At 35.3% G+C, this 94,223-nt stretch carries 92 protein-coding genes, 16 pseudogenes and 4 other annotated features (1 of these 112 cut by a window edge); of the genes and pseudogenes, 46 read left to right on the forward strand and 62 right to left on the reverse strand.

From position 1 onward, the window contains the following. Nucleotides 1–614 carry the beginning of a helix-turn-helix transcriptional regulator gene (locus tag ORL93_RS22515; protein WP_265959536.1) on the reverse strand. It extends 1,165 nt beyond the left edge of the window, so only the first 614 of its 1,779 coding nucleotides appear in the window; it begins with the start codon at nucleotides 612–614; its stop codon lies beyond the left edge, outside the window. 160 nt (nucleotides 615–774) lie between these two features. Here ORL93_RS22515 and ORL93_RS22520 point away from each other — a divergent pair, with 160 nt between their 5' ends. From ORL93_RS22520 to ORL93_RS22530, 3 genes are read left to right on the forward strand one after another with little or no spacing between them, the layout of a single operon-like run. After that, nucleotides 775–1,692, forward strand: a complete 918-nt coding sequence (locus ORL93_RS22520; protein ID WP_265959537.1) for an ABC transporter ATP-binding protein — start codon at nucleotides 775–777, stop codon at nucleotides 1,690–1,692. Next, nucleotides 1,685–2,617 (forward strand): ABC transporter permease, encoded by a 933-nt coding sequence (locus ORL93_RS22525; protein ID WP_033798843.1) that lies wholly within the window; start codon nucleotides 1,685–1,687, stop codon nucleotides 2,615–2,617. Before ORL93_RS22520 ends, ORL93_RS22525 begins: the two co-directional genes overlap by 8 nt. Before the next feature lie 30 nt (nucleotides 2,618–2,647). Then, the gene (locus ORL93_RS22530) at nucleotides 2,648–3,349 is read left to right on the forward strand and encodes a DUF4097 family beta strand repeat-containing protein (protein WP_006094715.1); all 702 of its coding nucleotides are present in this window, start codon (nucleotides 2,648–2,650) and stop codon (nucleotides 3,347–3,349) included. 107 nt (nucleotides 3,350–3,456) lie between these two features. Here the strand turns inward: ORL93_RS22530 and ORL93_RS22535 are convergent, their stop codons facing one another. Further along, nucleotides 3,457–4,797: a sodium-dependent transporter gene (locus ORL93_RS22535; protein ID WP_097794959.1), complete on the reverse strand. Its 1,341-nt coding sequence runs from the start codon at nucleotides 4,795–4,797 to the stop codon at nucleotides 3,457–3,459. Nucleotides 4,798–4,915: 118 nt separating this feature from the next. Then, nucleotides 4,916–5,165 (reverse strand) — a binding site (T-box leader). A 164-nt stretch (nucleotides 5,166–5,329) separates the two neighbouring features. Next, nucleotides 5,330–6,628: an aspartate--tRNA(Asn) ligase gene (gene aspS / locus ORL93_RS22540; RefSeq protein ID WP_097794958.1), complete on the reverse strand. Its 1,299-nt coding sequence runs from the start codon at nucleotides 6,626–6,628 to the stop codon at nucleotides 5,330–5,332. Nucleotides 6,629–6,733: 105 nt separating this feature from the next. After that, nucleotides 6,734–6,945: a binding site (T-box leader), on the reverse strand. Nucleotides 6,946–7,215: 270 nt separating this feature from the next. Here aspS and ORL93_RS22545 point away from each other — a divergent pair. Continuing rightward, a pseudogene (locus tag ORL93_RS22545) lies at nucleotides 7,216–7,695 on the forward strand (hypothetical protein). A 317-nt stretch (nucleotides 7,696–8,012) separates the two neighbouring features. Then, on the forward strand, nucleotides 8,013–9,506 hold the full coding sequence (locus tag ORL93_RS22550) for an NAD(P)/FAD-dependent oxidoreductase (RefSeq protein ID WP_097794957.1): 1,494 nt from the start codon (nucleotides 8,013–8,015) through the stop codon (nucleotides 9,504–9,506). A 116-nt stretch (nucleotides 9,507–9,622) separates the two neighbouring features. Here ORL93_RS22550 and ORL93_RS22555 read toward each other — a convergent pair whose 3' ends face one another. Continuing rightward, nucleotides 9,623–11,131, reverse strand: coding sequence for a M36 family metallopeptidase (locus ORL93_RS22555; protein ID WP_018766452.1), 1,509 nt, complete (start codon nucleotides 11,129–11,131; stop codon nucleotides 9,623–9,625). 321 nt (nucleotides 11,132–11,452) lie between these two features. Between ORL93_RS22555 and ORL93_RS22560 the strand changes: the two genes are divergently transcribed. Together ORL93_RS22560 and ORL93_RS22565 are read left to right on the forward strand one after the other, a co-directional pair. Further along, nucleotides 11,453–12,049: a TetR/AcrR family transcriptional regulator gene (locus ORL93_RS22560; RefSeq protein ID WP_018782114.1), complete on the forward strand. Its 597-nt coding sequence runs from the start codon at nucleotides 11,453–11,455 to the stop codon at nucleotides 12,047–12,049. Then, complete coding sequence (locus ORL93_RS22565) at nucleotides 12,039–13,124, forward strand: DUF418 domain-containing protein (protein ID WP_265959540.1); 1,086 nt, start codon at nucleotides 12,039–12,041, stop codon at nucleotides 13,122–13,124. Before ORL93_RS22560 ends, ORL93_RS22565 begins: the two co-directional genes overlap by 11 nt. A 15-nt stretch (nucleotides 13,125–13,139) precedes the next feature. Here the strand turns inward: ORL93_RS22565 and ORL93_RS22570 are convergent. Together ORL93_RS22570 and ORL93_RS22575 are read right to left on the reverse strand one after the other, a co-directional pair. Further along, nucleotides 13,140–13,395, reverse strand: a pseudogene (locus ORL93_RS22570) (histidine kinase); the annotation flags it as partial. 165 nt (nucleotides 13,396–13,560) lie between these two features. Further along, entirely contained in the window at nucleotides 13,561–13,791 is a 231-nt protein-coding gene (locus ORL93_RS22575; protein WP_265959541.1) for a hypothetical protein, read from the reverse strand. Nucleotides 13,792–14,123: 332 nt separating this feature from the next. On the opposite strand from ORL93_RS22575, the gene ORL93_RS31305 reads away from it, so the two are divergent. Continuing rightward, the gene (locus tag ORL93_RS31305; RefSeq protein ID WP_033797322.1) at nucleotides 14,124–14,306 is read left to right on the forward strand and encodes a hypothetical protein; all 183 of its coding nucleotides are present in this window, start codon (nucleotides 14,124–14,126) and stop codon (nucleotides 14,304–14,306) included. Nucleotides 14,307–14,610: 304 nt separating this feature from the next. On the opposite strand, the gene ileS is transcribed toward ORL93_RS31305, so the two are convergent. Next, nucleotides 14,611–17,712 (reverse strand): isoleucine--tRNA ligase, encoded by a 3,102-nt coding sequence (gene ileS, locus ORL93_RS22580; RefSeq protein ID WP_265959542.1) that lies wholly within the window; start codon nucleotides 17,710–17,712, stop codon nucleotides 14,611–14,613. Nucleotides 17,713–17,766: 54 nt separating this feature from the next. Beyond that, nucleotides 17,767–18,006, reverse strand: a binding site (T-box leader). A 115-nt stretch (nucleotides 18,007–18,121) separates the two neighbouring features. Next, nucleotides 18,122–22,330 (reverse strand): bacteriocin-processing peptidase family protein, encoded by a 4,209-nt coding sequence (locus ORL93_RS22585; RefSeq protein WP_265959543.1) that lies wholly within the window; start codon nucleotides 22,328–22,330, stop codon nucleotides 18,122–18,124. Nucleotides 22,331–22,763: 433 nt separating this feature from the next. Here ORL93_RS22585 and ORL93_RS22590 point away from each other — a divergent pair, with 433 nt between their 5' ends. Further along, on the forward strand, nucleotides 22,764–23,330 hold the full coding sequence (locus ORL93_RS22590) for a PadR family transcriptional regulator (protein ID WP_003197308.1): 567 nt from the start codon (nucleotides 22,764–22,766) through the stop codon (nucleotides 23,328–23,330). Next, nucleotides 23,330–24,502, forward strand: a complete 1,173-nt coding sequence (locus ORL93_RS22595) for an MFS transporter (RefSeq protein ID WP_265959544.1) — start codon at nucleotides 23,330–23,332, stop codon at nucleotides 24,500–24,502. Before ORL93_RS22590 ends, ORL93_RS22595 begins: the two co-directional genes overlap by 1 nt. 185 nt (nucleotides 24,503–24,687) lie before the next feature. Here ORL93_RS22595 and ORL93_RS22600 read toward each other — a convergent pair whose 3' ends face one another. The 12 genes from ORL93_RS22600 to ORL93_RS22655 form a co-directional block, all read right to left on the reverse strand. After that, a complete protein-coding gene (locus ORL93_RS22600; protein ID WP_265959545.1) occupies nucleotides 24,688–25,515 on the reverse strand; it encodes a DegV family protein in 828 nt (275 codons plus the stop codon). 279 nt (nucleotides 25,516–25,794) lie between these two features. Next, nucleotides 25,795–26,676 carry a methyltransferase domain-containing protein gene (locus ORL93_RS22605; protein WP_097794951.1) on the reverse strand — a complete coding sequence of 294 codons (882 nt, stop codon included), beginning with the start codon at nucleotides 26,674–26,676 and terminating at the stop codon, nucleotides 25,795–25,797. Nucleotides 26,677–26,851: 175 nt separating this feature from the next. Next, nucleotides 26,852–27,481: a Type 1 glutamine amidotransferase-like domain-containing protein gene (locus ORL93_RS22610; protein ID WP_026008632.1), complete on the reverse strand. Its 630-nt coding sequence runs from the start codon at nucleotides 27,479–27,481 to the stop codon at nucleotides 26,852–26,854. A gap of 826 nt (nucleotides 27,482–28,307) precedes the next feature. Further along, nucleotides 28,308–29,786 (reverse strand): Lsa family ABC-F type ribosomal protection protein, encoded by a 1,479-nt coding sequence (locus ORL93_RS22615; protein ID WP_098707214.1) that lies wholly within the window; start codon nucleotides 29,784–29,786, stop codon nucleotides 28,308–28,310. A 710-nt stretch (nucleotides 29,787–30,496) separates the two neighbouring features. Continuing rightward, nucleotides 30,497–30,712 (reverse strand): hypothetical protein, encoded by a 216-nt coding sequence (locus tag ORL93_RS22620; RefSeq protein ID WP_097795978.1) that lies wholly within the window; start codon nucleotides 30,710–30,712, stop codon nucleotides 30,497–30,499. 121 nt (nucleotides 30,713–30,833) lie between these two features. Then, the gene (locus ORL93_RS22625; RefSeq protein ID WP_141556440.1) at nucleotides 30,834–32,018 is read right to left on the reverse strand and encodes an inositol-3-phosphate synthase; all 1,185 of its coding nucleotides are present in this window, start codon (nucleotides 32,016–32,018) and stop codon (nucleotides 30,834–30,836) included. Between the two features lie 4 nt (nucleotides 32,019–32,022). Further along, complete coding sequence (locus tag ORL93_RS22630; protein WP_097795977.1) at nucleotides 32,023–33,345, reverse strand: alkaline phosphatase family protein; 1,323 nt, start codon at nucleotides 33,343–33,345, stop codon at nucleotides 32,023–32,025. A 31-nt stretch (nucleotides 33,346–33,376) separates the two neighbouring features. Then, complete coding sequence (gene eboC, locus ORL93_RS22635; RefSeq protein ID WP_097795976.1) at nucleotides 33,377–34,255, reverse strand: UbiA-like protein EboC; 879 nt, start codon at nucleotides 34,253–34,255, stop codon at nucleotides 33,377–33,379. Further along, on the reverse strand, nucleotides 34,252–35,082 hold the full coding sequence (locus tag ORL93_RS22640) for a sugar phosphate isomerase/epimerase family protein (RefSeq protein ID WP_265959546.1): 831 nt from the start codon (nucleotides 35,080–35,082) through the stop codon (nucleotides 34,252–34,254). The genes eboC and ORL93_RS22640 overlap by 4 nt, the downstream gene beginning before the upstream one ends. Nucleotides 35,083–35,095: 13 nt before the next feature. Continuing rightward, complete coding sequence (locus tag ORL93_RS22645; RefSeq protein WP_097795974.1) at nucleotides 35,096–35,893, reverse strand: TatD family hydrolase; 798 nt, start codon at nucleotides 35,891–35,893, stop codon at nucleotides 35,096–35,098. Nucleotides 35,894–35,905: 12 nt separating this feature from the next. Then, nucleotides 35,906–36,757 carry a sugar phosphate isomerase/epimerase family protein gene (locus tag ORL93_RS22650; protein ID WP_265959547.1) on the reverse strand — a complete coding sequence of 284 codons (852 nt, stop codon included), beginning with the start codon at nucleotides 36,755–36,757 and terminating at the stop codon, nucleotides 35,906–35,908. Nucleotides 36,758–36,830: 73 nt separating this feature from the next. Continuing rightward, the gene (locus tag ORL93_RS22655; RefSeq protein WP_026008709.1) at nucleotides 36,831–37,403 is read right to left on the reverse strand and encodes a YybS family protein; all 573 of its coding nucleotides are present in this window, start codon (nucleotides 37,401–37,403) and stop codon (nucleotides 36,831–36,833) included. A 201-nt stretch (nucleotides 37,404–37,604) separates the two neighbouring features. Between ORL93_RS22655 and ORL93_RS22660 the strand changes: the two genes are divergently transcribed. Continuing rightward, nucleotides 37,605–37,730 carry a hypothetical protein gene (locus tag ORL93_RS22660; RefSeq protein WP_018767303.1) on the forward strand — a complete coding sequence of 42 codons (126 nt, stop codon included), beginning with the start codon at nucleotides 37,605–37,607 and terminating at the stop codon, nucleotides 37,728–37,730. Nucleotides 37,731–37,772: 42 nt separating this feature from the next. Here the strand turns inward: ORL93_RS22660 and ORL93_RS22665 are convergent, their stop codons facing one another. The 3 genes from ORL93_RS22665 to ORL93_RS22675 all read right to left on the reverse strand — a co-directional run bounded on the left by ORL93_RS22665 (nucleotide 37,773) and on the right by ORL93_RS22675 (nucleotide 43,170). Then, nucleotides 37,773–39,203: a PQQ-dependent sugar dehydrogenase gene (locus ORL93_RS22665; RefSeq protein ID WP_097795972.1), complete on the reverse strand. Its 1,431-nt coding sequence runs from the start codon at nucleotides 39,201–39,203 to the stop codon at nucleotides 37,773–37,775. A gap of 289 nt (nucleotides 39,204–39,492) precedes the next feature. Beyond that, complete coding sequence (locus ORL93_RS22670) at nucleotides 39,493–40,623, reverse strand: RNA-guided endonuclease InsQ/TnpB family protein (RefSeq protein ID WP_265959548.1); 1,131 nt, start codon at nucleotides 40,621–40,623, stop codon at nucleotides 39,493–39,495. Nucleotides 40,624–41,451: 828 nt separating this feature from the next. Next, entirely contained in the window at nucleotides 41,452–43,170 is a 1,719-nt protein-coding gene (locus ORL93_RS22675; protein WP_097795841.1) for an alpha-keto acid decarboxylase family protein, read from the reverse strand. Between the two features lie 207 nt (nucleotides 43,171–43,377). Here ORL93_RS22675 and ORL93_RS22680 point away from each other — a divergent pair. After that, nucleotides 43,378–43,676 (forward strand): annotated as a pseudogene (locus ORL93_RS22680) (transposase); the annotation flags it as partial. A gap of 321 nt (nucleotides 43,677–43,997) precedes the next feature. On the opposite strand, the gene argS reads toward ORL93_RS22680, so the two are convergent. The 7 genes from argS to ORL93_RS22715 all read right to left on the reverse strand — a co-directional run bounded on the left by argS (nucleotide 43,998) and on the right by ORL93_RS22715 (nucleotide 50,251). Then, a complete protein-coding gene (gene argS / locus ORL93_RS22685; protein WP_097795840.1) occupies nucleotides 43,998–45,686 on the reverse strand; it encodes an arginine--tRNA ligase in 1,689 nt (562 codons plus the stop codon). Between the two features lie 45 nt (nucleotides 45,687–45,731). After that, nucleotides 45,732–45,946, reverse strand: a binding site (T-box leader). A gap of 40 nt (nucleotides 45,947–45,986) precedes the next feature. Then, on the reverse strand, nucleotides 45,987–46,763 hold the full coding sequence (locus ORL93_RS22690) for a class I SAM-dependent methyltransferase (protein WP_097795839.1): 777 nt from the start codon (nucleotides 46,761–46,763) through the stop codon (nucleotides 45,987–45,989). 48 nt (nucleotides 46,764–46,811) lie between these two features. Next, complete coding sequence (locus ORL93_RS22695) at nucleotides 46,812–47,246, reverse strand: BrxA/BrxB family bacilliredoxin (protein WP_003197283.1); 435 nt, start codon at nucleotides 47,244–47,246, stop codon at nucleotides 46,812–46,814. A gap of 83 nt (nucleotides 47,247–47,329) precedes the next feature. Beyond that, entirely contained in the window at nucleotides 47,330–47,713 is a 384-nt protein-coding gene (locus ORL93_RS22700; protein ID WP_097795838.1) for a thiol-disulfide oxidoreductase DCC family protein, read from the reverse strand. A gap of 4 nt (nucleotides 47,714–47,717) precedes the next feature. Continuing rightward, the gene (locus tag ORL93_RS22705) at nucleotides 47,718–48,845 is read right to left on the reverse strand and encodes a conserved virulence factor C family protein (protein WP_006094695.1); all 1,128 of its coding nucleotides are present in this window, start codon (nucleotides 48,843–48,845) and stop codon (nucleotides 47,718–47,720) included. 354 nt (nucleotides 48,846–49,199) lie between these two features. Further along, complete coding sequence (locus tag ORL93_RS22710; RefSeq protein WP_003207081.1) at nucleotides 49,200–49,850, reverse strand: PspA/IM30 family protein; 651 nt, start codon at nucleotides 49,848–49,850, stop codon at nucleotides 49,200–49,202. Between the two features lie 44 nt (nucleotides 49,851–49,894). Next, nucleotides 49,895–50,251, reverse strand: a complete 357-nt coding sequence (locus ORL93_RS22715; protein WP_097795837.1) for a lmo0954 family membrane protein — start codon at nucleotides 50,249–50,251, stop codon at nucleotides 49,895–49,897. A 423-nt stretch (nucleotides 50,252–50,674) separates the two neighbouring features. Between ORL93_RS22715 and ORL93_RS22720 the strand changes: the two genes are divergently transcribed. Then, nucleotides 50,675–51,040 (forward strand): TetR/AcrR family transcriptional regulator, encoded by a 366-nt coding sequence (locus ORL93_RS22720; protein ID WP_018782101.1) that lies wholly within the window; start codon nucleotides 50,675–50,677, stop codon nucleotides 51,038–51,040. A gap of 199 nt (nucleotides 51,041–51,239) precedes the next feature. Here the strand turns inward: ORL93_RS22720 and ORL93_RS22725 are convergent, their stop codons facing one another. From ORL93_RS22725 to ORL93_RS22740, 4 genes are all read right to left on the reverse strand, one after another. Next, nucleotides 51,240–51,578, reverse strand: a complete 339-nt coding sequence (locus ORL93_RS22725; RefSeq protein ID WP_097795836.1) for a single-stranded DNA-binding protein — start codon at nucleotides 51,576–51,578, stop codon at nucleotides 51,240–51,242. Nucleotides 51,579–51,735: 157 nt separating this feature from the next. Next, nucleotides 51,736–52,467 (reverse strand): Bax inhibitor-1/YccA family protein, encoded by a 732-nt coding sequence (locus tag ORL93_RS22730; RefSeq protein WP_003197270.1) that lies wholly within the window; start codon nucleotides 52,465–52,467, stop codon nucleotides 51,736–51,738. 75 nt (nucleotides 52,468–52,542) lie between these two features. After that, the gene (locus ORL93_RS22735; RefSeq protein ID WP_018782998.1) at nucleotides 52,543–54,435 is read right to left on the reverse strand and encodes an ABC-F family ATP-binding cassette domain-containing protein; all 1,893 of its coding nucleotides are present in this window, start codon (nucleotides 54,433–54,435) and stop codon (nucleotides 52,543–52,545) included. Continuing rightward, entirely contained in the window at nucleotides 54,432–55,079 is a 648-nt protein-coding gene (locus ORL93_RS22740) for an HD domain-containing protein (RefSeq protein ID WP_040119477.1), read from the reverse strand. Before ORL93_RS22740 ends, ORL93_RS22735 begins: the two co-directional genes overlap by 4 nt. Before the next feature lie 109 nt (nucleotides 55,080–55,188). Between ORL93_RS22740 and ORL93_RS22745 the strand changes: the two genes are divergently transcribed. Both ORL93_RS22745 and ORL93_RS22750 read left to right on the forward strand, forming a co-directional pair. Beyond that, a complete protein-coding gene (locus ORL93_RS22745) occupies nucleotides 55,189–55,833 on the forward strand; it encodes a hypothetical protein (RefSeq protein ID WP_097795835.1) in 645 nt (214 codons plus the stop codon). A gap of 415 nt (nucleotides 55,834–56,248) precedes the next feature. Beyond that, complete coding sequence (locus ORL93_RS22750) at nucleotides 56,249–56,740, forward strand: hypothetical protein (protein ID WP_265959549.1); 492 nt, start codon at nucleotides 56,249–56,251, stop codon at nucleotides 56,738–56,740. A 168-nt stretch (nucleotides 56,741–56,908) separates the two neighbouring features. On the opposite strand, the pseudogene ORL93_RS31580 reads toward ORL93_RS22750, so the two are convergent. Then, nucleotides 56,909–57,007 (reverse strand): annotated as a pseudogene (locus ORL93_RS31580) (N-acetylmuramoyl-L-alanine amidase); the annotation flags it as partial. A gap of 255 nt (nucleotides 57,008–57,262) precedes the next feature. On the opposite strand from ORL93_RS31580, the gene ORL93_RS22755 reads away from it, so the two are divergent. Together ORL93_RS22755 and ORL93_RS22760 are read left to right on the forward strand one after the other, a co-directional pair. Continuing rightward, entirely contained in the window at nucleotides 57,263–58,456 is a 1,194-nt protein-coding gene (locus ORL93_RS22755) for a S8 family peptidase (RefSeq protein ID WP_018783002.1), read from the forward strand. A 272-nt stretch (nucleotides 58,457–58,728) separates the two neighbouring features. Further along, nucleotides 58,729–59,205, forward strand: coding sequence for a YxiF family protein (locus tag ORL93_RS22760; RefSeq protein WP_006094679.1), 477 nt, complete (start codon nucleotides 58,729–58,731; stop codon nucleotides 59,203–59,205). Nucleotides 59,206–59,484: 279 nt separating this feature from the next. Here ORL93_RS22760 and ORL93_RS22765 read toward each other — a convergent pair. Next, nucleotides 59,485–59,877: pseudogene (locus ORL93_RS22765) on the reverse strand (N-acetylmuramoyl-L-alanine amidase); the annotation flags it as partial. 12 nt (nucleotides 59,878–59,889) lie between these two features. Between ORL93_RS22765 and ORL93_RS22770 the strand changes: the two are divergent. From ORL93_RS22770 to ORL93_RS22785, 4 genes are read left to right on the forward strand one after another with little or no spacing between them, the layout of a single operon-like run. Next, nucleotides 59,890–60,090 (forward strand): EndoU domain-containing protein, encoded by a 201-nt coding sequence (locus tag ORL93_RS22770; protein WP_018783004.1) that lies wholly within the window; start codon nucleotides 59,890–59,892, stop codon nucleotides 60,088–60,090. 25 nt (nucleotides 60,091–60,115) lie between these two features. Next, nucleotides 60,116–60,364, forward strand: coding sequence for a hypothetical protein (locus ORL93_RS22775; protein ID WP_265959551.1), 249 nt, complete (start codon nucleotides 60,116–60,118; stop codon nucleotides 60,362–60,364). A gap of 52 nt (nucleotides 60,365–60,416) precedes the next feature. Beyond that, a complete protein-coding gene (locus ORL93_RS22780; protein WP_265959552.1) occupies nucleotides 60,417–60,992 on the forward strand; it encodes an imm11 family protein in 576 nt (191 codons plus the stop codon). Nucleotides 60,993–61,005: 13 nt separating this feature from the next. Next, a complete protein-coding gene (locus ORL93_RS22785) occupies nucleotides 61,006–61,317 on the forward strand; it encodes a contact-dependent growth inhibition system immunity protein (protein ID WP_003210352.1) in 312 nt (103 codons plus the stop codon). 44 nt (nucleotides 61,318–61,361) lie between these two features. Here the strand turns inward: ORL93_RS22785 and ORL93_RS31310 are convergent. Continuing rightward, a pseudogene (locus tag ORL93_RS31310) lies at nucleotides 61,362–61,754 on the reverse strand (SH3 domain-containing protein); the annotation flags it as partial. 647 nt (nucleotides 61,755–62,401) lie between these two features. Between ORL93_RS31310 and ORL93_RS22795 the strand changes: the two are divergent. From ORL93_RS22795 to ORL93_RS22830, 8 genes and pseudogenes are all read left to right on the forward strand, one after another. Beyond that, nucleotides 62,402–62,677, forward strand: coding sequence for a TIGR04197 family type VII secretion effector (locus tag ORL93_RS22795; RefSeq protein WP_098060026.1), 276 nt, complete (start codon nucleotides 62,402–62,404; stop codon nucleotides 62,675–62,677). Between the two features lie 41 nt (nucleotides 62,678–62,718). Next, nucleotides 62,719–63,081: a DUF3958 family protein gene (locus tag ORL93_RS22800; protein WP_018765911.1), complete on the forward strand. Its 363-nt coding sequence runs from the start codon at nucleotides 62,719–62,721 to the stop codon at nucleotides 63,079–63,081. After that, nucleotides 63,078–64,817 (forward strand): EndoU domain-containing protein, encoded by a 1,740-nt coding sequence (locus ORL93_RS22805; protein ID WP_265959553.1) that lies wholly within the window; start codon nucleotides 63,078–63,080, stop codon nucleotides 64,815–64,817. Before ORL93_RS22800 ends, ORL93_RS22805 begins: the two co-directional genes overlap by 4 nt. A gap of 23 nt (nucleotides 64,818–64,840) precedes the next feature. Next, complete coding sequence (locus ORL93_RS22810; RefSeq protein WP_224796129.1) at nucleotides 64,841–65,200, forward strand: hypothetical protein; 360 nt, start codon at nucleotides 64,841–64,843, stop codon at nucleotides 65,198–65,200. Between the two features lie 545 nt (nucleotides 65,201–65,745). Continuing rightward, nucleotides 65,746–65,994: pseudogene (locus tag ORL93_RS22815) on the forward strand (RNase A-like domain-containing protein); the annotation flags it as partial. A 12-nt stretch (nucleotides 65,995–66,006) separates the two neighbouring features. Continuing rightward, the gene (locus ORL93_RS22820) at nucleotides 66,007–66,309 is read left to right on the forward strand and encodes a contact-dependent growth inhibition system immunity protein (RefSeq protein WP_003203825.1); all 303 of its coding nucleotides are present in this window, start codon (nucleotides 66,007–66,009) and stop codon (nucleotides 66,307–66,309) included. 84 nt (nucleotides 66,310–66,393) lie between these two features. Beyond that, nucleotides 66,394–67,101: pseudogene (locus tag ORL93_RS31315) on the forward strand (pre-toxin TG domain-containing protein); the annotation flags it as partial. Nucleotides 67,102–67,119: 18 nt separating this feature from the next. Further along, nucleotides 67,120–67,377 (forward strand): hypothetical protein, encoded by a 258-nt coding sequence (locus ORL93_RS22830; protein WP_003203822.1) that lies wholly within the window; start codon nucleotides 67,120–67,122, stop codon nucleotides 67,375–67,377. Between the two features lie 53 nt (nucleotides 67,378–67,430). Here the strand turns inward: ORL93_RS22830 and ORL93_RS22835 are convergent, their stop codons facing one another. The 4 genes from ORL93_RS22835 to ORL93_RS22850 are packed head-to-tail and all read right to left on the reverse strand — an operon-like array spanning nucleotide 67,431 to nucleotide 69,934. Then, nucleotides 67,431–68,486 carry an N-acetylmuramoyl-L-alanine amidase gene (locus tag ORL93_RS22835; RefSeq protein ID WP_306477648.1) on the reverse strand — a complete coding sequence of 352 codons (1,056 nt, stop codon included), beginning with the start codon at nucleotides 68,484–68,486 and terminating at the stop codon, nucleotides 67,431–67,433. After that, the gene (locus tag ORL93_RS22840) at nucleotides 68,486–68,692 is read right to left on the reverse strand and encodes a hypothetical protein (RefSeq protein WP_003205225.1); all 207 of its coding nucleotides are present in this window, start codon (nucleotides 68,690–68,692) and stop codon (nucleotides 68,486–68,488) included. Before ORL93_RS22840 ends, ORL93_RS22835 begins: the two co-directional genes overlap by 1 nt. A 3-nt stretch (nucleotides 68,693–68,695) precedes the next feature. Further along, nucleotides 68,696–68,929 (reverse strand): hemolysin XhlA family protein, encoded by a 234-nt coding sequence (locus ORL93_RS22845; protein ID WP_097795808.1) that lies wholly within the window; start codon nucleotides 68,927–68,929, stop codon nucleotides 68,696–68,698. Between the two features lie 33 nt (nucleotides 68,930–68,962). Then, complete coding sequence (locus ORL93_RS22850; protein ID WP_265959556.1) at nucleotides 68,963–69,934, reverse strand: tail fiber domain-containing protein; 972 nt, start codon at nucleotides 69,932–69,934, stop codon at nucleotides 68,963–68,965. A gap of 37 nt (nucleotides 69,935–69,971) precedes the next feature. On the opposite strand from ORL93_RS22850, the pseudogene ORL93_RS22855 reads away from it, so the two are divergent. Beyond that, nucleotides 69,972–70,796, forward strand: a pseudogene (locus ORL93_RS22855) (HNH/endonuclease VII fold putative polymorphic toxin); the annotation flags it as partial. 15 nt (nucleotides 70,797–70,811) lie between these two features. Then, nucleotides 70,812–71,492, forward strand: a complete 681-nt coding sequence (locus ORL93_RS22860; RefSeq protein WP_097795632.1) for a hypothetical protein — start codon at nucleotides 70,812–70,814, stop codon at nucleotides 71,490–71,492. A 93-nt stretch (nucleotides 71,493–71,585) separates the two neighbouring features. On the opposite strand, the pseudogene ORL93_RS22865 reads toward ORL93_RS22860, so the two are convergent. Continuing rightward, nucleotides 71,586–72,368 (reverse strand): annotated as a pseudogene (locus ORL93_RS22865) (N-acetylmuramoyl-L-alanine amidase); the annotation flags it as partial. Nucleotides 72,369–72,422: 54 nt separating this feature from the next. Between ORL93_RS22865 and ORL93_RS22870 the strand changes: the two are divergent. The 4 genes and pseudogenes from ORL93_RS22870 to ORL93_RS22885 all read left to right on the forward strand — a co-directional run bounded on the left by ORL93_RS22870 (nucleotide 72,423) and on the right by ORL93_RS22885 (nucleotide 73,876). Further along, on the forward strand, nucleotides 72,423–72,692 hold the full coding sequence (locus ORL93_RS22870; protein WP_255262489.1) for a hypothetical protein: 270 nt from the start codon (nucleotides 72,423–72,425) through the stop codon (nucleotides 72,690–72,692). A gap of 20 nt (nucleotides 72,693–72,712) precedes the next feature. Further along, complete coding sequence (locus ORL93_RS22875; protein WP_097795631.1) at nucleotides 72,713–73,222, forward strand: hypothetical protein; 510 nt, start codon at nucleotides 72,713–72,715, stop codon at nucleotides 73,220–73,222. 173 nt (nucleotides 73,223–73,395) lie between these two features. Further along, nucleotides 73,396–73,521 (forward strand): annotated as a pseudogene (locus ORL93_RS22880) (polymorphic toxin type 50 domain-containing protein); the annotation flags it as partial. Between the two features lie 16 nt (nucleotides 73,522–73,537). After that, a complete protein-coding gene (locus ORL93_RS22885; RefSeq protein ID WP_003209970.1) occupies nucleotides 73,538–73,876 on the forward strand; it encodes a hypothetical protein in 339 nt (112 codons plus the stop codon). Nucleotides 73,877–74,039: 163 nt separating this feature from the next. Here ORL93_RS22885 and ORL93_RS22890 read toward each other — a convergent pair whose 3' ends face one another. Next, nucleotides 74,040–74,408: a tyrosine-type recombinase/integrase gene (locus tag ORL93_RS22890; RefSeq protein ID WP_097795630.1), complete on the reverse strand. Its 369-nt coding sequence runs from the start codon at nucleotides 74,406–74,408 to the stop codon at nucleotides 74,040–74,042. A 4-nt stretch (nucleotides 74,409–74,412) separates the two neighbouring features. Beyond that, nucleotides 74,413–74,547: a hypothetical protein gene (locus ORL93_RS31320; protein WP_304362711.1), complete on the reverse strand. Its 135-nt coding sequence runs from the start codon at nucleotides 74,545–74,547 to the stop codon at nucleotides 74,413–74,415. Between the two features lie 295 nt (nucleotides 74,548–74,842). On the opposite strand from ORL93_RS31320, the gene ORL93_RS22900 reads away from it, so the two are divergent. Together ORL93_RS22900 and ORL93_RS22905 are read left to right on the forward strand one after the other, a co-directional pair. After that, nucleotides 74,843–75,448 carry a deaminase domain-containing protein gene (locus ORL93_RS22900; protein ID WP_265959558.1) on the forward strand — a complete coding sequence of 202 codons (606 nt, stop codon included), beginning with the start codon at nucleotides 74,843–74,845 and terminating at the stop codon, nucleotides 75,446–75,448. A 17-nt stretch (nucleotides 75,449–75,465) separates the two neighbouring features. Then, entirely contained in the window at nucleotides 75,466–75,792 is a 327-nt protein-coding gene (locus ORL93_RS22905) for a hypothetical protein (protein ID WP_097795629.1), read from the forward strand. A 152-nt stretch (nucleotides 75,793–75,944) separates the two neighbouring features. Here the strand turns inward: ORL93_RS22905 and ORL93_RS22910 are convergent, their stop codons facing one another. Then, on the reverse strand, nucleotides 75,945–76,244 hold the full coding sequence (locus tag ORL93_RS22910) for an N-acetylmuramoyl-L-alanine amidase (RefSeq protein ID WP_176524699.1): 300 nt from the start codon (nucleotides 76,242–76,244) through the stop codon (nucleotides 75,945–75,947). 169 nt (nucleotides 76,245–76,413) lie between these two features. Here ORL93_RS22910 and ORL93_RS22915 point away from each other — a divergent pair, with 169 nt between their 5' ends. Beyond that, nucleotides 76,414–77,355, forward strand: a complete 942-nt coding sequence (locus tag ORL93_RS22915; protein WP_265959559.1) for a sunset domain-containing protein — start codon at nucleotides 76,414–76,416, stop codon at nucleotides 77,353–77,355. A gap of 156 nt (nucleotides 77,356–77,511) precedes the next feature. On the opposite strand, the gene ORL93_RS22920 is transcribed toward ORL93_RS22915, so the two are convergent. Continuing rightward, the gene (locus ORL93_RS22920) at nucleotides 77,512–77,988 is read right to left on the reverse strand and encodes a glutathione peroxidase (RefSeq protein WP_097795627.1); all 477 of its coding nucleotides are present in this window, start codon (nucleotides 77,986–77,988) and stop codon (nucleotides 77,512–77,514) included. A gap of 224 nt (nucleotides 77,989–78,212) precedes the next feature. On the opposite strand from ORL93_RS22920, the gene ORL93_RS22925 reads away from it, so the two are divergent. From ORL93_RS22925 to ORL93_RS22935, 3 genes are all read left to right on the forward strand, one after another. After that, nucleotides 78,213–78,422, forward strand: a complete 210-nt coding sequence (locus ORL93_RS22925) for a DUF3925 family protein (protein WP_006094670.1) — start codon at nucleotides 78,213–78,215, stop codon at nucleotides 78,420–78,422. Between the two features lie 88 nt (nucleotides 78,423–78,510). Beyond that, nucleotides 78,511–79,482: an MBL fold metallo-hydrolase gene (locus tag ORL93_RS22930; RefSeq protein WP_097795626.1), complete on the forward strand. Its 972-nt coding sequence runs from the start codon at nucleotides 78,511–78,513 to the stop codon at nucleotides 79,480–79,482. Nucleotides 79,483–79,580: 98 nt separating this feature from the next. After that, complete coding sequence (locus tag ORL93_RS22935; protein WP_003207062.1) at nucleotides 79,581–80,018, forward strand: hypothetical protein; 438 nt, start codon at nucleotides 79,581–79,583, stop codon at nucleotides 80,016–80,018. A 2-nt stretch (nucleotides 80,019–80,020) separates the two neighbouring features. On the opposite strand, the pseudogene ORL93_RS22940 reads toward ORL93_RS22935, so the two are convergent. Continuing rightward, a pseudogene (locus ORL93_RS22940) lies at nucleotides 80,021–80,380 on the reverse strand (sigma-70 family RNA polymerase sigma factor); the annotation flags it as partial. Between the two features lie 215 nt (nucleotides 80,381–80,595). Here ORL93_RS22940 and ORL93_RS22945 point away from each other — a divergent pair. Then, nucleotides 80,596–81,573 (forward strand): quinone oxidoreductase family protein, encoded by a 978-nt coding sequence (locus ORL93_RS22945; protein WP_097795625.1) that lies wholly within the window; start codon nucleotides 80,596–80,598, stop codon nucleotides 81,571–81,573. Nucleotides 81,574–81,584: 11 nt separating this feature from the next. Next, nucleotides 81,585–82,226: a zinc dependent phospholipase C family protein gene (locus tag ORL93_RS22950; protein WP_097795624.1), complete on the forward strand. Its 642-nt coding sequence runs from the start codon at nucleotides 81,585–81,587 to the stop codon at nucleotides 82,224–82,226. 207 nt (nucleotides 82,227–82,433) lie between these two features. Here ORL93_RS22950 and ORL93_RS22955 read toward each other — a convergent pair whose 3' ends face one another. From ORL93_RS22955 to ORL93_RS22970, 4 genes are all read right to left on the reverse strand, one after another. Continuing rightward, nucleotides 82,434–83,603, reverse strand: coding sequence for a DEAD/DEAH box helicase (locus tag ORL93_RS22955; protein ID WP_040119462.1), 1,170 nt, complete (start codon nucleotides 83,601–83,603; stop codon nucleotides 82,434–82,436). A 19-nt stretch (nucleotides 83,604–83,622) separates the two neighbouring features. After that, nucleotides 83,623–84,150 (reverse strand): hypothetical protein, encoded by a 528-nt coding sequence (locus tag ORL93_RS22960; protein WP_003204852.1) that lies wholly within the window; start codon nucleotides 84,148–84,150, stop codon nucleotides 83,623–83,625. A gap of 90 nt (nucleotides 84,151–84,240) precedes the next feature. Continuing rightward, a complete protein-coding gene (locus ORL93_RS22965) occupies nucleotides 84,241–85,929 on the reverse strand; it encodes a formate--tetrahydrofolate ligase (protein WP_029427715.1) in 1,689 nt (562 codons plus the stop codon). A gap of 100 nt (nucleotides 85,930–86,029) precedes the next feature. Beyond that, complete coding sequence (locus tag ORL93_RS22970) at nucleotides 86,030–86,707, reverse strand: class I SAM-dependent methyltransferase (protein ID WP_097795623.1); 678 nt, start codon at nucleotides 86,705–86,707, stop codon at nucleotides 86,030–86,032. Between the two features lie 205 nt (nucleotides 86,708–86,912). Here ORL93_RS22970 and ORL93_RS22975 point away from each other — a divergent pair, with 205 nt between their 5' ends. Beyond that, nucleotides 86,913–87,251 (forward strand): hypothetical protein, encoded by a 339-nt coding sequence (locus tag ORL93_RS22975; RefSeq protein ID WP_018767263.1) that lies wholly within the window; start codon nucleotides 86,913–86,915, stop codon nucleotides 87,249–87,251. A 27-nt stretch (nucleotides 87,252–87,278) separates the two neighbouring features. Here ORL93_RS22975 and ORL93_RS22980 read toward each other — a convergent pair whose 3' ends face one another. The 4 genes from ORL93_RS22980 to ytfJ all read right to left on the reverse strand — a co-directional run bounded on the left by ORL93_RS22980 (nucleotide 87,279) and on the right by ytfJ (nucleotide 89,295). Beyond that, the gene (locus ORL93_RS22980) at nucleotides 87,279–87,491 is read right to left on the reverse strand and encodes a hypothetical protein (RefSeq protein ID WP_018783022.1); all 213 of its coding nucleotides are present in this window, start codon (nucleotides 87,489–87,491) and stop codon (nucleotides 87,279–87,281) included. Between the two features lie 69 nt (nucleotides 87,492–87,560). Beyond that, nucleotides 87,561–87,881, reverse strand: coding sequence for a hypothetical protein (locus tag ORL93_RS22985; RefSeq protein WP_097795622.1), 321 nt, complete (start codon nucleotides 87,879–87,881; stop codon nucleotides 87,561–87,563). A gap of 51 nt (nucleotides 87,882–87,932) precedes the next feature. Next, complete coding sequence (locus ORL93_RS22990) at nucleotides 87,933–88,709, reverse strand: hypothetical protein (RefSeq protein WP_016114639.1); 777 nt, start codon at nucleotides 88,707–88,709, stop codon at nucleotides 87,933–87,935. A gap of 160 nt (nucleotides 88,710–88,869) precedes the next feature. Further along, nucleotides 88,870–89,295 carry a GerW family sporulation protein gene (ytfJ, locus tag ORL93_RS22995; RefSeq protein ID WP_000349994.1) on the reverse strand — a complete coding sequence of 142 codons (426 nt, stop codon included), beginning with the start codon at nucleotides 89,293–89,295 and terminating at the stop codon, nucleotides 88,870–88,872. 132 nt (nucleotides 89,296–89,427) lie between these two features. On the opposite strand from ytfJ, the gene ORL93_RS23000 reads away from it, so the two are divergent. After that, the gene (locus ORL93_RS23000) at nucleotides 89,428–90,213 is read left to right on the forward strand and encodes a GNAT family N-acetyltransferase (RefSeq protein ID WP_097795621.1); all 786 of its coding nucleotides are present in this window, start codon (nucleotides 89,428–89,430) and stop codon (nucleotides 90,211–90,213) included. A 106-nt stretch (nucleotides 90,214–90,319) separates the two neighbouring features. On the opposite strand, the gene ORL93_RS23005 is transcribed toward ORL93_RS23000, so the two are convergent. The 3 genes and pseudogenes from ORL93_RS23005 to ORL93_RS23015 all read right to left on the reverse strand — a co-directional run. Further along, nucleotides 90,320–90,661 (reverse strand): YolD-like family protein, encoded by a 342-nt coding sequence (locus ORL93_RS23005; RefSeq protein WP_018783025.1) that lies wholly within the window; start codon nucleotides 90,659–90,661, stop codon nucleotides 90,320–90,322. After that, a pseudogene (locus tag ORL93_RS23010) lies at nucleotides 90,658–90,831 on the reverse strand (Y-family DNA polymerase); the annotation flags it as partial. The pseudogene ORL93_RS23010 and the gene ORL93_RS23005, both read right to left, overlap by 4 nt. Next, nucleotides 90,831–91,007 (reverse strand): annotated as a pseudogene (locus tag ORL93_RS23015) (Y-family DNA polymerase); the annotation flags it as partial. The pseudogenes ORL93_RS23010 and ORL93_RS23015, both read right to left, overlap by 1 nt. 276 nt (nucleotides 91,008–91,283) lie before the next feature. Between ORL93_RS23015 and ORL93_RS23020 the strand changes: the two are divergent. Continuing rightward, a complete protein-coding gene (locus tag ORL93_RS23020; RefSeq protein ID WP_018783026.1) occupies nucleotides 91,284–91,922 on the forward strand; it encodes a hypothetical protein in 639 nt (212 codons plus the stop codon). Nucleotides 91,923–92,197: 275 nt separating this feature from the next. Here the strand turns inward: ORL93_RS23020 and ORL93_RS23025 are convergent. The 4 genes and pseudogenes from ORL93_RS23025 to ORL93_RS23040 all read right to left on the reverse strand — a co-directional run. Continuing rightward, nucleotides 92,198–92,409, reverse strand: a pseudogene (locus ORL93_RS23025) (lipase); the annotation flags it as partial. A 29-nt stretch (nucleotides 92,410–92,438) separates the two neighbouring features. Then, complete coding sequence (locus ORL93_RS23030; protein ID WP_097795620.1) at nucleotides 92,439–93,251, reverse strand: DUF3952 domain-containing protein; 813 nt, start codon at nucleotides 93,249–93,251, stop codon at nucleotides 92,439–92,441. Then, a complete protein-coding gene (locus ORL93_RS23035; protein WP_006094655.1) occupies nucleotides 93,248–93,535 on the reverse strand; it encodes a hypothetical protein in 288 nt (95 codons plus the stop codon). The genes ORL93_RS23030 and ORL93_RS23035 overlap by 4 nt, the downstream gene beginning before the upstream one ends. A gap of 497 nt (nucleotides 93,536–94,032) precedes the next feature. Continuing rightward, nucleotides 94,033–94,223, reverse strand: a pseudogene (locus ORL93_RS23040) (ABC transporter permease); the annotation flags it as partial.

Genomic DNA, 94,223 nt, shown 5'->3' on the forward strand with positions numbered 1-94,223 from the left:
GAAGTAAATTTATATCCTATCGTATCATGTAATTCTCTTGCCATTCTATCCCTTTCCTCAAGCAAAGTTATTCTTTCTACTTGGGACGAATATTGTTCTAAAATTGCATTCTTATCTTTAATCAATTTCAGTTTTTTCTTAATAGCATCCATAGAATAAACAACTCTTTGTAGTAAATGACCTACGCCATATATAAAGAGAACATCAAATATACTTAGAAGCAGCTTATTTCGATCAAACCCAAAATTCAAGAAAACTCCCAATACACAGATAACTATCATTGCAGATAATGCATAGAAATTTACTTTTCCACGACAAAAAAATGCAAGCGTTAAAATTGCAGGAGATAAAAACTGAGCCAAATGATATGTATATGCAAAATAAAGCGAAAGTCCACCTACTAAGATAATTTCTGTTACTACATATAATTCACTTTGTAATTTATATAATATGACAGGTATGACATAAGACAGAAATGTACTTATAAAAACAATCTCAAGCGGAAAGTTTGGATTATCTTGATATGTCAAAGTAACAATTGCAACAATCCAAGTGATCCGAATAAGCATCATTACCAATTCCTGCCAAAGTAACTTATTTTTTATGTCATTCAACTTTCATATACCCCCTATCAAGATGAATATTATACATATCCCCTATTTTCCCATTTTCATCATAGCAAGGTTATGACACTTTGTCACTGCCTTATATTACATTCTTTTTGCTATGTTAGTAGCCGAAACATGTCACTAATATTAAGGGAGTGAACAAAATATGTGTATTTTAAAAGTACAGAACTTAACTAAGAAAATTGGAAGGCGCACACTCGTTAATCAATTATCATTTGATGCTCGAGAAGGAGAAATTCTTGGTCTTCTAGGTCCAAATGGTGCTGGAAAATCCACTACAATTAAAATGATTGTTGGCTTAATCTCCAAAACCAGTGGAACAGTCACAATTAACAAAAAAGACACAAGCAAAGACTTTAAAGAAGCTATGAAACATATTGGAGTGATTGTTGAGAATCCTGATTTATACAAATTTTTATCTGGATATGATAACCTCCTTCACTTCTCTAGAATGACACCTAATATTCCAAAAGAACGTTTAGATGTGGTTGTTTCTTTAGTTGGGTTGGAAAAAAGTATTCATAATAAAGTTTCCACTTATTCTTTAGGAATGAAACAGCGGCTTGCTCTTGCAATTGCTTTGGTACACAAACCCACCCTTCTCATTTTAGATGAACCTACAAATGGATTAGACCCTCAAGGAATTAGAGATTTAAGGTTTCATTTAAAACAACTAGCTACAGACGAAAATGTAGCAATTGTTGTTTCAAGCCATCTAATGGACGAAATGGAAATGATGTGTGATCGCATCGCTATTATAGACAAAGGAAATTTAATTGGTATACATGATATAAAAGATATTACGAAAGAACAGATACAAGCTGTACAATTTGAAGTAGACCGAACAGACTTAGCAATCCCACTCTTACAAAAATCAGTAATAGGTGAAGAAATCATAACAAATCAAAATGTCATTACGATCAAAATAAGTAAAGAACATATACCTGAAATTTGCGATACATTAGCCAAAAATGGAGTGAATGTTTATGCTGTTCAATCCATTAAAACAACTTTAGAAGACAAATTTATTGAAATGACTGGAGATGGAGTGCACAATGATTAATCTAATAAAAAATGAAAATATGAAAATTTTCAAACGAAAAAGAACTTGGATTATGGTAGGTGTTATGGTTGTATTTATTTTCATTCAATTCCTAAACGTAAAGCTTTCCAGCCAAGTTAATTATGGGGATGACTGGAAGACATCTCTTATTGAAGAAAATGCATTACTTCAAGTTGAAAAAGAATCTCTAAAACTACCTATTGAAAAAATAGAAAATGAAAAAAAACTTTTACTAAATAATTATTACATTGACAGTAATATAAAACCAACAAACAATGCATGGTTCTTTACGATTGGACAAAGTACAAATTTTTTAATAGCTATCTCCATTCTTACACTCATAATAGCTGGTGAAATTGTTGCAAGTGAATTTCAATCCGGTACAATTAAATTTTTATTAACACGAACCGCTACTCGCACACAAATATATTTTTCTAAATATATTTCTACTTTATTATTTGGATTTTTCTTAATCGTAATGACGTTCCTTCTTTCCATTCTATTTAGTGGCATTCTTTTAGGCTTTGATGGAATAAATGGTGAATACTTATTTGTCAAAGATCATGCCGTTCAAAAAACAAGCTTCCTTCAGGCACTAATTGGTAGCTTATTATTTAAGATTCCTTACTTAATTATTGTTGCAACTTTAGCTTTTATGATTTCAGCGGCGTTTAAAAGTACTACATTCTCTATCGTATTTTCTCTTTTAGTAGCAATTGCAGGTTTTGTCATGAGTATCTCATTAAAAGGTTTCAGCTGGACAAAATATTTCATCTTCTCTCATACGGATTTATCAAGTTTCGTATATGAGAATCCCCCTGTAGAGGGCATGACTTTCAGTTTTTCTATACTATTTATCTTAATTCATATATTCATCATGCATGGAATTGCATACCCCATATTCGTAAAAAAAGATGTCGCTTAAATTTTTTATTAAAGACTGGAGGAAAATACATTGAAAAAAAGATGGATTAAATTCTGTATATTAATAACTCTTATACTTACTGGTTGTTCAAATTCCGAAAGTAAAACAAAAGAACAACAACTGGAGCTATCCGCTACTGATGTTAAAACGTTAACATTAGATAACCGTAACGGCAATATTGATATTTCAACAAATCCTAAATCAGATAAAATAGAGGCTTCTATTACTGCAAAGGCTAAAGGTATCAGCATGGATAAATTAAAACTAGGTCTTTCAGCCAAAAATGGAATTGCAACTTTAAACACTTCTTTTGATGGACAATTTTTTAGCAATAGCGAAACTTGGGTTGATGTCAAACTATCATTACCTAAAAACATAAAAGTTGAATTTAAAAAAACTCATAGAGACGGCGATATCAAAGTCTCTAACCTCGATTCAGATATAAATATACTTAATGTCAACGGTAATATTGACATTTCCAACGTTAATGGAACTGTAAGTGTAACAAATAGAGATGGAAATGTAGATATTGTGCATACAAAGTCTGACATTAATCTTGATAATAACAACGGAAAAGTTGTTATTAAGGATATAAAAGGATCTATAAGAGCCAAAATTGGTGATGGTTCAGCCGCTATCAATAATATTGAAAAGAATGTTACCATCTTAGGTGCTAAAAGCGATAAAATAAAAGTAAATAATGTTAAAGGGAAAATAACTTTTAATAAATAAAATTGATTTACTTATACAGGATAAAAACCAACCGCATTTTTTAATAATTCGGTTGGTTTTTTCCTTAAATACACCTTAATAATTTCCGAATATTCAATTATTTAATTTCAAATAATCCCAATCACATTCAAAAAGACAATGACAATCGCAATCGGAGCGACAAATCGAAGCAAGAATACCCAGCAAGTGAACAATGCTTTCCCGTAATTACCGCCAACAAAAAATTCTGCTTCTAATACCTTGTTCTCCATTTTAAATGAGACGAAAATACTAATAAACAAAGCTCCAAGTGGCATTAAAATATTACTAGATAAAAAGTCTACCGCATCAAAAATATTTTTACCAAAGATTGTAATATCATTCCATACACCAAATGAAAGTGCAGATGGGATACCAACTAAGAAAATTAAAAATCCAATGATCCATGACAATTTCTTTCTTCTTTCCTGCTGTCCATTCGCTAGTGCTGAAACAACCGTTTCAAGTAGTGAAAACGCAGATGTTAACGTTGCAAATGTGAATAGTGCAAGAAATACTGTTAAGAAAAAGCTACCAAATGGAATTTGACTAAAAACTGAAGGTAACACAATAAATAGTAACCCTGGTCCTTCTGTCGGTTCCATTCCTAGTGAAAATACTGCTGGGAAAATAGCTAGACCAGCGAATAAAGAAACAAATAAGTTTAGTCCAACAATTGTTACCGCTGAGCGTGGCAAACTTTCTTTTTTATTTAAATAAGAACTATACGTGACCATGATGGATATCCCAATGCTAATAGCAAAGAATGATTGCCCCATTGCAAACAAAATACTTTCTGATGTGATTTTTGAGAAATCAGGCTGTAAGAAGAATTTGACTCCTTTCATCGCATCATCAAGTGTTAAGGAGCGTACAATAAGAGCAACAAACAGAACGAACAATGCTGGTAACATATATTTACTCGCTTTTTCGATTCCATTTTGTATCCCTTTTGATACAACCCAAATCGTAATAAACATAAAAGCAAAATGGCCAACAATTGCCCAAACCGGATCCCCAATTGTTTCTGTAAATAGTGAACTATAATTTTGCTGCGGTGTAATCAGTTGTCCAGTTATCCCTCTGAATAAATAGATTAATACCCAGCCACCAACAACACTATAAAATGATAACAAAATAAAACAAGTTCCAACGCCAAGACGTCCAATCCAATGCCAGCCTGTATTTGGTGCGATACTTTTAAATGCTCCGATTGCTTGTTTTTGTGTACTGCGCCCTATCATAAATTCAGCTATCAATAACGGAAGACCTATTAATACCGTAAACAATATAAAGATTAAAAAGAATGCTCCTCCCCCGCTCTTTCCAGCAATATAAGGAAACTTCCATATTGCTCCAAGCCCAATTGCAGATCCTGCTGCAGCCATTATAAATCCTAATTTCGAAGTCCACTGCTCCGTCTGTTTCATCCTATTTTCCTCCTAATTACATCTTTTTATATTAATAAATAAATATTATTAACCAATCCAAATAAACCCTCCATTTCTTCCTATATATAATAAAAAAATGGCCCAGCATCTCTTTATATAAAGAGACGCTAAGCCATTTACTTAACGCGGTACCACCCTTATTGATTCCATTATGAATCCACCTTAGCAGTAATCGTTTGATTACAAACCTGTTATCGAAGGTTAACCGTTAAGATTTACTAAGAATTAGACTTCTGTTCCACCTTACTGCTCCTAGGCGAGTTCAGGATGTCATTTGACTATGTCACACCAACCCATAGCTCTCTGTACAAACACATGACCTTACTACTCCTATTCAACGCACTCTAATATTCTGAATATAATTTCTTTTGAAATTACTACGAATTATATCGGTTATATTTATGACTGTCAAGTAAGTTATTTATTTTTTTGTCGAAAGAAAGAAACTTAACTGTACAAATTTCTATCACTAAAAAAGAATCTTCGCAACAAGCGCGAAGATTCTTTTTCTTTATGGCACGAGACGCGTACAATCTCTCGGAAATGCACTCGCTTCTCTCACATTTGATAGTTCTAAAAACTTATATACAAGCCTTTCTAACCCAATCCCAAAACCACCATGAGGCGGACATCCATATCGGAATGTATTAATATAAGACTCGAAGTTTTCTGGCTGTAACCCTTTTTCTTTAAAAGAAGCAAGTAACATACGATACTCATGAATTCGCTGCGCACCTGATGTAATCTCTAATCCTTTATATAATAAGTCAAAAGAATCCGTAACAGCTTGATTTTCTTTATTCGGCATCGTGTACATCGGTCTCGCTTCTTTCGGATAATGTGTGATAAAGACAAAATCACTACCGTATGTTTCCTTCACATATTTTCCAACTAGTTTTTCCCCTTCTGTATCTAAGTCGCCTGCTGGTGATTCTTTTCGGTACTTTGTTTTTAAAATGCTCTGCGCCTCTGCAAGTGTAATCTTTGGAATTTCTGTAATTATAGGAACCGTAACTTGCAAGAGCACTAATTCTTTTTCACATTTCTGTCCTACTTGTTCAAACATATAACGTAAAACATCTGCCTCTAATGCCATCACTTCATAAAAGTCTTCAATAAAACCCATCTCTACATCTAATGATATATATTCATTCAAATGACGAGAAGAGTTATGATGCTCAGCTCGATAAACAGGAGCAATTTCAAAAACAAGTTCAAAACCACCTGCTACCATCATCTGTTTATAAAACTGAGGAGATTGAGCTAAATATGCCTCTTTCTGAAAATAAGGGAGTTTAAAAACATTCGCTCCCCCTTCTGCTCCTTGAGAAACGATTTTCGGCGTAAATATACGTGTGAAATCGTTCTCTATTAAAAATTCACTAAATGCCTGTACGAGCGTAGATTGAATCGTAAAAATGGCTTGTATCCGTTCATGCCGAAGCGATATGACGCGCTCATTCAACATTTGATCTAAACCAACTTGCAGCTTTCTTTTATTCACTTCAAAAGGAAGTGGCTCAGCAGTATTTAACACTTTTACTTCTTCTACAAGCAGTTCCACACCTAATTCTGTTTTTGTGGTTTCCACAAGTTCGCCAATAATTTGAACAACACTTTCTACGTCTACTTTATATCCCGCTAATTCTTTTTCTAACACGCATTGAATAACACCTGTTCGGTCACGTAATAATAAAAAACTGATATTCCCCAAATGCCGAATTTTTTTCACCCAACCTTGTAGTAAAACCACCTTTTTACTACATGTTTTACATTCACGAACGAGTGACCGCTTCATTGATTGATCCATTATTGTTTCCTCCTATATTTTCATATTTATTTACATTATTGTTATCATCATCATCATCCACGGCCACTCACCTCCTTTCAAAGAATACAAAAATCCGCCCCTATAAATAGGGACGGATTTTTCCGCGGTACCACCCAAATTGTCATACTGACCATCTTAAACCTGATAACGGTAGGTACCGTTTGCTTTTACTAACCTTCACGTTCAAAGCAACGCTCACAGGTGTCTTTCCATCATGCGGTATCGCAATCTTTTCAGCAGTTGATTGCTCTCTGGAGACCCTTACATCATGTACTTTTCCTGTTCATCACTTTTTATATTTACAGAGTATTCTATTCCTTTAAAAGAGAAAATGCAAGGTGTTTTTTCATTATTTTCTGATTTTAATTTCAAATCCATTCTGAAACAATTTCTTCTAATGTTATTCCTCGCGAATCTTTCACTAAAACAACATCAGTTTGATTTGCCACTTCTTCAAGTTCTTTTGCATCATGACTTCCCCTCCCACTCAGAAAGAAACTATTTCATTACATAACAATTTGTTTTCCTAGGCATATTATTAGTAAATTTCTTCTGGAGGTCTATACATGAGAAAAATTATAAGTTTCTTACTCTTACTATTATGCATGATAATGACAAATCAAGCATACGCCTATTCCCCACAATCATTACCCATCTCACAGAATTCAAAACAATGAAAAGTACATATTGACGAAGTAAAGAAAACAGACAAAAACATGTTACAACCTAAAAAAGATGTTTTTCACACGTATCACTTCTCAGTACAAAACATTGGAAAAGATGAAGTATATAACGTACAAGTGGAAGTATTCCGAAATGAACCAAACACGGAAACAAAATATGAACTCTTTTCTTTAAAAGAAGCTCGATTAGCAAGTGGGAAGACAGGGTTTGAACATGCAAATTTTCCTGTTTCCGTAAAAACAAACGAGGTAGATGTCATGATTACATGGCAAGAACATCCTTTCCGTGCAATGCGAAATGGTCAAAAAGTTGAGGGAAGAAAGTTTAAAGAGCATTTTGTTTTTAAGGAATCTCAAAAATAAAATTCTTCTACAAAATTAGAAAAGATTTCTTGCAATAATCATATCTGTATCTTCAAACTTATAAAACAAATATATTAAATGGAAAATTGCGTTGGTCTTTCTAAAAAATATTAGGAAAGAATGACGCTTTTTTGTATCATTCTTTTTCCCTTTAAAAACTCTAACTACCTTTCAACTTCCTAGTGTGGCTCCATTAAATGACCTTAATGCAGAATATTCAATTTAGCAAGCAGGAAAAACCTCAGTCAATCACTAATAACCCGTGTGGAATGAAAAATACTGATTAAAATTCACCTGATAAATGGAGGTTGAAAATTATGACTCATACCAACTATGCACTAACAACAGGAAAAACAGAACGAGCAATTATCATTGGGGGTGGTATTGGAGGGTTACTAACTGCAAGAGTACTTTCTACCTACTATAAAGAAGTGCTTATAGTCGATAAAGATACTTTTCCAGAAAGACCTGACAACCGTCCTGGTACTCCACAAGCCTTCCATCCACATCGTTTTACCCAGCGTGGTAAATTAATTACAGAACGACTCTTTCCAGGCTATGAAAATGATTTAGCAGCACAAGGTGCACCCTCAGTACTAAATAAAACCATCCATAACATGAATCAGTATGGCACGATAGAAATGCAATGTCCACGGAATGATGTCAAATTCAGTAGAGCTTTGCTTGAATGGACACTTCGTAAACAAGTACAAAAAATTTCTAATATTAGTTTTCTCACAAATCATAACGTAATTGGTTTATTAATGACGATTGATCAAACAACTGTTACAGGAGTCCAAGTCTCAGAACGCGGAAAATCTGAACAAGTACGAACACTAAATGCTGATTTGATAGTTGATGCTAGTGGTCGTTCCTCTAAACTCGTAAATTGGCTTCAAGATCAGGGTTATGATGTGCCAGATTCAGATCACTTGAAAGTCTCCCTTGGATATAGTACTCGCCGCTATAAGGTTCCCTCCCACCTACTACATCTCACAGAAAAATGGGACACAATCAATATTGCAGGGCAGCCAACTAAAGAAACTTTTACAGGCGTCTTTTCCTTTATTGAAAATAATATAGCCGAAGTGCTAATCTATCGTCCTGGTGGACATTATCCTCCTACAAATGCCGAAGAGTTTGAGCAGGCTATTTCCCAGCTCCCAAGTCCGATAATTGGCGAAATTTTGTACGAGTTTGAACCAATATCCTCTCCTCGGAGTTATCGTGTTCCAGAACTGTTTCGTCATCACTTTGAACAAATGGATCGATGGCCCTCTGGATTGTTAGTCTTGGGAGACGCATTCTGTATTTACGATCCAATTTTCGGTCAAGGAATGACCATTGCTGCAATTGAAGTAGAAGTACTCGAGTCTTGCTTGCAAGAACAACAACATAACCCTATCCCTCATTTCGAACAAAGAGTTCTCAAAAAAATGCAAGATGTAATCGAACCAGCTTGGTGGCTCAATTGTGCTACTGATTTGCAGTGGAAAGGTGTCGAATATGTGAGTTCACAGCAATTGAAAGGGATTTCTTTTGGCCAAAAATATATGGATTTATTTCTTAAATATGCCACAACCGAGCGTGATTTCAAATTATACGGAATGTATTGGGCAGTAAACTCATTAGCAATCTCACCACATACTATATTTGACCCACAGCTAGTAACTACCATTCTCACTTCATCTACTGAAGGACAGCGCTTCCTTGATGAACTCTTGCTAGCCCATGGCCAATCATTAGATGTAGTATTAAATCAAATTGTACCTACTTTCTCTCAGACAGCCTTTGCGTCAGTAAATCAATAAATCTGGAAAACTCCTAGATGACTGGATAGTTAATTTTTGATAGTAAATACAAATAATAAAGAAACCCCGGCATAATCGGTGTTATGCCAGGGTTTCTTTATTATTCATTCATATTCTTAATTTGTACTAATTCCTCTTGCCGCCCAAATCCGATCAATTTCCGCCGCGTGTTGTCCACCATATAGAAGAGCATCTGCTTGTTTAATCGCTTTTGCCCCATCACGGAATTTAGCATTTGGCGTTAATGACCAGTGCGATTGTAAAATGATTTTTGTGGCTACATCACGGCCAAAGGATTGTGCCATTTCATACTCTCCTTGGGACCAAATTTCTCCGTCTGCATGTACTTCATTTTGCACATCTCTTGGGTACACCTTATTATTATCTAATCGACGCAAACATGTTGGATTTGAACTTGAATAAGAAGTCGCATCCCATTCTCCTACACATGCTTTTCCATATCCTGTAGTTGATGTAGCATCTTCATAAGTTGCACCTAAGAAATCTCCAAATCCCTCTCCCATCGCCCCACCTTCTGGAGAACTACCAAAGCCCGGAACTTGATTATCTTGAATCGAATGCCCATATTCATGTGCGATAATTCCTGCATCTTCAGCATCATCTACTCCACCAGTTCCAAATGTTAAATCTTTTGTTGACGGGGAATAGAAAGAATTATCATCTCTCGTTCCGTTCACATTTACTTTAATAGAGCGATTGTTAATGTTCTTAAATCCTATTTGCTGGATATAACGTTGTAAAGTATCGATATGATAATATGCCATTACATCTTCAAAACTATCATTTGAACGTGTGTAATTAAATTGAAGAGTTGAAGATTTTGTTTTTGCCTTTGAAGAAATTGTGACATAATCTCCAACTAAAAAGCCTGTTCCATTTAAGCCTTTTAAAGTAACTGTTTTTAATTGATTATTTAATGCTGCTGAATCTGCATCATTATTATCCTTTAATCCAGTTACACTACCACTTGTTACGACAGGATTCGGCAAAAACACTTTCCCTGTTCCCTCCGCTTTACGATTTATATCTACCTTTTTTAGTAGTTTTCCATTTTCAGCGTCAATGAATGTTTCCCATGCACCAAATGGTTGATTGGAGTGAACTACAACTCGGTATACAGGAATGGCAACTCCCTCTTCAATGATATACCCGAATTCTTTCATTGTTGGAGCCCATAAATTTTGTTCACTTTCTCCACCAACATATACCTTTGATTTTTGCTCTGCATCTTTTTCACTAATTTTTTGCTTTATTTCTTTCACATTTTGAACAGGCTGATAATCAGAAACAGCAAGCACCCCTTGTCCTTTTCCATTAAGAGTCACGGTTATTTGTTTTGAAAATACAGGGGAACCATTTACTACTTGTTGAAATCTAACATATGAAGCTACCTGTGTATCAGTAGTTGAAATATACTGTAAGTCTGACAAATCTGTCTTTAATGAATATTGCGCGGCATTCGCTTTTAAATATTCGGCTGCTTTTTCCTGAGGAGAATACCTGTCTATCTTTACTTGTTTCTCTTCTACCGCTGAAACAACCGATACTGTACCTAACACTAACGGTATTGCTGTAGCAATTGCTACCATCCTTTTTTTGAACATTAGAATCACTCTCCACTCTCTTAATAAATTTTGAATGTACGAGTAATTCTATAAGATCAATTATATTACCTTTATCTTTTTTATATTAATACAGAAAGTAATATTTTCTCAATATTTGTGTATCAAAATGATAAATACTTTCGAAAGATATTATTCGCTATGGATATTAAGCAGAAATGTTTGTTTTTAATTAGACATTTACCAGTCGTAACTCATATGGTGGCAATAAAAAAACAGGCTATTTTTTACCTAACGATAGGTTGAAAAGTGTTTTAATGCATGCTATTCTGAATATGATCTTACATGTTAGGAGGCTCAATTATGAGTAAAAGTGAGGAAACCCTTTCTGCAATAATCGAGGCAAGCTATCGTTTATTCGCAGAGCACGGAATCGCTAAGACCACATACACAATGATTGCCGAGGAAGTCGGAATCGCAAAACCATCTATTTATTATTACTTCAAATCTAAAGATGCGTTAATCGAAGGCTTATTTGATGAGCTATGTCAGGCAGTTCAATTTTCAACCTTCTTTAAGACTGATGAATTTACAAAAAACAATTTTATTGAAAAATGTATTGAAATTGGTGTAAACATAATCGATGAACAAGATAAAGATCCTTATTTTAACCGTGTCCTACAAGAATACTTGTTACTTGCATCTAGAAATAACAATTATAATGAACGGCTCCTTTCCATACAAAGAGAATATTTAAAGGGATTTGAAGCACTTCTTACTAAAGCAAATTCATTGCAACTTATTGAGGATGATAACCTGACAGCCAAAGCTCATATGCTCGCATTGGTGCTTGATAATATCGGGAATTTCATGATGTTTGATACAAACATGGATTATAAACAAATATGGATTGAAGCTGTGCATAGCATATTTAAAGGACGTGTTTCCCATGGAAATTAAAAGAAGAATTATTGGATTAGATTTTGCTAGAGCATGGGCTATGTTTGGAATGCTAATTGTTAATTTCATGGTTATAACCGGGGCTGAAGGTAATGGCCCTCCATGGTTAATAGCCTTTATGTCACTATTTGAGGGTCGCGCTTCTGCTCTATTTGTCATACTTGCAGGTATAGGAATCTCCCTTTTGACTAAATCATCCGTTTCTAGTAGTAATCCAATTAAAATTATGTCTAGTCGAAAAATGATTTGGAAGCGATCGTTGTTCTTATTTGTATTAGGCTTATTGTTATACACAATCGACTGGACAGGTGATATATTACACTACTACGGCGTGTATCTCTTTATTGCAGCCTTCTTCATTACAATAAATAAAAAGATATTGCTTTGGTTATCGATACTCATTTTACTCATTGCACAATACCTCCAATTAACCTTTAATGCCTTTGAAGGCTGGGGAGGCCCCATTCCTTTTATAAACTATATAGATTTCTGGTCAGTAAAAGGATTCCTCCGTAATTTATTCTTTAACGGCTACCACCCTATTTTCCCATGGTTCTCGTTCTTCTTAGTTGGTATGCTGATTGGACGAATGGATCTTCATAATAATAAAATTAGAAAAAAACTATTAATAATCAGCCTAATCATTTCAACAACTGCTGAATTGTTGTCAAAAGTATTGACTCATTTTTTCATCCCCTATATCGGAAAAGAATCCTCTACCTTTTTATTTAATACAGGACCTATTTTCCCAAACATTTTATACATCTTATCTGCCACCGGATCTGCTTTAATAATCTTGATCCTTTGCTTATTTATTACTGAGAGGTATGAAAAAAATTGGTTTATTGGGGCCATCGTTAAAACCGGACAATTAACTTTAACTCATTATGTAAGTCACGTCATTTTAGGCATCGGAACATTGATCCTTTTACACAGACTTGAAAATCAATCTTTATCTTTCGTATTAATATTTGCCATTTGTTTCTTCATTTTTAGTATATTATTTAGTATTTTATGGAGAAATAAATTGTCTAGAGGACCTATAGAATGGGTTATGAGAAAAATCACTGGATAAGTTATTAATTTATCACTCTATTTTTCCATATATAGGGGAATACTGTATAACATTATGTAATAAATTACTGATAACACATACTATTTTACATGGCATAATCCAAAGTTGAGGTAATGTATTGGAGACTTACACTTTTAACTCGATACGTTTGTCCGTTAATAAGACCGAATGAGCTTCTAATACCTCTTAACAGAGCTCTGTCCGCATGTGTTAAACTTGGATGAAAAGCTCCTTGTCCACTTTCTAACTTTGAAAGATCAAATAAATTGTTGTATTTCTTTTAAATAATAATAGTTAATTCATGCTTGATTTGAATAAGCATCTCAATAGTAATGAGATGCTTTGTTTTTGTCTGAGGAAATCATCAGTTTCTTTATTCATAACGTTCCTAAAATCGCTTCTGTATGATTGACTGACAGATGTTCCATGATGTTAATTAATATTGTTTAACGTCATTTGGTCGATTACAATCCATCTTTTTCTTCTCAGCTTCTTCTATATTCCATTCATCTCCCCAAAAAAGTGTAACTGTATCTTCAGCTTTCAAATTTTGATAAGCGTCTACTCTCTCTGTAACCCCATTATCAATTATATTTAACTCATCATTTAAGTTAATTATTGAAGGTTCAAATTCCTTTTCTGAATCATTTCGTTTATTAGTAGTCATACAACATCTCTCCTGTATAATGAAATACTTACCATACACAACGATAGTATTTCTATTTTATGTAAGCTTATACCTTTACGAACACTTGATTACGTATCTGTATGAATTATTTAAGGGCACAACATATTTGTACCAGAGCCACTAATCGTATAGTATACATGTACTTTCAGATAGATAAGCAATGTTTATGTACACATAAAAAAGGAAGAGAATTTTTATAATTCTCTTCCTTTTTAAGTAGGGAAACTTTCATGTTCTTTAGTTATTCAGTTCATCGAAAAATGCTGTAGAATTTACCCTTTCTATTATAACAATATAAAATATAAATAAATTTGAAATATTACATATTGAAATGTATTTATATTGTTATAAGTACTTTCTATAATAATGGTATAAACATTTATCACATCTTACAAGAAAGAGGAGGAAATAATATGGAAATCGCAATGGCAGTTTTGAAATTTGTAGGTGGCGTACTTCCATTAGTTCAAGAACTTTTAAAAGCATTTTTGTAAGTTTATCATTCAGCAATTATTTATAAGGATTATCATACTTTTGTTTTATAAGGTAAAATAGCATTTTTGTTTAAATTTATACACAGTTTATATACAATTCAGACACATTTAACATGATGCGTTTCTGAAAATTAGTGGTAATATTAACTTGTTGAAAACGACACGTTTCGACAAATACAAATAACCCTCTTTACCCCTGAATCCCTGCCCGACATTCCGCAGGGATTCTTGTAATTTTTTACGCTCCATTCTCAAGTTACTTTTATAAAAAATTCGAACTTTCCATCTATATCCTATTTTTCATTTAGCTAGCTGGACTCAGTTTAATACGAACCTTTTTCTCACCTAAAGAAATTTCATCCTCTTCTTGTGACAATGCTTTAAACGTAAATTGTTTTACTAATAAATTTTCTTCTAATAAATCTTTATGCTTTGTTAGAGTGTTTTGTAATTCATCCTCTGTATCCAAAATAACATCTACTCGTAAATTAACTGGTAAATTCAATTGTTTTCGATACTCTTGAACAGCTCGAATAAATTCTCGCGCCACTCCTTCTTGTAATAGTTCATCTGTCACATTCGTATCTAACATTACCGTATATTGTCCATTTGTAGTATTAGAAAACCCTACTTTGGGTACTTGTTCTACTAATACATCTTCAAGCGTTACAACAACTTCTTCCCCAGATACAAGCTTACACAATGCTTTTTCAGTCGAAACAAAGTTTTGTACTTCTTCTTGCGATAATTGTTTTAGCCATTGATTTACAGCGTTAACGTTCTTCCCGAACTTCGGTCCTGCAGTCTTAAAATCGAGCTTTAATTGGTACGATGTATACTGTGTTTCATCTAATTCTACATGAAATGCTTTTACGTTCAGTTCATCCATAACAATATCACGATAGGATTCCCAGTCCACTTTCTGCTCATGGTGCTCAAGTAATACAAGCTCTGCTAATGGTTGCTTCACTTTTAATCCATGCTGATTTCGGTTGCTACGTCCCAGCTCAACAACTTGTAAAGCGGCATTCATTTCTTGCTCTAACTTGGTTTGAATAAGCTTTTCATCCGCTGTTGGATAATCTGTTAAATGAACACTATTTCCTTCTAAGTTAAGATGAATATCTTCCGCGACAAATGGAGTAAACGGAGCAAGTAATTTACTAATCGTAACAAGCACTTCATGAAGCGTTTCATATGCAGCTGCCTTTTCAGGATTCATGCCAGACTCCCAAAAACGATTGCGCGAACGTCTTACATACCAGTTACTAACCTCATCTACAAGAACCGCAATTTCACGCGCTGCATTTGTAAATTGATACTCGTCTAATGCATTTCTTACTTGTTTCACTGTACTATGAAGACGTGATAATACCCACTCATCTAATTTCGTCCGCTTGACCTCATACTTTTCTTTTGAATTGTATTTATCTAAGTTTGTATATAAAACATAGAAGCTATATACATTCACAAGTGTATCTACTAGTTTTGACTTCGCCTCTTGCACAGTTCTTTCAGAAAAACGCTTTGCATTCCAAGGTGCACTATCAACAAGAAGTGCCCATCTTAATGCATCTGCACCAAATTTCTCGACTAATTCTACTGGATCTAATGCATTCCCTTTACTTTTAGACATTTTCTGTCCTTGTTCATCTAACACATGCCCAAGAGATAATACACGTTTATATGGTACTTTTCCGGTATATAAAGCCGCTACTGCTAATAAACTATAAAACCAACCACGCGTTTGATCGACACCTTCAGCGATTACATCAGCTGGAAATTGTTCCTCAAAAAGCACTTTATTTTCAAACGGATAATGATACTGTGCAAATGGCATCGAACCGCTATCAAACCAAACGTCGATTACTTCTGGCGTACGAGTCATCGAACTACCACATTTTTCACAGCATACCTTCACTTCATCTACATACGGTTTATGCAGTTCTAAATTTTCTGCTGTATGCCCTACGCTATGTTTTCTTAATTCATCGATGCTCTTCGGTGCAAATTGATGATCACAGTTTTTGCATTCCCATACGTTTAACGGTGTTCCCCAGTATCGTTTTCGGCTAATATTCCAGTCCACCATATTCTCTAAAAACTTTCCAAATCGCCCATGTTTCATATGATCTGGATACCATGTGACTGCATCATTATTCTTTAAGAATGTCTCTTTGATCTCAGTTGTCCGAATGAACCAGCTTTCTCCAGCATAATACAAGAGTGGTGAATCACAGCGCCAGCAATGCGGATAACTATGTTCATATTTTTCTTTAGAGTATAACAATCCTTCCTGCGCTAAGTAACGAACAATATCTACATCACATTCTTTCACAAACTTCCCTTGTAAAAATGGAACAGCTTCCGTATACTTACCTTGTTCATCCACAACATGAAGGAATGATAATCCTTGATTCTGTACAACTTTATAATCATCTTCTCCATACGCTGGTGCGATATGAACAAGCCCCGTACCACTATCTCCCGTAACAAAGTCTGCCGAAATAACACGATAGCCATTCGTAACTTCATCCATAGGAAATGGCGCTGCATATGAAGTACCTACTAATTCTTCTCCTTTATGGGTAGACAATACTTGATAATCTTCTTTTAATACATTGCTTGCCAGCTCTTTTGCAACAATATAAACCGAATCAGCTTGCTGTGCTTTCACATACTCCATATCTCGATGTACAGCAAGTGCTACATTGGCTGGAAGAGTCCATGGCGTTGTTGTCCATCCAAGAAAGTATTCATTTTGACTATGCAATACTTTAAACTTTATCGTTGCACTTAAATCTTTTACTGTTTTATATCCTTGCGCTACTTCATGTGAACTAAGTGATGTTTGACAACTTGGACAGTATGGCGAAACTCGATGTCCTTTATATAGCAGCCCTTTTTCATGAATAGTCCCAAGAATATGCCATACACTCTCGATATAAGGATTTTCCAAAGTTACGTACGGGGCTTCCATATCGACCCAATATCCAATGCTCTCAGTAAATTCACGCCACTGCTTCTCATACGTAAATACACTTTCTTTACATTTTTGAATAAATGGTTCAATTCCGTACTCTTCAATCTCATGTTTACCAGAAATACCAAGCTGTTTTTCAACTCCCAATTCTACCGGTAATCCGTGTGTATCCCATCCAGCTTTTCGAAGTACTTTATATCCAGTCATTGTTTTATATCTCGCTACTAAATCTTTAATCGTCCGTCCGAGCGCATGCCCCACGTGTGGCAGTCCATTTGCAGTTGGTGGCCCCTCATAAAAAACGAAAGATTGTGCACCTTCACGATTTCGAATGGATTGTTCAAAGATATTCTGCTTATTCCACTGCTTGCGAATTCGTGTTTCTCTCCCTACAGCTGATTCTTTTACATTTACCTTCTCCATTTACAATCACTCCTTTGAAAATTTGTAAAAGCACACAAAAAACCCGTCCCTATAAATAGGGACGGGTTTACCCGCGTTACCACCCTAATTCTATTAGCATCTTAACTAATAGCACTTAGCAACGTACTAACATACGCGTTCTTTGTAACGGTAGACATCCGTCCGAGCTTACTTTATTCAGCCACGGCTCCTCGGAGATGATTTTCAAATAAAGTCTGTACACCGGCTTTCAGCAAGGCGCCGGCTCTCTGGGGAACAGTACAATATTTTACTCTTTCTCGTCTTCAGATTTGTATACTTTTATTAAAAGTTATTTTATTCCATGAAACAGACAATTGTCAATCAATTCAAAAATATATTTTCATTTTCGTCCTAGTTCTCGAATTTTATACATCATGAACAGTTGCTATTACTTTATTGTTTCCCACACTTCCTCTAACTCTTCATCTTCTTCTGCAAGCTCTGCAAAAAATCCAGTTTGATCCTCATGAAGAACAGTTTCAAGTTCTGCTTTCGCTTCAGCATTTCGATTTAAAACAGCTAAATAGTATGCTCTGTTGTATCGAACTAATAGATCTGAAGAATCAAAAGATAGTATATGACTTGTTAGTTCTTCTGCCCTTTCTGTTTTTCCAATCTGATGATAAGACGCTGCTAAAGCGAGAAACATTGCATGATCTTGCGGATGGTGCAGTACTCCCTCTTCCAGCATTGCAATAGACTCTTCAAACCTTTCTTCACTTTGATATATTTCCGCTAGAGCAAGGAATGCACGGCTCACAAAAGGCATTCTTTCGATTAATTGTAAACAGATCTTTTCTGCCTGTTTTCCTTCCCCTAACATGAACAAAACATTTGAATGTAACAAGAGCATGTCATAATCATTTGGCTCTTCTTTACTCATCTGCTTTATTATTTCAAGAGCATCTCTTAACATCTCTTCATTTTCATCACCATGTTCGATGAGAAGATTTACAAGTTGCCGTGCCGCGCTAGTATTCCAAATGTTTTCTAAAGATGTTTGTAATACATCTATCGCTTCTGTAATCATATTCCCATTTTCATAAAATATCGCTAAACGCTGCGCTGCCATACTATTTTTAGCATTAAATTTTAAGGAAATTTCAAATAAATCAATAACAATTGTAATAAGGGAAATTTCTTTCGCACGGTTTTTCATTCGATAAAATGCTCTTGTAAGGATTGATTTCTTTGGCTCTTCATTTTGTTGTTGCTTACTCAGTCTCTCAGCAAGTGCAGATGCAGCGTACATAAATGCAGTACTTCTTTCTTTTTTCTTAATTGACAGCAAATGAAGGGAATCTCGTATTTGAGATAATTTCCGCCTTTGTTCCATCGCTTGAACATACACTTCAAATACACGTTCATTTTCAATATCTTGCTTTATTAAATTTGTAACAAATGTAATTGCTTCCGGATTTCGCTTTTTAACAAGTACTTTTGCATAATGATATCGTACTTCCACATGTTCTTCATCCATTTGCAAAGCTTCTTCCATTAGTTCTTGTTCTTTATCTACATCTTTCATGGCGCCATATACATATGCAAGAGCGTCTAAACGCCACATTTCATTCACTCTGCCAGCCAATTTCTCTAACTCAGATAGAAGCTCTTTATGAAGAGAATTTTCTACTGAAAGCTCTGCCAAATACTCCATATTTACAATCATCGGTTCTTGGATCATTGCCTGAAGCATATGATGTTGTTCTTTTAAACGGTTTTCTTCTTTTTCGTATATTTCCGCTAACTTCAAATGTACTCCTATAAAGTTTGCATCTATTTCTAAGCAAGATTCATATGCTCTTTTTGCGTCTTCCAATTCCCCTAATACCATAAGGGATTCACCAATACGAAAATACGGAAGAGTACTCGGTCTATGCTTTATTGCTTGATGGTATCGTTTCATTGCTTGATCGTATTGTCCAAGAGATTCATATAAAATACCAGCATAACAGCCATACTCGGTAATATCCGCTCTTTCTTTTTCTAGTTTTCTTAAAAATGCTATCCCACGTTGTACAAATGGTGTCCCTTCAACTCTATTTACATATTCTTCCAAGACATTCGCTATATTATTTTTCAAACATCGGATGCCATTTTCTAACTTTGACAACGCTATCTTTAATTGTTCTTCATTAGCCTCTAATTCCATTTCAGCGTCCCACAATACCATTCCTGCATTCATTAGAAACTCATCATTTTGTTCAAATTTCTTTTCCATGCTGAAAATATAATGCTTTGCATCATTATACTGTTCTTTTGCCATATAAATTTGAACTAAACCAAAATGAGAATAAATGTCTCCATCATTTCCTTCTAAAGAACGTTTATATATTTTTTCAGCTTCTTCAAATTCATCATTTTGAAAATACAAATCCCCTAATCGAGTATATAATGATGATGATTCTTCGCAATTTTCGATACCCTGCGATAAAATTGCTTCTGCACTCTTCTTATCTTCTAGATCTGATTCATATATTTCTGAGAGTTTTACATATGGATATGGTACCGTTTTGTCTAATTGAATGGCGATGCGAAGTCCTTTGATTGCTAAATGCAATTTCTCCATTTGATGCGCACATTTGGCTCTTTCATACCATATATGTGCTTCATACTTATATTCTTTCAATAAATCATTAAACACTTCATATGCTTCCTCATAACGCTCTAAATCCATTAAAACTAAATTATGATTCACAAGAATAAACCTATCAGGATGACGTTGCAATGCAATTTGTGACATTTGCAAGCCCTGTTCAGACTGATCTATATACATATATGATAATGCCAGAAAACTCCATGCGATTGGCTGATCCGCATCTAATTGTAACGATGAGCAGAAGCTAGAAATTGCTTCCTCATACTCTTCTTTCTCTAAAGAATAACGGCCCTGTATAAAATGATACAATGCTTGATTATTCTTTTTCTCAACACTTCGCAAGACATCACTAGCCCGCTCCAGATCTTGAATACGGATAAAGCATTGTGCACTATGTAGCTTAACAAAATCTGAATCCGGATATCTTTCCATTAACCTTTCAACACAGAAAAGAATAAACTCTTGATTCACTTCAACATCCATATGTTTGATTGTGTATAACCACGTGTATGGATTTTCATTTGTCTCTTGTAAAAATGATACGAGTTTTTCAATCCCTTTTTTATCCTGCTCTTCTAAATGATCCGTCAGAGAGAATAGCTTTCGGAAGTATACATCTTCCTCTTCTACTAAAAATGACAATTGTTCCTTTTTCTCCTTAGGAACAAATACGATAGATAAACCATCGGTGTAGCGATATCTTTCCTGTAACTTCTCATATTCAACAAAAAGCGGTTCCAAGAAATTAGGATCTTGAACAAAAAAAGATTGTAACTGATCATCATATCCAGAAAGAACTTGAACATGGGATGCATGTTCAATATCTATACTTAATAAAACAGGAATATTTTGATCGAGTAATGCTTTATAGTTCTTTTCGTTCCCCTTGAAATAACGACAAACATAGCCCAATTCTTCTAAATAAGTAACCGTATCTGAAAATTTTGATCCTGTTACATCAAATATATGATTTGCGACTTCATCTTGTGTACGACTTTCTCCCCATAAGCGAAGCATCATCTCCAAGCTCGCTGGAACACAATAATTATCTTTTTGTACGATTGGTACTAATGGCAATCTTACTTTTTTCCCATTCGGGTATTTTTCTATATTATGATATAGTGACTCTTTCAAACATACTTCCGTTTTTAATAGAGCAAGTAACTCCTCGTTCTTATTCATTTTATACAACGCTTCTGCACGTAAATGTGTAAAATAAGCTTTATACGAATGGTACGGTAATATCTGATCGATCTTATCTATTACAGTTAACATTTCCTCATAACACTGTAAATCTAGTAAATGTTTCACCTTTTCGAAATAAAAATACGGTACTTGCGGAAACTGATCTATCGCATCATTAATCAATTGCAATGCTCGTTTCTGTTCACCTTTATATGCATATAGCTGTGATAATAAATAAACCGCTAGTTCTTCATTTTCCTTATGTTCCATCCCAGCTAAAAGTGAGTGCTCCGCTTTCTCCCATTCTCCTATTTGTATATAAAAATAGCCCCATTTATCAAAGACTGGACGTGTACTATAACTCTCAGCTTTTTTCATATATTGGAATGCTTCTTCATTTCGTTTCATTTCTAAAAGGCATCTTACTAATGTAAAGTAGGCTTTTGATAAAATATCAGAATCTATTTGTTCTGCCTTTATATCGTCCAAAGCGTCTTTTAATAACTTTTCAGCATCAAGTACTTTTCGGTCATCAATTAGCTCATCACAATATAAAGAGAGCGTTCTCATATTTGGAAATTTTTTATATGAATAGCGAATTAGGAAGGCACTATATTGATGCATAAGCCCTTCATCTGTAAGACGGATTAGCGTATCAAATTCCTCATGCCCTGAAATCAAAGAAAGCCATTCCTTCACATAGGAGAACGTATTGGTTTCTTTTATATGTGCAATTTCGTTATTTACATCCTGTAATCCATCTACAAATCGTTTCTCCTTCAAACACATCTCTAATCGCCTAAATTCTAACATGCATTCACCTCTAGTAATTATTTTTCTTGCGCATCAGTAAGCAGTATTCTTATCCGCTTGCTTAGATTCTACACAGCTTATATCATGTATTCAATTAAAATCTTATATAATCCTCGATAATAGAAAATATTATTTAAATTATAGTTTAAAAAGAATAAAAATAACTATTTTTTCATGTATTTTGTTTAATTTGGTGAAATAAAATTTATTTTATTAAGTTAATCACCACTTATAAATCAAAATTTTATACGGTGTTTGTATCCCATCTAAACTTCTTTACTTTCGCTGAATTTTAGGGTGGGTCTTATTTCCTGAAATAACGGGACATAACAATTCCCATCCTTTTATTGACAAAACAAATATTTCCACATGTATTATAAACAAATACTAAATGTTTAGTATTCTATATTTTCTATTTGAACGGAGGATACATATGACACGTTTAATGGTGCTAGGTTTACTCATGCAATACGGTCCTATGTCTGGATACGAATTACAACAAGCTATGCAATCAGCACAAACAGACACTTGGGCAGGTGTTTTTCCCGCTTCGATTTATCATGCTTTAAAAAAAATGGATAAAGAAGGATTAGTAGAGCTTGATGCCGTTGAAAAAACGGGCAATCGTTCCAAAGCAATTTATAGTGTTACACCTGCTGGAAAAGATGAATTCTATACACTCATGCTTCAGTCATTCCAGCAATCTTCAGTCGTATTCCCAACAGAGTTATATACAGCACTTACTTTTTTCGATACAAATACTGTTTCTCTTGAACACATTTCATCCGCCTTACAAGATCAAAAAAAGAAAATTATAGAAATGTACGAGAATATGAAAGCTGGACAATCTATTAAAGAAAAAATGATAGACATTCCAGAGCATGTGAGCCTGATTTTTGAAAATATTTATGAACAATGTGAAATACAGCTACGTTTCATTGAAAAAATGGAAAAAATGTTATCTCGATTAGAAAATAAGAAGAACACGGAGGAAAAATGATGGAAGCTAGCTTAAAAATGTCTCGCGTGCAAAAAGCTTCGTTATGGGTTGTAGCAGTAGCTGTCTTTACGGATATGCTCATCTACGGAATGATTGTCCCAATCTTACCACGGTACGCAGAAACACTAGGTGCTTCCCAAACAGAGATTGGCTTTTTATTCGGTAGTTACGCTATTACTTTACTTCTTGCTACTCCCATTTTGGGAGTGGTTTCCGATAAGGTTGGAAGACGCCTCCCTATGATTCTAGGCTTATTTGGACTTGCAGCAGCGACTCTATTATTCGGACTTGCAAATAGTTTCTGGTTGCTCGTGCTCGCAAGAATGCTACAAGGTATATCTGCAGCAGCAACATGGACAGCTGGATTAGCACTTCTAGCAGATGTGTTCCCTCTGCAAGAACGCGGAAAGGCCATGGGTCTCGCTTTATCGGGACAAGCAGCTGGGATGCTCCTTGGTCCAACAATCGGCGGGGCACTTTATCAATGGGGAGGGTATCATCTTCCCTTTATTATCGCTGCCAGTATTGCACTCATTGATAGTATATTACGAATAACATTACTTCATAATGAACCAAAATCCAGCTCAAACCAACGAATTAGCTATCGATCTATCTTGAATATGCGTTCCCTATTTATTATGATCGGTATTATTATTCTAGGATCGGCCTTACCTAGCGCTTTAGAGCCAACTCTTCCACTCTACTTACAAGACACCTTACACCTTAGCCCTGGGACAATCGGACTCCTATTTGCCGTTCCAACTCTCGCATATGGATTTACCGCACCAATCATTGGCACACTTTCAACTAAAATTGGCAGAAAACAAACGATGGCAGTAGGCATAGCTTTGGCTGCTTTATGTTTCCCATTTACAGTGATTGTTTCTCATACCGCCCTGGAAATATTTGTACTTGCTATCCTTGGAATTAGTTTTAGCCTTTTACTAGCACCTGCTTTACCAGAACTTACATATCTCGCAGACAAAAACGGAGTTCATGCATATGGAATACTTTTTGCAATCTATAATACAGCCTACTCAATTGGTATGTTTTTCGGACCGATGCTTAGCGGAAGTTTATCAGATTTATTTGGATTTACAAATGCTTTCTACATATTTAGTGTTCTTCTTTTATGTTATCTGTGCTTGTTTTTGTGGAAAATGAAAAAATGACATTAGGTTATTACTATGAACAACATACGACCTCCAGCATATATCGTATGTTGGAAATCTTATCACGTTAATTTATTTTAATGGTTAATCACTTACTTATTACTAAAACACTTCATCTCTCATTCTCTAAATTATTTCCATCAACATAAAAAAATAAGAACTGGCACATCAAAAAAACCCGTGAATTATTCACAGGTTTCCCCTTTCAAAAAGCTAATCGCAATTGTTCCAGCACCTGCATGAACAGCAAAAGATATAGGAAGTGGGTAAATTAAAAACTTCATTTCAGGAAATACTGCTCTGAAATCAGCAATCCATTCTTCTGCCCCTTCTTCATCATTCGCATGGAAAACATGGACTACTTTCGGCATTTCTTTTTCAAGTTCGCTTCGCATATATTCTTTACATTTTTGTATTTTACGAACTTTCTTCTCCAACACAAGTTCGCCATGTTTTACTTCTAGAATTAGGTTTACACTTAGTAGACTGCCTAGTATAAATTGTACACCTTTCACACGTCCACTTGCATATAGACCTTTCAAATCCTTTGGAAATACATAATAAGGACTACGTTCCACATGTTGTATTGTCTTTTGTATATCTTGTAAAGTCATACCCTTACGGTATAACGTTTGCGCTTTTGTTAAAATTTCATCCATTGGATAACTCGTTGTTTCACTATCTATTACAACTAGAGGAAATCCTGCCATTTCTGCTGCAAGTATCATATTTTGATAAGTGCCACTTACTTTCCCACTAATTGTGATTGCAAATCCCTCTTCATATTCTTCTTTACATTTAGAGAAGAGTGCAACCATATCTCCAAAATTAGGTTGTGACGTAGTTACAGTTATACCCTGTTTTAGTGCATCGTAGACACGTTCACGAACACCTTCTTCACAGTCTTTGTAAGCCGTTCCATTAATAACAATTTCAATCGGTATAACAAAATTATCTGCACTTGTTGTAAAGTTTGCAGTTGTACTATCAGTAAACCAAGCAACACGCTTCATGTTGTTCCTCCCTTGTGCGCGTCCTTTTCTCGGACTTTTCTCACAATTCTATCTATTCTAGTTATAAAAAAGGACTATGCTTGTTATCATAACAAGACTATCTCTGTTTTTCCATAGGAAATAGGTGATTTAAGCGAGGTTTTCAAAATTAATATCGAATCTATTTTCATTCGTACACGATTTTGACATATTTTCTTTTAGAAAATACTATCAAACTAAAAAATAAGACTTCTAACATGTATACAGCGTTAGAAGTCCTAACTCATTTCTTTATTTACATTACTTGCTTTTCACTATGCCAAAAGTAATTTTCATACTTGGAGCATATATTAAAGAAGAATCTATAGTGAATGCTTTAGAAAATTGTAATTCTGCTTCGTACTGCACCATCGCTTCATTGTATATCAGCCCTCGATTTATTAAACGTTCAATGAATTCTTCTTTTTCAGCAGGAGTATTACCGATTCCCTCTTCCTTGAGTGATTGATACAATTGCTGTTTATCTCTTTGATCCTCATTAACATTAAGAAAATTAATCTTATCACTAACTCTACATTCAATATTTTCTACCCCTAGCTCACTTAGATATGTTGGTAATTTAATACCGATGTTTCCATCTTTACCATTTCGTTTTGCATCTTTTTCAAATAATTTTTGAAGAACACCAATCTGAACAATTTCTGATTGCTCTAGATTGTTAAGACTATACGAAGACATATTCGAAATCCAATGTGGTTCAAAGCATATGATATTACCTTCATCAACGACCGAGTCTATCATTTTTTGTAACATTGTCTTTGGATCGTTCATATGTAATAAAAAAGCATGACATACTGCTATATCATACTTACTTTCTAATTTAATTTCAGTAACATCTGCCTCAAGAAAGTCTGCTTCATATGGAAGAATGCGGAATAACTCTCTTGCTTTATTAATTAGTTTCTTCCCCTTATCAATTCCTGTATATCTAGACCCTATTGGTAACAGAGGTAATAGTTTCAGACCTAAATAACCATATCCACAACCATAGTCAACAATATGAACTGGTTTAGAGATTTTCCAAACTGAATTCACCAAAAAACTTAGATAATCATCGTTATAATATAGATCCCTTGTATTTCTCAAATACTCCAACTTATTATCCCAATCATACTCTTTCAATTGAGCTACCTCCTTCTGTTTATATTGAAATTGCTGATTTCGTTCCCTACTTTGAGCAAATGATAAAAATATTTTCTAGATATAAAAACATTTTTTCATGTCCATAAGTTCTTAATGTATCTAGACATCTGTTCAGCTCATTTAGACAAAATGTATTTGATAAATTGAGGCCAAATTAGATTTTTATAACATTTCCAATCAATTTAATATCTTCTCCATCAATAACTATCCCATCACCATCTTTACAAGCATAAATTGTCCTATTTTTCAGCCTGGAATAATCCTTTAATAATTCTAAATATTTTTCACTTTGCTCCTCACTCCAATGAGGCATAAAATCAAAATCTACAAAACCTAAAGAGCTTCTATCCTCTAGTCCTATAATATCCTCGTCTACAAATTGAGCTGTATCAATACTTTTAGTAGATATTATACTACCTGCACTAACACCAATTAAAACCCCACCATTTTCCACATAAGATTTTAATGAATGTAATAAATTTCTTTTTCGTAGGGAATTTAAAAAGCGAAATGTATTTCCACCTGAAAGATGTATTGCATCATAATTAAATATGTTATTAACCTTTCTTTCATCATATTCTTTATCTAAATCAAAATATTCTACTTTGCTAATTCCTAAATCTCTATAATATTTAACTACATTATTAAAATACTTTCCTGTTTCATCTGAAGATGATCGAAGATATGCTATTGAAGGGTTTTCTTTATTTAATAACCTTAAAAGCTCATAATCCAATTTTCTATCTTCTTGTATTTGATCGCTATATAATATCATTTTTCTCATTAAAATCCCCCATTTTCCATTTGAAAATTTCTTAATTTTCAGTTTTATGATCTTCTTTTTGACCTCTTTCACTTGTAAAGCTTAATACTAATTTTACAATATATCTCTATCTTTTTTGGATATATTGTAAATAATATAAAGTGAAGGCTAATAATCAGTGGAGGTTTCCTTCATTCCCTCCGATTATTAGCCTTCATCAATTTGGCTTTTACGGGTAGTTTATCTCCCACCTAACTTTTTATTTCTTCGGAGTTTTACTGTACGTAAATAGCTGTCCAGAGACAACTATCATCGTTACTATAAAAGCTTATATACTCCATAATAACGTACATAGTTCTTCCTTTTGAAACAATTATTATCGTTACTGAGATCCTATTCTAATGATTACATTTATTACTGTTACTCATATAGAATTTCTAATTCCACCTTGAGTATAAATGTACATCTATACATTTATACTCGTATTCATTTAAAGTTGTAACATTAAATATTTATCTTTTCTTCTCCACTTAAAAATTGTTAATTTAGATATACAGAAACAATATTTTAAAAATTCAACAGGTGTAAATGTAGCTTTGAAATAAACATTGATCAAAAACAACTCGAAAACCCTCATTTCACAATAAATAGTAGGAAAACCTTATGGTCTTATATCATATTCCCATTTATGAGTGCATTCTGTTAATATGTACCCTACTTTTCCTATTAAAAAGCCTAATTTCTCAATTGATTGTAGAGAAATTAGGCTTTTTTCATCACTCCATTAAAGCGCCCTATGGTTTAATGACTTGATTTACTGATTATATCTTCAATCACTCACTTTGAACTATATAGATATAGTTTTTGTTGCAACTGTTTGTTGAAATGCCTTATCATGCTCAACAATAACCATTGTAGGATTAAATTGTTGAATAAGTTCTTCAATCTGCATACGCGAATAAATATCAATAAAATTTAATGGTTCATCCCATATATATAAATGAGCTTTCTCACATAAACTTTTAGCGATAAGCAGCTTTTTCTTTTGTCCACCAGAATAATGAAATATATCTTTCTCAAATTGAATTCGGTCAAAATCCATCTTACGTAGGATGGATTTAAATAACGTCTCATCAATCTCGTGCTCTTCAATAAAGTCCGATAACAATCCCTTCAAATGAGAAGTATCTTGTTGGACATAGGAAATGATGAGTCCTGAACCTAAATTAACTGAGCCTGTATGCTGTATTGGATGTTCTAGAATTAGTTTTAGGATACTACTTTTCCCGCTTCCATTCTTTCCATCAAGTACAATTCGATCCCCTTGTTCAACTATGAAGCTAATTGGTTCATTTACTATTTGGTCATCATACTTAACAGACACATCAGCCAAAACAACCAATTCATTTGACTGAAATTTCAATTGTTCTAATTTTAATGACTCAGTTTTCTCCACATTTTTTAGTAATTTTGACTTTTCTTCAATAGCTTTTTGTTGCCTTGATTCAAGGTTCTTCGCTCTCTTCATCATCTTGGCCGCTTTATGTCCTACAAAGCCCTTATCTAACTTAGATCCTGAATTCCTTGTTCCATTTTTGGAAGCTTCCACTTGATGAGACCAACCTGCTGAACGCTTTGAAGACTGTTTTAATCTCCCTATGTCTTTTTGTAGACGCTCATTTGTAGCCTCTTCGTGTTCCTGCTGTCTATCAAAATTTAACTTCCAAGAAGAATAGTTACCACTTTGAACTTCAATATTTGCTCTATTTATAGATAAGATATGGTCAACGCATCCATCTAAAAAGATTCTGTCATGTGAAATCAAAATAAACCCTTTTTTCTTCCTTAGATAATCAGAGACCATCTTTCGTGCATCAGTGTCTAGATGATTTGTTGGCTCATCAATTAATAGAAATTGACCCTCATTCAAAAACAGTGCAGCAAGCAACACCTTTGTTTGTTCTCCATTTGATAATGTTTTAAATGGTCGATACATGGCCTCGGCATCAACATTTAAATAGGATATTTCACGCAGAAATTCCCAATCTTCTGCTTGGGGACAAATTTCTTCAAGGATTTCATGAGTGAACTTGTTCTTATCCGAAACTGGGTAAGGGAAATAATTAAATTCTACCGAAGAAGTGATCTTCCCACTATACTCATAATTACCTAATAATAAATTAAAGAATGTCGTTTTACCTCGTCCGTTTCTACCAATAAACCCTAGTTTCCAATCTGTATCTATTTGAAAGTTTACACCTTCAAAAATATTATCAAAGCTACCTGGGTATGAAAAAGTTAAGTCTTGAACTTTTATCATTGACATAATAATTCCTCCTTTATATATCAACACTTTTCATATAAAGTCGGAATATCCATCAATTTTTTAATTTCTCCATATAAGTTTGATGGATATTAACGACTTATATAGAGCATTACATGTGTAACAATAGTGTCTGAATTCCTCATTTTTCTCTCTCCTTTATTTGTTAGGTTACAGTTACGGATTAATAAATATCAACTTACCTATAAGAGAATAAAAAAATCCTCCCAATTTGTAATCGGAAGGATTAGTATCTCACTTATACTTAATAAGTTCTTATTAATCATTGGAATCATGACAAATAAAGTATGAACTGATTTATAAAAATGGATAGACTAACCCTATATTTTGTAGTTTGAAGTTATTAATTTCAAATTAAAATATAGATTAGTTAATCATTATTCATCCATCAGTCCTCTCATAATTCTATTTTTAGAGTAACATTCTTTTTTATGGAATGCAATATCACAATCATCTTTACCTCAAATTACTGCTAACTACTTCTTTAGAATCAACAATGTATATTCCTTCTTTCTTTATACTTCCCCTCCATAAAAATCTTACTCCTAAATTGTGTGGCTTTAAAACAAAGTTTGATCAAAAAGTGAAAACAAAATTTTATTCAAAATCACAATCCATTTAAAGAAAAGATTAAAATTGATTTTGTACACATATCTGTAGAAGAAGTCTTATTTTCTGTAGGGAATGAAAAATTAGCAAAGGCAATTACAATTATCGAACAGTTGGTCGAATTTTATATACTCTGGTTTAAACATACTATTATCCCAGTCCATATACATTTCAGCACCTGAAAGTAATTTATCAGATATTGCAACAATCTTATATGCTCCTTTTAACTCGATTCTTTGTGCTGCAATAGGAAAGTATTTTAATAAATTTAATAATAAAAATAAGGGAACGCTTAACATCCCCTCTCATATCGAATCCGCCCTTTAATTCCCGCTAAATTTACCTTCGCGATTCCTCTTACCTTCTCCGCACCTTTTTCTAATGCTTCATGTTTTTTCAGCTCCAAGAACACCAAGGAAATTAAGCATTGTATTCAAAATGTTTCACATACTCCAATAACGTTTGGTATTGTTGATCAAGGGCATATTCATCTGTTCCAATTGGGGATTTAAAGAATAGTGATAGGTGTTCCATTATTCCTGCCTTCCCCTTCTGAAGCGCATGATCCATAAACCGAGAAAGGTCAATTATAAGAGGAGCAGCTAAAATAGAATCAATGCCCAGCCAATTGATTTTCATTGTCATCCTCTCTCCTAGCCACCCTTCAAAGTCAACCGTATCCCATGCTTCTTTTCTATCTCCTCGGACAGGAAAATAATCAATTCTAACTTTATGATCAAAATGACTGTACCCTAGTATACGTTCTAATCCAATGGACTTTGAATCAATCTTTGTTGAAGAATGCCTCGGATGATCCAAAATTGCACCATCTTGATTCCCTAGGATATTCGTGCTGTACCATCCGACAATATTCAACCCTCGCTGTTTGAACATTTTCCCTAAAACATGTTTATATAAAGTCTGTCCTGTCCTTCCATCTTTCCCTGCTGTCGGAACACCCTGAGTTTCTGCAAGTTTTTGCAGCGCCGGTATCTCAGCCGTCACACTCGGCGTAAAGTTCACATAAGCACATTTTGACTTCATTGCCGCATAAGCATAAAGCATACCCGGTCGAATGTCCGGTGAATTCTCCCTTAACCCGGTCTCAAATGCTTTTAATGATTGATATAATGAATGAGTTTTTGTTTTTTCTTCTGTTGAAGCTGTGTTTATCACAACAATTCTCTCAAGATCATACTTTTTCCTAAATGCTTCGATGTCTTCTTGGATTTTATCCACTGCACTCTCTAAAGTCTCAGGCTCTCCTTTCAGTCTATATACTCCTTTGACAAAATCATTCACATTAGCCAATGGCGCTTGCCAAACAGGAACATCATTGAGATTCATTTCAATCTTCTGCAAAATAGGCTCCTGAATGATACCATGCCTTTTTACTACTTCTATTAATGAATCTTTTTGTATATCCCATCCACCAAAAGCAATCTGATCAAGCGGAGTTAGCTGCAGCGCCTCAAATTCCTTTTCTGAAGAAATAACTCCCCTTAACGGAGCAAGATTTTGATTGACTGCAAAAAGTCCGGAAATCGTTGTTGTTGCGACTGCACCCAGCATCCCCACGAATAACACACCCGTTTGATATGTCACTTTTTCACCTCTTCTTTTTTCTTGAAAGTTGTAACAACAAGTCATGGACTTCGGTCGCTTCTAATGTTTCTGGAAGTTCAAAATCTTTCCCTGTTACTACAAGTGATACATAATCCCCTTCGTCTTTTGGCGGTAAACCGTGAGATCCTTTGATTCGATCCGGTTCTAGTGGGATTTGGAATGTCTTTGGATTTACAAACAGCTCAACTGGATCATAACCGGGCTTCCTATGAATATCCACATTGTATGCGAATTCTGGTGCCTGTTCGCTGTTCAGCCACCAGTAGTACACAAACCAGCTGTCGGGTTCTGCAATTACAACTAACTGACCTGAAAGCTCATGATCAATATTATGGGCTCGTTTCTCCTCCTCTCCCCATACCTCGGCTATACCTGGGATATTTTCAAGAATTGCTTTAACTGCCCCTATATCATGTGGGTCTGGAATATACACGTGGGCCAATTGATGGTCTGCCAAGGCAAAGGCCCTCGACATCTCTAAATCGAGAAAATCCATATTTTCAACATGTTTGATAGCCACATATCCCTCTTTGTTCAACGTTTGATTGATAAGGATAGGTCTATTAACTGACTTAAAATTATATTCTGATAAAATAACAAGACGTGTGTGATCCCTCAATCCGCGCTCTTCTAGTTGCCCGATAAAATTTCCAATCAAATCATCAATTTCCTTAATCGATCTCCTTGCTGCTTTACTTTCAGGTCCGAACCTTTGCGCGTTATAATCTATGTTGGGTAAGTATACAAGTGATAATCTTGGTTTGTATTCTTCTAAAATATCTATCGCTGCATCTAAGATCCATTCACTGGACTTGACAGAAGAGAGTGGGCCCCAGAAATTTTTTAGATCAAATTCCCCATATTTCTCCCTCAGTTTTCCGTATAAGTCCCTCGGCTTCGAATCACACCACAAGATCATTTTTTTATCGAGATGGATAGGGGCAGGTGTCACTACATAGTCCGCTGTGCTCAGCTTGCTGAACTGCCAAAATAGCACTGCTGTTTCAGCTGTCGGGTCTTCTTTCTTCAACTTCTCCCAGATTTTTTCGCCTTGAATTGGAACCATCGTCTGATTCCACATTGTAATTTCTTTAGTATCCAAGTTTGGGAGGCCGTTACAAATAATTCCATGTTCAGCTGGCGGAGTTCCAGTGATATAAGTAGCCTGTATTGATCCAGTTACAGCGGGAAATACTGGCTTAATTCTTGCATGTTGACCACTTTCTAATAATTTTCGAATATTCGGAGTCAATTCAGCATCGTTCAGATGTTCTGTTGTCAAACTGATAATATCTAATACAACCACGTTTTTTTCTCCAAAGATACCATCCTTTCATCTATGTGACCGGAAAGATACGAGACATGATATAACTCAGAATTAGGAAAGAGGATACGGAAAAAAAAGCTGGCCATCCTCCAAATGGAGCAGCAACCGCCCCATCCAATAACGGAAGACCTAGTATACATGTTCCGACAGCCTTCCTAATGTTAGGTGATGTTGGCTTTGCTAGTGCCGGTAAAATTCCTGAAAAAGTCCATAACAAAAAAAAGATTACTGCAATAACTGTTGCTCCCCATGTACCGTCGAATTGCAAGAACAGAATAACAATAGCACACGTTAAAACCGCCCCTGCCATAATTCTTACTCGATTCGGATGAATGCCGTTTCCAACCTCGCCTTTGGACATCACAGTAACAGTGAAAATATATAAAAATCCTAATCCCGCTATCCACCAAAATTGCGCTAATTTATCTGGTGCCACACTCAACCCTAATAACAAATTGACTCCTCTACAAATTCCCATTGTCAACGGTCCAAAAACGTCATGATGCTTTGAATAGCGATTGTAAACGAATACTAAAACAATGAGAATGCACGCAATCAAAAAACTTATTTTGGACACAAAGCATACAGATACAACACTAGCCGTAAGAAGTACAAAACTAAAACGCAGCGCTGAACGAAGTGAGATGCGACCAGATGTCAAGGGCCTCTCAGGCCGCTCTTTCTTGTCTATTTCAAAATCAAAAAAGTCATTTAAAATAATTCCTGCCGCATATATACATGCACTTGCAAATATAAGAAGGATAATCTGAATGAAGTAATTCTGATTCCAAACTAGCCCTGCAATCCAAGTACCTGCCAATATATCCGCCATAGCTGTAAAGGTATTCGGAAATCGTATGAGCTCAAAATAGGTGCGAATCTTTCTCATAGGCTGTTAAGGATGCTTTGTACATAGTCATGAGATTCCTTGGCAGCCTGTATCGCCTGGCTTTCATAGGGGTATAATTCAATGGTAACAAAACCATCATAGCCCGTTTTCTTTATAGATTGTAAAACCTCTAGAATAGGAATAGCACCATGCCCTGGAATAAGATGTTCGTGAACACGGTTCTTGGCAATATCCTCTAGATGATATTGCTTTGTATAGGGGAGCAACTTATGAACTAATGTAGCCGGATCCTCTCCGACACAAAAGAAATGTCCTATGTCAAAATTTAATCCAATTGCCTGGGAGGGAACAGCCTTCTTGAATTCAATAAATTGATCAGAAGTTTCAATCAGCAAGTCCGGCTCCGGTTCAACAAGAATTGTTACACCAGATTTTTCGGCATGGTCAGCCAATTCCTCCATTGCCGAAATAAAAACTTTATTTGCCCATTCTCTTCCTACATTGATGAGTGGTCCCCCTGGTTCGGTAGACAATGTCTTTGCACCGAGTTTTCGAGCCAAGTCAATGCAGTTATGCGTATGTTCTATACGCTGTCTTCGTTCTACTTCATCCGCCTCAACAAAAGACGGGTGCCAATTATCTTTTATTCCATACAACATGAACGCATTCAAATTTGATATAGTCATGTTTCGTTGCTTCAACCTGTCTTTAATCATGTCTATCTTCTCATTGGTCACCTCAGGTGGAAAAGCATGCGGGATATCTAGTAAGATTTCTATTCCTTCATATCCGATTTCAGCTAATAAGTCGATTGTTTTTAACAGGTCATATCTTTTAAATCCATTACTGCTATATGCAAGTTTCATGATCTTCTCCCCCTTATGAATCTAGTTTCAATTTTCCGGATTGTTCATAAAAGCGGACCGGATTATTCCAAACTAGCTCTTGAATGATATTTTCCGCATGCCCTTTCTTTCTCATCTCAAGCGCAGTTTTTACTACATTAAGAGGATTAGACGGGCCCCAGTCTGCTGCCGTATTGATCATGATCTTATTTGTGCTGTAATGTTCGATGATTTCAATTGCCTCGCCAGTTGAAACTTTTGTCGGATAAATTGTCATCCCGCTCCAGCCGCCATATTCAACGGAAAGATCAATAGTATCTGAATTATTATGATCTATTAATACCCTGTCAGGTTCAAGCCCTTCTTCCTTTAGGATTTCTATCGTTCTTCTTGTTCCCTCCCGCTTATTTTGGTGAGGAGTATGTACCATAACCAACATATGGAGATTCTTAGCCAATTTCAGTTGTCTGCGCATCACAGCTTCTTCCTCAACAGTGATTCTATCAAAACCAATCTCCCCAATCGCAAGACACCGCTCATGTTGCAAGTACTCGGACAGTCCATCGAGTACTTGATAGGCAATATCAAGGTTATTTGCTTCTTTTGGATTCATAGCTAAACAACAATAGTGATCGATTCCATGTTGCTTAGCACGCTGCGGTTCAAAGGTAAGCAAATGTTGGAAGTAATCAAAGTATGTCTCAGGATATCGGCGTTCGCTTCCAAGCCAAAATGCGGGTTCCACAACGGCACGTACGCCAGCCAGACTCATATTCTCATAATCATCTGTTGTGCGGGAGTAACAATGGATATGCGGATCAAAATATTTCATAGGTTTTCCCCCTCATAAATGGCTATTCTTAAAGTATGGTGTAAGGAATTCGATAGATTCCTTTGCTGCCATAAACGGATTGTCACTGTAGGTATATAATTCTACTGTAATGAATCCTGTATATTCGATTTGCTTTACATGATTGAACAATTGATTAAAGTCAATGTTTCCCTTACCAGGTATAAGATGATAGTGCTTGTGATTTGCGATATCTTCTAAATGGATATTCCATATTAGTGACTTTAAACTTGATAAAAGAGCAGGAATATCTTCTCCTATTACGTCTGCATGCCCGAGATCGAGATTTGCTCCTAGCCTATTTGACCCTACTATTTGAATCAGTTCCCTCAATTCTTTGCCGTTTTCTATTAGAAGACCGGGTTCGTATTCAATCCCCACGTTGATTTCACGCCGTTCGGCATAGTCCATAATTTCCATTAATGAGTTTATCAGATGATGAATTGCCTGATCTGGTGGGTTTTCAGAAAGACACCTACCACTTGTAATACTGATATTTTTTGCATTTAGCATTGCGGCTAAATCTATTAACTGCTTCGTATATCCAATTCTCTGATTTCTCACCTCTCCTCTCGCATTACATAGGGACGGCTCAAATGTAGGTTCTCCAGTAGAATGCAAAAAAAATCCAGATGCCGTATTACCGTTTATGTTTGATACCTCGAGATCATATTGTTCTATTTTTTTTTGCACATCACTTACCCAAGGGGCAGTATGCAAAGGTGGAAAAGCATGAGGAACGTCCGCTAGAATTTCCACGCCCTTATATCCCAAACGTCCAATCTCTGAAATAGATTCGGGCAATGTGTATCTTGTAAATGCATTTGTACTAAACGCCAGCTTCATCTTGTCTCCTCCTTCTTTTGAAATATATGTGGCATTACAACGCTTATTCGTTCAAAAAGATTTTACTCAACTGTTAAGGCAATGCCCGACAAAATCTATTCATGAGTACTCTACAAAGTTCCGCGAAAATCCAGCAGTAAAGAAAACTCAATATACATATTATTGCAATAACCTTTGGATCCATAGTTGTATCAACAGTAGGGCCTAGCACTGGAAAACGAAATACATACAGAATCACCATAATACCCGTAAGTAGACATATTGATGAAAAGGAAACAATCATAATTCTCCTCTGCAATTGTAAAAAGGCCACACCCATCGCTATACCTAATAAACCTGTTGTAAAGGGAAAGATAATTAGTTCACTCGGCTGAATAATAAATAATAGGAAAATCGTGAGGGTATAAGAGAGGATTCCCTGGCGGATAGAAAAACAAGTAGCTAAAAAAATTGGTAATGTTGCTAGAAAACTAATCAGAAAGCCTATACCAGGCATAAAGCCCCCCGCTGATTGAAACATAGTGGCAAATGTGCTCAATAAGGCTGTAATAACTAACTTGGTTGCAATGTTCATTTTTCTTATATGAACATAGTTTGTATCTGTCTCTATCATCGATTGATACCAATAACGAATAAACCGATTGATGAAAACACCCCCTGAAAATATCCAATTCGTCACTTTCTATACTATTCATTCCCTTGCGCTTTATGCGGTGTATTGTCTGTTAGTAATCAATTGGAATGAGAACTGCCCCTCCATGAATATTTAAAAATATAAGCTTTTTCTAAGGGGGGGTACGATGTATCATACAGATACAATAAAAGAATTTTAAAGCCAGAAGGTATCTTGGTTCCATTAGGATATAGAATTGAAGTATTTGCTGAAAAGTTTACAACTCCCATTAACTTAACGTTTACAGATCGATGGGAAATGCTAATTGCAGATGCTGGAATTGCTTCAGAAAATGGTTAGGTGTTAATGCTTACTCCAACCGTCGAATTTTATAGTTATAAATCATGGAACAATTTCAAAAATAGTACCTTGGTTAAAATCAGTCACTTTCATAGAGCCATAAACCCCTAAATATAATCTGGTTTGATCCAGATTCGTTCCCAAATTAACATAATAAGCTGATTGAGATCCAAAATTATAATCGGTTTCAATAACACTAAAATCATTTAGTTTACAATCCGTACTTGCCTTGGTATAAGCTAAAACCCCTCTAACCGGAGGCCGAGATTCTTCATTCTGGGCAAGATCGGTAAACACAACGCTTCCCGTTAAATTTGGGATTCCATTCCCCATATATGGCTGGACTCCTGTAAGTGCAGTTCCTCCAAACTTATCGGGTCGGGGATCTTTATGAAAATAACTAGTTAAAGGCTGAAGACGCCTCACTGAAGTTTTTACTGTTTCATTGTAATAAGCAATTGTTTTCTCATCCAAAGTCGGATTTGCAGAACAGCCCCTTATAAACGAAGTAGGAAAAGCACCTTCCCACCCTCGCCAACCAAAGTTAATAAATCCTTCTTGGTCAGGTTTAGATCTCATTAAAGAAGCTTGAATAAGCTGAGTAACCGGTATTGGTTTATAATGAACGAATGAAAAAATCGACTCTACCAAATCCTGTCCGACATTCCCCACATATTTGATATACTGATTATTAAACCTTTGAAATGAAATGCCTGTTATATTGCGAACCCCTTTGGCAATTACCGTAAGCGTTTCCTGAATAGGTAAGGGAATTTCATTAAAACGTGTGACTACGGGGGGATTATTGATAAATGTATTCTTAACTACATCAATTTCAATTATTTTACCAGCTATCTCCATATCATCCTGACTTAAATTAAATGGATCATAGCCTGATCCACCATCTCCAGTTGTTAAAACAAGTTTTCCGGTTTCAGGCGAAAAGTTTAAGCTATTGACACCATTATGATTAAAAAATGGTCTTCTTATGTTAAGTAATGTCCGTCGTTTTTGAGGTTGACCATTCGATTGTAAAATCCATTCTTCAACTGTATCAATATGATCATATTGAGTTTCTCTATTTATCCATCTTAGGTTTAAAGTTCTGGGATCACACGGGTTAGGCTTAAAAAATTCAGGAAGAGCCCCTGGACCTTGTGTTCCAGCTACTGAATAATAAAGATAAAACAAACCATTATAATAAAATTCTGGATGAAACGCTAGCCCTAGCAATCCCCGTTCATCATATCCACTACCAGAAACCCCTTGTTCAGAATTACCTAATTTTATGATTCGCGGACGAATATCTAAAAAAGTCCTTATAACTCCGTTTCCTATGTAAAAGATTTCTCCTACCTGGGTTGCAATAAATAATCTTTCAATTGAGTCACCCGGAAGTATAGTTGTTTTCAAAACAGTGGGTAAATTTATCTTACTTACAATGGGTCGTAAACTAACCTTTACTTTTATCAACTAACTTTCCACCCCTTTTTATTGTTTTCTATTATAAGAATATGATTAGAACAGTTCTATTAGTATCAAATTAGGGCCAGGGAATTGGGTGAATTTCCTTTTAATATTAGTCCGTTTTGGTAGGTTCTATGTGGATAGTGAATGCCCCCTCCTTAACACTCTTACGAGTCGTTTGAAGAAGGGGCTTCCTGTTTCATAGAGTGTTGCTGCTTGAGAATCCAAGCAGTCTTACATACTCTCCTCAGGCGTCGTTTATACTGTTTGGACACAACCTTGCCCTACAGTTTCATTATTCAGTCGTTCTCACAAGTAATTGTTCTAACCCTTTTCGCAAAATGTTTAGACTTGCATTATGATCCCTGTCTAATACCGTTCCACACTTTGCACAAATATGCGTCCGAATAGAAAGTGATTTTTTCACACGATTTCCACAACCAGAACAATCTTGCGATGTGTATGCTGGATCTACTTTCACAAGTAGGCTTCCAAATTTCTTGCACTTATACAAAAGCATCTTGCGAAAAGCACCCCAGCCCGCATCCGAAATCGCCTTCGATACTTTCCGATTCCGAACCATATTTCGGATATCGAGATTTTCTATACAAATCACCGCATACATTTGTGTTAGATGATAACTTAATTTATGCAAAAAATCTTTTCTTTGGTTCGCTACCTTTTCGTGAAGGTTCCGAATCCGTTCTACTTGTTTCTTATAGTTTGCAGAGCCTTTCTTTTTCTTCGAAAGGTTACGCTGCGCTTTCTTCAGTAGCTTTTCTTTTTGCAGAAGAAATCTTGGATTTTCAAATACGGTTTCATTGGAAAGAGCAACATATTTATTCAGTCCCACATCTATACCAATCGCATTTTCTATCGTAATAGAGGAAGGTACAACTTGTCTTTCGACACTAAAAATAGCGTACCATCTCTTAGATTGGCGTTTTATAATCAATTGTTTAATGGTTCCTTCTATTGGACGATGCAGATGGATATCCACTTCCCCTAATCGTTTGTTATATAATTTTCCGTTCTCTGCAAATGACATCGCAAAGCGGTGTTTCCCATTCGGCTTGAATCCAAATTGAGGGAAAGTGAGACTATTATAGTCTTTATACGTTTTCAATTTTGGATAGCCCACATCCCCACGAAAAAAGCCACCATATGCCTTTTTGAGTCGTAAAAATACTTCTTGTAAGGGCTGTGATGGCACTTCTTTGAGAAAAGGATACCTCTTCTTATCGATGACTTGTTGCTTTTGCATATCAGAACGTGTATACAATTGTTTGTTTTCCTTATATTTTCTTTGTTTATCCAAAAGAGCAGAGTTATAAGCTTGACGACAATATTGTAGCCAACGATCTAACGTTTCTTTTTGTTCTTTGGTTGGGAAAATCTCGTATTTTTGGCTTAGCAACATTGTCATCCCCTCCCTACCACCTGGGCTATGCCCTACACGTGCTTGAGGAAGGGGACTTCTGTTGGATTACTGTTAAAAAGGTAAAACTATTTACATTAGTTCGATTAAAAAAGCTTCTATTTTCTGTTTGTTTCTTTTGTAAGGAGTTTTTACTGCATGGATTTTAGTACATTACTGAAAGTAAAAGGGAATTTACTTAATAATATTGTGAATGAATCATTTAAAGTAACGGGGTTTATCTTCAATAAGTTCTTCCTTAATCGGGTGCTTTAATTGAGCAAGGATCACAAAAATCATCAAAATTTTTTATAAAAGAATGACTCAATTGAATATAAAAAAAGCGTGTTTTGATCAATTTTTTTCAAAACACGCTTTTTCTATGTGCTCTTTTATCAAGGTTTATTAAGTTAATTTAATCAAACTTTATTCCAAGGCTACAGTTGTTAAAAGCGGGGGAATCGCCTTGAAAATAAGCTTACCGTTGTAACTCCGCATTTTCCTGACGGCCCCCCACATCCATCAACTTAAGATTTTAAAATGCACTAAAACGAAATTTTTTTCTACATTTATTTATAAAAATTAAGTTCACTTTTTTCGCTTTAGGTTAAAACCAATTTTTTAACTTGATGGAGATGTTTAGTGACCCTTAAGTAAAAAAACATCATTTTGATGTTTTTTTGTCTATCTGAGAGTACAAGAACGGATTGCTTAGCAAATTTTAGGAAGCTAATAGAAGGAGGTGACTTGAAAATGCTAAGTTTCTACATGACTATTTTTTAAGGGTCCCCTTTAAAGATTAGATTCATCTTTTAGGAACATTCTTGTTATTCGGGACTATTTCTGGCTGCGCTGCATTTCCTGCTTCTCCATATAACTGCGCTGCCGTCGCATATATTTAGGTGCGTCCATCGGATTCCCTGCGATCATTTCAATAATACAGAGTCTTTCGGTACTTTCCGTTTCAGCTTGGATTATAGCCTGATCAAGTTCTCCATAGGTCCGGACCGTAACGGTAAACGCGTTACCTCCAAAAGCTTCAGGCAGCCTGGTGTAAGACCATTGAGGGATTTGGTTGTACTTTTGACCCTCTGTTTTGACATTCAAATATTTCTCAATTGTATAGCCATCGTTGTTCAAGACGAAGATTATAGGCTTGCAGTCGTAATAGAGCATGGAACTGATTTCCTGGGCTGTTAGCTGCAGGGCGCCGTCACCTGTAAATAGCAACACTCGGCGTTCCGGCGCGGCCATAATAGCACCGAACGCCGAGGGGGTTGCGTAACCGATGGACTGCCATCCTCCTTGCCCAATATATGTTACATTGCCCGGCAGTCTAACCTCCGCCATTCCATTATAGAACGTCCCAGTCTCGGCGATTACAATATCGCCCTCTTTCAGCATGCGCTGAAAACGGGGATAATAGCCGGCCGCCATTAGAGGGCCGGCGGCATTAGTTGTGAATTGATCGTAAGGGAATGACAATTTTCCTGCCAAACCTTGGCCCATATGACCCACCTTCTGCACGGCAAGTAGCATGTCGGCTGCAAGAACATTCGGATATTCCGCCTCAGCGATCTTAACCATGTCTGGTTGAATATTGACAGTCACCAGCGGGTTCAGCTTTGCGGTAAAATTCGCGGTGTTGGTGTCCGCCCATACCATGCCGATTGCAATGATACAATCTGCATTTTCCACCGTACTTTGGACTTCAGCACCTCCAAAAGAGCCTAGGTATATTCCGATATAATTTGGATGGGTTTCGTCGAATGCCCCCTTCCCGAACATCATCGTTACAACAGGCACGTTCATGGCGTCGGCCAGCTGCCGAGCTGCTGTCTGAAGGCCGAAACGCATGGTTTTCACATCCACAAGGATAACCGGTCGGTGGGCACGCTCCAGCAGTCGATGGACATGATTCACCGCAGCCTGAAGGGTTTTTAGGTTGGACGTTGGACGTGGCGGTACCGGCTCTTCCCGGATCTTAATCGGCTTGGTCACTAAATCATCGGCCACAACCAGGTATACCGGCTTTTTCTTTTCCTTAGCAATGCGAATCGCAGCCTGAATTTCAATCTTGGCGTTTTCCGGCGTAAGCACCGCGCTATAAGCCGTAATCTGCTCATACACCTTGCGAAAGACATCAAAATTCCCATCCATTAGGGTGTGGTGCATCAGCTTGTGCTCTTTTTGATCCTTCTCAGGAGGCGCACCCACAATGTGAATTATTGGTACATGCTCGCTGTTGGCTCCCGCTATCGCATTGCAGGCGCTGAGCTCCCCGACCCCGAAGGTCGTAATAAGAGCGGAAATTCCTTTGATTCTTGCATAGCCATCTGCGGCATAGCCCGAGTTTAGTTCGTTCCGCCCTTCTATAAAACGGATGCCGTTATAACACTCCAAAGTATCAAGAAGTGTAAAATTATAGTCCCCTGCGACGCCGAAAATTTCGGTAATGCCCTCCAGTTTCAGGCAATCGAACAAATACTGGCCAACCGTTTTCTGAGCAGTTCCGCTTTGCAAACCAAAACTGCCCGCATTTATCATGTTGTCCATCGCATGCTCACTCCTTATCCATTTCTTGGGCTTGTTCTGTTTAATAGTACCCTTTTTGATAATTCCCTTTAATTAAAGCGGTTATCCGTTGTGCTGAGCTAAAGTAAGATGTTCAAAAATGATACTATAGTAAGCTGGAGTTAGTATAGTCATATGAACACAACTTAGTTAAGTCCTTACAATGGATTTCAAGGAGAAAGTGTCCGTATGGCAAACAAGAAATTTAATGAAGAATTTAAAAAGATGGTTGTTGAACTATATCATTCAGGCTGATCTGTGAAAGAACTAAGCAGCGAATATGGTGTATCAGAAGTACCGATTTATAAATGGATAAAAAAATATTCTCCTATCACAACGATTGATGAGGAAGAAATGACGCTAGAAGACCTGAAGCGAATGCAGAAAGAAATGCTTCGTCTGAAGGAGGAAAATGAGATTTTTAAAAAGGCTATGACCATATTCGCGAAAAAATAAAAGATACAGACTTACATCAATTTATCGATTGTCTGTTTAGGGATAGTATTACCACTTCTAACATGATATCTTGCAATAGCACTATATATAAGTTCATCTTCATACATTGTAGGAAAAAAAGATACCATCTCCATCTCCTTCTTTCAAAGAAAAAACAAAATAAATAATTATTAAAAATAGTAAGAAAAATAAAAATAACAAATCAGGTCAACGGTACGCCCGATTTGTCATTCTGCCAATATAGTAAGCTTTATTTTGTATTTATCATCTTCAGTAACACATTATTTGTAATTAACTACTACAGTAACGTTAATAATTGTCACTGCACAATAGCACGATAAAATTGTACTCATTTACATCTCTTCCGGAGCACCCATTCCAAGTAAACGCAATCCTTCTTTTAACACAATCGTTACTGCATAAACAAGTGCAAGTCTACTTTCCTTTTCTTTATCCTCTTCTAAAATACGAACATTTCCATAATATTTATTAAATGCTTGTGCTACATCTAACAAATACTTCGCAATATGTGACGGTTCATTTTTGAAGAAGGCTGTTTCAACGACTTGTGGAAATCTATTTAATAATTTTATCGTACTCCAACTATGATCATCGTTTAATTGAAACGCTTCTGTTTCAAATTCAGCATTTTCTTTTCGTAAAATGGAGCAAGCACGCGCATGTGTATATTGAACATATGGTCCTGTTTCCCCTTCGAACTTCAGCATTTTTTCTAAAGAGAATTCAATATTATGCATACGTTCATTTTTCAAATCATGGAAAATGACTGCCCCGACACCAACTTGCTTAGCAACTTCCTCTTTTTGCTTTAAGTCCGGATTTTTCTCTTCAACATTTTGCTCTGCAAGCGTAATCGCTTCTTCTAATACCTCCTCAAGTAATACTACTTTCCCCTTACGTGTGGACATTTTTTTACCATCTTTTAAAATGAGTCCAAATGGTACATGAGCCATACCATCTACCCAGTTATAACCAAGTTTCTTTAATACAGTGAAAAATTGTGTGAAGTGTAAGCTTTGTTCTGCGCCTACTACATACAACGCTTTATCAAATTCATATGTGTTTTGACGGTATAGTGCCGCTGTTAAATCGCGCGTTGCATAAAGTGTAGCTCCATCTGATTTTTTAATTAAACATGGCGGCATATCTTCTTTTTCTAAATTAACAACTTGTGCTCCATCCGATTCTTCTAATAACCCTTTTTCTTCTAAAATATCAACAAAATCGCCCATTTTATCATTATAGAAAGCCTCTCCTTGGAAGTTTGTAAATTCAACACCAAGAAGTTCATAAATACGAGAGAATTCTTTTAAAGATTCATGACGGAACCAATTCCATAAAAAAACTGCTTCTTCATCACCGTCTTCTAATTTCTTAAACCATGCACGGCCTTCTTCTTCTAGCTCTGGATGCTCTTTCACTTCTTCGTGGAAATGAACATATAATTTGAATAATTCGCGAATCGGATCTTCTTTTACAAGCTCTTCATTTCCCCATTTTTTATATGCGGTAATTAATTTCCCAAACTGCGTTCCCCAATCACCAATATAATTGATTCCTACAACCTCATATCCACACTTTTCAGCGATATGTTTTAAAGAATTCCCGATCATCGTTGAACGTAAATGTCCCATGGAGAACGGTTTCGCGATATTTGGTGAAGAGTAATCGATTACTACTGTTTTTTCTCGCCCAAAGTACCCCTGTCCATATTCTTCTTTTTCAACTAAAATCGCTTTTAATACATCATCACTTACTATGTGACGATTGAAAAATACGTTCACATATGGTCCAACTGCCTCCACTTTTGTAAAAAATGAATTGTTTAGCTTCTCAGCAATTTCTTTCGCGATAATTGCGGGTGCTTTTTTATATTGCTTTGCAAGCATAAAACAAGGGAATGCCGCGTCTCCAAATTCATCTTGCTTCGGAGTTTCAATTAAACCTGTAATTTGTTCCAATGATAATTCTGATTTTAATATTTCAAATAAACTTTTTGCTAATTGAATTTTATATTCCATGTTACTCCCTCCTTATTTTTTTAAACACAAAAAACCCGTCTCTAAAAAAGAGACGAGTTATCACCCGTGGTACCACCCTTGTTGTTTCGAAGAACCACTTTCCCGTTTATAACGAGGACAGGGGGCCCCGGCTTACTCTACTATTCATTTCAAGCAGCGTCTCCGAAGTGCGCTTCATCCTCTTCTCCGTACTAGGCTCTCACCATCCCTAGCTCGCTTTCCTTCTGAAGAAGGACTACTCTCTTCATCTACGACATCATATATAATTGATTATTGCTTATTATACATCTTTTCAAATAATTAGCAAGGTTCAATTACACCAAAATGAAATTTCGCACTTTTTCGCTTATATACTAAGAAGTTATGTCGCTCAAATCGTGTACTACGGAAATGATCCTTTAAGACAACACGTTTTCTAGCAACACGCTTTGCTTCTGCAATTGTTTCATCTGTGACATCATTATACAAAGCAAAGTGTTTTAAGCCACGAATCCCATCTGATTCAATTACCGTTTCTTCAAACATTGGATCCAGATAAACAACATCATAACAGTTGTCTTCGCAGCGCTTTAAGAAATCAAAATGTTCAGTTTTCTTCACTCTAATTCTACGCATCGCTTCATCGATTTCTGAAATACCCGCACACCACTGCTTTAAACCTTTATTCATTATATAGGCCATGTAACGATTCCCCTCAAGCCCCGTTATAGCTCCTTCTTCTCCAACAACATAGCTTGCAACAATACTATCTGATGCCATACCGAGCGTACAATCTAACACCGTCATTCCTTTTTCTAATTTTGCAGCTTGTACAAATGGATCATGTTCTCCCCTCATTAATCTTTTCACACGAAACATTGCAGAATTAGGATGGAAAAAGAACGATTCTTCTGTACCTTTTGGATAAATTGCTAATCGTTTCTTTCCTACAACGAGTACATCTTGTTCAAACTGCTCATGTAGCTTATATACCGATATATCATTCCGTACTACAAAAGAGCATTGTAATTCTTCCGCTACCTCTTTTGCATATGCTGTCATTTCCTTATTCGTTCGTCCTGCTGTTGTTACAATCATCTTTTCACCTCAATATATAAAGAAAAAAGGGAGAATCACTCCCCCTTTTTAGCAATGCTTTTCAAAAGCTTGTTCTAAGTTATTAATAATCTCTTCCATTGTTGCTCCTTCAATTTCATGACGATGAATGAAGTGAACAACTTCGTTTCCTTTTAGTAACGCCATAGATGGTGAAGATGGAGGAATATCTCCGAAGTACTCACGCATTGTAGCTGTTGCGTCTTTATCTTGTCCTGCAAATACAGTTACAAGATGGTCAGGTTGTTTTTCAGAACGTACAACCGCTTGACCAGCTGATGGACGCGCTAAACCAGCTGCACATCCGCAAACAGAGTTTACGACAACTAATGTTGTACCTGTCGCATTTTCCATATATTCTTTTACAGTTTCTTCTGTTGTTAATTCTTCAAATCCAGCACGCACTAACTCTTGACGCATTGGAATTACCATTTGACGCATATATTCTTCGTATGCATTTGACATCTTGTAATCTCTCCTTCAACTTTCATTCCAAATTCATCATATCACGCTCTTATAATAGGTGCAAAAGAAAGATAGCGTTACCATCATTTTTTTGATGAAATTTCACAAACTCCTTCACGACAGTGACCAACTGGTACAAGTTTTCTTCTATTTGCAATATAATCATACACTTTATTTCCAAATCCAAGTAAAATAGATAACTTGATAAAAGGAACCACAAACCAGTATGACGGCACAGCTTTTGCTAAAACATATACGCTACCAATCCCGTCATACCATTTGTTATTTTTTAAAATGTAAAGTCTTTGCTCCATCTTCTCTTGTAACTCTGTAGAAAGTTGATACTCCTCTACAACATCTTTATCACGAAAAGAGGCAAACTTCATCGTATCTTTTTTATCAAGCTTCTTTGTACGCTCTGCGACTGCCGTGCACATCGGACACCTACTATCATAGAAAACGATCATATGATTATTCTCCTTTGCGAGACTCCGTCATTTGTTTCCAAACAGATCCTTTCGCTTCTTCTCCCCCTTCAATACGTTCTAATGCTAGACGAGCTTGCATTGCTACTTCGAACTCTGGATCATCTTGCGCTACGCGTAGTGCTGGAATTGCACTTTCATCACCAAGTTCAAATAAGAACATCGCCGCACGCCAACGCACCAATTTACTTGGATCTTTAAGTGCTTTAATCATAACAAACATCGCTGCTGGATCTCCTACATCTGATAAGCAATCACCCGCAGTGCGGCGTACACTTACAGAACGATCTAGTAAAGCTTTATACAGTAATGGTAATACTTCATCACCTTTTACCATACCTAAGTACGCTGTTGCTAAACGACGGATAGATACTTTCTCATCTTCTAGCGCTTTCTTCAATACAGGAATATCTTCTTCTGTTGGATCCATTTGCTCAAGCGCTGCATAACGGTTTTTCCAATCAGGATCCGCCATCATTTCTTCTGTTACTTTATATGGTTCACGTTTTGTAATCGTTACTTCTTTAGCACCCGCTTGATCTAATAATTCTTTTACAGTTTTTTCAACACGGTCTTCTGGATAAGCGGCGACAATTTCTTCCACAACTTCTTTTCCGATTTCTTCAAAATTCCCATAACGTGTACTTTGTTCTACCCATTTACGCTCTTTCACAACGTTAGGTGCAGACATTTGCACTTTCATAATTGCTTCTTTAAAACGGTCTGGTAAGCCCACTCGTTCTTCCGTTGTTCCATCTGTTAATTTCACCTGCATCGGAATCGTAAAGAACATTTGAATGAATACTTTCACTTCACCAAAATGTGAAAGTTGCTCTCTCTCATCTTCTTCAGTGACTTCTTCTCCAAACACAGCACGAACTTGTTGCAAAAGTACTTTCCAGTCATACTTCGCATTTCTCTCTACTGCTAGAAAGTCCGCAACATGATATACACCTTTAATACCTTCAATTTTTAAAATGTGTTGCACTTGCTCTGGTGCTTGTTCTGCATTTTCGTTTGTATAATTATTACGTGCTCCTGATGGTAACACTTCATTTAAGATAACTTTCATCGTATTTGGACTTGGCGTCGGTTCAATTGCTTTAATCTTCACGTAAATAAACTCTCCTTTATTGCTTGTTCTTAGCTGTATTGTAACATGTTCTATCGCTATACTCCTACTGAGACGCTTGCTTTTTCTAATCACAATTATAGTCTTAATAGAATTGGTGAATATCATGTAACAACTCCCCCTATTGATATACCCCCTTTTAGTATCATGTTCCTTCTCTCTTCCGCTCAAAAAAGGTAGATTGATAATAACTTTAATCAGCCCCTACCTTCCTTGCTTTCGCTGAATCTTAGGATGAGGGTCTTACTGCCCGTTAATACGTGATAAATAAAAAAAAGTATTGCTTTGCAACACCTTTTTTCTACCACCATAAACTCATTTTATGATGCACTACAATTATTTTGTTAAAGATACTTCATCCTTTTCTTTCATGTCGCGCTCAAGTTTTGCAATTTTCATATCAAATGTATCACGTTCATGATCTTCATTCATGCGAAGCTCTAAATCACGAATGTGATCTTCAATTTCTTCAAATCGTAAGAACGGATTATTCTCATCCATTTTATGAAGAGCCGTATTCATACGACGGTTCACATGGGCCATATTTTCACGTGCCATCAATTCCATACGCTTTGCATTCATTTCTTTTAGCTTATTTTTCATTTCAGAAAGACGGCGTTCTAACTCATCAATTTGCTCCACTACACCTGCATACATCTCTTCTAAACGTGATACTTGCCCTTCATAGTATGCTACTTCTTCTACTGCACGTTCATGCAATTGCATTTCTCCTGCTTCTTGTGCAATGATCGCCTGCTTTGATCGCTTATTTACGAAATAACGAGCCTGCTCAAGTTCACGAGCAAAGTTAGATTTTAATGTTTTATGACGCTCGATTAATTTCTCAATTTTTGTTACTTCACGCTCGCTATCGCGTAAATATTGGTTTAACATAGCGATTGGATTTTTTCTTTCCTTCTCATCTAATACATTATGAAAATCTGCTAAAATTGCATCGCGTACACGTCCGAATAAAGATTGTTTCATTCTAATCTTCCTCTCTTCTACTTTATGATTTCAGTTATTTTATATTAGTTTTTCATTAACTTGTTCCACTCATCTTCAAAGTTGCTATATCGTTTAGAACTTTCTGAAGCAGAATCAACCACTACATCTTTTTCTTTTTTCCACTCACGGCATCCGTAGTATAGTACTACTACTGCTACAATACCGATCAATGCTGGGGAATGAGAAAGGGCGATTGACAAGCCGATTAAACCGAAAATACCCCAAGCTAACTTTCCAAAAAATGATTGTGCTCGCACAAATGATTTATAGCTCCAGTACGCAATCCCTGCTCCAATTGCGAATCCTACAATACCAGCAAGACTACCAAGAGCAATTAAAGCCAAAATACCGGCTGCGATAAACGTTAGAAATTGTTTCATCTTGTGCTTGCCTCCCTTCGATTTGATACTCTTATCTTAACTATTTTTTTAGTTTTCCATAACGAGCTTAAGAACCGTTTTCAAATCAGACTCAAGACCTATTCCAGGTTAGACCCACATTACGATGTATATAAAACGAAGTGAAGAGCTAAAATTTCAATGCAATATTGTTTCTTCTTAGAATGCACTCTTTTTATATTTAAGAAACCGTACCCTTCGACACCATATAAATAACAACAATACGGGCAGATGCCATTCGCCTCCTAACATCCTTTCCCCTTCTTTTAAAGTTTTTCCTAATTAGATTGAATATAAATCTTTAAAATTATTTGTTTAGATATCAAAATATAATTTCCGCTTACATACATTTATTTAATTCGCTAACATAACTGACGAACGTTCGTAAAATTTGAGGTGATTTTATTGAACAGTAATAAAATTAAGGGTGCAGCTCTAAAATATTTCACAATTCATGGTTATGAAGGAACACCCCTTTCTTTAATAGCTGAAAAAGCCGGCATGAAAAAGCAATCCATTTACACACATTTTAAAGGAAAAGATGACCTCTTTCTTCATGTGTTACGTGATACAAAAGAAACTGAACTAGCTTCAAAACTTCAATACTTAAGTAAAATTGATTCACAAAATCCTGAAAAAGATTTATACAGGCTACTACAATTGAAAGTCGATCTTTTTCAAAAAAATGAACAATTAAAGTTTTGGCTACGTATGTCATTTTTTCCGCCAGTACATCTTGCAAAAGCAATCGAAAAGTTATACTTTCTTTGAACAAAAACCCCTTGTCCATATTGGACAAGGGGTTTAGATTTTCTCTACTAGGAATCATCTCATATGCCCACTAATCTAAGATTTTGAAGCATCCCAAAAACGATATTTTTATCTCTCGACAGTTACTTATAGGAAGGGATTAGTGAAAAATAATAGTTATCTGGTAATTACACCAAGTTTTTGTTTATACCTCCTTTCTCTACCGTGAAGCTTCCTCTTTCTTCCGCTCCAAAAACGTAATTCTTTCAATCACAACTTCTGTTTTATACACTCTTTTCCCCTGTTCATTATCATAATTACTCGTATGAATACGACCTGTAATCCCAACAAGCGATCCCTTTTGACAATAATCTGATACATTCTCAGCCGATTTTCTCCAGACGACGCAGTAAATGTAGTCTGCTTGCTGCTCTCCTAGGCTATTTCGAAACCCTCTATTTACCGCAACGCATATACGTGCATAAGCAATCCCTTGCTTTGTGTAGTATAGTTCTGGATTTTTTGTCAATCTTCCGATTAATACAACTCGATTCATCATATTTATACCACCTCACATTTTTTCTTTATTGTAGAAAAAAATAGAAGATAGGTAAAAAATGCAAAATAATATATTTCTAAAAAGAAATCATCACTTTAAATCTAAAAAAATACAAAAAGAAATCCTGCATATTTCAATCATGCAGGATTTCTTTCAATTAGTCATTTTTCGCAAAGTAAGAAACGAAACGAAGAATTTCTAAGTACAACCATACTAATGTCATCATTAGACCCATCGCACTGTACCACTCCATATATTTTGGAGCTCCACTACGTGCGCCATTTTCGATTAAATCGAAGTCTAGTAATAGATTTAATGCAGCAACGATAATCACAACTGCACTAATGATGATGCCAATCGTTCCACCTTGGTGAATATACGGAACAGTAACACCAAACATATTTAATAGAAAAACGATCAAGTACATAACCAAAATCCCAAGCGTTGCGGCCATTATACCTGTACGAAACTTATCCGTTACCTTTACAACACGAGTTGCATATAAAACTAACATTGCAAATAAAATTGAAATTGTTAGTAATACAGCATTTAAAATAATAGAGTTGTCAAAACGAATCGCATATACCGCTGAAATGCTTCCTAAGACAATCCCTTCAACAGCTGCATAAATAGGTGCTGTAATAGGCGCCATTTTCGGGAAGAAGATAGCCGCAAATGCGATAATTGCAGCCACAATTAATGCTCCAATTAAAACTGGCATTTGCATTTTCCCCGTATACATCTGTATGTATGAATAGACAGACGTTGCAAGAAGCAAGACAAGCATAATAAATGTTTTGCCTACAGCTCCGCCAATTGTCATCGCAGACGTACTTGCTCCCTGTTTACGAAAGGTTTCTTTTTTCAACATTGGATTAGATGTTCTCATTTTTTCCCTCCTAAAATATGTTCTATCAATAGTGTAAAGTTTTTCTCTTTACATTTCAATATATGCAGCTTGTTTTTATTTTAAACCTTCAACGATGTCAGACAGTTCGCTCCAGCGTTCCATTGCTTTTTCCAGTTCTTCTTCTGTTTGCTGCTGCGCCTCAGAAAGCTCCTGTGCTTTTGTAAAATCAGAACCTACATTCGCAAGTTCTTCTCCAATCGTTTCAAGCTTCTCTTCAAGCCCAGCAATCGTATCTTCAATGGTTTCCCATTCACGTTGTTCGTGATAGGAAAGTTTACGTTTACGTTGTTGCTTTGGAGCTTCTTCCACTTTCTTTTCTTTCTGTACTTCTACTTTTTCTAATAGTTCTTGGGCCTTTTGTATATCTAGGTAATCACTATAGCTTCCTAGGAATTCACGAACTTCTCCGCCACCAGTAAAGATAAATAATTCATCTACTACTTTATCTAAGAAGTAGCGATCATGCGATACCGTAAGAACGACACCCGGGAAATCTTCTAAATAGTCTTCTAGTACTGTTAACGTTTGTGTATCTAAATCGTTTGTCGGCTCATCTAATAGAAGTACATTCGGCTCTCCCATTAAAAGACGTAATAAATACAGACGTCTTCTTTCACCACCAGATAGTTTACCAAGTGGTGTTCCATGTGAATGCGGTTGGAATAAGAAACGCTCAAGCATTTGGGATACTCCAATGACTTTACCGTCTGTTGTATGAATGACTTCTGCAATTTCTTTAATATATTCAATCATACGTTGATTTAAATTCATCTCTTCATTTTCTTGCGTATAATAAGCAACTTTCACAGTTTGTCCAACTTCAATTTCACCACTGTCAGGTGATAATTTGCCTGCAAGCATATTTAATAAAGATGATTTCCCGCTACCATTAGCCCCAATAATACCGATTCGATCGCCTGGTTTCACAATATGATTAAAATTATGTAATACCGTTTTTTCACCAAATTTCTTCGTTACATCTTTTAACTCAAGCACTTTCTTTCCTAAGCGACTCCCGCTGAGTGAAATATCAACAGATTGCTTCGCTGCTGGACCTTCTTGTTCTTTCAACTCTTCGAACCGCTGAATACGTGCTTTTTGTTTTGTAGAACGAGCTTTCGCACCGCGGCGAATCCAAGCAAGTTCACGGCGATATAGATTTTGGCGCTTTGATTCTTGTGCTAACTCTTGTTCCTCACGAAGTGCCTTCGCTTCTAAAAATGTACTATAGTTTCCTTCATAGCTATACAAATTACCATTATCTAGCTCAAAAATACGATTTGTAACACGGTCTAAAAAATAACGATCATGTGTTACAAGTAAAACTGCTCCAGTATACCGTGCTAAATATTCTTCTAACCATTCCACTGTTTCATGATCAAGATGGTTTGTTGGCTCATCTAAAATTAATAAATCAGGTGTTTCAATAAAGCACTGTGCCATTGCAATACGTTTTTTTTGTCCACCAGATAAGTTCCCCACAGTTGCAGTGAAATCTGTAATTCCGAGTTTCGTTAAAAGCGACTTTGCATTCGCATTTGCTTCCCATGCATTCATCGCATCCATACGTTGCTGCACTGCAAATAATTGTTCTTGCACTTTTTCATTACTCGGGTCTTTTTCTATGTTTAATAACGCTTGTTCGTATTCACGAAGAAGGCGAATTAGCGGCGTATCACCGTGGAATACTTGCTCAAGCACTGTTAAATTTTCATTAAAATCCGGTTGCTGTGATAAATAGCTAATTGTATAACCACGCGTATGTGTCATATCACCTGTATCTGGAATCTCTACCCCTGCAATAATTTTTAATAATGTAGATTTCCCTGTACCGTTTACTCCAATAATCCCTGCACGTTGACCCTCTGCAATACTAAATGATAGTCCATCAAATAATGGTTTATCTCCATATGATTTCGATACGTTTTCCACTGTTAGCATTTTCATATTTGTGCATTCCACTCTTTCATAAATTGTTCTATAAACTCTTCCATATAACGATGGCGAATTTCAGCCTCTCGTTTTGCAGCATCCGTATTCATTAAATCTTTCAACTTCAAAAGCTTTTCGTAGAAATGATTTAACGATGGATCATCATTTTTTCGATATTCTTCTTTTGTCATCTCTTCTCGAGGTGGAATGTTCGGATCATACATTAAACGTCCTTTTGCACCGCCGTAAGCAAACGTTCGGGCAATACCAATTGCACCAAGTGCATCTAAACGATCTGCATCTTGAACGATTTTCCCTTCTAATGTGCTTACCTTGCCACCATGCCCACCTTTATATGACATATTCATTATAATATGAAGGATATGTTCATTTTCTTCTTCAGTAACATTCAATCCTTCTAGCCAATCAGAAACTTTTTTCATACCAGCTTCTTCACTTTCATTTAACTTCTCATCCGCTACATCATGAAGTAAAGCTGCCATCTCAATTACAAAACGATCCCCACCTTCTTTTTCAGACAAAGAAAGCGCCAATTTATGTACACGTTCAATATGATACCAATCATGTCCACTAGCATCTGTTTCTAAAATATTCCTTACAAAAGCAACTGTTTTTTGTATTTTTTCTTGTTTTTTCATTTATCTTCACCCAATTTCTTATTGTAACACGCTCTCATTTTTTCATCACATATTTTCTTGTCCGCCCATAGACTGTTTTGTACGTACGATCATGAAGGAGGAAATAAAAATGTTCTACAATAATAAATACCCTTATCCAGAGCAACCATACTATCCTCAAAATCAAGAACAACGATATCAAGAGCAGCAGTTTGAAGAACAAGAACCAGAGCAACAAGAATTTCAATATCAACAGAATTCATACTTAGCACAACAAACTCAAGAAGCTCAATACCATCAAAATCCATATACAACTCAGCAACCTCATGAAACTCAACACCATCAAAATCCTTACGTAACACAACCAGGTCAGGAAACTCAGTACCAACAGAATCCTTACGTAGCTCAACAAGCTCCATATCAGCAACCACAAATGTATCAACCATACCAGGATACACGTGTTTCACCACCTGCACGAACATTAGATTCCACTCAACCACAAATCTTGCCACCAGGGCCTACTACAGCTATTCCCACTGAACCAACACAACAACAAATTCAACAAGTTGTTGGTACACACTATTTGTCGTTAAAGAAACCTGTATTAGATTTCGTAAAACCATGGGTAGAGTACGGTATGAATGAAGCAAAACATACCTCTCAACAACACGCAATGACAGAGGTTGCTGCAATTATGTTCTTAGTTGGAAAAGGATTTAATCCGACAATTGCTCATTATATTGTGGAATCTTGGGAGAAGAATGAACAGTTTTAAGCTTGTTCATTTTGTGTAATATAAAAACTATAAAACTGCCATAAACGCCTGTTATACAAGCATTTATGGCAGTTTTTATTTGTTATATTATATTTTATTTTAAAAGTGAATTTCATATTTTTTCACGTGTTTTTATATCATTTGTGAGCAAAATGTGAGCAAAAAATAGCCTTTTAATTAAACTGTATTAGATAAATTTTCATTTTAAAAACAATTCATTTAACATAAATTTCCGCAATAATTTTGTATTACAATCCCTTTAATAAATATGGATTGCCGTTCCCATTTGTGAACTTGTGTGCGAAACATATCCTCTGAATTCATCGTGTTTTAAATTAAACTGAAAACGTTGATTTATTAAGGTTTTCAAAAAGTGATGTTTCATTTATTATAACAAATGAGAGGCAGGAAAATTATGATATATCAAAATGAGAAGATTCGTAGAAAAAAAGCATTAATCAGTGCCAAAAAAGTCTTTAGCCAATTTTCAAATTTAGAACTTATTGAATTTGAAAATCCCGATTCTGAATGGATAAAACTGTTCGACACAGCATTGAAACAGTTTCGTAATATAGACTCTAATCCAACATTTCACATTCCTATTGGTGATGTTAAAAGTAAGTATATTTTATGGATTGAAAGTTCTTTAGGTTCTTTAAGTTTTTCAAATCATAAAACAGAACATTTTATATTAGTTCCTAATTGTTTAGAGCCGGTATGGGCAAATGTTAGAATATTGAATTTCACAAAATCTATCGAGGAACTTTGGGACATTTCTGAAACTAATGAATTTATAATTGCTGATAAGAGTACAGGGCAAATTGCACAAATATTTTCTGAAGAAGAATGTTATGAAATTCACTTTAAGCGCTGCAACACAGACCTAATTGACTCTTTAAAAAATTAATTTGTAAATTAATATTAGTATTAGGAATTTAAGCCTTGATTAGCTGAATGTTTTTCGAATTTTCTGAATAGATGAGTATAGCAACTTGTGTAAAGTGATTGAGTAAGCAGTAAAAAATATATTATACAAAAGAGCACACCTGAATTAGTGAGTGCTCTTTTGTAACTCCTACTTCACATATACAAAGGCTTCGTTTGCAGTTACATAGTATGTCTGTCCTTTGCTATTGTGTACTTTGTATTGTGGCGAACCGTTCACTGTTACTTTCTTATTCTTTCTTTACTTTTCCAAACACCTTTTTGAAATGAAAATAATTCCAAACCATGATTTCTTTTAAAATTTATCTTTAAAATACCATCTTGGTAATTGAAATATCCTTTGGACAACTTCTGCATTAATAGCTCGCTTTATTAGAGGGAATTTTCTGAAATTTAAAAACTAATCATACATCGCTTGACCTAACTATATAGTTGAAAAGAAATGTGCATCAACAAAGATAAAATAATAGGGAGGAATTTTCTATTGAAAAGTAAAATTGGTGTTTTTTTACTTGTGTTATCTTTGGTTTTTGGTTGCATCCTTTATAACCCCTCTGTATCGAATGCAGACTCCTTATCCAAGGAATATGTTCCGAACCAAATTATTGTAAAATTTAAAGACAATACGTCTCTTAGTAAAACTCAAGAATTTCATAAATCAGTAGGAGCTGACGTTGTATCAAAAGATGATGTCTTGAAGTTTGAAGTTATTAAATTTACTAAAGGTACTGTCAAAGATAAAATAAAAATTTATAAGAATAATCCTGATGTAGAATATGCAGAGCCAAACTATTATTTTCATGCATTTTGGACTCCTAATGATCCCTATTTTAGTAATCAATATGGGCTACTAAAAATCCAAGCACCTCAGGCATGGGATGCACAGAGAAGTGCTCCTGCTGTCAAAATCGCTATTGTCGATACCGGTGTACAAGGTAATCATCCTGATTTATCCTCTAAAGTTATATACGGCCACGATTATGTAGATAATGATAGTCAATCAGATGATGGAAATGGTCATGGTACACACTGTGCGGGTATTGCAGGTGCTCTTACAAACAATAATATTGGAATTGCAGGAGTTGCTCCACAATCCTCTATATATGCAGTCCGAGTACTTGATAGTCAAGGAAGTGGGACTCTTGATGCTGTAGCAAAAGGTATCAGAGAATCTGCCGATGCTGGAGCAAAAGTCATTAGCTTAAGTTTAGGAGCTTCTAGTGGAGGAACTGCATTGCAACAAGCCATTCAATACGCTTGGAATAAAGGCGCTGTGATAGTTGCAGCTGCAGGAAATGATGGAAATACAAGACCAAATTATCCTGCTTATTACAATGAAGTAATTGCAGTTGCATCTACAGATCAAAATGACCAAAAATCTTATTTCTCAAATTATGGAAGCTGGGTGGATGTAGCAGCTCCTGGTTCGAGTATCTACTCTACGTATAAAGGCAGCACGTACCGATCATTAAGTGGTACATCTATGGCAACCCCACAGGTGGCAGGAGTTGCAGGATTATTAGCAAATCAAGGCTACACTAACGTACAAATTCGTCAAATTATTGAAGCCACATCTGATAAAATCTCCGGAACAGGAACCTATTGGAAGAATGGTAGAGTGAATGCAAATAAAGCTGTACAGTATGGAACTATGCTAAATGAGAATAAAGCTTCATAAATAAAAAAAGCCGACTCATAGGGAAGTGCCCCCCAATTGTTAGACACAATTAACAATTGGAAGTGCATTTCACATAGGAATCGGCTTTTTTATTTTACTTGTACATAATACGGACTAGCTGTAATGTAATATACATTACCTCTGCCGTTTTGCACGTTATACTGAGGTACATCCCGGACATTATCCAGAAGATATTGAGGGTTACAAGAAAAAAGGCAAAAAATAAGAAACTAAAGGTGTGAAAAGTTTTGAGTAATGCGAATAAAAGTTGAATGGAAATTTTGAAAATGAAAGCAAAAAGAAACGCTAGTAGAAAGGAACTTATAAACGAACTTTCTAATATTATTACCGTTTCTATGGACTCATTTATGGATGCAGAATCTAATGATTTACTTTGTAAAGAATTATTTAATAAGCTAGAACAAAATTCAAATATAAAAAATTTTGGTAGTACTGATTATAAAGAAAATGGGAAACTATCAATAGCACTGTTAAAAGAAACAGCTAAAAGTATTAAATTTCCAGTTAATCAAGGAAGACTCTTTTTCTCTAGAGGTGGTAAAATTGAAGCAGTTAAGCTGAACATCTCTGAAGTATTTGATAATTTAGAAGAGTTATCAACCATTTCAAGATTTCTAACTGGGTATGCTGATTTTGTATTAGTTGGTGATGATTTAGAATTCGGTGTATGTATTGAGAGAACGGAATATTATTATGAATTTAGTATGTGGGGAATAACAACAGTTTAAAATACGAAAGTAAATAAGGCCGCCTCTATTTGAGAGCGGTCCTGCTTATTATTTTACATATACCAATGTATTATAATAAAAAAGAACGAATGTTTTATGACCTAGAGCAGGCTCTAGTAGATTCAGAAACAATGAGAGAACATTATTTTAATTGTGCATGTACTAGGATTGTGCGTTGTCTTAAAAAAACGAAGACTTTCCTGATAGCATGGCATATGAAGCATAATGAAATGAACAAATATATAAGCCGGCTCCTTTAATAGGGACCGGCTTTTCATATTACTTTACATATACATAAGCTTCATTTGCTGTTATATAGTATGTTTTACCTTTGCTGTTGTGTACTTTGTACTGAGTTGAACCATTTACAGTTACTTTGGCATCAATTGCAAATCCTAATCCAGCATCTAATATACCAGCAACATCTTTATCCTGCCAAGATGGAGAATCATAGAAACGTAGGTTGTCCACTTTGGACACAATACGCTTTCCTGCAATCGGATTAACTGGCTCTTTCTTCTCAAACTTGATGTAAGAAGGATTGTTATATACCCATTGATTTCCTCCAAGATTTAATCAACCATCTTTTTCTCCCCATACTTGGTATGATTCTGGTTTATTTAACTGACGAATAACAGGGTAACTTGCACCTGCCCCTTTACGAAGAAAAACCCTCAACACGTTATGTGTCAAGGGTTTAAGCCTCTTAGTAAAGAGACATATATTGATCGCGTTCCCATTGGTGATGTTGCTAACCTTCAAGAAAATATAAATGTAAAAGACGGAAATATGATATTTGGTGAATATAAAGGCGTAAGGGTTGGAGTAATAAAAACAAACGGTAAGATTGGAACTGTATTCCCAGATGGAACAAAACAACCTTAAAAATGCAAATAAAGGAGAATTAATTATGTTTGAAGAACAAGTAAGAAAAATTATAGAGGAGCGAAAGGCAATTCATCCTGAAAATATTTTTTTAATTGAGAAATATTGGGAAGAACTTGCAGAATTATTAAGCGAAGATATTGAACAAACTATTAAATTTTTAGATATCGCTTCAGAAGAAGAAGTAGAATGGCTTAGTGAAGTATTTGAGGATGTAGATTTTGACGAAAAAACTAAAGAATACGTGGAGTGTTTAAAACGTTTAGTACAATGAACCAAAGAAATAATTATATATCAGTTAACAAATTGTAAAGGAGAATATACATATGAAAATTTGGCAATTAAAAAGTTCAACTGATGATTATCAAACTTTTCAATTATTAAATTATGAAGAGGACAAGAAATATTTTAAAAACGATTTTAATTCAAAAGTAAGTTTGTCAGATTCATGGACAGTTAAATTTATTGAGATTATAGATGAAGGGTATCAAGGTGATTGTCCTATTTTTTGGGGGAAATCTGGTGTACAAATAATTAGTGAGAAAGCTAAGCAAATATTAGAACCTTTAGTAGGAAATAGTGTTGAATTTCTACCACTAATTCATAAAACAACAAATGAAAAATACTATGCTATTCACGTTTTACGTGTGTTAGATGCACTTGATATTGATAATACAGTATTTGAAAAATTAAGTTCAGGTTTAATAATAGGCTGTGAAAAATTTGCATTTATTCCTAGTGTTGTTCAAAATGAAATGATTTTTAAATTGTATATAAATGAAAAAATTCACCCGAACTATATTTTGGTATCAGATGAATTGAGAAATACAATTTTAGAAAGTGATTTAAAAGGCTTTGAATTTGTAGAAGTATGGGATTCAGAATCAAGTCCAGTTGACTAATAGGAGGAAGATTATGTTATTAGAAGACAATTTCGATAATCTCGAAGATGATGAGGTATTTCAATTTCTAGCAGGTACTTTTCACCAAGATACTTTCTATGAAGAAGCGCTCCAAGAATTACTAGAAGAGGTATCAAAAGAGTATTTGCAAGATGCTGTTATTTTTCTAACTGAATTTATTCAAAGCGATTATAGTAATACAGAAAAAAATGAATACATACGGTATTCTGCAGATGGGATATATTTTGAAGGATTAGAAATAACACCATTAGAATGGCTTGAACAAACAGTTAAAACGATAAAACAAGCATTAAAAAACACTTAATAAAAAAATCGACCGCCCGTAAAAGGCGGTCTTTTTTCGTTAAATTAACGAACATTCACATACGCATCACTAGCCATAATATAGTACGTATTCCCTTTCGAATTGTGTACTTTGTATTGTGTTGATCCATTGACAGTTACTTTCGCATCGATTGAAAATCCTGATCCTGCATCTAAAGTGCCAGCAACATCTTTATCCTGCCAAGATGGAGAATCATAGAAACGTAGGTTGTCCACTTTGGACACAATACGCTTTCCTGCAATCGGATTAACTGGCTCTTTCTTCTCAAACTTGATGTAAGAAGGATTGTTATATACCCATTGATTTCCTCCAAGATTTAACCAACCATCTTTTTCTCCCCATACTTGGTATGATTCTGGTTTATTTAACTGACGAATAACAGGGTAACTTGCACCTGCCCCTTTACGAAGAAAAACCCTCAACACGTTATGTGTCAAGGGTTTTTCTTCGTAAAGAGACATATATTGATCGCGTTCCCATTGGTGAACTTGCGTGCGGAACATGTATTCTTTATATCCACATTTATCTATCCTTCTAAAAATCCTGTTAAATCAACGTTTTTGAAATTCCCCTTTCTAAACTATTTTCTATGTTTTTCTATAAAGCGGGGCAAAGGTGGGGCGAAACCATTCTCGCTTACGATTTAATATCAAACTACTTATATAGAATATACTAAGTCTTGCTTTCTAAGGAATGTTTATTCGTTTTATCTATGTAATTATTATCAATTTACCAAGTGACATATCAGCGATAATTTATATCTATTTCGTATAAGTGTTAGCAAGCTCGTTTGCAAACTTGTTAGCACTTTTTTATATTTTTTCTATTATAATTTCCTTCCCCTGCTTTCTACATTAACTCTTGTCCCCCTGTTGAGAACTACGAGAAACACATGTGGCATAAACTGTATTTTTTTGAGGAAAGTTTAACCAATTATTGTTATAATTATATCCGCAGTATTTTCACAGGAGTGTTCCTATGAAGAACAGTAAGGTAATGGGCATACATACTAGGCACCCCCCTTCCTTAATACGTTCATAGAAATATAGAAAGGATTTGAGCGATGGGACAATTTCAAAGTAATTTTCAAGCGGCACAACAAATCGCTACTCAAATGAGAAATGCTTCGGATACAATCCAAAGTGCGACAAGTAAGTCTATTAAAAAGTCAAAACGTACTACGCTATCTGTTAACTCACAAGCCCAAGAAGCAAATCAACAAATGTTAGATTTGACGAAACAATTTTCCGCCGCCTTTCAACAAGCGGTCGATAATATTCATTCGGTAGCTAAAGAGTTTGAGAGAATGGATAACGAACTTCACAACACTTTTCGCTAATGTGACCACCTTCGTAAAGGTACAACGGTAGGAGGAAAAAGATGAGTCAAGATATTGAAAAACAAATCAATCAATTGAATCAAAAATTACGAAGTGTATTCAAAGAACAGGATCGGAATCAATCTGCGATTCAAACTCAGGAACACGCGGAAGCAGATTTTCACGAATGGAAAAATCGAAATAATCGTTTATTTAACCGAATTCTAGAAACTTGGCACGGTGATAAAGAATTATCTCATTTTTTTATGAATATGCGTCAAGAAGCACAACACATTGAGCGAAAACTTACATTCGAATTGGAAAACCAAAAAGAAACGTTGCTTAAAGAGAAGCGAGACCTTAGTGATTTAGAAAACGACCTTTCCTGTCAGCAACAACAACTAGCAAGGGAGGTCAATGCATGAGTTTAAATATGTATTTAGGCGAAGTACAAAGCCAAACTCAAAGTATGAACGCTGTATGTACCGCTACCATTCAAGGTATGGAACAAGCTATTCAGTCGATTGACGCTTTTGCAATTGATACTGTTCTAGAAGGACAAACATATAGCAGTGCAAAATCATTTTTTGTACAAACTTTTCGTCCTTTAGCACAAGGAATCATTTATTTATGTGAAGAATTAATTCGTCAGAATGATGCTTTTCCAAGTCAATTTCAATCAAAGGTAGCTTCAACTGATGTTATTGAACAAGAGCTACTCGAACAAATTAAAGAAATGGACCGAATGAAAACCAGTATGGAAGCCATCAGTCAAACTATGCCAATCCCAGGTATGGACGCTATGGCGAATCTTTTTACTGTCATGAGGAAAAAACTGCAAGAAAAGCTAGATCATCTACATGAATTCAATCAGACCTCTAGCAATAACTATAGTACAGCAATTCAATTAGCCGCTAGCATTGCGACAGGCCTTGCCGAAGTCCAAAGTGGCAAAGGGTTTAGTCTTGCAAGTGGCACATTTAGTACGCAAGGGTTGAATATGGAGTGGACAGCTTCCATTCAAGCGATTACAGAAGAGAAATCCCGAAAAGCTGACCATTCAATTAAAGATGGAGAAATGTGCGGTAGGCTAGAAGAAAAATCCCCGATTAGAAAGGCTTGGGACGATAAGGTAGACGATGTAGTTAAAATGTTCGAAACGGTAAAAAAGATGTGGAATGGTACTGTAATCGGAACAGGGAAAGCTGTTGAAGATGGAATCAAGTCCATGGAAACTTTAAGTAATATGAATATGGACTTAGAAACCTTTATTAATGTTACATATACAATTTTACATTTGGAGGAAACGGCACAAAATATGTGGCATGCATTTTCAAGTACTATGAAACGAGATATAATAGATGGAGATGCAGAGAGCCGTACACAATGGACTACTTATGGATTAACACAAATAGCTATTGGTCTAATTGCTGATAAGGGACTAGGTAAAGCAAGCCTGGTCACAAAAGGAATAAAAGGAGCAGGTGGAGCAAGTACATTAGCTAAAGGCGTAACGCTAGTAAAAGAATTGAAGCAAGCATCGGAAATTTTACAATCTTTTAAGAAAGATGTTTCTTATGCTTTCTCTGGTGGAAATAATATACGTTCAAGATTTGATATACCTGATTTTAAACAAGCTGAAGAAAAGCTATCGACCCATCAGTTTGCTAGTGGTGGAGGTGGTTTGAAGAGTGATACAAAAATAACTATAGGTGAAGAGACCAAAGTTAAAAAATTTATTGATTCAATCGACGATCTCAAAGATACAGGGAATTTTAGGGATGATAGAGCCGTAAAACATGTTTTTGAAGGAGAAATTAATGCAAGAGGTCAAGCAGTAGGATACCATTCAGAAGTTATGCCAAATTCGCCAGGTAGACCAATACCTGGAACAGAATCGTCTCCAAACCAATACGGTGTATATAGAGCAGAAATTGAGGTTAATGGTGTTCCTAAAACATCAAATGGAGGAATATCAACGTTCTTTCCCAAAGACTGGGATGCACAAGAAATTGTTAATGCAATTAATGAAGCCTATAGAAATAAACAATTTGTTCCAGGGACTCGTAATACTTATGTTGGAGATCTACCAAATGGCATGGAAATTCAAATGTATATTAATGGAGACGGAAAGATAATTTCTGCATACCCTTTATATTAAATATCAAAAAGGAGAACACAACAATGATTTCATATCAATTTGATACAATACAATTTAAGAGTGGCAATAAATCATTAATAATTAAAATGGAGGATGAAAAAAAATATTTAATAGCAACTTTTTTGATGTCTGATATTCAAGGTGCCTCTCCATCTTACGCAATAAATGCGATAGATGCTGTATTAAATGAAGAAATCGAATATACAGAATTAAGTGGTAATGTGTGTGGTCTTGAGATTCGAAAAGAAGAAACGAGTATTTATGACAATCTTGCCGATGATGGTATGGGTGATTGGTGTAAAATAGATACAAAAGAATTAAGGAAATTAATTCTTATTTGGACAGATGCAGTTAAAAAATTTAGAGAAGAAAATCCGAAATAAATATAAACTTAGTGGACAAGGTTTATATTTCCCTTCAAATTATCTAAGCCAACTCACATAATTTTCGCTAGCCGTAATGTAGTACGTATACCCTTTCAAATTATGCACCTTATACTGCGGATATCAACCGACATTTACTTTCGTATAGAAGTTTAAGCCGTTTACTTTGGGAAGGGCTAACGTCCATTTTAACGCTATTTTCCTAGAGAATTATCAGCGAAATTGAGTACGTATAATCAAATCAGACCTATGTATTAAACAAGAAAAGCCAATTAGAATAACTTCTAGGTCACTATATAAGTGATTTAAAGGTATTCTAATTGGCTTTTTATTACTCGTAGGTTACACACTCACAGGTAATGTTCAGAGGTGTGCTAAATAGGTAAACCCCGACCTCGATGCGATCCTTTTTAGCTAAACTCATATCAAAACTATATAGTAACCAATGTAGTGATAGCTCTATGTTGTGTAAATCTGAGATAGCCAGCTCTGTAGTATACTCCAAGATTACATAAAACGATAAATAAGTGTAATCAACTTTCACTGATAGAGCTACAGCAGAGAGAATAGCTAATGAAGTATTAGGTAATCCGCAAAATATAGCAAAAATAAATAGGTGGTTAAACAATCCTAATAGCAGACTAACTTTACCGCTAAGATATAAAGGTAATACTATAATTGGACGATATATCGAAAGAGGATCAAATAGTGCTTTAGATGTGGAAAATGCTATAATTGTTTTGAAAAAAAATAACCAAGGAAGTTTTATTATAACAGGATATCCAGTAAAGTAGAGGAGAATTTATATGGAAGATAGATATAACCCTTATGAAGAATTAGGTGATTTTTTAGCAGGAACATTTCACCAAGACATTGAATCGCCTGAGGAAGCCCTTAATGAATTTATAATGGAAGTTACTAAAATCTGTATTGAAAATACTAAAAATGATATACTTTCATTTTTAAACAGTAATTTAACTGATAGCGAAAAAGAGGAATTTATTAAATATAATACTTATATTTATTACCCAGCATTAAACTTAACACCTATAGAATGGTTAAAACAGACCCTTGAAACACTAAAAGAAGCTTTAAAAAGTAAAAAGTAAAAAATAAAATTACAATAAACAAAGCCGACTCAACGTGATATGAGTCGGCTTTGTTAAAATTTCACTAGCCGTAATGTAATTGATGGTAGACCTTCATCGGAATCAGAAGAAAAAGGTTTTGGTGGTAAAAAATTAGCAAGAGATATAGCTGGTGAAATAAGTGGTGAATATGATGTTCGTCGGGCTTGGGATGGTGTTGATCCCTCTACCGGCGAAAAACTTTCGGGGTGGGAACGTGCTGGGGCAGGTGTTATGGCTGTAGCCGGCCTTACACCATTCGGAAAACTCGCTAAAGTTGGTAAAGGTGTTAAGATGACTCTCAAAGCGGCCGAGGCTGCTGATACAGCAAAAAAGGCATCGAAAGTAGATCGTTCAGTTTATATTAATTCCGGCGGAAGAAATGGTAGTATTTCTGTAGATGAATATTTCCGTAGAGAGGCATATTCAGAAAAGGCGTATAGTCAAATAAGAAAATCGACTACTGATGTTAAAGCTATAGCTGAAAATACTGGAATACATGAAAGACATATAAGAAGAGCTAAAGAGCACGTATTTCTCAAAGAACATCATTTAGATACACGTTATGGAAGATTTGATCCCGATTATCCTATAGCTAGAGGATGGCAACGACTTGAAAGTGGGGAGTTTCTGAAAGAAGATATGGATTTAATTCGTCATGAGGTATTTGAGGCAAGATTTGAAGGAATATTTAAAACAACATATAGAGAAGCACATGATGCTACTGTGAGATCCGGTCGACCATGGGATATACCAAAAATAGATAAAGAATAAATTAGGAGGATTATATATATGGCTGTATGTTTATTAATGACTAAAGAATTTGAAGATGAAGAAATTGTCGTTTATCAATACTACCCTTCTGAATTACCCGATAAGGTAGGGAAAATGTATTATAATAAAAAAGAAAGAATGTTTTATGATTTAGAGCAAGCTTCAGTAGACTCAGAAACAATGAGAAAATATTATTTTGATTGTGCATGTACTAGAATTGTGCGTTGTCTTAAAAAAAACGAAGACTTTCCTGATAGCATGGCATATGAAGCATAATGAAATGAACAAATATATAAGCCGGCTCCTTTAATAGGGACTGGCTTTTCATATTACTTCACATATACATAGGCTTCATTTGCTGTTACATAGTATGTCTTACCTTTCCTGTTGTGAACTTTGTATTGTGGTAATCCATTGACAGTTACTTTTGCATCAATGGTAAATCCTAATCCTACATCAACTGTGCCAGCTACATCTTTATCCTGCCAAGAAGGAGAATCATAGAATCGTAGGTTGTCCACTTTTGAAACAACACGTTTTCCTACAATCGAATTAACTGGCTCTTTCTTCTTAAACTTGATGTAAGAAGGATTGTATTTAATCCACTGATTCCCGCCAAGGTTTAGCCATCCATCTTTTTCGCCCCAAACTTGGTATGCTTCTGGTTTATTTAGTTGACGAATAACAGAGTAGCTTGCATCTGGGCCTTTGCGTAGATTTATATTATTACCTTGAATATATGCAACTCCTTCAACATTTGCAGTTGGTACTTCTGCTGGTTTAGATGGTTGCTCTGGAACAGAAACGTCACCGTTATTGTATGCACGTTGTACATTAGCGCGGAATTGAGCTTCTGATACACCGTGACTACGTAAGTAATCAAGTGGATCTTCATGGTCTGTGCCACCAAGGTACTTCGTAACATCATAGTGAGTCCATAATCCTTTTTCTACAGATAATCCGCGGTCACGTAAAATTTTAGCTAGTAGCTTCACGTATTTGTCATATGAACGTTTAAATTTATCATAATCTGTAGTTTCGCAAAGCTCTACATGTACAAAACGTTTATTCGCGCCAGGTCCTCCACCGTAAGCGATGTATTTTGTATCAGCGATTTGGATTGTTTCATTCCAATCGACTGCATAGTGTACGAATGCATTTCGCCATGTACGAGTTTCGTATTTTTGAATATTAATAGCTGGAGCTTCTGGAGTTGCTGTACTATGTGCCACAACGCCCTCGTACGCTCCTACACCATAACGATATGGAGTTTTAGGTAATCCATCAATAATAAGAGTTCTATCTGCAAAAGCTTCTGTAGTAAGACTAAACAGAAGCAGTAGGGTCATGAATACAGAGGAAGCGAGTTTAAACGATTTTTTCATTAAGCATCTTCTCCTTTTTCTTCGTGATCAGTCCAAATACCCAAAGCAATACCAAATAAATAAACAGCCTTTTCGACCTTATCCAAATTTCCTTCGAATCCGGTCATTCCAAAAACTGATAAAATTAATCCAAAGCATGAAAAAAGCGCAACCCATGTTTTCCAATTGCGCAAGCGTTTTAAAATATTTTCTTTTGTAAGTGGCATATCTTAAACACCTCCTTTCAAGAGTAATCCAATAAGCGCTGTTACAATTGCACCTATGATGATTCGAAGAATCCAGGTTGTATTGGCACTTATTTTTTCAAGCTGCTTGTTTATATTCACGATGTCTTTCTCGTTGACAGTAGTACGAGTTTCTAGGCTGCGGATATCACGTTGCATATCTTTTTGATCTGATTTAATTTGTTGGATTTCTTGCTTTAACTCGATAATTTCTTGCATCGTTTCACTCCTTTACAAAATAAAAAAGACCAGCTATTGCTGCTCTGTTGTCGGTGACGCTTCTATTTGGCTTCCTTTATCGATTAAACTTTGAACTAAAGCTTCTAAAGATGCTACTCGATTATTCATTGCTGCTATCTCTACATCTTTTGCTTCTAATTGTCCTTTTAATACCGCTATATCTTGATCATGTTTTTCATCTAGTTCTTGAACTGCTCTCATCGTTAATGATGTCATAGAATACAAGTGAGTACCTGTTTTATCTTTATCAACAAAGACATCATCCGATTCATCAACAATAAGACCGTAATATTGTTTGATGTCTTTCGTTGTTAAAGGAGGATCATTAGGATCTTTGTTCTCCCTCATTTCATAAAGTAAATTCGTATCACCCTTATAATTAAACTCCCTAATCTTAGCATTTCTAACTTTCTCTAAAGCAGAAAACGGTACATCGCGAATATTTGATTTGTATTCTCGTAAAGATGGAGCTATTATATGAGCTTGCACTCCTCCCCATCCATCACCAACAATATTCGGAGTTAAAAACTGAACAACTCCTGTATAGCCCGTAACTCTACTGTTTCGCATTGTTACGTTCGGCATTACTAAATCAGCATCCGAACCATTATCAGATATTGTTAATGATGAACTGTATGAACTAGTTTTACCGCGTCTGAAATGCCATTTTCCATTTCCAGAGTAGAGAACTTGGAAATCGTTAGCATGTAATACACTGATTCCACTTCTTTGCATTTCCAAAAATACAGATTTATAGGTTACTCCATTTATTACCTCATCTACTAGTCCGATATTTGTACTAGCATCAGAGAATCCTACTCTCATTTGAGTCACTTGCAAAGCACCTAGAACACCGCTAAGAGTATTGTCTCCTCCTAGAACAATAGTTGGTTGTACATCTCCATCCGATCGTCTATGATAACCGACATACAGACGAACGACACCACTTTCTATGAGACGTATAAACTGATTATCTAAACCCACATAATTGTTTGTATTAGATGTTCTAACTTGAAGACCGCTAAGAAATGGTAGTTCAATTGAAGAAGGAGCAATGTGTGGTCCATTAAATAGTGAGAAAAAAGATGAATCTTTACTGGATAAGTTTAAACATGGTGTCGAAGATATTTATGAAAGTGCTTCGGACTTTATACAAGGCGCTGGCAGTGCAGTAGCAGAAGACTATATTGGACTAACACCACCTGATAATGATAAATTAGAAAGCAATGCAACTTATCAAGCTGGAAGGTTTACTGGACATGTTTTATCAACGGTAGGATCTATTGTAGAAATTTTTGAAGGTATTTCAGTCATAGGCGGGGCTAATTTCTTAACCTTCGTCGCAGAAGTAGGAAGTGGTGGGTTAGCATCACCAATTGTTCTTCCATTAGATGCAGTTGCTACAGCAGCTGGTCTTGGTGCTGTTGGACATGGTGGGTTTGTTTTGAATAAATCAATTCAAAATGCTCAGGATACTCTTCAAAGGTTCCAGTCTTCTTTTGGTAGGTCTGGTGAAGGAGTTAAACAGACAGGGAAACCTAACTACAAAGACTATGTAAAAGCAGAAAAAGGACAAAGACCGCCAAATTTCACTCCTAAAGGAGCTAAGAGAAGTGGAGCTTTCAACGAAGCTAAGAGAGCAAGCGGTATTCCTGTTAATGAACAGCCAACTAAGGTTACACCAGCTGTAGATAAAAGAGGAAACCCTATACCTGGAAGAGACTATCATTTCAAAGATGGTAAGATTATAAGAGAGCATTCAGGCGGTCATACTTACCCAGATGATCCATCCCAAAATAGAGGATCACATTTCAATGATGTACATGGAAATCATTATGACTATTAAAATTGAGGTGGTAAAATGAAGTGTTGGAATGAAGTAGAAGAAGATGCATTCTCATACTATAAATGGTTTAGTAAGGATGAAGCAATCAAAAGAGTCGGTAATTTACCAGATTTAAGTGTATTCAGTGTTAATGGCTCCATGTTATTTAGCCCAGATGAAAAAAAACAATTCAAAGAAGTATGTGGCACTGAAATCAAGCAAGTATTTATGAAACATAATTTAACTAATGTCTACAAATTCTACTTGCTTGCAGCTATTGAAATCAAAGACAAAAACTCTAAGATTGAAAAATACCGAAAGGTATGGAAGGCTCTTCAAACCAAATGGCAACTTGAGAAATTTAATAAGGGTTCAGAAGTTGAAATGGAAGTTGGAGGAACAACTTTCTACTCAAGCATTGCAGAGTTTTGTCTTGAGGAACTTCCAGCTGCCATTGAAATAGTTTCTAGTAACCCTAAAAGATTTACAATTATTGCAAGTAAAAATAGTGATATGCTTATGGAAGAAAACATTAGCAGAATCTTCGGAAAAGCATTTAATGAATATAACCAATGGAAAGATGAAGTAGATTATTTTAACCTTTCTATTCATCTTTGTCCAAAAGATGATATAGTTTTTAGATGGGGAGATTCATTAGAGGAAGCGGAAATAGCTGCTATATTTAAAAGAGATATACTTACACTTTTAAATAGCTAACTGCAAAACTTTACTAAAAACAACTATATTTCAATTAATCATTATATCATTTTAATAGAGTTAAAGAAAATCTGACTCGCAAGAGCCGGATTTTCATTTCACATATACAAAGGCTTCGCTAGCAGTTACATAGTATGTTTTGCCCTTGCTGTTGTGTACTTTGTATTGTGGAGATCCGTTTACAGTTACTTTTGTATCAATTGCAAATCCTAGTCCTGAATCTAAGGTACCAGCAACGTCTTTATCCTGCCAAGATGGACCATCATAGAAACGTAGGTTGTCCACTTTAGAAACAACGCGTTTCCCTACAATAGAAGAATCCACTGTACTTTTCTTATCAAACTTCACATAAGTTGGATCATTTTTAACCCCTTGATTTCCGCCAAGATTTAACCAGCCATCCTTTTCAGCCCACACAATATATGATTCTGGTTTGTTTAGCTGACGAATCTTAGAATAGCTTGTCCCTGGTCCTTTACGTAAATTAACGTTGTATCCTTCAATATAAGCGATACCATCTGTTATAGCCGTTGGAACTTCTGCTGGCTTAGATGGCTTTTCTGGAACAGAAACGTCAACATCAGAATTGTTATATGCACGTTGAACATCAGCACGAAATTGAGCTTCAGAAACACCGTGAGATTTTAAATAATCAAGTGGATCTTCATGATCTGTACCGCCAAGATATTTCGTTACATCATAGTGAGTCCACAATCCTTTTTCTACTGATAGATTGTTATCTTTTAAGATTTTAGCAAGCAATTTTACGTATTTATCATAGGAGCATTTGAATTTCTCATAATCCCTTGTTTCGCAAAGTTCTACATGTACAAAACGTTTATTCGCACCTGGTCCTGCACCATAAGCGATGTACTTAATGATTTACATGATTACACATCAAAAAAATGGAATGTTGATGGAAACAAAATAATGTTTGATAAAAAAGGCATGAAACATGTTTTAGAAAGACATCATCCAGATTATTGGGATGGTTCAGTAAAAAAAGAACAATCATTTTTAAACAAAGATTTGTCAATATCTGATATACAAAATATAGCAGGAGAAATTATCAGTAAGAATAGAGATATAATTATTTCCAAAGGAACAAAAGGTATGTATCAAATTGAGGGAAAAGTAGATGGAATAACATATATTGTTGGATTTAAAAATGGCAGAATAGGACAATTATATCCTAAATAGAAATCCTAGGAGATGTTAATATGATTAGTGTAAAATCGTATATAAAAAATGATAAAATAATAACTTCATTAGATAATATTGAAAGTGACTTTCTTGAATATTTCATACATTTTGACGATGCGAAATGTTTAGAACTAGTTATTGATTTTGATTATATGGAAGGTGCAATAATAATAAACTATTACGGAAGTACTATTTTAGGATTTAAAGAGTGGGATATGATTGATCAGTTATGGTCATATTTCATAAATGTAATTGACGAATTGCTTGAAAATCAAAACGATGTAAGTTTTTATTTTCCAGACCAACCTTTAGAGGTAAAAATGCAGGTTATTTCGCAAGAGCAAATTTTATTATCTATTGCAGGAGAAAAAACATGTTTTAATAAAGATGAATTATTATTAGCTTTATTAAAAGGAGCAGAAAACTTTTTTGATATATTGAAAGAATGTCCTGATGAATATCTTGTAGAACAGAGTAATAATGAATTGAAGAGAATAGAAAAATTATTAAATAAATTGAACATTTAAATGAGAACATATTATTAAATATACTGTTTAAATTTAACACCTATAGAATGGTTAAAGCAGACACTTGAAACACTAAAAAGAATCTATAAAAAGTAAAGAATAAAGTTGCAATTAACAAAGCTGACTCATATCAATTTGAGTCAGCTTTTCCTATTACTTTACACTCACATACCTTTGGTCAAGTAATAGGAAAATACTATGATATGCAAACTGGGAAATATATAGAGACTACTAGAGGCATGATACACTATGGAAAAGACGGTGCGCACATAGTTCCTTCAAAACCATTAGAACCATAAGAAAAGGATGATACAAATGGAATATAATTCTTTAATAAAAACATTAGATGAGTATGGAGGTAGTGAACTGATAATAGAATGGCAAAGTGGATTAAAGATTATCGGTAAACCAGACACACTCTTTGAAACAGACAATGGGTTGGATGACGATGATGTGAATTATACAGAATATTATGCAGTTTCATTTCAAGTAAATCATATTTTATCCCATCCTGCTACTAACGAAGGCAGTGTATATGATTGGTTAAGACAAGAGAGAAGTTCATTGGTTGAAATTTCTCTCTATGATGATCCGCCAAGTGCAATATTCTTAGCGGATGGAAAGAAAGTATGGGAAATGGAAGATCATAAATAATAATCACTACTTAAACTTTGACCTTGATTGGCTTTTAGCTTTTCAAGGTTTTTATAGTCATAAAACTTTTTATGACTATATGTTAACCGATATTCGAATAATAAGAAATACATACCATAAATATAACGCCACTGTTAAAAGTGACGTTATACCTTAAAGCTATTTATAATTCCAACGATTTTATTAGCGAATATTGTTTATGAAGCGCTACAACATCCTCGTACATAAATTGTACGTAACGTCGCGTCATTGCAATATCTGTATGACCCAGTATTTTTTGTAAAGAAAATAAGTCTCCACCATTCTTTAAGTAAAACTTAGCGCATGTATGACGAAACGTATGCGGGCTTACTCTAACATTCTCTATCATCGCCATCCTTCCATAACGAGCAATCATTTGGTGTAGTCCTCGCTGTTTAAACAACTCACCAGATATATTACAGAATAATTGCTTCGTACTCGCTTCTCCCCTAACGGAAACCCATCGTTTAATAGCATTTTTCGTACCGTTTGTAATCGGTACTTTTCGCATACCGTTATCTAAACCAATTTACATAAGACTCACTAGCGGTAATATAGTACGTAATCCATTTCGAATTGTGTACTTTGTACTGTGGTGATTCATTAACCTTTACCTTTACATCGATTGTAAACCCTAATCCTGCATACAAAATACCAGCAACATCTTTATCCTGCCAAGATGGAGAATCTTAGAAACGTAGGACTTTAGAAGAAAAAGTTACAGATGAAGAATAATCAACATTGTTTCTCATCTCCTTCTCCTACATCACCTTTTTTATAAGTGAACTGATTTTTAAAGTGTTATATTATATAAGCAAGAGAGTCTATCCTACCTCTGTTTTTACGTTAGATGCCATGAGAAATATTATACCTCCCCCTTCTCTTCTTCTTTTACATGTTCTTCTAATACAAAAGTGCCTTTCCCCTCTCCATCTCAAGTAATTATTGAAGATAGCACTCACAAATCTCCAATTACAAAAATCGCTTGAAAAGGAAAAAATTACACGTGGTGGATATGTTTTACATAAATCCATTCAAAATGCTAAGGATACTCTTCAAAAATTCGAGTCTTCTCCGTCTTCTGGTGAGCGTGTTAGTGAAACTAATAAAGTTAAAAGTTTTCAAAATAGAATTGATAACATACGTAATAGTATGCCAAATAATACTCTTAAAAAGCGTGGTAATATGGCTACAGCAGATGTAAAAATACCTGGATTAAAAGATAAGTTTAATGCCCATAGTAAAATTAATTCAAAATTTGATAAAGGTGCAGATGTTGAAGAGTTTTCAATGTTGAAACCGGAATCAGAACGTATTTTCAAAAGCTATGAGCCATCTGCTTCTAAACCAGATGCGACTAAATTTGATAAATTTCATGATACAGAAGCAAAAATTCTAGAAGATATAGCTTCTCAAATTAAGAATCCAAATATTTCTGGAAAAATTGATTTATATACAGAACTACCTGCTTGTCAAAGTTGTAGTAATATTATTTTAGAATTTAGGAAGAGATATCCTAATATTCACCTTAATATACACACAAAAAATTGAAATTTGGAGGAGACAGAATGAATTTAAGGTATGATGAGATTAAAGAAGATGTTATTGATACATATAGTAGCCTTCATATTAGAGCAGAATATGAAATAAAGGATACTTTTTATGCGTTACTAAATGATTATGAACATTCAGAAGAATATACTGAAACGGAAGAATGCTGTATCTACGTTAGCTTTGCATTGTTACTTATTGAAAAAAATAAAAATATTGATTTTATAAAAACTCGTTTAAATGAATTACTTGACAACAAAAAGATGGAAGTTCATAGAATAGAGTTAAAAGATAAGATTGCAGAGTTTACTAGTGATGTTAATAAATTGAAGGGATTTTTATAGGAGTATTGTAATTACTTTCGTTTCATCTGAATGATTACAGTTCGATAACGTAGTTTTATGAAAAGAGAGACCCCTTATAATAACCTCCCATTAGCATATACAATAAATGATGGGAGATAAAAAAGAGCATTTTCTAATTAGAAAATGCTCTTTTACAATTCATACTTCACATATACAAAGGCTTCATTTGCAGTAACATAGTATGCTTTGCCTTTGCTATTGTGAATTTTGTATTGTGGTGATCCATTGACAGTTACTTTTGCATCGATTGTAAATCCTAATCCTGCATCCACAGTTCCGGCAACATCTTTATCCTGCCAAGAAGGAGAATCATAGAATCGTAGGTTGCCCACTTTGGACACAACACGTTTTCCTGCAATCGGATTAACTGGCTCTTTCTTCTTAAACTTGATGTGAGAAGGATTGTATTTAATCCACTGATTCCCCCCCAAGATTTAACCAACCATCTTTTTCAGACGAGTCATTCATAATCTATGAATTATTCATTGTAAAAATGTAATAAAAAGAAATATAATTTTCTTATTTCGGTTAGAAACCATGTAATTTCTAGTATATTCCTATCTAATCAATAGAGAAAATCTTACAAACGGAGGTATCAACATGGCACTTTGGAGTAATATTGGCACATTTTTATTTTTAATAGCTCTTATTTTACTCATCTTATGTATCATTTCATTCTTTAAGAAAAATGGTAAAGCAATGAGATATGGTAGACCTACGGTTATTTGTTTTATTATTTCATTTTTAATATCAGCAACAAGCACCGCGGAAACGAAGCACCCTATTATTAACTTTTTCGCTAATGTATGTTTAATCCTATTTATTTTCTTCCTTGTCTTAGCCATCCTATCTATCATTAAGAAAACTGGTATGGCGAAAAAACAATTTTTAATTACAGCTGTCTTATTTATAGCTTTTGGGGTATTAACTAGTATCGCAACTCCTTCTGCTCAAAAAATAACAGCAAATGATAAAAAAATTGCATCTGAAAAAGCAGATAAAAAAGGTGCAGAAAAGAAAAAAGAACTTGAAAAGAAAGAAGCTGATGAAAAGGCTCGTAACCAACAAGAAAAAGAAGAACAAAAACAGCAAGCTGAAGAACAAGCTCTAAAACAACAGGAAAAACAAAAGCGTCAAGCTGAAGAACAAGCTCTAAAACAACAAGAAGAGCAAAAGCGTCAAGCTGAAGAACAAGCTCTAAAACAACAAGAAGAGCAAAAGCGTCAAGCTGAAGAACAGGCGCAAAAGCAACAAGAAGAGCAAAAGCGTCAAGCTGAGGAACAAGCTTCACAAAAGAAAAGTACTGTAGCGTCCTCAGCTACTAGCAATCATGGTGGATCTAATGGTCAACCTTTCCAAAACGATCCTAGTGATGATAAAGAAACAAACACTTCTTGTAAAGGTCAAATTAAAGGAAATGCTAATTCTAAAAAATATCATGTTCCTGGAGGTCAATATTATGATTCTACAAAAGATAATATCGTGTGGTTCTGTTCAGAAGTTGATGCCAAGGCAGCTGGTTATGTAAAATCAAAAAAGTAAGCTTTTTTTCATATTTAAAAACGTTGGGTGACAGAGTCATTTATATCTGTCACCCAACGTTTTTCTTTATTTCAAATACTTTTTCTAGGAAGGTGAAAAAACAAAACATGCTATTTTCGAACAAACTCCTTCCCACTCTTTATAGAAAATAGTAGTTTATAATATCTTTTCAATCTCCTTCTCCAATTCTTCCGGCTTCTTCTGAGGCGCAAATCGATCAATCACTTTCCCATCACGCCCTATTAAAAACTTCGTAAAATTCCACTTTACTGCCTTCATACCAAGTATGCCCGGTTCCTGATCCGTCATATATGTATATAGTGGATGCACGTTATCACCTTTTACATCAACTTTAGTGAACATCGGAAAGGATACACCGTAATTTAATTCACAAAAACTTGTAATCTCCTCTTCTGTACCTGGTTCTTGTCCTCCAAATTGGTTACATGGGAAACCTAAGATTTCGAATCCTTGCTCTTTATACTTTTCATAAATGGCTTGTAATCCTTTATATTGCGGTGTAAATCCACATTTACTTGCAACATTTACAATGAGAAGAACTTTACCTTCATACTCTCGTAACGATTTTTCTTCCCCTGTAATTGTTTTTGCAGAAAAATCATAAACTGTCATATATATCTGCCCCTCTCTATTATTTCATACTTATTCTCATCATATATGTATTTAACTTCTCCGTCTAATGAGAGCGCTTTATTTTTGTTCAAAAATTCGACACAAACTACTAGACAAATAGCTTGGAAAGTTTTACAATTAAGTTGTGAACAAAATGTGACAGTTTACCTTCTAAATTGTGACATTTTCAATTCCATTATAATGAATAAAGGATGGTGTTGATAATGAAAACTGCACAACGTGAAATGATTTCAAATCGCGAGTTTTACTTCGTATTATACATGATGTTACTATTTGTTGCTGGTTGGTTTATGGATGTAAATGGACTATTTTTAAGCAAGTACTTTACACTTGCAGGAATGATTTCTCTTCCACTAGTTGGTGGTCTTGTCGGATTCTTTATTATGTCAATTAGTAAAGAACAAACAAAATAATAACATTACATAAAGGCAGAAAACGATTTTTCGTTTTCTGCCTTTTATTTTATAATAAAAGAACATAAGACTATAAGGAGTGACTCATATGAAAAAAGTTGAACAGTTATCCTCTCAGTTATATCTCATTGATGATTACGATTTACAACATAACGAGCGTACAGGTACATACGTATTACTCGGTGATGATATTACTTTAATCGAAACGTGTGCAGCCCCTTCTCTTCCACACATTCTAAATGGCTTACAACAATTACGCATTGACTTAGCAGATGTTAAAAACATTATCGTTACCCATGTTCATCTTGATCATGCTGGCGGAGCTGGTTTAATGATGGAAAAGTGCCCAAATGCTACTTTATTTGTCCATTCACGTGGCGCACGCCATATGATTGATCCTACAAAATTAATCCAAGGTGCCAAAGCTGTCTATGGCAATGCTTTTGATGAACTCTTTAATCCAATCCTTCCTATTCCAGAAAAACGTGTCCATATTGTACAAGATGGTGACATACTACAAATTTCAGAAAATCGGACGCTTTCATTTTACGATACACCAGGGCACGCCAAGCACCATATTAGTATCCATGATTCTTTAACAAATGGCATTTTCACAGGTGACACGATTGGTATTTATTATCGAGAACTAACTGAACTTGGCGTTGAACTATATTTACCAACCACATCTCCATCACAGTTTCAACCCGACGCGATGATGGCAGCAAAAGACCGCATTCGAAATATGAAAGTTGACCTCATCTATTTCGGGCATTACGGTGCATCTTCCCATGTTTCTGAAGTGTATAAACAGCTTGAAGACTGGCTCCCTATCTTTGTTGAAGCAGGAAAACAAGTATTTGAAAAAAAACAGGATTTTGAAGCAGCAAGCCATGAATTGTATACTTTATTACTTGAAAAAGTCTCTTCTCATCTTTCACAGCAAGATGTACCAGCAACTCATTCTGTTTACGATGTGATAAAACTAGATATGGAAATCAGTGCGATGGGAATTATTGATTATCTTACAAAGCAAGAAAAGGCCAAAACAACTACTAACTAAATGAAAAAACATCCGAGGATATGACGCTCTGTTTCAAACATATATCCTCTTTTTTGAATATGCTTTTTTAATACTATGCATACAAAAGGAGTGACACAATGAAAAAAGTTACTCAATACTTATGCTTCACTTTATTCATTGTTATATTGCTATTTTATGGAGGGAAAATTCAATTTCATTTAGATAAACAAGCTGAGCTATCCTTCCATATGTACCATCGAATATTTTTCTTTATGTTTTTCCCCTTTTTCATCGGTGGTGTATTACGTTTCTTTCAACTTATCAGTAACAAAAAGAACCAACATATATGGAAATTTCAACTAGATAAATTTATAGGCATTGCGTTACCTTCAACATTGATTGGCTTTTCACCTATTCTATTATTCTCACCTATCGGACAATTTTTCCCTTACTTAGCTTACTTAGCTACCCTAACTCTTTTAAATACAACATTTCCCGTAATAATAAATATAATAGCTGGTTACTCATTATTAGATAGTTTCATACGACAAGAAAATCAACATAGTCCCGCATAAAGTGAAACTTTATTCACAACATCACTAGAAAAGTCAAATTCAATTGGTTTCTTCTGTTCTTCTGCTTTCTTTACAATACGTAGACGCATCCACCTATTTCTCCTATATGAGTGAATTTACCTTACCGCAAGTCCCATTAACCATGGCCGAAAAGGTCGTTCTCTATCATACTTGCTAAGGGATTGATAAAGCTGTATATATATTTCCTGAACGACATCGTCTACATCCACTTTCTCCTCTATCAAGAAATGTGCTGTCCTATAGATATCTTGGATTGTTTTATCATACAGTTCACTGTATGCCTCTTGACTTCCTGATAAAGTCCGCTCGATGAGATTGTGATAGTCTGTTTCCTGATCCATGCCTCTTCCCTCCTTTGTCTTACACTATATATTGGCAAGTAAAAAACATTTCGTTCGTTTTTTAAAAATTATTTTCGATATAAATTAATATAATGATTTAAAACTTATTACTTTATAACGGTAGCTTATGGCCTCTTATAACAATTATATAATTTCCCATTTTATGATTGGTATTTAAAATAATATGTAGAAGGTATTTTTAGGAGGATATACAAATGAAAGCTATTGTTGTAACTGCATTCGGTGGTCCAGAAACAATGAAGTATACAGAAGTCGATATGCCAACTTTTAATGAGAAACAAGTGTTAATACGCGTTATCGCGACAAGTGTCAATTTTGCCGATATTAAATCTCGCTATGGTAAAAAGGGAAATGGAAAACTCCCATTTATTCCTGGAATAGACGCCACAGGTATTGTAGAACAAGTAGGATCAGATGTAAAAAACATCCGCATAGGACAGCGTGTAATCGCCTTTCCTCTTAATGGATCGTATGCTGAATATGTTGTCGCCAATGAAAACCTTACGTTTGTATTACCTGATGAAGTTGACTTCACAACCGCCGCTGCTTGTCCTGTTGTATCTTTTACGAGCTACAACCTGCTTGCGAATATAGCAAGATTACAGCAAGGTGAAACCGTTCTTATTCATGCTGCGGCTGGTGGTATCGGAACAACATTGATTCAATTAGCAAAAATACTAGGGGCTGGAAAAATTATTGGAACAGTCGGAAATAAAGCGAAAAAGAAAGTTGCTTTAGAAGCTGGGGCTGATCATGTTATTTGTTATCAAGATGAGGATTTTAGTAAAAAGGCAAATGAACTTACGGGTGGTAAAGGTGCCGATGTTATTTTGGATTCCATTTCCGGGGCAGTATCAGAAAAAAGCTTGGAGTGTTTGGCTTACTATGGTCGCCTTGTCCATTTTGGTAATGCTAGCGGGGAAATTGGCACATTTCGGACAAAGGATTTACATGCAAGCTGTCGTTCTATTCTTGGCTTTAGCTTTGGAACAACTCGTAAGAAACGTCCTCACTTACTTTGTCATACCGCTAACCAAGTTTTTCAGTATTTACGTGATGGAAGCCTACAAATTGCAATTGGTAAATGCTTTACACTTCGAGATGCAGGGAAAGCACATGAATGGGTCGAAAGTAGACAGAGTACAGGAAAGATCATTCTGACTGTTAAATAGAGGTGTCATTCATGGGGTCACGAATTATGCATTTGATTATCGCAAATGGTATTGCAGAGAAATTATCCATCCCTGATAAAACATCTTTCTTGCTTGGGGGAGTAGCTCCTGATGCAGTTCATTCAAAAGAGGAAAAAAACGTATCACATTTTTATGCTGGTACAACAAAAAACTATACCAGAAGAATTGATTACGGTACATTTCTTCAAAAATATAAAAAGCACATGGATTCCTCTTTCATTTTAGGGTATTATACACACCTTATTGCTGATGATAATTGGCTCAACGGTTTTTTTCTTCCTTGGCTCAAAAATAGAATCGAGCACGATCAAACAATTTTATCTATGTACCATAATGATTTCAAATTATTAAACGGAAAATTGTTACATCTCTACGATAAAGATCAGCAATTATTTCCTTTCCTTAATCAAAAAGCAACCATAGCAAATATTGAAGAAGTTTCAGAAGAAAATGTGCTAGCTTTTAAAAAGCTTATTTTTGATGATATGCTGTATCCCAAGCAAGATTTGCATACAAACTTACAAGTATTCACATTTGATCAAATCGTCGGTTATGTAGAGACTGCTATTGAGAAAGGAGTATTCTATCTAGAACAGCTCTCTAACAATAAATCTACTACAAATATTTTTTAATAATTTTAAAGCCTTCATTTCTTTAATATGAGGGCTTTTTATCATTTCTTCTACTATTTTATTTACTTAGTAATTCCACTATATTGCATCGCTATTTCAATATAGTCCATTTAACAGTAACATTCGACATTCTCTATGCTGTTCCTTCTGAAAAAATAAAAAGACGTAACTATGTTCTATCCATAGTTACGTCTGTCTTTTCATTATTTATCTAGGCTTCTTCTTCCCAGTAAATGCAGATTTCTTTTTCTTTGGTGCTTTCGGTTTTGATTCTACAAAAGTACCTTTAAACATTTCTTGTTTCTTGAACTGAATGCCTAACTTTTTCGCAAATTGAAGTAGTTTACGCTCTTCTTGCGGAGTAACAAGGGAAACAACTGTCCCCTCTTTCCCCATACGTCCTGTACGGCCTGAACGGTGAATATATTGGTCTAATGTATCAGGTAATTCTAAGTGAATCACGTGCGTTAAATCATCAATATCTAACCCACGCGCTGCAATATCAGTCGCAAGTAGAATCTCTATTTTTCCTTGACGGAATGCGCGCATCGTTGCTTCACGTTCTTGTTTGCTTGCTTCTGCATGAAGTGCGGCTGCTTTCATTTTGCGATACTTTAATTTTTCAGCAATCTCGTCTAAACGATATGGATCATTTAAAAAGGCTACTGCTTTTACATTGCCAGTATGCATAACTCTTCTAATGTAATCATTTTTTTCACGACGCTCACAAACGATATACGTATGCTCAACTAAACTTTTTGTTTCCGCACGTTTAATGCGAACTAATTCTGGTTCAACCGCAAAATCGCGTGCTACTTCTTCTGCGTCTTTTGTCATTGTTGCAGAGAAGAATACTAGTTGACGATCACGCATTGTGGATTTAATTACATCAAACACAGCTTCCATCATCTTTTGTTTTACAATTTGATCAAATTCATCAAATACAATTGTTTTCACCTCGTGCATTTTTAATTTTTTCATGCGAATTAATTCTAAAATACGTCCTGGTGAACCAACAATTACCTTCGGATGTTTCTTCAATCTTTCCACTTGGCGCTTAATATCCGCACCACCAATTAAAGATGCACCTGAAATATCAGTTCCTGCTGTAAACTTTTGAACTTCTTCATGAATTTGCATAACAAGTTCACGTGTTGGAGCTAAAATGACAACCTGTGGTTGTTTCACTTCAGGATTAATTTTATGTAAAAGTGGTAATAAGTACGCTAATGTTTTTCCTGTTCCAGTTGGAGATTCAGCTATAACGTCTTGTCCTTCTAAAATCATTGGAATTGCTTGTTTTTGAATTTCAGTAAATTCTTTAAAACCAGCCTTCTCCCAAGCTTGTTGCAAAAATGGTTGCATGTCTTTTATCATTTGTTTTTCTCCTTTATCTCTATTTTTGAAGAAAATGTTGTATTGCTCGCACTGTTTCTATCATGTGAGAAATAACAGCTATTAAATCATCAACATGGTCTTCTGTAATCGCTTTTTGAAATAGAACTTCTACCTTATTATGATATGAAATCGCTTGCTTATTATATTCGTATGAAATTTGTTGCGTAATCATTCGCTCTTTTCCCCAGATAGATTGTAACAAGTTTTCGATTTCTTGACACTCTGCTTCTGGTTGCTGTAACGGGAACGCGAAGCGTAATTTCATTTCACAGCCTGGTATAAACTGTGGTACCTCTAATATCTCACCTGATAGATTCTTCGCATCTACAGACAGTGAGAATGTCGCTTCTACTAGCTGTTCAAACTGTTCATTTAATTGAAATGAAATATGATATATACGGCTTAGCGATGCAAGGTCCATCATATCTTTTCGATCCGTTACAAGAATATCGCCATGTAAATCAAAATCATAGACAGCTCCTTCAACGATCACTTTTAAGTTGTCAAAAGCAGTTGGATCAAACATAATTCCCTCCAAAAAACAGGCGCCTTTCGATGGAAAGGCGCCACTTGATGTATATATAGTTTACAGATAAACGGGATGAATTACAACCTTTTAGAATAAACCTACTGCTTTTCCATCTTCATTTACGTCCATTTGAAGAGCAGCTGGTTGTTTTGGAAGACCTGGCATTGTTAACATTGTTCCAGTTAACGCTACAATAAATCCTGCACCGATAGACGGTTTCAGTTCACGAATTGTAACAATAAAGTCAGATGGTCGACCTAATTTTGTTGCATCGTCAGAAAGAGAGTATTGTGTTTTCGCCATACATACTGGTAGGTTACTCCAACCTTCCCCTGTAAATTGAGCCAATTGCTTACGTGCTTTCGGAGCAAATTCAATATCTTTTGCGCCGTATACTTTTTGAGCAATTGTACGAATTTTTTCTTCTAATGGTAATTCTAAATCATAAAGTGGTGCGTATTTGTTGTCACCTTTTTCAATTACTTTTAATACTTTCTCAGCAAGGTCTACACCACCTTGGCCACCTTTTTCCCAAACTTCTGTTAAGGATACTTCGTAGCCACGCTCGTTGCACCATTCTTGTAAGTATGCAACTTCTGCATCTGTATCTGTAATGAATTTATTAATTGCGATTACGAATGGAACACCGAACGCTTGAATTGTTTCAACATGTTTTTGTAAGTTTTCCATTCCTTTTGCTAGCGCATCTACATTTTCTTCTTTCAGCTGATCTCTCGCCACACCGCCGTGCATTTTAAGCGCACGAATTGTCGCAACGATAACGACTGCTTCTGGTTTAATACCAGCTGCACGCGCTTTAATATCTAAGAATTTTTCAGCACCTAAGTCCGCACCGAAACCAGCTTCCGTGATTACATAATCACCTAATTTTGCTGCCATTGTTGTAGCGATAACACTGTTACAACCGTGAGCGATATTAGCGAATGGTCCACCATGAATGATTGCTGGTGTATTTTCTAATGTTTGTACTAAGTTTGGTTTTAACGCATCTTTTAATAAAAGTGTTAACGCTCCTTCTACGCCTAAATCTTTAACTGTTACAGGTTCGTTGTCCATATTATAAGCAACGACAATGCGAGATAAACGTGCTTTTAAATCTTGAATATCTGTCGCAAGGCAGAATACAGCCATAATTTCAGATGCTACTGTAATATCAAAACCGTCTTCACGCGGTACACCTTGAACTGGCCCACCAAGACCAATTACCACATTACGCAGTGCACGGTCATTTAAATCGACACAACGCTTCCATACGATTTTTCGCGTATCAATCTTAAGTGTATTTCCTTGTTGAATATGGTTATCGATAAACGCTGCTAATGCGTTATTTGCAGTTGTAATGGCATGAATATCACCAGTAAAGTGAAGATTGATATCTTCCATTGGTACAACTTGTGAATAACCTCCACCTGCTGCACCGCCCTTTAGTCCCATTGTTGGTCCAAGTGATGGCTCACGAAGTGCAATTACTGCTTTTTTACCAATTTTATTAAAAGCTTGACCTAAACCAACTGTTACTGTTGATTTACCTTCTCCTGCTGGAGTCGGGTTAATCGCTGTTACTAAAACAACTTTTCCGTCCTTTTCGGTTTGTAAGCGCTTAAAAATATCAAGAGATAACTTCCCTTTATAATGACCATAAGGCTCTAGTTCTTCTTCTAAAATGTTTAACTCCGCTGCAATCTCTTGAATTTTCTTCATACTTGCTTCTTGTGCAATTTCAATATCGGATTTAACTGTTGTAGTAGTTGTCATATACCCTAGTCCCCCTTTAATTGGTTCTGTTGATATTGTATCAGTTTTTTGTATTTTCTGCACTTATTTCCCTCCTAAATTTCGCGCATTTCTTCAGGCATTATTTTTTCAACATAAATACCCACAAAAATGTTAATGCTTGTTGCAATTCTACCGATAATTGTCCAAGCATTTTTTCATTTATCCCTCGTTTATATACGCCTATACCATCCACTACTTGAAACCCTTGCTCCTCTGCAAGCTTTTCAAATTCCCAAGGCATCATCGTATTACAAACGACATCTTTTCCATATAAACGAGGATAACTATTTTCACGCGGTTTTGCTGTTGGTCCTAAAATAGCAATACACGCATATCCATCAGACCTCAAAACACGCTTTATCTCATGTAACGCCTGTAGCGGCTGCTCTGTCCATTCTAACGAGTTCACTGCTAATATGGCTGGAAATTGCTCATTTTCAAAGGGCAATGAAGAAAGATCTCCCTTTACAAATGACAAATTATGCCCTTCTCCGCGTTCCTTTCCCTTTTGAATCATTTGTTCGGATAAATCTATACCACACGCCTTATATCCTGCGAGACTTAATTTATATGTACCATATCCATCACCACATCCGACATCTAAAACTGCCACACCATTTTCTACATACTTTTCAAAAAACGGAATGATTGTACTCCGACTCCCATGATCCCACATTTCTTGACTATTTTGATTCCAAGATTCCGCATTGTTGTCCCACTTTTTTTCTGCTGATTTATGCCAATTAAACTTTGTCATGTTTCCCCCTACTTTCACTTGTTTTCATTCATTCCATTCTACATCATTTTCCTATATTCCTGTTTATTCTCATGGAGAGTTGGATAAGATAGCAACAGACTCATACATTCTCCAAATTTTGCTTAACTTGGATATAACTCATACTCATATTCTCTTCTTTATGAAAAATAATAAAGATACACCCAATTGAAAGAGAGGGATGTACATGCCGAAGAAGCGAACACATCATTTTAAGAGTGGTGAAAAAAACGAAGAATATGCAGCTGAAATCTCGCCAGGGCATCTTCCGATTAGACATAAACGTAAAGAAATTGCACATGAAATAGAAGGTACAAACGCTGGTACACTTATCGGTTATGTAGCACTATTTCTTTCTTTATTCTCGATCGCCTTTTATCCAGTTACCCTTGGTTCCCTTTCCATTTTAATTGGCTTATTGGCTGTTAATTTTGGAGCAAAAACACTCGGATATACAGCCATTGGATTTGGTAGCTTTTCTGTTTTATTTACGTTATTGTATCCACTTGCTTTATCAGCATTATAAAAACACACCAAGTATTACTTGGTGTGTTCACTCATGATACAGCATAATATGTCCGCATCCACAACAATGTTTTGCTGTAATTTCTTGAAACACTGGATAATTCTCTTCATCCCGCTGTTCAATAAATACCTTTTCAAAACGATACATGTTAGGGGCATATGCCCAGTCTTGTTTCGTACGTGCATATAATGTAGATGAAAAAAATTCTTCTCCACCACAAACTACACATATTTTTTTCATTCTCATCCCTCCTATGCTTGTCTTACTTCATCTATATGAACATATGCATAAAAAAAAGACCTTCTATAATTAGAAAGTCTTTTCCGTAACAAAAAGAAATGTACCAAATATACCCAGTCCACTATACTCTTTCTGTTTACCATTTTCCATTTCAAAAGTTTGTTTCACTGTTATAAAAAATACACCGTTTCGTGTATTCGTACTTACAAACTTCATTTTTTGTTCTTTCTTACCTACATTTTGTGTACATTCAAAGCTATCTTGATTACAAATCATTGCATACTTATCCTCTAAGTAAGACCTGAAATCAGACTCTTTCGGACAAGTTAAAAGTAGTACTGCAACAAGGATAATGCTGACAATACCTACTGCTGTATAATATTTCTTCATTTTTTCTCCTTTCAAAAAACAAGAAAACTTGACCTAATTCGTCAAGTTCTCTTAGTCCACAACCCATTGCCACTCTTGTTCTTTCTTATCAAAAATAAGCCAGCCAGTTTCGGTTGCACCTTCTTTTAATTCCTCTATGTTATCTAGTACTTCATCCGTGCTTTCATACGAACCAACTACATATACAGGAATCTCTAAACCTCTTCTTGACTCAATTTTCCCCGCTAAATCAATATACAGCCCGTCTTCCATTAATGGAACAAGCCCAAGAATAACTTCTTTTGAAATTGCTGGGAATATTTTTGATTTTTGAAAGAAAGAGAATCGTTTTTTTCCAAATGAACCGAGTTTGTACGGAATTACTTTGCTAAGCATTCCTACAAAATCAGCGATTCTACGGTAATACACTTTGTTGTACCAACCGTCATCATGTGAAAAATAGACAAATCTATTTTTCAAAAGTGGGAAAAACGCTCTCCCAAGTGGTTCTTTTTTGTGAGCCAAATATAACAATTCTGCAATTTCCTTTGGCTCCAATTCATCTAAATCGCTTGCGTCATCAAAATCCACCCAACAGAACTCATCAAATTCATCAATCTCTGCTTTAATTAATTTATGTATGTTTTCTTCTTCAACATATTCAAATAAAGTATGATAGTGAAAATCAGTCCACTCAAAATTATGTTTCAAAAGCAACACTTGATGAAGCGGTGATGGGATATTACTTGCAAACTCTTCAAATGTAATTCCAGATGTAATAAAACAATGACCCCGACGATTACCATTAATATATATCATATTCTTTACTTGGTCAGATCCTCCAGACAAAGCACCTAGCCACCTTCGTTTTATATGTTTCAATTCTATAGCATATTTTAACATGAAAAATTTTAGAAACATAGAAAAAACTTCAAAAACTATTTACAATTTCATGAGTTTTATTACATACTGATTACAAGAAAAAAAGCCTGTTGAAAAACAGGCTTTTTTACGCGATTTCGTCTGGATTTTGCGGATGATGATTTTCAGTATGCTTTTCGTTTTTTTGAAAAATGGATTGAATCTTATCAATTGTTTGTGGCGCTAACTCAATCATTTTTTCAGCTAGGTGTGTGGCATTTTGTAAGTGAAGAATATTTACTCCATCTTTATTCACTACAAGAAAAGCTACTGGAGTAATGGAAACACCACCTGCGCTCCCTCCGCCAAATGCCGGATTACCTTGTGCTCTTTGACCATCATTTGTTTGAAAATCCGATCCACCTGCTCCAAATCCAAACGCTACTTTGGAAACAGTTAACACTACACCGCCGTCAGCCGTCTGAACAGGCTCTCCAACAATCGTATTAACATCGACCATTTCCTTTAAATTTTCCATTGCTGCTTTCATTAATCCTTGAATTGGATGATCCACCGTTCATAACCTCCTTTGTCATATCTTTCCTAGTTTTTCCGAAACCTTATGAACTAAACATAAAATTTTATATTGATTTCAAAAATGATAAGTAATAATATTTAGAAAAAACAAACTAAAGAGGGGATTATAATGATACGGAAACTAACAAAGAGTGATCATGAACAAGTGCTTACATTTCTAAAAGAAGAAGCAGCGCTTAACCTATTTATCATTGGCGATATTGAAGCATTTGGATACGATGCAGACTTTCAAGAATTATGGGGCATTTCCACAGAAAACGGAGCATTACAATCCGTATTACTACGCTTTCATGATTCATTTATATCATATGGAAAAGATGATTTTTCTGCTGCTGACTATGAGGCAATTCTTGCTACTTATCAGCCATTAAAAATCTCCGGTAAATCAGACATTGTAGAAAAATTTGAAGACATACAAGACATACAACTTGGCACAAAAAATAAAATGTACTTTTGTGAATGTAAAGATGATACTGCACTACCTAAAACAATGCTTCATACTGCAATCAAACTAGCAACCATAGATGATGTTGAGCGAATTATGAAGCTCCGAAGCAACATTGAAGAATTCCCTCAAACAGGACAATCAGAAAAGATTTTGCGGCAATCACTCGAAACAAATACAGGACGCACTTACTACATTGAAGAAAATGGAGAAATCATCGCTTCCGCTTCCACATCAGCTGAAAATTCCTTATCTGCAATGGTTGTTGGAGTATGTACTCATCCAAGCCATCGCGGCAGAGGATACGCTTCACTCATATTACAAAAAATGATTTGGGATTTTACTCAAGAAGGAAGAACGCTTTGCTTATTTTATAATAACCCAGCTGCTGGGCGGATTTATAAGCGCTTAGGTTTTAAGGACATTGGAACGTGGACGATGTATCAGTAAATTTGGATATTTATTAATAAAGTGAAACTTTAATCAGTGGGATCCCCACTGATTATTAGCTCTTACCAATTGGACTACATAATGAAATTTATCCTGTTATTCCATTCTATTCAACAGCAATTATATCGATAAAATTAAAAGTGCTCTCGTGATAAAATGCATCCGTACATATTACATTCTTTCTTTTAGGATCGATATCAATAACCGTCATATAACTAGTAAGGACATAACCGTCTTCATAATATGTAATTAATATTTCCTCTTCGGATAACAACGAGAATAATAACTTATTCTCGTTCATTTCTTTCGTATCTTGAGTCAGTATTGGTCGTGGTACTTTCGTTTTTTCTTCAATAATCTTTCGTATACCAGCAAATTGTTCCGGCATAGATGCAAATGGTGTCCACTTTACCATCCCTCTTTCTTTTGACATGTTTGCGTTATTCATGATTTATGTCCCCCTAATAAATTGTTTCTATATCTTGCTGTCGCGATACTTGTATAAGATACGCCACGCAAAATACTATTTTTACCGAAACGAGTGCGTATTTCATCCATCACTTTTGTTAGTTTCATTTCTTTTTCGCGCTGTATTACATTATCAAAAAGAGAAATTTCTTAAGTAGTGGCGTCGCTGCCAGAACAATTGAACCATTACGATTTACGTCCCCTACTACCGCTAGCTTCGTACGCAAAGGGGCCAGACCCATTTTGATACATGATACACTTGCATAAAAGCTACGAAGATTTACACACAAAATAATTCGATTAGGTAAAAGAGAATAATCATACAAGATAATCGTCCCTAATGATAGAACGTTCGTTCTTATTATATACGAACTTACGTTCTTTCGGAAGTCTTTTTTAAGAAAATATTGGTTAAAACAAAAAAGTGCTGACTCTCAATTGATGATTTTCATCTGAGTCAAACCTCATTTTATATTCAAAATTTGAATATAAAACTTAACAATTCCCCTAAACGTATAAAAAAATACTTTGGACATGAGCACATAGTAATAGATGTTCTCATACCGTGATATATATGTGTTCAAAAAAGGAGTGTATTCATTATGTACCCTTATTGGCAATCCTATTATTTCACACACGATACCCCTTATTTAGATTGGAATTCAACAGCTACATTTTCACCCGTACGGAATTACCGTGTCAGTAAAAATGAAGTTGATTTAAAAAGTTATATGCGTTCACTATGGGAACAACATGTTGCTTGGACAAGAATGGCTATCATTAGCATTATTTTTAATTTACCTGATGTTAACTTTGCGATTACACGTCTCCTTCAAAACGCTCCAGATATGGGGAATTCTCTTAAACCTTTCTACGGTGACAATGCAGCAAAAAAATACAGTAATTTGATAAAAGATCACTTAGTGATTGCTGCCGATCTTGTCAAAGCAGCAAAAGCTGGTAATCAAAACGCCGCATCAATTGCAGAGAAAAAATGGTACGCTAATGCAGACGACATTGTTGAATTTTTAAGTAGTATAAATCCGTATATACCCAAAGAAGAATTTAGGAAAATGTTTTATGAACACCTAGCATTGACTAAATCTGAAGCAGTAGCCATTCTAAGTAAAGATTATCAAGCAGGTGTTCAATTGTATGACAAAATTGAGAAGGAAGCTTTAGAAATGGCGGATGCACTTACTGAAGGAATAATAAAGCAATTTCCCCAACTATTTCATTGAACTCCCCCCTACCTCTACACGAACTTGAGATAGGGGATTCTCCTGTTTCTGCTAGGGCAAAAACAGTTCCTCTCGTTCAACAAAGAGGATACAACGATATAGAAGTTCTGTAGTGTCCCTAAGACGACCTATTCGATCTTTTGAGGAAAACAAAACAGGTACAGCTACTTTTTTCTTATATCGAGAGTAGAACACTTTGCCATGCACCCAGTTCCTAGACTTGTTATCTGCTCTGGTAATAAGCGTAAAAGACTGGGACAAGGCGTTCTTTTTTATGATGCAAATCCTGTATTTTCATCTACTTCAGATCTATAAGCTCTGCATTAAAATTTGCTTGTAATCTATCTTTATTTTCTTCGATTGTTTTACTATACGGATATCTCCCCGCTTTAAAATCATAGATATCCTTACCAGCCAGCTCCAATTCCCCCCAATCAGAGGCTGCCTTTAAGTTTTTATCTTGTTCCTGTCCGACATTATTCTTCATACCAGATTAGCTCCTTTCTTAATTATTTATTATTTTTTGTACTGTGCTTTATAATCTACATATTCTTTTTTTGCCTCTTGATTATTATCTTTTTTACTATTAAAGTATGTGTGCATCTGCAATATATATTGTACTAACTTTCCTCCTTCATTCTTCTTATAATTCATAACAACGCTTACTTCCAATATCTGCATTGGACCATTTGCGGAGTCAAGATGAAGCACAATTGACGCCCCACCATATTCATCATATTGTATTTTCAGCTTATCATTTATAATAGTTTGAAATTCTGATTCAGTTAAGCTATACCCAACTGTACTCGGCTGATCAAATTTTTTTATATCATCACCTGGCTTCATCTTTAGTTTCCCTATTCCTTTTAGACGATCTACAATTAAATTCACGTATGAAACATCAAGAGTAGAATCTGGCCTTTGTACCTGTCCATTTTCATACTTAATATTTGTATTATAAACAACTTCCTCTTTATAATTTGTATTATCACCAATGTTTTTCTCATTTTTTATGTCAGTGGTGATTTCTTGTGTTGTCTCTCCATATAAACTTTTATCTTTCGTATTATATACACCTTCCGTAGTTTGATAAATTGTTTTCTTGTGCTCCCCATCTTCTTTTTCTTCGTACCTACTGTATATACCTCTTTGTGTCACATGCGCATACCCATCATCACTCGCAGACATAACCGTCTTCATATCCCCTTCATCCAAAGCCTTTACAAATGGTTCATACTCTATTTTCGTTTCCCAAAAACTACATCCACTAAATAAACTCGCAACTATCGTCATAACAATCATCACCTTAGCTTTCTTTTTCAATTTCATACCGTCACCTCGTTCGTTACTCTTAGCATTTTAAGTTTAGTTGTATTTCCTTTTACACAATAGTATACTTCATCCTTTCCTAAAGCTGGTTCGTTGCTTATGTATTTAATATTGAAGACACTTTGGTCGTTTAATGGCATCGCGATGATGCCCGCTGTTAGTTTATTCTCATCTTCAAGTTGTGTACATTTAAAAAGAACTGGACCTACCGCACTATCAGGACTTAATCGATTTCTATCAGTTATTTTAAATAACCCTAAATCTTCTTTTTTTGTTTTCCCCATTCAATCTTTCCACCTTTTATATAATTTAGTAGATTACCATCACCAAGAACCAAATTGTTCTACCTATACTTGCCCCCATGTTTTAACATCATGAATTAAATTTTCCCAAACCATTAAATTGAAATTTAAAAACCTTCTCATTCTAACGAAAAGAGAAGGTTTTGTTGGATTCTCATTATTATTCTAAGCATTTCGCATTCATGTACTGATACAAAATGAATATAAACTTTTGAATATTAGTTTACATTCATTCCCTTGATTTTATTGACTCTATTTCAATTTCCCCATCCCCTCCAAAACCACTAACAAAAGTATACATTCAAAACATAACAAATAAAGAGGTTAGAGCATCATGAGCAAAAAAGAAAAAGCTAGATCCATGCTAGCTTTTTATATAATTTTCGAAATCAGAAGTTGTTTATAAATGATCAGTGTGACAGCAAATGTATTGATCGCAGTGGCTGACTATTGATATGACTAATCCCATAATGGTGTACTTACCCTAACTGACGTTTAAATACTTTACTGGCGAAGAAGTAAGCAATAACCATGATGCCGACGCACCAGGCAAGCGCGATCCAGATACCGTTGCCAACAGACCCTTCATACAAGAGGGCACGAATCGTATTCACTATTGAAGTCACGGGCTGGTTCTCAGCGAACGCACGGACAATTTTAGGCATGGTTT

It is taken from the genome of Bacillus sp. DHT2 (assembly GCF_026241455.1).
GTDB lineage: Bacteria > Bacillota > Bacilli > Bacillales > Bacillaceae_G > Bacillus_A > Bacillus_A pseudomycoides.

Bases quoted from the DNA above. Each gene is read 5' to 3' on its own strand.
- ORL93_RS22745 (WP_097795835.1), top strand. From the start codon at position 55,189: ATGTTCTACAATAATAAATACCCTTATCCAGAGCAACCATACTATCCT.
- ORL93_RS22930 (WP_097795626.1), top strand. From the start codon at position 78,511: ATGAAAAAAGTTGAACAGTTATCCTCTCAGTTATATCTCATTGATGAT.
- aspS (WP_097794958.1), bottom strand. From the start codon at position 6,628: ATGGATCAATCAATGAAGCGGTCACTCGTTCGTGAATGTAAAACATGT.
- ORL93_RS23030 (WP_097795620.1), bottom strand. From the start codon at position 93,251: ATGAAATTGAAAAAGAAAGCTAAGGTGATGATTGTTATGACGATAGTT.
- ORL93_RS22780 (WP_265959552.1), top strand. From the start codon at position 60,417: ATGAAAATTTGGCAATTAAAAAGTTCAACTGATGATTATCAAACTTTT.
- ORL93_RS22775 (WP_265959551.1), top strand. From the start codon at position 60,116: ATGTTTGAAGAACAAGTAAGAAAAATTATAGAGGAGCGAAAGGCAATT.
- ORL93_RS22860 (WP_097795632.1), top strand. From the start codon at position 70,812: ATGAAGTGTTGGAATGAAGTAGAAGAAGATGCATTCTCATACTATAAA.
- ORL93_RS22840 (WP_003205225.1), bottom strand. From the start codon at position 68,692: ATGCCACTTACAAAAGAAAATATTTTAAAACGCTTGCGCAATTGGAAA.
- ORL93_RS22890 (WP_097795630.1), bottom strand. From the start codon at position 74,408: ATGCGAAAAGTACCGATTACAAACGGTACGAAAAATGCTATTAAACGA.
- ORL93_RS22885 (WP_003209970.1), top strand. From the start codon at position 73,538: ATGGAATATAATTCTTTAATAAAAACATTAGATGAGTATGGAGGTAGT.
- ORL93_RS22585 (WP_265959543.1), bottom strand. From the start codon at position 22,330: ATGTTAGAATTTAGGCGATTAGAGATGTGTTTGAAGGAGAAACGATTT.
- ORL93_RS22640 (WP_265959546.1), bottom strand. From the start codon at position 35,082: ATGAAACTTGCATATAGCAGTAATGGATTTAAAAGATATGACCTGTTA.
- ORL93_RS22690 (WP_097795839.1), bottom strand. From the start codon at position 46,763: ATGATTGTAACAACAGCAGGACGAACGAATAAGGAAATGACAGCATAT.
- ORL93_RS22975 (WP_018767263.1), top strand. From the start codon at position 86,913: ATGCCGAAGAAGCGAACACATCATTTTAAGAGTGGTGAAAAAAACGAA.
- ORL93_RS22550 (WP_097794957.1), top strand. From the start codon at position 8,013: ATGACTCATACCAACTATGCACTAACAACAGGAAAAACAGAACGAGCA.
- ORL93_RS22670 (WP_265959548.1), bottom strand. From the start codon at position 40,623: ATGACAATGTTGCTAAGCCAAAAATACGAGATTTTCCCAACCAAAGAA.
- ORL93_RS22925 (WP_006094670.1), top strand. From the start codon at position 78,213: ATGAAAACTGCACAACGTGAAATGATTTCAAATCGCGAGTTTTACTTC.
- ORL93_RS22595 (WP_265959544.1), top strand. From the start codon at position 23,330: ATGGAAGCTAGCTTAAAAATGTCTCGCGTGCAAAAAGCTTCGTTATGG.
- ORL93_RS22795 (WP_098060026.1), top strand. From the start codon at position 62,402: ATGGGACAATTTCAAAGTAATTTTCAAGCGGCACAACAAATCGCTACT.
- ORL93_RS22985 (WP_097795622.1), bottom strand. From the start codon at position 87,881: ATGAAGAAATATTATACAGCAGTAGGTATTGTCAGCATTATCCTTGTT.
- ORL93_RS22675 (WP_097795841.1), bottom strand. From the start codon at position 43,170: ATGGACAACATGATAAATGCGGGCAGTTTTGGTTTGCAAAGCGGAACT.
- ORL93_RS22980 (WP_018783022.1), bottom strand. From the start codon at position 87,491: ATGAAAAAAATATGTGTAGTTTGTGGTGGAGAAGAATTTTTTTCATCT.
- ORL93_RS22740 (WP_040119477.1), bottom strand. From the start codon at position 55,079: ATGAAAAAACAAGAAAAAATACAAAAAACAGTTGCTTTTGTAAGGAAT.
- ORL93_RS22970 (WP_097795623.1), bottom strand. From the start codon at position 86,707: ATGACAAAGTTTAATTGGCATAAATCAGCAGAAAAAAAGTGGGACAAC.
- ORL93_RS22730 (WP_003197270.1), bottom strand. From the start codon at position 52,467: ATGAGAACATCTAATCCAATGTTGAAAAAAGAAACCTTTCGTAAACAG.
- ORL93_RS22620 (WP_097795978.1), bottom strand. From the start codon at position 30,712: ATGTTAAGCGTTCCCTTATTTTTATTATTAAATTTATTAAAATACTTT.
- argS (WP_097795840.1), bottom strand. From the start codon at position 45,686: ATGGAATATAAAATTCAATTAGCAAAAAGTTTATTTGAAATATTAAAA.
- ORL93_RS22785 (WP_003210352.1), top strand. From the start codon at position 61,006: ATGTTATTAGAAGACAATTTCGATAATCTCGAAGATGATGAGGTATTT.
- ORL93_RS22750 (WP_265959549.1), top strand. From the start codon at position 56,249: ATGATATATCAAAATGAGAAGATTCGTAGAAAAAAAGCATTAATCAGT.
- ORL93_RS22725 (WP_097795836.1), bottom strand. From the start codon at position 51,578: ATGATGAATCGAGTTGTATTAATCGGAAGATTGACAAAAAATCCAGAA.
- ORL93_RS22935 (WP_003207062.1), top strand. From the start codon at position 79,581: ATGAAAAAAGTTACTCAATACTTATGCTTCACTTTATTCATTGTTATA.
- ORL93_RS22965 (WP_029427715.1), bottom strand. From the start codon at position 85,929: ATGACAACTACTACAACAGTTAAATCCGATATTGAAATTGCACAAGAA.
- ORL93_RS22870 (WP_255262489.1), top strand. From the start codon at position 72,423: ATGTTTGATAAAAAAGGCATGAAACATGTTTTAGAAAGACATCATCCA.
- ORL93_RS22650 (WP_265959547.1), bottom strand. From the start codon at position 36,757: ATGAAGCTGGCGTTTAGTACAAATGCATTTACAAGATACACATTGCCC.
- ORL93_RS22555 (WP_018766452.1), bottom strand. From the start codon at position 11,131: ATGTTCAAAAAAAGGATGGTAGCAATTGCTACAGCAATACCGTTAGTG.
- ORL93_RS22575 (WP_265959541.1), bottom strand. From the start codon at position 13,791: ATGACTACTAATAAACGAAATGATTCAGAAAAGGAATTTGAACCTTCA.
- ORL93_RS22945 (WP_097795625.1), top strand. From the start codon at position 80,596: ATGAAAGCTATTGTTGTAACTGCATTCGGTGGTCCAGAAACAATGAAG.
- ORL93_RS22915 (WP_265959559.1), top strand. From the start codon at position 76,414: ATGGCACTTTGGAGTAATATTGGCACATTTTTATTTTTAATAGCTCTT.
- eboC (WP_097795976.1), bottom strand. From the start codon at position 34,255: ATGAGAAAGATTCGCACCTATTTTGAGCTCATACGATTTCCGAATACC.
- ORL93_RS23005 (WP_018783025.1), bottom strand. From the start codon at position 90,661: ATGAATAACGCAAACATGTCAAAAGAAAGAGGGATGGTAAAGTGGACA.
- ORL93_RS22590 (WP_003197308.1), top strand. From the start codon at position 22,764: ATGACACGTTTAATGGTGCTAGGTTTACTCATGCAATACGGTCCTATG.
- ORL93_RS22875 (WP_097795631.1), top strand. From the start codon at position 72,713: ATGATTAGTGTAAAATCGTATATAAAAAATGATAAAATAATAACTTCA.
- ORL93_RS22835 (WP_306477648.1), bottom strand. From the start codon at position 68,486: ATGAAAAAATCGTTTAAACTCGCTTCCTCTGTATTCATGACCCTACTG.
- ORL93_RS22645 (WP_097795974.1), bottom strand. From the start codon at position 35,893: ATGAAATATTTTGATCCGCATATCCATTGTTACTCCCGCACAACAGAT.
- ORL93_RS22700 (WP_097795838.1), bottom strand. From the start codon at position 47,713: ATGATCGTTTTCTATGATAGTAGGTGTCCGATGTGCACGGCAGTCGCA.
- ORL93_RS22610 (WP_026008632.1), bottom strand. From the start codon at position 27,481: ATGAGAAAAATGATATTATATAGCGATCAAATACAAGAAGATAGAAAA.
- ORL93_RS22770 (WP_018783004.1), top strand. From the start codon at position 59,890: ATGTGTCAAGGGTTTAAGCCTCTTAGTAAAGAGACATATATTGATCGC.
- ORL93_RS22520 (WP_265959537.1), top strand. From the start codon at position 775: ATGTGTATTTTAAAAGTACAGAACTTAACTAAGAAAATTGGAAGGCGC.
- ORL93_RS22525 (WP_033798843.1), top strand. From the start codon at position 1,685: ATGATTAATCTAATAAAAAATGAAAATATGAAAATTTTCAAACGAAAA.
- ORL93_RS22710 (WP_003207081.1), bottom strand. From the start codon at position 49,850: ATGAAACAATCTTTATTCGGACGTGTACGCGATGCAATTTTAGCAGAT.
- ORL93_RS22735 (WP_018782998.1), bottom strand. From the start codon at position 54,435: ATGAAAATGCTAACAGTGGAAAACGTATCGAAATCATATGGAGATAAA.
- ORL93_RS23000 (WP_097795621.1), top strand. From the start codon at position 89,428: ATGATACGGAAACTAACAAAGAGTGATCATGAACAAGTGCTTACATTT.
- ORL93_RS22920 (WP_097795627.1), bottom strand. From the start codon at position 77,988: ATGACAGTTTATGATTTTTCTGCAAAAACAATTACAGGGGAAGAAAAA.
- ORL93_RS22600 (WP_265959545.1), bottom strand. From the start codon at position 25,515: ATGAAGCGTGTTGCTTGGTTTACTGATAGTACAACTGCAAACTTTACA.
- ileS (WP_265959542.1), bottom strand. From the start codon at position 17,712: ATGGAGAAGGTAAATGTAAAAGAATCAGCTGTAGGGAGAGAAACACGA.
- ORL93_RS22960 (WP_003204852.1), bottom strand. From the start codon at position 84,150: ATGTTTGATCCAACTGCTTTTGACAACTTAAAAGTGATCGTTGAAGGA.
- ORL93_RS22950 (WP_097795624.1), top strand. From the start codon at position 81,585: ATGGGGTCACGAATTATGCATTTGATTATCGCAAATGGTATTGCAGAG.
- ORL93_RS22715 (WP_097795837.1), bottom strand. From the start codon at position 50,251: ATGAAACAATTTCTAACGTTTATCGCAGCCGGTATTTTGGCTTTAATT.
- ORL93_RS22955 (WP_040119462.1), bottom strand. From the start codon at position 83,603: ATGATAAAAGACATGCAACCATTTTTGCAACAAGCTTGGGAGAAGGCT.
- ORL93_RS22560 (WP_018782114.1), top strand. From the start codon at position 11,453: ATGAGTAAAAGTGAGGAAACCCTTTCTGCAATAATCGAGGCAAGCTAT.
- ORL93_RS22760 (WP_006094679.1), top strand. From the start codon at position 58,729: ATGGAAATTTTGAAAATGAAAGCAAAAAGAAACGCTAGTAGAAAGGAA.
- ORL93_RS22820 (WP_003203825.1), top strand. From the start codon at position 66,007: ATGGAAGATAGATATAACCCTTATGAAGAATTAGGTGATTTTTTAGCA.
- ORL93_RS22805 (WP_265959553.1), top strand. From the start codon at position 63,078: ATGAGTTTAAATATGTATTTAGGCGAAGTACAAAGCCAAACTCAAAGT.
- ORL93_RS22695 (WP_003197283.1), bottom strand. From the start codon at position 47,246: ATGTCAAATGCATACGAAGAATATATGCGTCAAATGGTAATTCCAATG.
- ORL93_RS22905 (WP_097795629.1), top strand. From the start codon at position 75,466: ATGAATTTAAGGTATGATGAGATTAAAGAAGATGTTATTGATACATAT.
- ORL93_RS22810 (WP_224796129.1), top strand. From the start codon at position 64,841: ATGATTTCATATCAATTTGATACAATACAATTTAAGAGTGGCAATAAA.
- ORL93_RS22800 (WP_018765911.1), top strand. From the start codon at position 62,719: ATGAGTCAAGATATTGAAAAACAAATCAATCAATTGAATCAAAAATTA.
- ORL93_RS22845 (WP_097795808.1), bottom strand. From the start codon at position 68,929: ATGCAAGAAATTATCGAGTTAAAGCAAGAAATCCAACAAATTAAATCA.
- ORL93_RS23035 (WP_006094655.1), bottom strand. From the start codon at position 93,535: ATGGGGAAAACAAAAAAAGAAGATTTAGGGTTATTTAAAATAACTGAT.
- ORL93_RS23020 (WP_018783026.1), top strand. From the start codon at position 91,284: ATGTACCCTTATTGGCAATCCTATTATTTCACACACGATACCCCTTAT.
- ORL93_RS22830 (WP_003203822.1), top strand. From the start codon at position 67,120: ATGGCTGTATGTTTATTAATGACTAAAGAATTTGAAGATGAAGAAATT.
- ORL93_RS22565 (WP_265959540.1), top strand. From the start codon at position 12,039: ATGGAAATTAAAAGAAGAATTATTGGATTAGATTTTGCTAGAGCATGG.
- ORL93_RS22535 (WP_097794959.1), bottom strand. From the start codon at position 4,797: ATGAAACAGACGGAGCAGTGGACTTCGAAATTAGGATTTATAATGGCT.
- ORL93_RS22615 (WP_098707214.1), bottom strand. From the start codon at position 29,786: ATGTCAATGATAAAAGTTCAAGACTTAACTTTTTCATACCCAGGTAGC.